This is a genomic window from Streptomyces sp. NPDC004134 (assembly GCF_042874195.1).
Taxonomy (GTDB): Bacteria; Actinomycetota; Actinomycetes; order Streptomycetales; family Streptomycetaceae; genus Streptomyces.
The window spans coordinates 57,164-172,126 of the sequence record NZ_JBIAMS010000016.1 but is presented as its reverse complement, the minus strand read 5'-3'; the positions used below and the strand labels follow the sequence as shown (position 1 = coordinate 172,126).

Genomic DNA, 114,963 nt, shown 5'->3' with positions numbered 1-114,963 from the left:
GCGCTACGGCGAGGCCGACCTGTCCGGCGTACCCGCCGGGCTGCTGCCGCTGCTCCAGCGCTGCCTGGCCAAGGAGCCCGAGACCCGCCCGGGTACGGACGAGCTGGCGATGCTGCTCGCCGAGGGGCTGCCGGACGGCACGGCCGCCGACTTCGCCGACCAGCTCCCGGACGCGCTGCACACCGACATCCTGCGCCGCGCCGCCGTCGCCTGGCAGCCGCAGCCGCCGCGGCTGCCCTCGCCCGAGCAGGCCGCCATGGAGACCGAGTTGGGCGCGCCCTCCGGCCCGTCGCGGCGCAAGGTGCTGGCGCTGGCGGGCGCGGGCGCGGTGGCCGTCGGCGGCGCGGGGGCCGGGGCGTGGGCGTACCTCCGCGACGCCGGGAAGGAGCCGGCGGCCAAGCCGAAGGCGAAGAAGCCGGCCGCGCCGAAGGAGCTGTGGACGCGCCCGGTCGTCGGCGGCGGCGGCGCGTTCAGCCTGGCGACCGGCGGGAACTACGTGCTGCTCCTCACGACCACGGGCGGCGGGCAGTTCGTCGACGCGCGCAACGGCAAGCTGCGCGGCGTCAGCAAGTTCCTCAGCCCGTCGCTCGGCATCATCGGCGACGACTCCGGGTTCTACTCCGTGGCCAGCCGCAGCGTCTCGGGCGAGGGCACCCACGCGCTCTTCCTCAACGACCCCGAGACGGGCGACTCCGAGGAGGACGTCGTCCTCAACGGCGCGGACATCAAGGGCACGGCCATCGAGGCCGCCGAGAACGGCATCGTGCTGCTGCGCGCGAGCACCCGGTGGGTGACCCGGGTCTACCGCGACAAGAAGACGAAGAAGAAGATCGTCGAGAAGACGCCGTGGACCTCGCAGTTCGTGGCGGCGGACATGAAGACCGGCGAGCTGCTGTGGGGGTACGACAACAAGTCCCCCGACACCGGCCCCTCGTACGCCACCGCGCTGACGAAGAACGAGGCGCTCATCCGCGTCGAGTCCACCCTGACGTGCATCGACGCCAGGAGCGGCGAGGTGCGCTGGACCTGGAAGGCGCCGAAGGAGGACCGCGAGTCCCTGGCGGGGCTGCAGCAGTTCCCGACCGCGAAGGGCCACGTCCTCCTCGGCCTGCGCGACCTGACCGCGCTGCGGCTGTCGGACGGCGAGGTGGGCTGGTCCGTCGGCGAGGGCCGCGACGCGCGCGCCGCCCTCGGCCCCGCCACCCGGCTGTACGGCACCCCCGCGGTCAAGGACGGCAAGGTGTACGTCGTCGAGAACGGCAACGGGCTCATCGCCATCGACGGCGCCAGCGGCGAGGTCGAGTGGGAGGCCAAGGCGGACTGGGCCGGGCCGCAGGCGTTCATCGTCGCGCCCGTGGTCGGCAAGAAGTACGCGTACGTGGGCACCGGCGGGCGCGACTGGGTGCGGGCGGTCGACCTCGAGGAGCACCGGACGGCCTGGTCGTACCGGGGGCCCGAGGACAACGAGCGCCCCATGGTCCTCGCCCAGGACGACGCCAAGGTCGTCCTCGTCGTCACCGCGGCCGACGTGCGCGGGCTTCCCCTTCAGTAGGAACCTCATCCAGGAGCGGTACGTCCATGAAACCCCTCGGCACCGGAGACCCGCTGCGCCTCGGCCCGTACCGCCTCATCGGCGTGCTCGGCGCCGGCGGCATGGGCAAGGTGTACCTCGGCCGGGACTCCTCCGGCCGGCCCGCAGCGATCAAGGTGCTGCGGCCCGAGCTGGCCCACCAGTCGAACCTCGCGCAGCGCTTCGTCCGCGAGGCGCACGCCGCGCAGGCGGTCCAGAGCCCCGGCGTGGCCCGGGTGCTGGGCGCCGAGACGGAGGGCGGCCGGCCGTGGATCGCCTGCGAGTTCCTCGCCGGGCCGACGCTCGGGGAGGCCGTCGAGCGGTACGGGCCGCTGGACGGCGCGGCGCTGCGCGCGGTCGGCGCGGCGCTGGCGAACACGCTCACCGACATCCACGCGGCCGGCCTCGTCCACCGCGACGTCAAGCCGCCGAACATCGTGCTGACCGCGACCGGGCCGCGCATCATCGACTTCGGCATCGCCCGCCCCGAGCACGGCCTGACGCTCACCAGCACCGGCGAGGCCCCGGTCACGCCGGGCTACGGGCCGCCGGAGCAGGTGCTCGGGCAGCGCGTGGGCCCGCCCGCGGACGTCTTCGCGCTCGGCGCGGTGCTCACGCTGGCGGCGACGGGGCAGACGGCGTACCAGGGCAGCCATGTGGCGGCCGTGCAGTACGAGGTGGTGCACGGCGAGCCGCGGCTCGAAGGGCTGCCGCCCGACCTCTACCCGCTGATCGCCCCGTGCCTGGCCAAGGACCCCGCGTACCGGCCCACCCCTCCGCAGATAGCCGCCGCCCTCGCCCCGCCGCCCGGCGCGACGGCCGTCTGGCAGCACGGCCCGCTCGCCGAGGACATCGGGGGCCGCGAGCAGGAGGCGACCCGCCTCGCCGCGCTCCCCGCGGCCGGCGACACCCAGGTGCCGGGGCCCTCGCGGCGGCGGCTGCTCGTCGGGCTCGGCGCCGGCGGCGCGGTGCTGGCGGCGAGCGCGGGCACGGCCGCCTGGTGGTGGCTGGGCAAGGACGACGGCGGCACGACCGCGGCGCCCAAGCGCGACCCGTGGGCGGCGCAGCCGCTGAAGAGCTACAGCTCCGACAACGCCCCCGCGGCGCTCTGGGGCCCGGTCGGCGGGCTCGACTCCGAGATGCCGATGCTGCTTCCGCTGCGCGAGACGCTGGTCGCCGCGATGGCCGACGGCAGCATCGCGGGCCTGGACATCCGCACGGGCAAGGAGAGGTGGCGCCAGAAGGACACCGCGGCGGCGTCCCGCGCGGCGGCGCTCGACGAGAACACCTTCGCGGCGGCGGACGCCGACGGCGCCTTGTACGGGCTGCGCGGCCGCGACCGGAAGGAGCAGTGGTCCGCGCCGGACGCCCGGGCGGCGGTCGTGCTCGCGGCCGACAAGCAGGGCGCGTACGTGACGACGAAGGACGGCGAGCTGCGCGCGGTCGGCACGAACGGCAAGGAGCGGTGGACGGTCCCGCTGCCGGTCAAGTCGACCGTCAGCAAGCCCGCGTGGGCCACGACGGCCGACGGCATGCTGGTGCTCTCCGGCTCGGACGGCAAGCTCGCGGTGGTCGACACCCGGGACGGCAAGAAGGTGTGGGACACCCCGCAGCGCAGCTCGTACGCCCTGCCGTGCGCGGTCGGCGGCGGCTTCGTGTACGCGGGCGGGGACGGGCTGACGGCGTACGCGCTGAAGGGCGACGGGAAGGTGGAGTGGAACGAGGACCCGAAGGGCGAGTACATCTGGTCCGCACCGGCGCTGGACGGCGACCTCCTCTACGCCGTGAACGACACCAACCTCACCGCGATGAACGCCAGGACGCGCGAGATCGAGTGGACGCAGGACGCCACGAGCGTCGCCCTGAAGTACCCGCCGGTGGTCCACGGGAACTCGCTGTGGGCCGGGACGACGTCGAACTTCGATCCGGACGCGATGAAGGTCTACGACATCGCCAAGGGCAGACTGGCGTGGGAGGACCGCCGCACGTCGCGTGAGCGGGACGACTGGACCATGACCGCCGCGAACAACAGGGTGTTCGTCCTCTACACGGGGTCGCTGACCGCAAACCCCGTGTTCTGACCGGCAGTCGGGCGGACGGGTCGGCGGGGTGCGCCGCGGCCCGCGCGGGGCCGGTGTTCTGAACGGTGACACATCCGTTGCCGATTGCGACAGTCCGGCCTGCCGGGGCGCTCCGTACTCCCCTTAGGGTGGGAGAAGCACACGGCACCGGGCAGGCGCCGGCACGACCGCCGTGGTGCGAGGGGATCTGGGAGGCACAGTGAGCAGCGATCGGGACGAGAACGGCGCGGGCCGGACCAGCCCCGATGTCGAGCGGTCCGCTACGGAGCCGGAGGGTACGGGCGAGTTCACCAGCAGCCCGGCGCCCGCGGCCTGGTACACGCAGGGGGTGCCGCCGCCGAGCACAGGACAGGACGAGGAGGCGGGCACCGGCTCGTCCCACGCCGGCTCGGCGATGCCTCCGTTGCCCAACGGCTTCACCGCGGCCCACGCACCGGCCCCGGGGCCGGTGCCGGAGTCGATGACGCCGCCGCCGTTCCTGCTGACCCTGCCGGACGAGCCGCCGGAGCCGCCGCAGGTACCGGCGCCCGCGGCGCCGCCCGCGCCGGAGGCGGCGCCCGTGGACCGAGCAGCCGCCGAGCCGGCCGCGGACCGGGACCGGGACCGGGACCCGGACGACGACCGGGACGACGATCAGGACGAGCCGTACGCGGACGAGGACGACTCGCCGCCGCTGACGGCGGCGACGGACCCGGCCGCGGTGGCGTTCGCGGCGCTCCCGGTGACTCCGGCGGCGCCCGTGGCCGATACCGACGACGAAGGGGACACGGACACCGCAACCGACGCCGCACCCGCGGCGGAGGCAGAGGAGTTCACGTCCTCCCCGGTGAGCGCCCCTAGTTGGTACGGAGGCGGCGCCTCCGCGACTCCGGCGGGCACCGAGGCGTACGACGGCCAGGACACCGCCTCCGCCGAGCCGGAGGCGGACGAGGAGCCCGCGGGCGCCGCGGCGGAGTCCGACGACGCGGACGACGACCGGGACACCGGCACGGACGCGTCCCCGGCCACCGGGACGTCCGGCGAGGACGACGGGGCCGGCACCGACTGGCCGTCCCTGCCGGAGGCGACTCCCGCCGCACAGGCCGGCGACGACTCCCCGTCCGGCGCCGACTGGTCCTCCCTTCCGGCGACGGAACACGCCGCGCAGGCCGACGACACGTGGAGCAGCCGGGCGGAGTCGGCGTGGACGTTCCAGTCCCCTGACCCGGCCGAGGACCGGACGGCGGACGACGACGAACCGGCCGCGGCCACCGTGGATACCGCCGACACCGCCGGCACCGCGACCGCAGCGGACCCCGACGAGACCCCCGAGACGAAGTCCGGCCCGTCCGGCACGGACTGGTACGGCACCGCCGCGTCGCCCGCGACCGCCGGTGCGGGCGAGACGTCCGACGCCGATGCGGGCCGGCCGTTCACGTCCGCCGGGGACGCGGACGACGGCGAGACCGGCGCGGCGGCTCCGGACGCGACCGGCGCGTCCTCCGGCGCCCACTGGCGAAGCAGCGTGCCCGAGGACGGCACCGGCGAGGCCGCCGAGCCCGGGTCCGCGTGGCCCGCCTTCGCCGGCACGCAGGAAGCCGCGGACGACGGAGCCGGCGCGTCCGGCGAGGGCGCAGAGGCGCCGGAGGCGGGGGCCGCATGGCCGCCCGTTCCCGGTACGCAGCCGACCGCGGAGGCGGACGACGACCCGCCCGCGGGCGGCGTATCCGCCTTCCCCGCACCGCAGTTCGCGGCGCCGCCGCGGCCGGAGGCCGACGAGGCGGGTACGCCCGCCCCGTACCGCGACGACGCCACGCGCACGCTGACCCCGCTCGTCGCCCACGCCGCGCCCGGCGCCGCGCAGGAAGACCGGGAGCAGGGCCGGGACGACGACGCGGCGCTGGACGACCAGGACAGGGGCGACGTGGTGAGCGGCGCGACCATGCGCTTCTCCCCCGCCTCGCTGCGCGCGCAGGCCGCGGAGGTCCAGGACCGTACGCCCGCGGACGACGAGCCGAACGACGCCGTGCCGGCGGCCGCCGAGGTGCAGGACCGGGTGCCGGCCGACGCCGCGCCCGCCCGCGGTGACGAGCCGCAGGACGCGCCGCCGCAGGCCAGCCCGTACGCGACGGACCGCGCGCCCGCGGGCGCGAACCCGTGGGCGCCCGCGCCCGTACCCGACGAGTCCGCCTCGCCCACGGCGCTGCCGCCGCTCCCCCCGCAGTTCCCCGCCGCAGAACAGCAGCGCCCCCCGGCCGCGGACCTGCCGTCGGGCCCGCCGCCCGCCGCTGGCGCACCCTGGCAGTCGCCCACCCCGCAGGCCGCACCGGAGCAGTCCGCGCCGCAGCCCCCCGCGGCTCCCCCGGCGGCGCCCTCCGCCCCGCCGCAGCAGCCGTACCCGGGGCTGCCCGCCGCGGGCGCCGTACCGCCCAGCGCCGCCCCGGAGGCCCCCGCGGCGTCCGCGCAGCCGCCCGGCGCCCCCGCTCCCGCGGCCCCGGCCGCGCCCGCTCCGGCCACCCCGCCCGGCGCCCCCGGCGCGCACTCCGCGCCCGGCAGCCGGCTCCCGGCCCCGCACACCCCGCCCGGGCCCGCCGCCGGCGCCGAGGCGCCCCGCTCCGGGCCCGCCGCCGAGCCGCCGCCCGGCTGGACCGTGGCGTCACCCTCCGGGGTGCCGGTGGCACCGGCCGCCCAGCAGCCCGACTCCCGTGCCCCGCAGGGCGGTTACGGCTGGCCGCAGCCCCCCGCCGCCCAGCAGGGCCAGCCGGGACAGCAGGCCACTCCCGGACAGCAGAGCCAGCCCGGCCAGCAGCCCGGACAGCCCGGCCCCTACCCCGGCCTCCCCGCCCCGCCCCCGCAGCAGGCCCAGCCCGGCCAGCAGCCGGGCCAGCAGCCCGTACAGCCCGTACAGCCCGGCCAACTCCCCGGCCAGCCCGCCCAGCCGCCCCCCGGCCTCCCGCCCGCAGGCGGCGTCCAGACCGGGGCCCCCGGCCAGGGCGCGCTCTCCCCGGCCACCTCCCCCGCGCCCCCCGCCCAGCCCGGCGGCGACCCGCGGTCCGGCGGCTGGCCCGACGTCACGCCCGAGCAGCGCCGCCAGCCGGTGCACAACGCCCCGCTCGGCTACACCGCCGCCGTCGAGCTGTCCTCCGAGCAACTGCTGCACGACAAGCACAAGCCGCAGCGCAAGTCGGAGCGCGGCGGCCTGTCCCGCTTCAAGCTCGGCGGCAAGGCGGCGGAGGAGGAGCGGCAGCGCAAGATCGCCCTCGTCCGCACCCCGGTGCTGTCCTGCTACCGGATCGCGGTGATCTCCCTCAAGGGCGGCGTCGGTAAGACCACGACGACCACCGCGCTCGGCGCGACCCTGGCCGCCGAGCGGCAGGACAAGGTCATCGCGATCGACGCCAACCCGGACGCCGGCACGCTGGGCCGCCGGGTGCGCCGCGAGACGGGCGCGACGATCCGCGACCTGGTGACGGCGATCCCGTACCTCAACAGCTACATGGACATCCGCCGGTTCACCTCGCAGGCGCCGTCAGGACTGGAGATCCTGGCCAACGACGTCGACCCGGCGGTCTCCACGACGTTCAACGACGAGGACTACCGCCGCGTCATCGACGTCCTCGGCAAGCAGTACCCGGTGATCCTCACCGACTCGGGCACGGGCCTGCTCTACAGCGCCATGCGCGGCGTGCTCGACCTCGCCGACCAGCTCATCGTCGTGGCCACGCCGTCCGTCGACGGCGCGTCCAGCGCCAGCACCACGCTGGACTGGCTGCACGCCCACGGCTACGCCGACCTGGTGTCGCGGAGCATCACGGTCATCTCCGGCGTCCGCGAGACCGCCAAGATGATCAAGATCGACGACATCGTCAACCACTTCAAGCAGCGCACCCGCGCGGTGCAGGTGGTCCCGTTCGACGAGCACCTGTCGGCGGGCGCGGAGCTGGACCTGTCGATGATGCGGCCGAAGACCAAGGAGGCGTACTTCAACCTCGCCGCGCTCGTCGCCGAGGACTTCACCCGCGCCCAGCAGGTGCAGGGCCTGTGGACCGGCGAGGGCGGCCAGCAGCCGCCGCACGCGATGCCGCCGCTGCCCGGCCAGGGCGGCGGCGCGGGCGGCCCCGGCGGCTACGGCGCGGGCGGGGGGTACCCGGGCGGCGGCGGCTATCCGGGTGGTGCGCCCGGCACGGGACCCTCGCAGGCGCAGTCGGGACCGAGCCCGTACGGGTGACGCCCCGGGCGGATCCGCCGGCGGCAGGGATCGCCGGCCGCCCCGGGTCCGTACCGGCGGACCGGCCTGCGCGGACACGTGCCCACCGGCGCGCGGAGGAATCGGACGCGCCGAAGGCCAGGACCCGCCGCCCGCCCGGCCTGCCGCCATTGGGTTGAACCAATGAGGCCCGCAGCCTTTTTGAAGGCGCGGGCCTCATTCGCGTTTCAGCGGGGTATCGCCCTCGTACAGGCCGGTCACGATCATTGACATGTTTAGACCAACCTCGCTAGACAGACCCGATCGCCAGGCCGGTCAGCCGGCATCCCGCCCCCTGAAGACCGCGAGGTGTCATGCAGCCCACCGACGACAACGCCCCGACGCCCGGCCCACTCCGCCGACCGACACCCGCCGCCCGCTCCGGCCGCCGGCTGCGCCGCGCGCTCTGCGCGGGCGCCGCCGCCCTCGCACTGCTCGGCGCCGCCACCGCGGGACCCGCCGCGGCGGACTCCGCCCAGGACGACGGGGGCGACGACGGCGACAAGACGGTCCTGACGGCCGCCGTCGCGCAGTCCGTCGACTCGCTCAGCCCGTTCCTCGCGGTCACCCTCGTGGCCACGAGCCTGAACCGGCTGATGTACGACTCCCTCGTCAACTACGACGTCAAGACGCAGGAGCCCATCCCGGGGCTGGCCGAGAAGTGGGAGCCCACGAACGCGGGCAAGACGTGGACGTACACCATCCGCGACGGCGTGAAGTGGTCCGACGGCAAGCCGCTGACCGCGGAGGACGCCCGCTGGACGTTCCACACGATGATGACCGACGAGGCCGCGGGCGCGGCCAACGGCTCGTACGTCGCCAACTTCGCGAAGGTCTCGGCGCCCGACGCCCGCACGCTCGTCGTGGAGCTGAAGGAGCCGCAGGCCACGATGAACTCGATGGACCTGCCGATCGTGCCCAAGCACGTCTGGGAGGACGTCGACGACCTCGGGAAGTTCAACAACGACTCCGACTTCCCGGTCGTCGGCAGCGGCCCGTACGTGCTGACGGCCTTCAAGACCGACTCGCACGTCACCTTCGAGCCGAACGAGAACTTCTGGCGGGGCAAGCCGAAGTTCGACGAGGTGACGTTCAAGTACTACAAGGAGACCGACGCCGCCGTCGCCGCCCTGCGCAAGGGCGAGGTGTCCTTCGTGCCGGACCTGACGCCGGCGCAGGCCGCGTCGCTGAAGGGCCAGCCGGACATCAAGGTCAACGACGGCCAGGGCCGGCGCTTCTGGGCCATCGCCACCAACCCCGGGGCGCGGGACGCCGAGGGCCGCAAGTTCGGCGACGGCCATCCGGCGCTGCTCGACCCGCGGGTGCGCGAGGCGCTGTTCCTCGCGGTGGACCGTACGGCGATAGTGGACAAGGTGCTCCAGGGGCACGGCGTCGAGGGCGAGGGCTACATCCCGCCGCGGTTCGCCGACTACCACTGGAAGCCGTCCGCCGAGCAGAAGATCGGCTACGACCCGGAGAAGGCGGCGCGGCTGCTGGACCGGGCGGGCTACGAGCTCAAGGACGGCAAGCGCGTCGGCAAGGACGGCGAGCCGCTGAACTTCCGGATGCTGTGCCACTCCACCGACCCCAAGGACAAGGCGGCGGGCAAGTTCCTGGAGGAGTGGTGGGGCGAGCTGGGCATCGGCCTGGACCTGAAGTGCCTGGACAACGTGGGCGACCCGTGGGTGGCCGGTGAGTACGACCTCGCCTTCGACGGCTGGTCGGTCAACCCGGACCCGGACTTCGTCCTGGCCATCCACACCTGCGCCGCGCTGCCGGAGTCCGAGGACGTCGTGGGGCAGACGGACAACTTCATCTGCAACAAGGACTACGACCGGCTCTACGCCGAGCAGTTGGCCGCGTACGACGACCCGGCCAAGCGCGCGGAGATAGTCCGGGAGATGCAGTCGGTGCTCTACGACACCGGGTACATGAACGTGCTGGCGTACCCGAACTCCGTGGAGGCGTACCGCACCGACCACATCGAGTCGATCACCGCGATGCCCGCGGGCAACGGCAACATCTGGGGCCAGGACGGCTCCTGGAGCTGGGCCACCGCGGTCCCCGCCGCGAAGGCGTCGGACGACGGCGGCTCGGCGATGGGCGTGGTGCTCGGCGGCGGCGCGGCGGTCGTCGTGGTGGTCGCGGCGGGCGTGTTCTTCACGCTGCGCCGCCGGGCCACCGCGGAGGACCGCGAGTAGCCCGTACGCACCCTCGCCACCCGGGGTGTCCGGCGCCGCGGCGCCGGGCACCCCGCGGCCCGGCCCGACCGCCCGAGCCCACCGCCCCCACTCGCACCCCACCCGCGCGCGCCGCACGCGCGCCACGCACCCCGGACGGCACCCCAGCAAAGCGAGGGCCATGTCTACGGCAGACGCATCCGTCACCCCCGCCGCCGTGAAAACGGCGCCCGACGCCCGCGGCTCCGCGGGCAGTTCCCGCCGCGCCTACCTCAGCTACGTGGCGGGCAAGCTCGCCGGCGCCGCGGTCTCCCTCTTCGCCATCCTCGTCACCAGCTTCTTCCTCTTCCGGATCATCCCCGGCGACCCGGTCAAGACGATGACGCACGGCCGCAAGGTCGACGCCGAGCAACTCGCCGCGCTGCGCCGGCAGTACGGTCTCGACCTGCCGATGTGGGAGCAGTTCACGCACTACGTCGGCGACGCGCTGACCGGCAACCTCGGCGACTCGTACCAGTTCAACAAGCCGGTCCTCGACCTCATCTGGGAGCGCGTGCCGGCCACCCTGCTGCTCACCGGCACGGCCGTGGTGCTCTACAGCGCCCTCGGGCTCTGGCTGGGCACGCGCGCGGCCTGGCGGCACGGCGGCCTCGGCGACAAGGTCAACACGAGCATCGCTCTCACCCTGTGGTCGGTGCCGCACTTCTGGCTGGGGATGCTGCTCATCATCGTCTTCTCCGTCGGCATCGGCCCCGTCCCCGGGCTCTTCCCCACCGGCGGCATGGAGTCGGGGGACGAACACGGCCTCGCGTACGTCGTGGACGTGATCCACCACATGTTCCTGCCGGTGCTCACCCTGGTGGCCGCGTGCTACGCGCAGACGCTGCTGGTCATGCGCTCCTCGCTGCTCGACGAGATGGGCAGCGACTATCTGACGGCCGCCCGCGCCAAGGGGCTGCGCGACGACCTCGTACGCCGCCGGCACGCCGTGCCGAACGCGATGCTGCCGACGATCACGCTCGTCTTCGTCAACCTCGGCTTCATCGCGGCCGGCTCGATCCTGGTGGAGACGGTCTTCTCCTGGCCGGGCCTGGGCGGGCTCTTCTACCAGGCGCTCAGCATCCCCGACCTGCCGCTGATCCAGGGCCTGTTCATCGTCTACGCGGGCTCGATGATCCTGGCGAGCGTGGTCGCCGACCTGATCTATCCGCTGTTCGATCCCCGGGTGGGCCGATGAGTACGGAAGCACTGGGCGAGGAGCCGGGCTTCGAGCCCGGGGTCCCGCCCGCCACGAAACCCCCTGCCTCCGCGTCCCCGGCCCCGGAACCCCCGGCCGCGGGACCTCCCGCCACCGACCCGCGGGCGCTGGCCCGGGCGCGCCGGCGCCGCTCCGCGGCCCGCTTCTGGCGCGCGTACCGGAAGCAGCGCGCGGGGCTCGTCGGCCTCGTGGCGCTCGTCGTCATCGCGTTCGTGGCGCTGGCCGCACCGCTGCTCGTCGGCTCCGACGCCGACAGCGTGACCGACGCGCCGGGCACCGCGCTGGAGGATCCCAGCACCGAGTTCCCGCTGGGCACCGACCAGTTCGGCCGCTCGGTGCTCGACCTCCTCGTCTACGGGGCGCGCATCTCGCTCACCGTCGGACTGCTGGCCGCCGCGCTGACCGTCGGCATCGGCACCCTCGTCGGCATGGTCGCGGGCCACTACGGCGGCTGGCTCTCCGGCGTGATCATGCGCGTCACCGACTTCTTCCTCGTCATGCCGACGCTGGTGCTGGCGATCGTGCTGGCCACGGTGATGTCCCGGTCGGTCACCACCGTCATCATCGCCATCGGCGTGGCCGCCTGGCCCAAGACCGCGCGGCTGGTGCGGGCGCAGACGCTGGCCATCGAGGCCCGCCCGTACGTCGAACGCGCCCGGGCGCTCGGCGGCGGGCACACGCACATCATGCTCCGGCACGTGCTGCCGAACGTGATGCCGCTGGTCCTCGCCCAGACCACGCTCGTCATCTCCGAGGCCATCCTCACCGAGGCGACGCTCGCGTTCCTCGGCCTCGGCGACCCGCAGGTCATCTCCTGGGGCGGCATGCTCCAGGACGCCCGCGAGGCGGGCGCGATCAGCTCCGGGCACTGGTCGTTCCTGGTGCCGCCGGGCATCGCCATCGCGGTGGTCGCGCTCTGCTTCACGCTGTCGGGGCGCGCGCTTGAGTCCGTGCTCAATCCGAAGCTGGGGGTGGCGAAGTGACGCTCCTCGACGTGCGCGACCTGCACGTGACGTACGGTACGGGCGCCGCCGCCGTGCCCGCGGTCCGCGGCGTGGACCTCAGCCTGGCCGCCGGGCAGAAGCTGGGCCTGGCGGGCGAGTCGGGCTGCGGCAAGTCGACCCTGGCGCTGGCGCTGCTGCGGCTGCTGCCGGCCTCGGCGCGGCTGAGCGGGGAGATCCTGCTCGACGGCGAGGACGTGCTCACCATGTCGTGGGGGCGGCTGCGCGCGGTGCGCTGGGCGGGCGCGTCGATCGTCTTCCAGGGCGCGATGCACTCGCTCAACGCCGTCCACCGCATCCGCGACCAGATCGCCGAGCCGATCCTGCTGCACCGGCTGGAGACCTCCCAGAGCGCGGCCCGGCGGCGGGCGGAGGGGCTGCTGGAACAGGTCGGCCTGCCGGCCGCCCGCGGCGGCGCGTACCCGCACGAGCTGTCCGGCGGCCAGCGGCAGCGGGTGATGATCGCGATGGCGCTGTCGTGCGACCCGCGGCTGATCGTCGCCGACGAGCCGACGACGGCGCTGGACGTGATGATCCAGGCGCAGATCCTGCGGCTCATCGAGCGGCTGGTCGCCGACCAGGGCATCAGCCTGCTGATGATCAGCCACGACCTGGCGGTGCTCTCCGACACCTGCGACCGGCTGGCGGTCATGTACGCGGGCCGGATCGTGGAGGAGGGCCCGGCGCAGACGGTGTTCACGGCGGCGGAGCATCCGTACAGCGGCGCGCTGGCGGCCGCGTTCCCGACCGTCGGCCGCGCCGCCGACCGCCGCGCCCCGCAGGGCCTGCCCGGCGATCCGCCGGACCCGGCCCGGCTGCCGCCGGGCTGCGCGTTCCACCCGCGCTGCCCGGTGGCGCTGGAGACCTGCGCGACGGCGGACCCGCGGCTGCGGGAGGCGGGCCCGGAGCGGCGGGCGGCGTGCGTACACGTGGACAGCGTCAAGGAGGCACGGTGAGCGGGGAGTCGGCGGAGAAGGCCGAGGACGCGGTGGCGGCAGGCGCGGAGGGGGACGTACGGGCCGAGCCGCCCGCGGACGAGCCCGCCGTCGCCGGGCGGGAGGCGGCCAACGGGACCGCGGCCGGGGGCGGAGGACCCGGGTTGCGCAAGCCCGGGCCCGCGGCCGTACGCGACGACGACGCCCCCGCCGCCGGGCCGCTGCTCGCCGCCGACGGGCTGCGGGTCGTCTTCCCCGGGCGGCACGGCGCGCCCGCCGCGCGGGCCGTCGACGGCGTGAACCTCGCCATCGGCCCCGGCGAGATCGTCGCCCTCGTCGGCGAGTCGGGCTGCGGCAAGACCACCCTGGCCCGCGCGCTCCTGGGGCTGGTCCGCCCCACCGCGGGCACGGTCGCGTTCCGCGGCTCCCCGCTGGCGTACGGCAGCCGGGCGCTGAAGGCGTACCGGCGGCGGGTGCAGCTCGTGCTCCAGGACCCCAGCGGCTCGCTCAACCCGCGGCACACCGTCTACGACGCCGTCGCCGAGGGCCTGCGCATCCACGGCCACCGCGGAGACGAACGCGCCGTCGTGGCCTCCGCGCTCGCCCGCGCCGGGCTGCGCCCGCCGGAGCGGTTCTTCCTGCGCTACCCGCACGAGCTGTCCGGCGGGCAGCGGCAGCGCGTCGTCATCGCCGGGGCCCTGGTGCTCGACCCGGAGCTGATCGTCGCCGACGAGCCGGTGGCCTCGCTCGACGCGTCGGTGCGCGGCGAGATCCTGGCGCTGCTGCTGCGGCTCCGCGACCAACTGGGGCTGTCCGCGCTGGTCGTCACGCACGACCTGGGGCTGGCGTGGAACATCGCGGACCGGGTGGCGGTGATGTACCTGGGCCGGATCGTGGAGGCGGGCCCGGTGGAGGAGGTGCTGACGGCGCCGCGGCACCCGTACACGAAGGCCCTGCTGTCCGTGCTGCCGGAGTCGGGGACGGCGCCGGTGGTGCTCACGGGCGAGCCGCCGGACCCGGCGCGGATCCCGGGCGGCTGCCGGTTCCACGCGCGCTGCCAGCAGCTCGCCTCCGGCGAGGCGGCGTCGGCGGGCGTCGTGGACGCCTGCCGCGGCACGGACCTGCCGGTGCTGGACGGGGCCCGGCCGGGGGTGGCGTGCCACCTGGCCGGGACGACGGCGGCGGCCCCGCCGGCGTAGCGCCGCGGGCGGCGCCGGACCGGGGCGGGCCCGGACCGGCGCCCCGTCAGCGTTCCGCGGTCAGCTCGCGGCAGGCGTCGACGTCGCGGCGCATCTGGTCCTTCAGATCCTCGACCGTCTCGAAGCGCTCCTGGCCGCGGACGAAGGCGAGGAAGTCGACGGCCACGTGCAGCCCGTACAGGTCGAGGTCGTCGCGGTCGAGCGCGTACGCCTCCACCGTCCGCTCGGTGCCGTCGAACTGCGGGTTGGTGCCGACGGAGATCGCCGCGGGCAGCCGCTCGCCCGCGGCCTCCAGCCAGCCCGCGTACACCCCGTCGGCGGGGATCGCGGTGTGCGGCAGGGTCTCCAGGTTGGCGGTCGGGAAGCCCAGCTCGCGGCCGCGCTGCGCGCCCCGTACGACGACGCCCTCGACGCGGTGCGGCCGGCCCAGCACCTCGGCCGCCCCGGTGACGTCGCCCTCGGCGATCAGCCGCCGGGCGAGCGTGGAGGAGAACGGCTCGCCCCCGCCCGCGGCGCCGCTGACCTGGAGGTCGACGACGTCCACCGCGTAGTCGTACGTCTCGCCGAGGGAGGTGAGGAACGCGACGTCGCCGGCGGCCTTGTGGCCGAAGCGGAAGTTCGGCCCCTCCACCACCACGCGCGCGTGCAGCTTGTCGACCAGCACCTTCACCACGAAGTCCGCGGGCGACAGCTTCGAGAACTCCGCGGTGAACGGCAGGATCAGCAGCGCGTCCACGCCGAGGTCCGCCATCAGCTCCGCCCGCCGGTGGTGCGCGGCCAGCAGCGGGGGGTGGCTGCCGGGCCGGACGACCTCCATGGGGTGCGGGTCGAAGGTCACCACGACGGACTGCACGCCCAGCTCCCCGGCCCGCTCCACGGTCCGGCCGATGATGAGCTGGTGGCCGCGGTGCACGCCGTCGAACGAGCCGATGGTGACGACGCTGCGCCCCCACCCCTCGGGGATGTCCTCCAAGCCACGCCAGCGCTGCACTCTGCCCGCTCCTCGGTCCGCCGTTGTCGTGCCTGCCCCGTACAGGATTGTGGAAGACAAGACTGCCATGCTCGCGGCCCGGTGCAGGACCCGGGCGCCGGTCGGTCCTGCGGGACGGCCGGTTTCGTGCGGCGGTACGGGCGGTCCGTACCGACTCCGCCGTCTTCCGCCGCGCGCCCGCGGGCTCAGGACGCGCGCCGCGGGTGCGCCGTGCCCACGGCGAGCTGCGCGCTCGGCCCCAGCAGCACCGCCCAGCCGTCCCGGTCCGCGGCCAGCCAGCCGCGCAGTTGCGCCGCGAACGCGGGCAACTCGGCGGCGAGCGCCACCAGCCGCCGGTCGAAGACCGCCGCACCCTCCGGGGTACGGGACAGCAGCAGCCCGATGCGCCGGACGAGGTCCCGGGTGCCGCACTCCCCGCGCCGCCCGGTGGCGCGGCCGACGGCGGCGAGGAGGGCGTCGAGCACGGCGGGCTCGCGCTCGCGGTCCAGGAGCACGGCGAGCAGTTCGCGGCGCAGGGCGCCCGAGGTGCGGGTGCCGGGATCCGCGACGACGGGCGCGAGCGCGCGGCGTACCACCGGCGAGTGCGCGGTCAGCAGCTCGACGGCGAGCGGGAGGAGCACGGCGCGGTCGCTCTGCCCGTGCTCCAGCCGCCGGTCCACGAAGTCGGCGGCGGCCGCGGCGCCTTCGGGGTGGTGCTCGACGTACTCGCGGACGAGGTCCGCGGCGCTGCGCGCCAGCGCCGGGGCGTCGGCGCGGACGCGGGCGAGGGTGCGCAGCACGTCGGCGGCGCCGTCGCCCGGCCGGTGGAGGAGGTCCCGGAAGGCGTCGAGCACGGGCCCGGGGTGGGTGGCGAGCGCGGGGGCGAAGTCGGCGGGGGCGAGGTGCGGGTCCTCGTCGGCGAGGAGCGCGAGGGCGCGGTCGAGGTGCGCGGGACGGCTCTCGGGGTCGCGGAGGAGTACGGCGAGGGCGGGGCCGTGGAGGGCGTCGTCGCCGGCGCGGTCGAGCAGGGCCTGCGCGGCGTAGCGCAGCAGCGCGCGGTCGGCGGCGCCGCGCGCGTGCCGGGCGGTCCGCGGCGCGTACGCCGCGGCGGCGGCCCGCCGCTCCGGGCGGGGGTCACGCGCCCAGCGGTCCACGGCGCGGCAGAGGGCGGACGGCTCGTCCTCGGCGAGCGCGGCGAGGAGTTCGCCGGCGCGCGGGTGGGCGGTGGCGACGAGGGCGTCGGTGAGGTCGTCCACGGCGCGGGCGCGGTGGGTGTGGAGGAGCGCCTGGGCGGCGTCGGCGACGGTGGCGCCCTCGGCGGACAGAGCGCGCTCGTCGTCGAACCAGCCGACGAGGAGCGGCTGCGCGGGGATCGGGTCGCCGTGCAGCAGTTCCCCGGCGGCGGTCAGGTACGCGGACGGGCGGCGGGTGTCGGCGGGCACGAGGCGGCGCAGCAGGTCGAGGCGGTCGGCGAGCGGGAGGGGCAGCCGGGTGAAGAACGACGGGCCGAAGGGGGCGAGCACGGCGGGGAGTTGCGCGGTGCCGCCGAAGCGGGCGGCGTGCCCGGCGAGGCAGGCGGTGAGGCGCCGGAGCACCTGCCGGTACGGGCGGGCGTCGGGCACCCGCAGCAGGGTCTCGCCGAGCAGATGGGCGGCCCACCAGCCGCCGTCGGCCCCCGGGGGCGTACCGGGGCCCGGTTCAGGGAACGACGTGCGGCGGCTGACCGCGGCGTCGGCGGCGGCCAGCAGGTCCGTCAGCCGGCGGCCCAGCTCCGTACCCCCGTGCCGGCGCTCCAGCAGGAGCAGCGCCTCGACGCACGCCCCGATCCGGTGCGGCGGCACCGGCAGCGCGCGCCGCGCGGCGCCGCCGTCCGCGGAGGACGGCAGGTCGCCGGGGCGCCAGCGCTCGGAGGTGCGGTGGACGAGCACGGCAAGGGCGGCGTCGACGTCGAGGTGGGCGCCCTGGAGCCAGTCGGCGAACTCCTCGTGCACGAACCGGTACCCGGCACCCGCCGGCTCCAGCAGCCCCTCGTCGAGCACCGCGGAGGCCCACCCGGTGAGCCCGGCGAGGTGGTCCGGCACCCGCCAGGGAAACAGCTCCTCGAACGCCGCCCGCTCCAACTCCCCCTGTCCGGGCCCCAGACAGCGCCGCGCCGCCTCATGCGCCTGCCCGGCCACATACACGGCCAGCCGCGAGACGGCGGCCCCCCGAGGCCCGCCGGGACCGGCACCGCGGACGAGCCGAGAGGCGATGCGCAGCGAAACGAGCGCAAGATAAGCCTCGAAAACCTCCCACCGCCGCACCCCGGCGCCGCCCGGTACGGAACCGGAACCGCCGGGCTCCGCGGCGGCAGCCGTTCCCGGCGCCGACGCGGCACCCGCTCCCGCCCCGGCCTGCGGCGAAGCCGCTGCCGTCCCGGACCGGCCGGGACCGGAATAACCCTCGCTCGGATCCGGACCCGCCCCGCCCGCCACCGGTCCCGCGCCCGTGGCCCCCACCCCGGCACCCGTCCCCGGCCGCTCCGCCCCGTACCCGGGGGAACCCGCTCCCCCGCCCGGCTCACCCGGCACCGGCGCCGCGGGCACCAGCCCGGCACTCGCGCCCGGGGCCTGCGCCGGGGCTGTGGCGCCCCCGCGCTCCTCCTGCGTCCCGCCCCGCTCCGCCCCTCCCCCGCCCGGCTCCGCCGCCCCGCCCGCCCGCGGCAGCGCCGCGCGGACTTCCGCCAGCAGCCGCAGCGTCAGCGGGTGGCGGGCCTCCGTCCCGTGGAGGCCGTAGTGGGTGCGGGCCCGGGCCGCCTCCGCCGGGGTGAAGTCCCCCAGCGGGACGCACGGCGGCAGCGTGTCAGGACCCGACCGCCCCGCGTGCGGCATCCCCGCGGGGAACAGCGCACCCGCCCGTTCCCAGTACTCCGGCCGGCACGCCAGCACCAGCCGTACGCCGTGCTCCCCCAGCCACTTCGCCGTGTGCGCCGTCCACTCCCCCAGCGACGCCGCCAGCACCGGCGGCATCTCCTCGGGCCCGTCGAGCAGGACCAGCAACGGCCGTCCCGCGACGTGCGCTTGCGCGGCGACCGCCTCCGGGGTGGCCGACGCCGGGTCGCCCGCGCAGCCGGCGGCACCCGCCGCCGCGGCCACCACGCGCGCGGCGTCGCGCAACGCCCGGGCCACGGCGTCCCGTACACCCGCGTCCGCGACCTTCAGATCCGCACCGCGCAGGCGCACCGACGGCGCGCCCTCCGCGGCGCGGCGGGCCGCGAGCCCGGCGAGTTCCGTGGACCGCCCGGTGCCGGGCCCGCCGACGAGCGCGAGCACGTGCGCGCCACCGCCGGAGAACCGCCCGAACTCCGCCACCACGTCCGGCCGTTCCACCGGCGGCCCCCACCACACATGCGCGCGGGAGCCCCCGCCCTCCGGGCGCGCCGCGCCGGCACAGGCACCGCGCCTCCCCGCGACCGCCGCTCCCCCGGCTCCCGCCACACCGCGAGCGGCCGTGGCGGCCTCGGCCCGCGCGACCCGGTCCGCAGCCGCAACTCCCCGGGCTCCCTGGAAGCCTCCCGCTCCCGCGGCCGCACCACCGCCCGCCGCCCCCAGCTCCACCGCCCCGGCCAGGTTCAGGTCCCGCCCGTACGCCGCCACCTGCGCGCCGCCGCGGTCCAGGGCCGCGCCCAGCGTCCCGGCCGCGTCGTCCGCCGCCCCGCGCAGCGGCACCGCGTGGGCCACCCCGCCGCGGTCCGCGTGCAGCGCGGTGCCGACCACCGCGACCACCGCCCCGCTCGCGGCGTCCACGACCGGCGCGCCGCTCGCCTCGCCGCCCGCGCGCAGCGACTCGTGCGGGGCCAGGGCGAGTTGCAGCACCCCGTCGACGAGGTGGTAGCGGTCGGTCGCGGTGTACGTGGCCGTCGCCGCGGCCACCACCCGCCCCGGCACCCGCGCCAGGGGCAGCGCGACGGCCACCTCCGTGCCGTCGTCGGGCACCGCGGCGGCGAGCGCGAAGGCCCGGGCGCCGGCCAGCCCCCTGGCCCGTACGACCGCCAGGTCCGCGCCCGGCAGCGAGGTGACGTCCGCGGACTCGACCAGCCAGGTGTGCGCGTCGCCGGGCGCGTGCAGCACCAGGCGGGCGAGTCCGTCGACGGCCTCGTGGCTGGTGAGCACCGTGCCCTCGGCGTCCACGAGGAATCCGGTGCCCCGCGGGCGCCCGGCCAGGTCGCGGATGCGGACGACGGTGCCGGGCACGCGCGGCGGCGGCGATGAATACGGCAACGGCCAGCCTCCCCGGGTGAGCCCCAGGGCATGGCTTGCCACCGCCTGATCACGGGAAACGACGAATGGCGCGATGCGCCCCCCAGGGCCACCCGTTCGGCGGAATCCACGCCACCGCGGAGGGCGGGGGCTGCGGTCACGTACCCCCGCACGACCGCCCCGCGGCCCGGCGGACCGCGCGCACAGCCCCGCGGACTACGCGAACACCGCCAGCGCCTTCGCCCGCCCCCCGGCCGGCTCCACCAGCGCCAGGAACCGCCCGTCGGGGCCGAACACCGCGTGCGGCTCCTCAGCCAGCCCCTCCGGCACCGCCACCCGCACCCCGTGCGACAGCAGCCGCGCCTGCTCGGCGTCCACGTCCCAGCGCGGGAAGGCCGCCGCCGCGGCGTCGCCGATCGGCAGCACGTCGAGCCGCTCCTCCAACTGCTCCAGCGTCCGCGCCCCGTCCAGCCCGTACGGGCCGACGCGGGTGCGGCGCAGCGCGGTCAGGTGGCCGCCGACGCCGAGACCGGCGCCGAGGTCGCGGGCCAGGGCGCGGATGTACGTGCCCGAGGAGCACTCGACCGTCACGTCCAGGTCCGTCACCCGGGTGCCGTCCGCGGCCGTCGCCGTCCGCTCGTCGTGCAGCACGAAGGTGCTGACGGTCACCGGCCGCGCCGGCAGCTCCACGGCCTCGCCGTCGAGCACCCGCTTGTACGACCGCTTGCCGTCCACCTTGATCGCGCTGACGGCGGCGGGCACCTGCATGATGTCGCCGGTCAGCCCGGCGATGCCGGCGTCGACCGCGCCGGGCGGCAGGTCACCGGCGTCGGCGGTGGCGGTGACGTCGCCCTCGGCGTCGTCGGTCACCGTCGTCTGGCCGAGCCGGATCGTGGCCCGGTACTCCTTCTCGGTGAGCGCGAGGTGGCCCAGCAGCCGGGTCGCCTTCTCCACGCCGACGACGAGCACGCCCGTCGCCATCGGGTCCAGCGTCCCGGCGTGGCCCACGCGCCGGGTACGGGCCAGCCGGCGCAGCCGGCCGACGACGTCGTGCGAGGTCAGCCCGGCCGGCTTGTCGACGATGACAAGGCCGTCCGGGCCGGTCGGCTTCCCCTTCATGCCCCCGCCGGGCCCCCGTCCGCGTCACCGCGCGCCGCGCCGGGGCCCGGCTCGCCCGGGTCCGCCTCGTCGTCCGCGCCGTCGTCCTCGTCGCGGTCCCGCTTGTACGGGTCCGCCCCCGCCGCGTACTCCGCGCCCGCGGAGACGCTGCGCACCTGCTCGTCCTGGAGCCGGGCGCGCTCCAGGACGTCGTCGATGTTCTTGGCGTTCTCGGGCAGCGCGTCCGGCACGAACGCGAGCGTGGGCGTGAACTTCACCCCGGCGGCCGCGCCGACCGCCGAGCGCAGCACGCCCTTGGCGCTCTCCAGCCCCTTCGCGGCCTGCTCCCGCTCCTCGTCGTCGCCGTACACCGTGTAGAAGACGGTCGCCTCCCGGAGGTCCCCGGTGACGCGCGTGTCGGTGATGGTCACCCGGGAGCCGAGCCGCGGGTCCTTGATCCCCCGCTGCAGCTTCTCGGCCACGACCTCACGGATGAGGTCAGCCAAGCGCTTCGCCCGTGCGTTGTCGGCCACTGGTCCGTCTCCTTGCCCACTTGTCTACTCGTCGTCTTCGTGGTGGATCCGCCGCCGTACGGACAGCAGCTCCACCTCCGGCCGGGCGGCGAGCATCCGCTCGCACCGGTCCAGCATGTCGGTGAGGTGCCCGGCGTCCCCGGAGATGGTCGCCAGTCCGATCACGGTCCGGCGATGCAGATCCTGGTGCCCGACCTCCGCGGCGGTCACCGCGTACTTGCGGATCAGCTCCGCGACGATCGGGCGGACGACGGAGCGCTTCTCTTTCAGCGACCGTACGTCGCCGAGGAGGAAGTCGCAGGAAAGCGTCCCTACGTACACGTGTGTCCGGATCACCCGCCGGTACGGGATATACGGGATGGAAGGCGGCGCGGGGGCGGCCCTTCGTGAAGGGCCGCCCCCGGCCGGCGGTGCTGCCGATCAGGCGCGCGGCTTCTCGCGCATCTCGTACGTCGCGATGACGTCGTCGACCTTGATGTCGTTGTAGTTTCCGAGGTTGATACCGCCCTCGAAGCCTTCGCGGATCTCGGTGACGTCGTCCTTGAAGCGGCGCAGACCCTCGATGTTGAGGTTCTCCGCGACCACCTTGCCGTCGCGGATGACCCGGGCCTTGGTGTTGCGCTTGACCTCGCCGGAGCGGATGAGCACACCGGCGATGTTGCCCAGCTTGGAGGAGCGGAAGACCTCGCGGATCTCGGCGGTGCCGAGCTCCACCTCCTCGTACTCCGGCTTGAGCATGCCCTTCAGCGCGGCCTCGATCTCCTCGATGACCTGGTAGATCACCGAGTAGTACCGGACGTCGACGCCCTCGCGCTCGGCCATCTGCGTCGCCCGGCCCTCGGCGCGGACGTTGAAGCCGATCACGATCGCGTCCGAGCCCGTGGCCAGGTCGATGTCGGTCTCGGTGACCGCACCGACGCCGCGGTGCAGCACGCGCAGGTCGACCTCTTCACCGACGTCCAGTTGCATGAGCGAGGACTCGAGCGCCTCGACGGAACCCGCCGCGTCGCCCTTGATGATGAGGTTGAGCTGCTGCACCTCGCCGGCCTTGAGCACCTTGTCCAGGTCCTCGAGCGACACCCTGCGGGTGCGCTTGGCGAAGGCGGCGTTGCGCTCGCGCGCGGCGCGCTTCTCGGCGATCTGGCGGGCCGTACGGTCCTCCTCGACCACCAGGAAGTTGTCCCCGGCGCCGGGGACGCTGGTCAGACCGAGCACCTGGGCGGGGGTCGAGGGACCGACCTCGTCCAGGGGGTTGCCCAGGTCGTCGAGCATGGCGCGCACGCGGCCGTAGGCGTCGCCGACGACCATCGTGTCGCCGACCCGCAGCGTGCCGCGCTGGACCAGCACGGTCGCCAGGGCGCCGCGGCCGCGGTCGAGGTGGGCCTCGATCGCGATGCCCTCGGCGTCCTGCTTCGGGTTCGCGCGCAGGTCCAGACTGGCGTCCGCGGTGAGGACGACGGCCTCCAGCAGGTTCTCGATGTGCAGACCCTGCTTGGCGGAGATGTCGACGAACATCGTCTCGCCGCCGTACTCCTCGGCCACCAGCCCGTACTCGGTGAGCTGGCCGCGCACCTTCGACGGGTCCGCGCCCTCGACGTCGATCTTGTTGACCGCGACGACGATCGGCACGTCGGCCGCCTTGGCGTGGTTCAGCGCCTCGACCGTCTGCGGCATCACGCCGTCGTTGGCCGCGACCACGAGGATCGCGATGTCGGTCGCCTTCGCACCGCGGGCACGCATGGCGGTGAACGCCTCGTGACCCGGGGTGTCGATGAAGGTGATCCGGCGCTCGTCGCCGTTGACGTCGGTCGCCACCTGGTACGCACCGATGTGCTGGGTGATGCCGCCGGCCTCGCCCTCCAGGACGTTGGTCTTGCGGATCGCGTCCAGCAGGCGCGTCTTGCCGTGGTCGACGTGACCCATGACGGTGACCACCGGGGGCCGCGCCACGAGCGCTTCCTCGCCGCCCTCGTCCTCGCCGAACTCGATGTCGAAGGAGTCGAGGAGCTCGCGGTCCTCCTCCTCCGGGCTGACGACCTGGACGGTGTAGTTCATCTCCTCGCCCAGGAGGTGCAGCGTCTCGTCGGACACGGACTGCGTCGCGGTGACCATCTCGCCCAGGTTGAACATCACCTGGACCAGGGACGCCGGGTTGGCGTTGATCTTCTCCGCGAAGTCGGTGAGCGACGCGCCGCGGGAGAGACGGACCGTCTCGCCCTTGCCGCGCGGGAGCATCACGCCGCCGATGGACGGCGCCTGCATCTGCTCGTACTCCTGGCGGCGCTGCCGCTTCGACTTGCGACCACGGCGCGCCGGACCGCCCGGACGCCCGAAGGCGCCCTGCGTGCCGCCGCGGCCACCGGGACCGCCGGGACGACCGCCGAAGCCGGGACGGCCACCGCCGCCACCGCCGCCGGGACGGCCGCCGAAGCCGCCGCCACCGCCGCCGCCACCGGGACGACCGCCGAAGCCGCCGCCACCGCCGGGACGACCGCCGCCGCCACCGCCGCCGCCCGGACGACCGCCGGGACCGCCGCCGCCCGGACGGCCACCGCCGCCGGGACGACCGCCGGCCGGGGCGCCGGGGCGCCCGCTGGGGGCGGGACGCTGGGGCATCATGCCGGGGTTCGGGCGCGGGCCGCCGGGACGGGCGCCGCCGCCCTGGCCGCCCTGCGGCCGGGGCATGCCGCCCGGGGTGGGCCGGGAGCCGCCCGGCGCCTGCGGGCGCGGACCGCCGCCCTGCGCACCGCCCTGGCCGCCGCCGGGGCGGGGGGCCTGCGGGCGCGGGGCCTGCGGCCGGGCCATGCCGGTGGAGCCGCTGGACGTGAAGGGGTTGTTACCCGGGCGCGGGCCCGCGGGCCGGGCGCCGGGACGCGGGCCTGGCGCACCGGAGCGCCCGCCGCCGGGACGGCCGCCGCCGCTGTCGGGCCGGCCGCCGCCCTGACCGCCGCCACCGCCACGCGCGGGGGCGGGCGGACGCGGGCCCGGCTTGACGCCGGGCTTGGGGGCGCCGCCGCGGTCCGCGGCGGGCGGTGCGGTGAACTCCGGCGCCTCGGGCGCCGGGGCCTTCTGCGCCGGGGGGGTCGGGCCCGGAGCCGGGCGGGGGCCCGGACCGGGTGCGGGCCTGCCTGCGTCGGCGCCGGGGCGCGGCGCGGGCTTGCGCTCCGCGGCCTGCTCGGGCTTGACGGGGGCGGGCTTCGCCGCGGGTGCGCCGGGGACGCCGGGCTTGGCGGCGGCCTTCTTCGGCGCTGCGGGCTTGCCGGCGGGCTTGGCCGCAGCCGAGCCGTTGCCGGACTGGAATGCGTCAGTCAGTTTGCGTACGACCGGCGCCTCGATGGTCGAGGACGCCGAGCGGACGAATTCGCCAAGTTCTTGGAGCTTGGCCATGACGACCTTGCTCTCGACGCCGAACTCCTTGGCGAGTTCGTATACCCGGACCTTAGCCACTTCGCTCCTTCTGGTCCGGGGGTGTCCGCCGGACCGTCGCTACTTCTGCATGGGCGTACTCATCGCGTACTCATCGAGTGCTCATCGCAATCTCGACCCACTTCCGACTCGCGAGGTACCTGGTCGCGCGGGGTTCCGCGCGACGCTCGTCTTCTTCGTGCTCATGTCTGCCTCCACGGCCTGCTGCTCCACGAAACGGTCCACGTCCGCGGTGCCGAGCGGGCCCTGGGCCCGCAGGGCCCGGACGAACGCCCGGCGGCGGACCGCCAGGTCGAGGCATGCCTTGACGGGGTGCAGATAAGCGCCCCGGCCGGGCAGCGTACCGCGGGGATCAGGGACGCACGCGCCCCCGGCCTCCACCACACGCAGCAGATCGCCTTTGGTCGCACGCACCCGGCACCCCACGCAGGTGCGCTCGGGGCAGGCCCGGGCACGCGTCCGGCCAGACACGCTCAAGTCTACCTCCACGGCCGACAGGCACCGCCTCGGGGTACCGATCGAACGGCTGTTTTCGCCCACGGCGAGGCACAGCCCACGGCGGGCCCGACGATACGTGATCTACGCCCGTCGGTGCGACCCGGTTTTCACGGCCGACCGCCGGCCCGGGAGCCGGGCGCGGACGGCGCCGGGGCCGCGTACCGGACCCCGGCGTCAGTCGGCCGGCTGCTCGGTGTCGGGGCGGATGTCGATGCGCCAGCCCGTCAGCCTGGCCGCCAGGCGGGCGTTCTGGCCCTCCTTGCCGATCGCCAGCGAGAGCTGGTAGTCCGGCACCGTCACCCGGGCCGAGCGGGCCGCCAGGTCCACGATGTCGACCTTGGTCACCCGCGCCGGCGACAGCGCGTTGGCGACCAGGTCGCCCGGCTCGTCCGACCAGTCGACGATGTCGATCTTCTCGCCGCCCAGCTCCGCCATCACGTTGCGCACCCGGCCGCCCATCGGGCCGATGCAGGCGCCCTTGGCGTTCAGCCCGGAGCGGGTGGACCGCACCGCGATCTTCGTGCGGTGCCCGGCCTCGCGGGCGATGGCCGCGATCTCCACCGAGCCGTCGGCGATCTCCGGCACCTCCAGCGCGAAGAGCTTCTTCACCAGGTTCGGATGTGTGCGCGACAGGGTCACGGACGGGCCGCGTACGCCCTTGGTCACCCGCACCACGTACGTGCGCAGCCGGGTGCCGTGCTTGTACTCCTCGCCCGGCACCTGCTCCTGCACCGGCAGGATGGCCTCCAGCCGGCCGATGTCCACCAGCACGTTGTTCGGGTCCTTGCCCTGCTGCACGACGCCCGTGACGATGTCGCCCTCGCGGCCCGCGTACTCACCGAAGGTGATCTCCTCCTCGGCGTCCCGCAGCCGCTGCAGGATGACCTGCTTCGCGGTGGTGGCGGCGATCCGGCCGAAACCCGACGGGGTGTCGTCGAACTCGCGCGCCTCCCCGCCCTCCGGCACGTCGTCCGGGTCCTCCTTGGCCCACACCGTGACGTGCCCGGTCTCCCGGTTCAGCTCCACGCGGGCCTGCTGCCGGCTGCCCTCGGTGCGGTGGTACGCGATGAGGAGGGCCGACTCGATGGCCTCGACCAGCAGGTCGAAGGAGATCTCCTTCTCCCGCACCAAGCCGCGCAGCGCGCTCATGTCGATGTCCACTGCTACGAACCCTCCTCGTCCTTCGTCACCTTGCGGTTGAACTCGATCTCGACCCGGGCCGTGGCGATCTCGCCGAACTCCAGTCGCCGGGCAGTGGGCTTACGACCCTTCACCCCCGGCACCTCCAGGTCCAGTCCCGCGTCGTCCACCGCGGTGATCCGTCCCACGACCTCGCCCCCCTCCCGTAGCTGCACCTTGACCAAACGGTCCGCGGCACGACGGTAGTGGCGCGGCAGGGTCAGCGGGCGGTCCGTACCGGGAGAGGTGACTTCCAGGACGTACGGGCGATCGCCCATGGCGTCGGAGGCGTCCAGCTCCCCGGCGATGCGCCGGCTCAAGTCGGCGCAGGTGTCGAGGCCCACGCCGCCGTCGGCGTCGACCACGACCCGCAGGACACGCCGCCTGCCGGCCGGGGTGAGCTCGATCTCCTCCAGATCGAGGTCGCGTTCCTTGACGAGCGGCTCCAGCAGATCCCGCAGCCTCTCGTTCTGGGTGGTGCTCATCCGGGTGACTCCTCGGCCGCGTGTGCTGTTGTGTGACGTCACGTCCGGTCAAAGCGTATCCGCTCCACGACCTGTGCGTTGCCCACCGGTACGCTCGGCTCGTGCGGATCAAGGGACTCCCGGCGAGAAGGACCGTGCTGGCCGGTGCCGCCCTGCTGGCGGCGACAGGCACCACCGCGAGCTGTTCCGGAGACGGCGGCGGCGACGGGGACCCCGACCCCGCGCGCACCGAACGGCTCCGGCGCCGTGCCGCGGACGAGTCGCGCTTACTGCTGCGGCGCTACGACGCGACCACGGCGGCCCACCCCGGTCTGGCCGACGGGCTGGCCCCGCTGCGCGCGGAGGTGGCGCAGCACGTGGCCGCCCTGGCCCGCGGCCTGCCCGCGGACACCCGCGCCGCGTCTCCGGCACGGGGGGCGGAGGGGCCCGGCGACCGCGCGGACGCCGCTCCCCCGCCGCCCGCGAAGAAGCGCGGCGGCGAGCCGGTGGCCGCGGAACCGGCGCGGGCCCTCGCCGAGTTGGCCACCGCGGAGAAACGCACCGCCGATGCCCACACCGCCGCCCTGGCCACGGCCCCGGGGGAGTTCGCGGGCCTGCTGGCCTCGGTCGCCGCGGCGGGCGCGGCCCACGTCTACCTCCTCGGGGCGATGGCGTGAGTGCTACGGGGCCCGCCCCCCGGCGCCGCGGCGGGCGCCGTACCCAGCGCGGCGGCCGGGCGGCGGGCCGCCCCCGTCCCGTACCCCAGGAGGCACCGTGAGCGACCCGTCCGACGAGGCCCGCGCCGCGGCGCAGCGCGCGCTGGCCGCCGAGCACGCCGCCGTCTACGGCTACGGCGTCGTCGGCGCCCGCGCCGGCGGCCTGGCCGACCAGGCGCGCGCAGGCTACGACGCCCACCGCGCCCGCCGCGACGCCCTGAGCCGCGTCGTCAGCGACCTCGGCGACCGGCCGCAGCCCGCGGCCGCCGCGTACGCGCTGCCGTTCGAGGTGCCGGACGAGGCCGCCGCCGTCCGGCTGGCGACCGAGCTGGAGGACCGGATCGCGGGCAGCTACGCCGACCTCGTCCGGGCAGCGGAGGGCGAGCTGCGCCGCGACGCGGCGGCCGCGCTGCGCGAGGCGGCGGTCCGGGCGGCACGCTGGCGCGGCGGGAGCGTAGCCTTCCCTGGGCTGGCCGAACGCACGCCCGACACCGCACCCGCCGGCCGGCAGGAGGGCGCCGGCCGCCAGGACTGACCCGCCCGGCAGGACCGACCCAGCAAGAGGACACCGCCCGCATGGCATCTGCACCGCAGTACAGGGCCGAGCCGCCGGAGCGCCTGGTGCGCCACGTCTCGGCCCACGGCGACCCGGGCCGCGCCTGGCTCGCGGGGCTGTCCGGGCTGGTGGAGGGGCTGCTGCGGCGCTGGGCACTGATTCCGGAGCGGGTGCACGCGCCGGGCGGCAGGACCAGCGTCCTCGTCCTCGTACGGCAGGAGGACGGCACTCCGGCGGCGCTCAAGGTCGCGTACGAGCCGGAGCGCATCGCGGCCGAGCAGCGCGCGCTGGAGCACTGGAACGGCGTCGGCGCGGTGCGGCTGCTGCGCGCAGACGCCGCCTCGGGGGCGCTGCTGCTGGAACGGCTCCAGGCGGACGTCAGCCTCCGCTCGCTGGCGGAGGCGAAGGCGCAGTTGGAGGCGGCGGCGACGCTCCAGCGGCTGTGGACCGCGCCGCCCGCGGGCCACCCGCTGCCGACCGTGGCCGAGCACACCGGGCGGCTCGCGGAGCGGCTGCGCGCGCTGCGCGCCGAGCCGTACGCGGAGCTGGTCGACGCGGCGCTGGACCGGCGCGAGGCGCTGCTCGGCGACCGGGCGGCGGCGGGGCCCGACGTGCTGCTGCACGGCGACTACCACCAGGGGCACGTGCTGGCCGCCGAGCGGATGCCGTGGCTCGCGGTGGGGCCGCGACCGCTGGTGGGCGAGCGGGCGTACGACCTGGCCTGGCCGGCGCGGGACCGCGTCGACACCCTGGTGGCCGCACCGGGCGCGGCGGCGGCGACCAGGCGGCGGCTGACGAAGCTGGCCGACGCGCTGGACGTCGACCGCGACCGGCTGCGGGACTGGACGCTGTTCCGCTGCGTCGCGACGGGCGTGACCGCCCTGACCCGCGGCGACCGCAACGGCGGCGAACTGCACCTGGAGTACGCGGGCTGGCTCTGACCGCCCGGGCCGCCGGCGGTGGCCGACAGCCGTCCGTGGACGGCCTGTTGGCGTTCTCTGGGCGGCGGGGGCGACGCCCTAGGATGCCCGCATGGATCTGGCCCCGCCCTCGCGCATACGGTCCCAGTGGGCCCTGGTCGCCGGGGCCGTCGTGGTCGCGGCCGGGGTGCTGGCCGCGAGCATCGCCTACGTGATGGGCGGTGACGACGACGCCGCCGCCGACGCTCAGGAGGAGGTGCGGGCGTACGTGGCCGCCTGGGCGCGCGGCGACGGCGAGGAGGCCGCGAGCCACACCGACCGGCCCCGGGCCGCCGCCGACCTGCTGGACTCCGTGCACCGCGGGCTGGATCCGAAGGACGTGCTCGTCTCCCTCGACGACGCCGAGAAGGGCGACGACGGCACGTACACCGTGCCGTTCTCCGTCCGGCTGCGGCTGCCGGACTTCGGCACCTGGGAGTACGAGACCCGCGCGGTGGCCCTGCCCCCGTCCCACGGCCAGGACGGCGGCGACGGCGAGGGCGGTGAGTCCGGTAAGGACGGCGGCGGGGCGGACCCCGGCTGGCAGGTGCGCTGGGAGCCCCGGCTCGTGCATCCCGCGCTGCGCCGCCACCAGACCCTCGTCACCACCACCCGGCGCGCCGAGCGCGCCCCGATACTCGCCGCCGACGGCTCCGAACTGGCCGGCGACGCCACGGTGTGGGCCGTCTCCATCTGGCCCGCGAAGCTGTCGGACCCCGGCCGCGCGTACGCGGCCCTCGCCGACCCCGCGCTCGGCGCGGACCTCGACGTGCCGCGGCTGAAGAAGCGCGTGGCCGCCGCGGACCCCGACGAGTCGGTGCCGGTGGTGACGCTGCGGGACGAGGTCTACCGACAGCACCGCGACCGGCTGCTGGCCGTTCCCGGGCTGCAGTTCGTCGACTCCCGGCAGCCCGTCGCGCACCTGGCCCGTTCCCTGGTCGGCGCTGTCGCGCCGGACTCCGGCAGGGGCGCCTCGGCGCTGCAGGCGCGCTACGACAAGCGGCTGTACGCGGCGCCCGGCGCCGAGGTCGTGGTCGCCGACCGGGCGACGGGCGCGCCGGTGCGCACCCTGGCCCGCAAGAAGCCGGGCGCGGGCAAGCCGGTGCGCACGACGATCGACCCGGGGGTGCAGCGGGCCGCGGAGGAGGCGGTCGGCGGGCTCGGCAAGAGCGCCTCGATCGTTGCGGTCGACCCCGGTACGGGCCGGGTGCTGGCCGTCGCGGACAGCCCTGACTCCGGTGAGAGCCACGCGCTGACCGGCCGGTTCCCGCCCGGCTCCACCTTCAAGACGGTCACCGCAGCCGCACTTCTGGAGGGCGGCCTTGCCGCCGGGGACCGGGTGGCCTGCCCGGCGGCGGCGAACGTGGCGGGGCAACGCTTCGAGAACCAGGACGAGTTCGACCTGCCGCCCGGCACCACCTTCGCGGAGGCGTTCGCGCGGTCCTGCAACACCGCCTTCGTCGGCCTGCGCGACGAACTGGACGAGAGGACCCTGACGCGCACCGCCCGCGCCTTCGGCGTCGGCGGCACCTGGCAGGTCGGCGCGGCCACCTTCGACGGCAGCGTGCCGGCGGCCGGGAGCGACAACGACAAGGCGGCGGCGATGATCGGGCAGGGCCGGGTGGAGGCGAGCCCGCTGGTGATGGCGTCGGTGGCGGCGACGGTGAAGGACGGCAGGTTCCGCCAGCCGGTGCTGGTGCCGGACGCGGTGGACGAGCCGTACCGGGCGCCGGAGACGCTCGACGCGCGCACCTACGAGCAGTTGCGCTCGCTGATGCGGGGCGTCGTCACCGACGGCTCGGGCTCGGCGCTCGCGGGGCTGCCCGGCCGGCCGCACGCCAAGACGGGCACCGCCGAGTTCGGCACCCGGACCCCTCCGCGGACCCACGCCTGGATGATCGGATATCTGGAGGGCGCGGACCTCGCGTTCAGCGTGCTCGTCGAGGACGGCGGCTCGGGCGGCAAGGACGCGGGCCCGGTCGCCGCCGACTTCCTCCGCGCGGCCGCGCCCGCACCGGGCGGCTCCGGCCGGTAACGCCGCCATCGGGCCCGGTACCGCCTGGGCGGCGGCTCTCCCACCGCCGCCCGGACCCGTACGGCCCCGGGGGTGGCAGCCACCGCCGCCCCTCAGCTCCGCCGGCGCCGTCCTCGTCAGTTCCGTCCGCCGGCGCGGTCCGCCGACTCCGCCGGCTCTCCGCGGCCGGCGCCGCGGCGGTCAGCCGGCCGACGTCAGCCGCGCCAGCGCCTCGTCCACCGGCAGTTCCTCGCGCTCGCCGGTGCGGCGGTCCTTCAGCTCCACCACGCCGTCGCCCGCGCGCCGCCCGGCGACCAGGATCTGCGGCACCCCGATCAGCTCGGCGTCGGTGAACTTCACGCCGGGCGACACCGACGCCCGGTCGTCCACCAGCACCCGCACGCCCGCCGCGCCCAGCTTCTCCGCCAGCTCCAGCGCCAGCTCCGTCTGCTTGGCCTTGCCCGCCGCGACGATGTGCACGTCCGCCGGGGCCACCTCGCGCGGCCAGCACAGCCCCAGCTCGTCGTGCGTCTGCTCGGCGAGCGCGGCGACGGCCCGGGAGACCCCGATCCCGTACGAACCCATGGTCACCCGCACCGGCTTGCCGTTCTGGCCGAGGACGTCCAGCTCGAAGGCGTCGGCGTACTTGCGGCCGAGCTGGAAGATGTGGCCGATCTCGATGGCCCGGTCCAGCTCGATGCCCGCGCCGCAGCGCGGGCAGGGGTCGCCGGGCTCGACGACGACCACGTCGAGGTACTGGTCGACCTCGAAGTCGCGGCCGCACACCACGTTGCGCGCGTGCGAGTCGGGCTTGTTGGAGCCGGTCACCCACGAGGTGCCGGGGGCGACCCGCGGGTCGGCCAGGTAGCGGAACGCCTTGCCGGCCATGCCCTGCGGGCCGACGTACCCCCGGACCAAATCGGGGCGCCCGGCGAAGTCCTCGGCCGTGACGACCTCGACCTCGGCCGGGGCCAGGTGCTCGGCGAGCTTGCCCAGGTCCACCTCGCGGTCGCCGGGAACGCCGACCGCGGTGATCTCGCCGTCGATCTTCACCAGCAGGTTCTTCAGCGTTGCGGACGCGGGGATGCCCAGGTGCGCGGCGAGGGTCTCGATCGTCGGGGTGTCCGGGGTGTCCAGCTCCTCGACCGGCGGGTGCCCCTCGACCGGGGAGGGCGCCACCGTCGTCGTCATCGCCTCGGTGTTCGCGGCGAAGCCGCAGGCGGGGCACTGCACATAGGTATCCTCGCCGGCGGAAGCCGGGGCCAGGAACTCCTCGCTCGCCGAGCCGCCCATGGCGCCGGAGACGGCGGAGACGATCCGGAAGTCGAAGCCGAGCCGCTCGAAGATCCGCTGGTACGCCTCGCGGTGCAGCCCGTACGCGGCGGCCAGGCCCTCGTCGGTGGTGTCGAAGGAGTACGAGTCCTTCATGTGGAACTCGCGGCCGCGCAGCACGCCGGAGCGGGGCCGCGCCTCGTCCCGGTACTTGATCTGGATCTGGTAGAGGATCACGGGCATGTCCTTGTAGGACGAGCACTGATCCTTGACGACCTGGGCGAACAGCTCCTCGTGCGTGGGCCCCAGCACGTAGTCGACGCCTTTGCGGTCCTTGAGGGAGAAGAGCAGGTCGCCGTACTCCTCGGCGCGGCCCGTCGTCTCGTACAGCTCGCGGGGCAGCAGGGCCGGCAGCAGCACCTCCTGGCCGCCGATCGCGTCCATCTCCTCGCGGACGACGCGCGCCACGTTCTCCAGGACCCGCTTGCCGAGCGGCAGCCACGTCCACACCCCGGCGGACGAGCGGCGGACATAGCCCGCGCGGACGAGCAGCTTGTGGCTCGCGGTCTCGGCGTCGGCGGGGTCGTCGCGCAGCGTCTTGAGCATCATCCGGGACATGCGCTGAACGTGGCTGTGCTGGCTCATGCCCCGGACTCTAGCGCCGGACGCGGGCCCGCCGGTAATTCGTCCGCCGAAGCTGTGGACAACTCGCGGGTTGTGGACGACTCAGCGAAGCAGCGGCAGCTCCGCGCCCATCACCACGTACGGGCTGGGGGCGCCGGGGAAGACCACGCGGCGGGCGAGGTCGCGGTAGCCGAGCTGCCGGTACAGGTGGCGTGCGGGGCTCTCCACGTCGATCGCCGAGAGCAGGCTCCTGGGCTCGTCGGCGGAGTCGGTGATCCGCGTGATCAGCTCGCGGCCGATGCCGCGCTGCTGGAAGGCGGGGTGCACGTGGAGTTCGGTGATGACGAAGGCGTCGTCCAGCCAGCGGTCCTCGCCGGCCGCGCGCAGATAGGGCTGGACGACCGTGGACCACCAGTACACGCGGTTGTTCGGCATGCCGTAGACGAACCCGGCGAGCCGCCCGGCGGCGGTGGTGGCGCCCAGCGCCCGGGCGCCCGTGTTGGTCAGGTGCCGCAGTACGACATGGCGGCGGACGGCGATCTCGTCGTCGGTGAGCCCGAAGGCGACGGCCTGTACGGCAAGCGCGTCGTCCACGCGGGCGGCGAGGTCGAGAGGGCCGACGACGACGTCATCCATGGCTGCGCACCCTACCCTGCGCCCGCGCCCCGCCTGCCCACCCCCGTGGCCACGCCCCGGCCGCGACGCCGGAACGCCGCGGAGACGAGTCCCGTACGCGCCCCGCACGCCCCCGTGCCGCCGCGGAGCGGGCTCTCAGAACAGCACGCTCATGAACGCCCCGACCTCGCGGAAGCCCACCCGGCGATACGCCGCGCGCGCCACCGTGTTGAAGTCGTTCACGTACAGGCTGACCACCGGCGCCACCTCGCGCAGCGCGTACCGCAGGACGGCCGCGAGGCCGGTCTCCGACAGCCCGCGCCCGCGGTGCTCCGGCGCCACCCACACGCCCTGGATCTGGCACGCGCGCGCTGTCGCCGCGCCGATCTCCGCCTTGAACACGACCTGGCCGTCCTCCACGCGCGCGAAGGACCGGCCGCCGCCCACGAGTTCCGCGACCCGCGCCTGGTACAGCAGCCCGCCGTCGCCGGCGAGCGGCGAGATGCCGACCTCCTCGGTGAACATGGCCACGCACGCCGGCATGATCAGGTCCATCTCGTCCTTGCGGATGCGGCGGACCAGCGGGTCCGGCACGACCTCCGCGGGCATCGAGGTGGTGACCATCAGCGGCTGCCGCGCGCGCACCTCGCGCGCGGGCCCCCAGGCGGGCTCCAGCAGGGACCACAGCTCTGCGGTGGGCTCGGCCGGGCCGACGATCGACGAGCAGCGCCGCCCGGCGCGCCGGGCGCGCTCGGCGAAGCCGCGTACCGCCTCGGGGGTGGCGCAGACGGGCACGAGGTTGGCGCCGGCGTAGCAGAGGGACTCCAGCCGCCCGCCCGCGTACCAGCCCCACAGCTCACCGCCGAGCCGCCAGGGGTCGAGCCCCGCGACGGCGACGCGGGAGGCGACGAACGCGTTGGCGACCGGCTCGCGGTCGAGCACGGCGCGGGCGGCGTCGAGCTCCGCGGGCTCCAGCAGCCGGGTGGTGGTGGTCGTCAACACAGCGGCACTGTACCTGTGCCCGCGTCCGCCCGCTTCCTGCGGGTACGCGCCGTGCCCGGCGGTCAGCCGACGGTGACCTCCGGCTCGCCGGCGGCGGCGCCGTCGGCCTCCATCCGGTCGGCGATCTTCATCGCCTCCTCGATCAGCGTCTCGACGATCTTCGACTCGGGGACGGTCTTGATGACCTCTCCCTTGACGAAGATCTGGCCCTTGCCGTTGCCGGAGGCGACGCCGAGGTCGGCCTCGCGGGCCTCGCCCGGGCCGTTGACGACGCAGCCCATGACGGCGACGCGCAGCGGCACCTCCATGCCGTCCAGACCCGCGGTGACCTCGTCGGCGAGCTTGTAGACGTCGACCTGGGCGCGGCCGCAGGAGGGGCAGGAGACGATCTCCAGCCGGCGCTCGCGCAGCCCGAGGGACTCCAGGATCTGGATGCCGACCTTGACCTCCTCCACCGGCGGGGCGGAGAGGGAGACGCGGATCGTGTCACCGATGCCCTCGCCGAGGAGCGAGCCGAACGCGACGGCGGACTTGATGGTGCCCTGGAAGGCGGGCCCGGCCTCGGTGACGCCGAGGTGCAGCGGGTAGTCGCACTGGGCGGCGAGCTGCCGGTAGGCGTTGACCATGACGACCGGGTCGTTGTGCTTCACCGAGATCTTGATGTCCGTGAAGCCGTGCTCCTCGAAGAGCGAGCACTCCCACAGCGCGGACTCGACCAGCGCCTCCGGGGTGGCCTTGCCGTACTTCGCGAGCAGCCGCCGGTCGAGCGAGCCGGCGTTCACGCCGATACGGATCGGGGTGCCGGCGGCGGAGGCCGCCTGGGCGATCTGCTTGACCTGGTCGTCGAACTTCTTGATGTTGCCCGGGTTCACCCGGACCGCGGCGCAGCCGGCGTCGATCGCGGCGTAGACGTACTTGGGCTGGAAGTGGATGTCCGCGATGACGGGGATCTGCGACTTCCTGGCGATCACGGGCAGCGCGTCGGCGTCGTCCTGCGTGGGGCAGGCCACCCGGACGATCTGGCAGCCGGAGGCGGTCAGCTCGGCGATCTGCTGGAGGGTGGCGCCGATGTCGGAGGTGCGGGTGGTGGTCATCGACTGGACGGAGACCGGTGCCTCGCCGCCGACGGCGACGGACCCGACCTGCAGCGTACGACTCGCCCTGCGCTCGGCCATCTTCAGCGGAACGGACGGCATTCCCAGCGAAACGGCAGTCATCTGACGGCAACCCCTGATGTACGGATCATGGCCCCCGCCGGATGAGGGCCCGGCTACCGAGATTACGGCACCCGCGCGCCGGGCCCCGCCCGGCGCCGGGGTGGTCACCGGAAGTGTCGATAAACCGGCACCGTACGTTTACCGCACGGTGCGCCGGTGCCGCGGCCTGGGCGCACCGCGCGGGCCGCGGCGGCGCCGGCAGCCGGCGGAAAGGCGGCGGGCGGGTGCGTACGGCGTGGTCCGCGCCCCGCTCCGCCGCCCGGGTCAGCCCGTGAGCTTCACCGGGTTCACCACGTCCGCCACCAGCACCAGCAGCGTGAAGCAGATGAACACCCCTGCGACCACGTACGCCACCGGCATCAGCTTGGCGACGTCGAAGGGCCCCGGGTCGGGTCGCCGGAAGACGCGCGCGAACCTGCGCCGCACGGACTCCCACAGCGCCCCCGCGATGTGCCCGCCGTCCAGCGGCAGCAGCGGCAGCATGTTGAACAGGAACAGCGACAGGTTGAAGCCCGCCACCAGCAGCAGCATCGACGCCACCCGCTGCTCCGGCGGGATGTCGAGGTTCAGCACCTCGCCGCCGACCCGGGCCGCGCCGACCACGCCGACCGGCGAGTCCTCCTTGCGCTCCTCGCCCTGGAACGCCGCGTCCCACAGGTCGGGGACCTTCGACGGCAGCGCGATCAGCGCGTCGAACCCGTTGACCACCATGTCGCCCATGCGGTCCACGGACTGGCCGAAGTCCTGCTTGACCACGCCGGTGGCGGGGGTGAAGCCGAGGAAGCCGGCCTTCACGTACTCGCCGTCGACGTAGCCGCCCTCGCCGTCGCTCTTGCTGACCGTGTTCTCGGTGAGCGTGGGGTGCAGGTCGACGCGCTTGCCGTCCCGCTCGACGGTGACGGTAGCCGGGCCGATGGTCTCCCGGATGCTGCTCTGCAGGGTCTCCCAGTCCTGGACCGGACGGCCGTTGAACGCCACGATCTGGTCGCCGCGCTCCAGGCCCGCCTTCTTCGCGGGCGCGGCGGGGTCGGCGTCGTTGCACTTGCGGTCCGGGTTCTCGGCGACCGACTCGGCCTTGATCACGCAGTCGGAGACCGAGCCGACGGTCGTGGTCTGGGTGGCGATGCCGAACGTCATCATCACGCCGACGAACACCACGACGGCCAGCACCAGGTTCATGAACGGCCCGGCGAACATCACGATGACCCGCTTCCACGGGGCCCGCGTGTACAGCAGCCGCTTCTCGTCGCCGGGCTGCAGCTCCTCGTACGCGGCAGCACGGGCGTCCTCGATCATGCCGCGGAAGGGTGAGGACGAGCGCTGCTGGATCTTGCCGTCGTCCCCGGGCGGGAACATCCCGATCATGCGGATGTAGCCGCCGAGGGGGATGGCCTTGATGCCGTACTCCGTCTCGCCCTTCGTCCGCGACCAGATGGTCGGGCCGAAGCCCACCATGAACTGCGGCACCCGGACGCCGAACATCTTGGCCGTGCTCATGTGGCCGAACTCGTGCCAGGCGATGGAGACGAGGAGCCCGAAGGCGAAGACGACGATGCCGAGAATCGTCATGAGTGTCGTCATGGGCGCACCTTCGTCATCAGTTGTCGATCGTCACTTGTCGTGCTGGTCGGCAGGCAGCCCGGCCAGCTCCCTGGCCCGGGCGCGCGCCCAGGTCTCGGCTTCGAGGACGTCCGCGACCGTCAGCCGGGTTCCCGGATCGTCCGTGCCGTGTTCCGCGACGACCTGGCTGACCGTGTCCATGATGCCAAGGAACGGGAGCTTGCCGGTGAGGAAGCCGTCGACACACTCCTCGTTCGCCGCGTTGAAGACCGCCGGGGCGGTGCCGCCGAGGGCGCCGACGTGGCAGGCCAGCGGCACGGAGGGGAACGCCTTCTCGTCGAGCGGGAAGAACTCCCAGGTGGAGGCGGCCGACCAGTCGAAGGCGGGCGCGGCGTCCGGCACCCGGTCGGGCCAGCCGAGCGCCAGCGCGATCGGCATCCGCATGTCGGGCGGGCTGGCCTGGGCCAGGGTGGAGCCGTCGGTGAACTCGACCATGGAGTGCACGTAGGACTGCGGGTGGACGACGACCTCGATGCGGTCGAAGGGGACGTCGTAGAGCAGGTGTGCCTCGATGACCTCCAGGCCCTTGTTGACCAGGGTGGAGGAGTTGATGGTGACGACCGGGCCCATGTCCCAGGTGGGGTGGGCGAGGGCCTGCTCCGGGGTGACCTCCGTCAGCTCCTCGCGCGTCCGGCCGCGGAACGGGCCGCCGGAGGCGGTGACCAGGAGCTTGCGCACCTCGCCGCGGGTGCCGCCGAGCAGCGCCTGGTAGAGGGCGGAGTGCTCGGAGTCCACGGGCACGATCTGGCCGTGCCTGGCCACGTCCTTGACCAGCGGACCGCCGACGATCAGGGACTCCTTGTTGGCCAGCGCCAGCATCCGGCCCGCCTTGAGCGCGGCGAGGGTGGGCGCGAGCCCGATGGAGCCGGTGATGCCGTTGAGCACGGTGTGGCACTCGTCGGCGGCGACCTCGGTGGCGGCGTCGGGACCCGCCAGGACCTCGGGCAGCGGCTCCCCGGCCCCGTACCGCGCGGACAGCGCCTCGCGCAGCTCGCCGGCCTTGTCGGCGCGGGCGACCGCGACGCGGCGTACGCGCAGCTTGTGCGCCTGCTCGGCCAGCAGTTCCACCCGGCCGCCCGCCGCGGACAGGGCGGTGACCCGGAACCGGCCGGGGTTGCGCAGCACGATGTCGATGGCCTGGGTGCCGATGGATCCGGTCGAGCCGAGGATGACGATCTCGCGGGGGCCGTCGTCCGCGGGCGCGGGACGCAGGTGCGGATCGGCGAGCGGGGCAGCAGAGGTCTCGGTCATCGCCCCATTGTGTCGGCTCACACTTGGCGCCGAGCAGATGCCCTCTCGATGCCGTCCGCTGTTGGCTCGCCCGTCCGTTCCCCGTCCACCGCCGGGGCGCCGCGGCGGGGGCGGCTGCTGATCACGGCGTACGCGGCGAGCACGACGCAGGCCGGGACGATGACGGTCTCCGGCACGTGCACCAGGGACAGCCCGGTGGCGAGCAGTATGATCGCCAGCACCCAGCGCAGCACGGCGCCGGGGGCGCGGGTGGAGAGCACGGCGCCGACGAGCACGCCGGGGATGGCGCCGAGGAGGAGCACGGCCGCGAGCCCCAGGCTGGCGTCGCCGACGAGGAAGTGGCCGACCGCGGCGGCGGCGACGATCGGGATGGCCTGGACGAGGTCGGTGCCGACGAGGTGGTTGGCCTTGAGCCGGGGGTGCACGAGCATCAGCATCACGATGATCAGCGAGCCGGAGCCGACCGAGGTCATGCCGACGACGAGGCCGCCGACGAGCCCGATGACCAGCGTGGGCACGGGCCGTACCGGCACGTGCGCGTCCTCGGTCTCCTCGCCCTGCGCCGCGCGCCGCCGGTCCAGCCACATCCGGGCGAGCATGCCGGTGACGGCGAGCAGCAGCGCCGCGCCGATGACGATCTTCACCCGGCTCTGCAGGTCCTCGCCCTCGCCGAGGAACTGCAGCAGGAAGGCGCCGCAGAACGCGGCCGGGACCCCGGTCGGCAGCAGCCAGCGCACCACGTCCCAGCGGACGGTGCCCGCCTTCTGGTGCACGGCGGCGCCGAAGGGCTTCATGAAGACCGAGGTGGCGAGGTCGCTGCCGATGGCCTGGGTGGGGTTGACACCGAAGACCGTCACCATGATGGGGGTCATGAGGGCGCCGCCGCCCATGCCTGTGAGGCCGACCATGCAGCCCACCAGGGCGCCGGCCACGACCATCGACCACGAAAAGTCCATAGACATCGATACTAGGGATTTCCTATCGGGATGCTAGGGATAGCTTTCTCTGATTTTCACCCGGCGACCGTGAGCTGCGCCACTCGACAGCCCCGCCTTGACAGGCAACCATTTGGTTGCCAATCTGGTCCTCCGAGGTGGTGACCATGGACGACGTCTTCCGGGCGCTCGCCGACGGCAGCCGCAGAGAGCTGCTCGACCGCCTCAACGAGCGGAACGGCCAGACCCTGCGGGAGTTGTGCGCGGGACTGGAGATGAGCAGGCAGGCGGTGAGCAAGCATCTGGCGGTGCTGGAGTCCGCAGGACTGGTCACCGCCGTGCGGCACGGCCGGGAGAAGCTGCACTACCTCAACCCCGTGCCGATCCACGAGGTGGCCGACCGCTGGATCGGCCGGTACGAGCGCGGGCGCCTCACGGCGCTGTCGGCGCTCAAGCAAGCGTTGGAAGGAAATCCCTTGAAGAAGCCCGCGTTCGTCTACACGATCTACATCGAGACCACGGCCGAGAAGCTCTACGAAGCGCTGACGACGCCGGAGTTCCTCGAGCAGTACCACGGCGGCTGGGCGCCCCGCTCCGACTGGCAGGCGGGCTCGACCGTCTACTGGCCGCTGGAGGAGAACGGCGAGCCCCTGGACCTCGGCCAGCGCGTCCTGGTGGCCGAGCCGGGCAAGCGGCTGGTGTACACCTGGCACACGCTGCAGCCGATGCACCAGGAGATGCTGGGCATGTCGGACGCGGAGTTCGCCGAGGCGGGCAAGGAGCGCTCGCAGGTCGCCTTCGACATCGAGCCGGCCGAGATCCCGAAGCTGGGCGTGAAGCTGACCATCACCCACGACCACTTCGACAGCCCGGAGAGCAGGATGCTGGAGAGCGTCAGCGGCGGCTGGGTCATGCTCGCCTCGCAGCTCAAGTCGATCCTGGAGCGGCAGCCGGCCTGACCGCGGCGCGCGGACGGCCCGCACCGCCGTCCGCGCGACCGCCGTCCGCCGCTAGGTGATCGGCCGGTGCAGGTTCGGCTTCTTCGCCGGGCCCGGCTCGGCCTCGGCGATCCACGGGCCGTCGCCCGAGGGGTCGACGATGCCCGCCTCCAGCCAGGTGTACGCGTCGTCCAGCACCTGCCTGACCACGGTGCGGTCCAGGTCGTCGGTGTTCGTCCACAGCCGGCCGAACAGCTCCTCGACCCGGATGCGGGCCTGCCGGCAGAAGGCGTCGGCCAGCTCGTACGCCTCCTTGCCGTGCCCGCCCCGGCCGGGAGCGGCGCGCAGCATCTCGGCCCGTACGCACGCCGCGCTCATCGCGAACAGCTCCGCGCCGATGTCCACCACCCGGCCGAGGAAGCCCTGCTTGGTCTCCATCCGCCCCTGCCAGCGGGACATGCCGTAGAACGTGGAGCGCGCCAGCCGGCGGGCGCTGCGCTCGACGAAGCGCAGGTGGGTGGAGAGGTCGCGGTGCCCGGGCGGGTGGAACTCGCCGTACGTCCGCGGCACCTGCCCCTTGCCGGCGACCAGCTTCGGCAGCCAGCGGGCGTAGAAGCCGCCGGCCCGCGCCCCCGCGCGCGCCTTCTCGGAGAGGTTCTTCTGCGGGTCGATGAGGTCGCCTGCGACCTTCAGATGGGCGTCCACCGCCTCGCGGGCGATGAGCAGGTGCATGATCTCGGTCGAGCCCTCGAAGATCCGGTTGATCCGCAGGTCCCGCACGATCTGCTCGGCCGGGATCGCCTTCTCGCCGCGGGCGGCCAGCGACTCGGCGGTCTCGTAGCCGCGGCCGCCGCGGATCTGGATCAGCTCGTCGGCCATGAGGCTGGCCATCTCCGAGCCGTAGAGCTTGGCGAGGGCGGCCTCGATGCGGATGTCGTTGCGGTCCTCGTCGGCCATCTGGGACGACAGGTCGAGCACCGCCTCCAGCGCGAACGTCGTCGCCGCGATGAAGGAGATCTTCGAGCCGACGGCCTCGTGCTTGGCGACCGGCCGCCCCCACTGCTCGCGGGCGCCGGCCCAGCCGCGGGCGATCTTCAAGCACCACTTGCCGGCGCCGACGCACAGGGCGGGCAGCGAGAGCCGCCCGGTGTTGAGGGTGGTCAGCGCGATCTTCAGGCCCGCGCCCTCGGGGCCGATGCGGTTGGCGGCGGGGACGCGCACCTGGTGGAAGCGGGTGACACCGTTCTCGATGCCGCGCAGGCCCATGAACTGGTTGCGGTTCTCCACCGTGACGCCCTCGGAGGCGGCCTCGACGACGAACGCCGTGATGCCGCCCCGGTGCCCCTCGGCCCCGTCGGCAGATGGCCGCGGCGGCACCCGCGCCATCACCACGAGGAGGTCGGCGACGACGCCGTTGGTGGTCCAGAGCTTGACCCCGTCGAGCAGGTAGTCGGCGTCGGGCCCGTCGCCGTCGGGGACCGCGGTGGTCGCCAGCCGGGCCGGGTCGGAGCCGACGTCGGGCTCGGTGAGCAGGAAGGCGGAGATGTCGGTACGCGCGCACCGGGGCAGGAACTCCTCCTTCTGCTCCTCGGTGCCGAAGATCTTCAGCGGCTGCGGCACGCCGATCGACTGGTGCGCCGAGAGCAGCGCGCCGACGGCGGGGCTCGCCGTGCCGACGAGGGCGAGGGACTTGTTGTAGTAGACCTGCGTCAGGCCGAGACCGCCGTACTTCCGGTCGATCTTCATGCCGAGGGCGCCGATCTCCTTCAGCCCGCGCACGGTCTCGTCGGGGATCTGCGCGTCGCGCTCGATCACGGCCCCGTCGATGCTCGTCTCGCAGAAGTCCCGCAGCCGGGAGAGGAACTCCTCGCCGCGTGCCACGTCCTCGGCGGCGGGCTCGGGGTGGGGGTGGATGAGGTCGAGGCGGAAGCGGCCGAGGAACAGCTCCTTTGCGAAACTGGGTTTGCGCCAGTCCTGCTCGCGTGCGGCCTCGGCGACCTCCCTGGCTTCCTTCTCGGAGACGGACGGCCGTGTGGATGGTGCGGTCATGAGGGAACTCACCTCGCCGCTGAGTAGGGGTTACCAGCCGGTGCTACTTGTGCGTATGTACCCGATTCAGCCGGGCGACACCACCCCGCGCGCGCCAATCGGGTGCCCCGCACCCCACCGCACGCCCTCACGCCCCCGTCCGCGGGCCTCTCCCCGGACCTCTCCCGGACCTCTGCCGGGCCCGCCACCTGGCCCGTCCGGCCCCTCCCCCGCCCTCTCCCCGCACGCCCGCCCAAGGGTAGGCTGCCCCACCGACAAGATCACCCGGGCGGCCGCCGGGCCCGGCGCACGCCCCCGCGTCCCGCGCCGCCGCGGCCCCCGACCCCGTACTCTCGGCCTCCGCGACCCGTGCGGGCACCGGCGGGCCGCGGGACCCCGTATCCCCAGCGCCGCACCCCCGCGCCGCCCCACCCTTCCGTCGCGTAGCGCCGCATCCGCGGAGTGCTACGCGCCGGACAACGCACCCTGCCCCGCCGACCGCCTACGGTGGGCAGCAGAGGTACTTGCACTCTCCGGAGGGACTCTGCCGTGACTTCCACACAAGCGTTCTGGCTCGCCGGCCGGCAGGCGACCGGCGAGGACACCCTAGACGTCACCTCGCCCTGGGACGGCCGCAAGGTCGGCACGGTGAGCATTCCCACCGACGCCCAGATCGAGGAGGCCGTCGCCGCCGCGCACGCGGTGAAGGACGAGCTGGCCGCCACCCCCGCGCACGTGCGCGCCGCGGCGCTCGACCATGTGACCAAGCAGATCGCCGCGCGCGCCGAGGAGATCGCGCGGCTGATCTCCGCCGAGAACGGCAAGCCGCTGAAGTGGGCCCGCGGCGAGGTCGGCCGCGCCGTGTCCACGTTCCGCTTCGCCACCGAGGAAGCCCGCAGGTGGGGCAGCGGCGACGGGCAGCGGCTCGACACCGACCCGGGCGGGGCCGGCCGGCTGGCCTTCACCCGGCGCTTCCCGTACGGCCCGGTCCTCGGCATCGCGCCGTTCAACTTCCCGCTGAACCTGTGCGCCCACAAGGTCGCCCCGGCCCTGGCCGTCGGCGCCCCGATCATCCTCAAGCCCGCCCCCGCCACTCCGCTGTCCGGGCTGCTCATCGGCGAGCTGCTGGCGGAGACCGACCTGCCGGCCGGTAGCTGGAGCGTGCTGCCGGTGCCGAACGACCGGATGCCCGCCCTCACCCAGGACGAGCGGCTGCCGATCATCTCCTTCACCGGCTCGGACAAGGTCGGCTACGACATCCTCAACTCCGTCCCCGGCAAGCGCGTCACCCTGGAGCTGGGCGGCAACGGCGCGGCCGTCGTCCTGGGCGACTACTCCTCGGAGGCCGACCTCGACCACGCCGCGCAGCGGATCGGCACGTTCGCCAACTACCAGGCGGGCCAGTCGTGCATCTCCGTCCAGCGCGTGATCGCCGACGCCTCGGTCTACGACCGCCTGGTGCCCAAGGTCGTCGCGGCCGTCGAGTCGCAGGTGACCGGTGACCCGGCGGACGAGACCACCGACGTCGGCCCGATGGTCAGCGAGGCCGCGGCCCAGCGGCTGGAGTCGTGGGTCGACGAGGCCGTCGGCGCCGGTGCCCGGCTACTGACGGGCGGCAAGCGGGACGGTGCGTCGTACACGCCGACGGTGCTGACGGACGTGCCGGGCGGCGTGCGGATCTCCCACGAGGAGGCGTTCGGCCCGGTCGTGACGGTGCAGCGGGCGGACGACGAGGACGCCGCGTTCGCGGCGGTCAACAACTCGAAGTACGGCCTCCAGGCGGGCGTGTTCACGCACGACGTGCAGAGCGCCTTCCGGGCGCAGCGGAAGCTGGAGGTCGGCGGCGTGATCGTCGGCGACGTCCCGTCGTACCGCGCGGACCAGATGCCGTACGGGGGCGTGAAGCGCTCCGGCGTGGGGCGCGAGGGCGTGCGGTACGCGATGGAGGACTACACGTACGAGAAGGTCATGGTCTTCACGGGGCTCGACGGGCTCTGACGACGGCCGGCCTGCGCGAGGACCCCCGGGATGATCCCGGGGGTCCTCGCGTGTCCGCCCGCCCCGGCACGGCCGTGAATCGTCCATGACAGGCCCCTGACAACCGGCGGCACAGCCCTCTAGGGTGCTCGGCGACCCGCCGATTCCCAGGCACCCAGGGGGGATTCACCACATGAGACGCATACGCGACTGGCGGCCCGCGGGCGTGGCCGCCGTCCTGCTCTCGCTCACCGCGACGCTCGTCTCCGGCGCCACCGCCGCCGAGCCGCGGGCGCGGCAGGAGCCCGCGGCCGCACCCGCCTTACGGGCCGCAGCGCCGCCGGCCGCCGCACCGTCCACCGCCGCGGCACCGGCCGCCGCGGTCGCGAAGCCCGTCATCAACGGCCCCGTCTTCAACGACCCGCTCGGCTCCGCCGCCCAGCGCGGCGCCGTCTTCACCCAGCTCATCGCGCTCATCGACGCCACCCCCGCCGGCCAGACCATCCGCGGCTCGATGTTCGAGCTGGAGGACTCGGCCGTCGCCGACGCCCTCATAGCCGCCCAGCGCCGCGGGGTCGCGGTCAGGCTGATCGTCGACGACAACACCCGCGACAAGGGCAGCGCCGCCTGGACCTCGCTCCGCGGCGCGCTGGGCACGGACGACACGAAGGCGTCGTGGATCGTCGTCTGCGACGACCGGTTCGAGGACCCGGGCAAGGACAACGTGCAGCGCGGCTGCCTCCCGGTCCCGCCGCCGGGGCCCGCGTACAACCACAACAAGTTCTTCGTCTTCACCAGGGTCGGCCCCTTCGACGACGGGAGCGGCTACGACAAGGTCGTCTTCCAGTCGTCCTCCAACCTCAACGACTGGTACAAGAACGAGTCCTACAACGACGCCGTGACCTTCGCCGACGCCACCGTCCACGACGGCTACGCGAAGTTCCACGAGGACCAGCGCCGGCTGCGGCACTCGGCGGCCGGCGACAGCACGTACTACTGGTCCACGCCCACCGGCTCGCCCTACCGCGCGTTCTTCTTCCCGCGCGGCGACGCGAACTACGGCAACCCGGCCAGCGACACCATCGTCAACGCCCTCGACGAGGTGGCGTGCGCGTACACCGGCACGGACGGCAAGCGGCACCAGACCGACATACGCGTCGCCATGTTCCAGTTCCTCGGCTCCCGCAAGCAGGTGGCCCAGAAGCTGGCGCAGAAGCGCGCGCAGGGCTGCTGGGTCGACGTCGTCTACAGCGAGGGCGACGCCACGGTCGAGGGCATCCTCGACGCCGCGGGCATCCAGCGCCAGTTCTGCAACTTCCCCAACGGCCCGGGCATCGACGTGCGGACGCACACGAAGTTCTGGCTGCTCGACGGCGACTACAACGGCGGCATCACGCCGCGCGTCTACACGGGCAGCCACAACTGGACCGGATCCGGGCTCCGTTCCGCGGACGAGGCGATGGTACGGATCACGAGCGCGGACTACCACGCGAAGTACCTGTCGTACTTCTACAAGATCCGCGACACCTGCAAGGCCCGTACGCCGTGACCCCCCGCCGCCCCGCCGGCCGGCAGCCGGCGGGGCGGCGGGCTCCGGCTACGCCTTGAGGGCCAGCCACAGCTCCATCCGCGTGTCCGGGTCGTCCAGCGAACGCCCGAGGATCTCCTCGACCCGCCGCATCCGGTAGCGCAGCGTGTGCCGGTGCACCCCGAGGTCGGCCGCCGCCGCGTCCCACTGCCCGTGCCGCGACAGCCACGCCCGCAGCGAGGCGACGAGGTCGCCGCGGCCCCGCTCGTCGTGCTCGCGCAGCGCCCGCAGCGTGCCGTCCGCGAACGCCTGCACCGCGTCGTCCGCCAGCAGGTCCACCACCGAGCCCGCCGTCACGTCCTCGTGCTCCACCAGCACCCGCCCGCGCCGCCGCGCCACCGACAGCGCCTGCTCGGCCTGCTTGTACGCCACCGTCACCACCGCCGGACCCGCCGGCGCCGACACCCCGGCGACCAGCGGCAGCGTCCCCTGCCCCGCGCCGGAACCGCGGGCCTGCCCCACGGCGCCCGGGTGCGCGGCCTCGACCCGCCCCGCGTGCTGCGCCGCCGCCTCCGCGACCGCGCCGCCGTCCGTGGCCAGCACCACGAGACGGCCGGCGTCGGGCACGGCGAGGAACGCCTCGCCCGACCCGGCCGCCGCGGCGTCCAGCGCGTCGGCCAGCTCCCCCAGCGCCTCCGGCAGCGGCTCCGGCTCGCCCTCCCCCACCGGCGCCACCGGCGCGGCGGCCTCGGCGACGAGGAGGCGTACGGGCGCGTCCAGCAGCCCCCCGTACAGCGGCCCGGCGACGGACCGCGCGTGGTCGGGCTGGCCGGCGAGCAGCAGCCGCAGCACGGCGGTGCCGAGGCGCTGCTCGGCGGCGGAGAAGGCGCTGGAGCGCTCGGTGACGAGGGTGAGGAGGGAGACGGCGGCGTGCACGGCGTAGCGCTCGGCGGGGGCCAGCTTGCCGTCGGTCCCGACGGCGAGGACGCCGCAGCAGCGGCGGCCGGAGCCGAGGGACTGCAGCTCGACGCGGTCCTCGGCGGGTCCGCCGGCGGCCGGCGCCGGGCGGCCGGGGGCGGCGTCGGCTCGGCCGGGAGCAGCGTCGGCCGCGGCCCCTGCCGCCGCGCCTGCGGCCCCGTTCGCTGCCGCCGCGTCCGCCGGCGGCCCGCCCGCCGACGTCCCTTCCGCCGCCGGCCCGTCGGCTCCGGACCCGCCCTCGCGGGCGTCCGCCTGCCCGGCCGGCTCCGCGGCTTCCGCCTCCTCGGCCCGTACGCCCGCCACCACCGCGCTCGCCGGCGCGGGCCGCCGGCGCAGCCGCGCCACGTCGCCCTTCAGCGCCTCCGCCCGCCCCGCCGCCCTCGCCGGGGAGACCGCGAGCACCTCGCCCGCCGTGTCGTACAGCGCCGCCCAGCCGTGGACGTGCGCCGCGAGCCGGCTGACGACCGTCGCCGGGCCCTCCGCGCCGAGCGCCGCCCGGGTCAGGTCCCGCTGCGCCTCGAAGCCGCGGGTCAGCGACCGGTACTGGTCGGCGGCGATGGCCGCGGAGACCACCTTGGAGATGGCGATGAACGGCGTCGTCCTGGGCACCTCCAGCAGCGGCACACGCGCCTCCCGGGCCGCCGCGAGCAGCGCCTCCGGCACCGTCTCGACGTTCACGCCGACGCCGAAGCCCACCCCGACCACCCCGGCGTCCGCGAGCCGCCGCATGTAGCGGCGCATGGCGTCGGCGTCCTCGACGTCGAGCTTGAGCGCGGTGGTCAGGATCAGCTCGCCGCCTTCGAGATACGGCACGGGGTCTATCAACTCGCTGGTCTGCGCCCAGCGCACGGCCACGTCCAGCTCGTCGGTGCCGGTGAGGACGGAGAGCTTGAGGGTGGAATGGCGGACGAGCGAGGCGAGCGTGGGCATGGCACCTTCTGGCTGCTGCGGCGGCCGGGGCCGCCGTGCTGTTCGTGACTGTCTGCGCGACCGCCCCGGCCGGGCAGGCCGCTGCGTACGCGACCGGCCCCGACCGCCCCGTCCGGCCCCGGCGGGCCGGCAGGCCCTCCGGAGTCCGGCGATCCGCACCGTCCTCCGACCGTCGCGGAGGTCTCCGACCGCTTTCAGACTGTCGCTGTGTCTTACGCCGCTCCGTATGAACGGCTCTTGCCATTGTGCCTCAGTGGTGCAAGTCGACCAGCACCGGAGGCGTCCGCTCGCCGTCCACCGTCGTCACGGAGAGCACCGCGTGCCCGGGCGGCAGCGTGTTCGCCAGCTCCGAGGCCGACCAGCGCTCCCGCTCCACGGTGCGCACCGTCACCGAGCGGCTCATGGCTTTCGTACCCGTGAAGACCTGCCGTACCCACCTCAGCAGCTTCCGGATGAGTCCACCGGAGACATCCGGGACGTGTGTGACGTCCTCCGCCTCCACCCACTCCGCGCCCCACGCCTCCGCGAAGTGCCGGCCGTCCCAGGTGCTGACGCCGGTCAGCGCCATCCGGCAGCCGACCGCGGCCAGCAGCGGGCCGCGCACCGGCTCGGCGACGTCGTCGAGCCCGCGCAGCCCCAGCACCACGCCGGCGTGCGCGGCACGCAGCCTCCCGATGGCCCGTACGGACTCGGGGCTGGCGGTGCGGGCGGCGTCGTCGAGGACGAGGGCGGCGAAGAGGGAGCGGTCGGAGCGGGCCGGGGCGGCGGCGGTGAACTGGGCGAGGAGCAGCCGGGCCAGCACCCGGGACGCCTCGGCGTGCGTACGCTCCGGCAGCACGATCCGTACCCGCATCGGGTGCTCGAGCGCCCGCATGGAGAACTGGCGGCCGCGGCCGCGGGTGTCGAAGAACCGGGCGAAGACGGGGCGGTCGAGCACGGCGAGCCGGCCGGCGAGGAGGGCGCCGACGTCGCCGGGGCGGGAGAGCTGGCGCTCGCGGGCGTCGAGCTCGCGGAGGGCGGCGACGGCGCGGTCGGCGGCGAAGGGGTCGGCACCGTCCTCGGCGCCGCCCTCGGCGACGGCGGCGCAGTCGCGCCGCAGCGCGGCGAGGGCGGCGCGGTCGCCGTCGAGGAGGCCGCGCAGCTCGGCGACGCCGGGGAAGGTGCCGTACGCCGACTGGTAGGCGCCGATGAGCTGGCCGAGGGCGGTGACGGCGGGCCGCGCGTGCGCCCAGTCGGCCTCGTCGCCGCCGAGGAGGGCCTCGGCGAGCAGGGCGGCGGCCTCGTCGGGGTCGGCGGTGCCGCCGTAGAGGTCGAGGTCGTGGGGGGAGGAGGGGTCGGCGATGCGGATGACGACGTCGTACGCGTCGTCGTCGCCGAGCGGGGCGCCGGCGGCCCCGACGACGACGACGGCTGCCCGGCCGGCGAGCGCCTGGAGGCAGAGCAGCTCGGCGACGGGTCCGGTGACGCGGTCGCTGACCACGTTGCCGGCGGGGCCGACGGCGAGTAATCCGGTGCCGAGGAGGGCGGGTTCGAGGGCGATGCCGCCGCCGCGGTAGGCGTAGGGGTTGCGCTTGTCGTCGGGGGCGGCGCCGATGCGGACCTGGCCGGTGACGAGGTCGTGGCGGTAGGCGCGGCGGCCGATGTCGCGGAGCCCTGAGGGGTGCGGGCAGGCGGCGGGGCCGTCGCGCCGTACGGAGTCGGCGAAGGCGCGCAGCCGCTCGGGCCGGGCACGTACGGACTCCCAGGCCCGCGCTATCCGCGCCAGATCGACGTCGTTCATCCCCCCGCCCCGGGCGGCCCCCCCGAGCACCTCGGCCTCCCCCACCAACCCGGCAGCCCGCAACTCGCCCCACGCCACGGGGTCTTCGTCCTCGGCGTCCTCGGCGTCGGGCCTCTCGGCTGTGTCTTCCTCAAGCGGTACGCCGCGCCACTTGGCCGTCAGCACCTCGCGCCACTTCCCGAGGCGGCTCAGGGGGTAGAGCAGGGCCGCGAGCACGATCCCGTACACGAGGTACACGAAGACGGCGCTCAGGTACTTGTTCCAGTCCTCGGACCACGACAGGGGCAGGATGCCGAAGGCCGCGCCCATGACGGGCACCGCCTCGGACAGCACGAGAAGCACCACGGCGAACCCGGCCACACCGGTCAGCGCGGCCTCCATGGCCGCGCCACGCGCCACGGCGTACCGCTGGTACAGCTCCTGCCAGCCGCCGGCCCGGCCGCAGGCATACGCGATGCCCGCGAACACCAGAGTGTCGTACAAGTCCCTGGCGACCGACGCCGCGCGCTTGTCCCGCCGGCCGCCCTCGCCCTCCCACCAACTGTCCGGCGTGAACCAGTCCAGCGGCGCGTCCAGCATCCCGAAGAGGAAGACCCCGTTGCGGTAGAAGGACCACGCGATCAGCCCGATGAGCACCGACAGCGCGGCGGCGCCGAAGAGCTGGCGGTCGGAGAGGCGGTCGGGCTCCTCGGGCGGGCGCGCCACGTGTCCGTAGCGCCAGACGCCCGGCGCGGCGTCGGGGCGGGTCTCCCGCATCCACTCCAGGAAGGGGGCGCCTGGGTCGCTCAACGCCCCGTATCCCGGCCCGGTCCCGTACCCCTGCCCCGGGGCCGCCTTCGGACGATCCGGGCGCTGCGGAGGCACGGACGGCCTCGGGGGCGGCAAGCCCGGTCGGCCTCTTCCGTCGGGCCTCGCCTGCCGCGGCCCGCGTCGGCCGTCCTCGCCCATGGTCCGCTCTTCCTTCCGCTGGTCCGGGCCCCGTTACGGGGCCGGTCCCGACCTTGCGTGCCGGCGCCCAGTCCGCCGCCGGGCGGCAACTCGGCGCCGTGCCGCCCAACTTAGCGCGTGCCGCCCACCGACCCGGTGCCCGTCCGGGGCACGCGTCAACCGCCCCCGTACGCTCACGCACACCCCCGGAGTCACATATCCGCGTCCCGCATCGTCCTGAGGGCATGAGAAACACCACCTCCGGGGCACCACGCCCGTCGATCGCCCAGGCCAGCTCGCAAGGGAGGCGGTGAGCGTGCCGCACGACGACGATCTCGCCCGGGCCTTCGAGCACGAGCGGCCCCGGCTGCTGCGGGTCGCGTACTCCACCACCGGCTCCCTCGCCGAGGCCGAGGACTGCGTGCAGGAGTCCTGGCTCCGGCTGCGCCGCGTGCCGGAGCCGGGTGCGATACGCGACCTGCGCGGCTGGCTCACCACCGTCGTCGGCCGGCTCGCGCTCGACGCGCTCGGCAGCGCCCGCTCCCGGCGCGAGCGGTACGTGGGCACCTGGCTGCCCGAGCCGCTCGTGGAGCCGGCCGGGGTCGTCCACCCGGCCGACCCGGCCGGCTCGGCCGACCCGGCGGAGCAGGTGACGCTCGACGAGTCGGTGAGCATGGCCCTGCTCGTCGTGCTGGACGAGCTGTCGCCCGCGCAGCGCACCGCCTTCCTCCTCCACGACGTCTTCGGCCTGCCCTTCACCCAGGTCGCCGAGGTCGTCGGCCGCACCCCCGCCGCGGTGCGCCAACTCGCCTCCCGCGCCCGGCGGCACGTCGAGCAGAGCCGCCCGCACGAGCCCGCGCCGCGCGCGGAGCAGTGGCGGCTGGTGCGGGCGTTCGCCGCCGCCTGCCAGGAGGGCGACCTGGAAGGGCTGGTGCGGCTGCTCGATCCGGAGGTGGCGTGGCGCGGGGACGGCGGCGGGCTGGTCTCGGCGCTGCCAGGGGTGGTGCGGGGCGCGGAGCGGGTGGCGCGCGGGCTGGTCGCGTTCGGCCGCGGGCCGCTGCCGCCCGGCACGATGCGCGTGGTCACCGTCAACGGGGCCGCGGGGCTGGTGCTGTACGGGCCGGAGGGGGAGGTGTCGGTGGCGGCGTTCACCGTGGACGGGGGCCGGATCACGGCGATCGACGTGCAGCGCAATCCGGAGAAGCTGACGTCGGTCCGCTTCCCGGAGGCGTAGGGAACGGGGCCCCTACGGGCCGCGGTGCAAGGGCGCGGGTCCGTACGCCGTACGCCGGTGCCCCCGCCCGTACGCCGTACGACCGCCCCCCACTCCGCCGTAAGCCCGCGGCCTCCCCGCCCCGCACCCCCGCGTTTCCGCAGCTCACCCGCCCCCTGTCCACCGTGGACAAAGCGACACGGCAGACCGCTCCCCCGCGTAGCATGCCCCCGCCCGGCGCCCGGCCCTAGCCTGCGAGGGAGAGCATCGTCGTCCGGACCCGGAGGAGATCCCCCATGACCAGCGCTTCCGCCACCGCAGGCGCCGCGCTCCCCCAGGAGCGGCGGCTTGTCACCCCCATCCCGGGGCCGAAGTCCCAGGAGCTGATGGCGCGCAAGAACGGCGCCGTGGCGCAGGGCGTGGGCACGGTGATGCCCGTCTTCGCCGCCCGCGCCGCCGGCGGCGTCGTCGAGGACGTCGACGGCAACCGGCTCATCGACTTCGGCGCCGGCATCGCCGTCACCTCCGTCGGCAACAGCGCCGAGGCCGTCGTCCGCCGCGCGTCCGCGCAGTTGGCCGACTTCACGCACACCTGCATGATGGTCACGCCGTACGAGGGCTACGTGGAGGTCTGCGAGCAGCTCGCGGAGCTGACCCCGGGGGACCACGCCAAGAAGTCGGCGCTCTTCAACTCCGGCGCCGAGGCCGTGGAGAACGCCGTCAAGATCGCCCGTTCGTACACCGGCCGCCAGGCAGTCGTCGTCTTCGACCACGGCTACCACGGGCGGACGAACCTCACCATGGCGCTCACCGCCAAGGACATGCCGTACAAGCACGGCTTCGGCCCCTTCGCGCCGGAGATCTACCGCGTGCCCGTCGCCTACCCCTACCGCTGGCTGACCGGCCCGGAGAACTGCGCCGAGGAGGCCGCGGCGCAGGCCGTCGACCTGATCACCAAGCAGGTCGGCGCGGAGAACGTGGCGGCGATCGTCATCGAGCCGATCCTGGGCGAGGGCGGCTTCATCGTGCCGGCGGCCGGCTTCCTCCCGCGGATCGCGCAGTTCGCGAAGGACAACGGCATCGTCTTCGTCGCGGACGAGATCCAGTCCGGCTTCTGCCGTACGGGCCAGTGGTTCGCCTCCGAGGCGGAGGGCGTCGTCCCCGACCTCATCACCACCGCCAAGGGCATCGCCGGCGGGCTGCCGCTGGCCGCGGTCACCGGCCGCGCGGAGATGATGGACGCGCCGCACGTCGGCGGCCTCGGCGGCACGTACGGCGGCAACCCGGTGGCGTGCGCCGCCGCCCTCGGCGCCATCGAGACGATGCGCGAGCTGGACCTGAACGCGAGGGCCCGGCGCATCGAGGAGATCATGAAGAGCCGGCTGATCGAGCTGCAGGGCAAGTACGACGCCATCGGCGAGGTCCGCGGACGGGGTGCGATGCTGGCCATCGAGCTGGTCAAGCCGGGGACGAAGGACCCCGACCCGCAGCTCACGGCGGCGCTGGCCAAGGCGTGCCACGCGGAGGGGCTGCTGGTGCTGACCACCGGGACGTACGGGAACGTGATGCGCTTCCTGCCGCCGCTGGTGATCGGCGAGGACCTGCTGGCCGAGGGGCTGGACATTCTGGAAGGGGCGCTCTCGCGGAACGCGTGAGGCAGGCGGTACGAGCACGGCGCACCCCGCGCCGACCGGCGGCGCGGGGTGCGGAACGGGCACAGGAGCCGGCGCGGGAGCACGAGTCGGGGCAGGCGCCGCCGCCAAGGCGGTGGGCGGTCGCGGCGTGGGCCGTCCTCGGCTGCACCGTGCTGTACGGGCTGCTTGCCTGGCAGGTCGCGGTGGACGGGCCGGTGCGCGGGCTGGACGAGCGCACCGGCCCCGCGCTGTCCCGGCACGCCCCGCCGGGCGCGGAGCTGCTGGCCGACCTGGGCGGGGTGTGGGTGGCGCTGCCGGTGCTGGCGGCGGCGATGCTGTACGCGGTGTGGCGTACGCCGGTATGCGCCGGGGCGGCGCCCGGCGGCGCGGGACGTACCGCGACCGCCCCCGCCCGCCGCGGCGCCCTTCGCCCCCTTCACTCCCTGCACCCCCTTCGTCTCCTGCACCCCCTTCTGCGCCGTGTCCCGGCCGCCGTCCGGGTCCCGCTGTTCGCCGGGGCCGCCGCCTTCGCCGTGCTGCCGGCCGTCGTCCTCCCGCTGAAGTCCGCGCAGGCCCGGCCCGGCCCCAAGGGCCCGCTCGCCGACGACTACGCCGGGTTCTTCCCCTCCGGCCATTCCACCACCGCCGCCGTCGCGTACGGCGGCGCCGTGCTGCTCCTGCTGCCGCTGCTCCGCTCCCCCACCGCCCGGCGGCTGCTGGTGGCCGCGGCGGGGGCGGTGGTGCTCGGGGTCGGGGCGGGGCTGGTGTGGCGGGAGTACCACTGGCCGCTGGACGTGCTGGCGGGGTGGTGCGTGGCGGGAGTGCTGCTCGCCGGCTGCTGGTACGGAGCCGCCCGGCTCACGGCGTACGCCGCGGCCCGCGTCATTCCCCACCGGCAGGACCACCCCCGGTGTCCGCAGGACCCGCAGCACCCGTAGGGCCGCCCGGCCCGTCCGCGAGGTGCGCCGCCGCCTCGTGCATCGCCAGCTCCAGCACCACCGGATCCGTCAGCCACCCGCTGCCGTCCGGCGGCACCAGCCACCGCACCGCGCCGGTCGACCGCCCCGGGTAGGGCACCACGATCCACGTCCCCCGCCCCGCGCTCCGCACGCCCGTACCGACCCAGCGCGCCGCCGTCCCCGGCGGCACGAAGAACCCGAGCCGCGCGTCCGTCACGTCCGCGAGCACCGGGCCGGGACGGCCGGTGATCCGGGTGACCACGTCGAGCGCCGGCCGCCCCAGCTCCCCCGGCAGGATCAGCACGTCCCAAAGCCGCCCGGCGGGCAGCAGCGACACCCCCAGCGGGTTGCGTTCCCACTCCCACCGGCAGCTCTCGGGTTCGGGCGCCGCCGAGACCAGCCACTCCACCGCGGATTTCGCCCCCGCATCAGTCATCACGCTCATTCCCTCGTCTCCCCTCGCACCGGTCCTGCTAGACCGGCTGTCAACGGGAGAGAGGGGGCAGGGCCGCAGCTCTTATGCGGCTTTACGGAAATGGCCGGGGTGGTGTGGATCACAATGCCCGGCAGGGGCGCACGCCGGAGCGCGCCGCAGGGCGTGCGTCAGGCGGGGCGCTCGTCGGTGCGGCCGTCGAGGTCCTTCCACCAGTACGCGTACTCGTACGGCCCTCCCGGCGACACCTCGAACTCGACCTCGCCCGGCCCCTCGTCGAGCACGAAGCGGTATGTGGCCACCGCGACGCGGTCGTCGGCGAGGGTCAGCGGCAGCCCGTGGCCGCTCTCCTGCTCCAGGTTCCCGCCGTCGGAGCCGATCGGGTATGCGGTGACCTCGCTGTTCGCCAGGGTCGCCAGCTCGCCGGTGCGGTTCTCGACCCGGACCCAGACGTCCAGGTAGCCGCCCGGGGTCGGCTCCGCGTGAAGGGTCACCTCCAGGCCGTCGTCGTACGCGATGGTCTCGCCGGCCTCGACCGCGCTGTCCGTCTCGGGCGAGACGGGGGCGAAGAGGTCGACCGCGAGGACGACGAGCAGGATGCTCATGCCGATCCCGACGACCGCCGCGACACCGCCGAGCCAGATGCCCGACAGCCCGGAGCCCCTGTTGCGCGCCTCGCCGCGCCGCACCCGGCGGAGGGTGACGATGCCGAAGCCGATGGCGAGGCCGCCGAGGATGACGGCGAGGGGGCTGAGGAGGAGCGTGAACGAGAGGACGGCGCCGATGACGCCGAGGATCAGCGCCGCGATTCCGGAGCCGTTGCGCGGGCCGGGGGGCGGCACCCAGGCGTAGGGGCCGGGGAGGTAGGGCTTCGGGCCGTACGGACCGGGGTCGGGGCCCGGTTGCGGCCGCTGCCAGCCGGGCGCGAGGGGCACGGGCGGACCGCCGTCGGGCGAGGGCAGCAGGTCGCTGCCGGGGCGCGCCGGGAGGTCTTTCCGCCCGCCGGCCGCGGGGTCCGCGGGACCGGTGACCGGGCCCTCGGTCACCTCCGCACCCCGGTTCGCATCCCCATCCGCATCACCGTGGTCCGCACCCGCGCCGTTCCCGGCAGAGACGTCGGCGGCCGCACCGTCCCCGCCCGCCTCCGCGCCGCCCCCGGCCTCCGCACCGGCGGGCTCCCCGGTGGGATCCTCCGCCTCCCGGTCCTCCTCCGCGCGGAGCGCACCTCGCCCCGCCGCGTCGTCCCGCCGGTCCGTTTCCATGGGCTCAACTGTACGAGCCGCCCGCACCCCCTCGGACCGGTTCACCCGGCGCCGCCCGGCCAGGGCAGCGTGCCCGACCGGTCCGTCATCACCTGCACGCGCTCCCCGTCCCGGCGGTCCGCGGGCTTCTCCTCCTCGTCGTCCCCGGAGAAGATCACGCCCGTCAGCGTCAGCACGATGACCACCGCCGCGACCGCGAACGCCACCGCGCCCGTCGCGATGCCGATGACCGCGTTGCGCCCGGCGACCGCGCCGTCGCGCCGCGCGCGGCTGCGCGCGACCAGGCCGAGCACCAGCGCCGCCGGGCCCAGCAGCACGGAGAGGACGATGCCGTAGACCGTGGGCAGCAGCGTGACGCCGACGATGCCGCAGACCATCGCCTTCGTGCCCAGACCGGCCGGTCCCTGCCGTGCCCCGGCCGCGGCCGGGGCCGGTGGACTGCTCGCCGCCATGTCCGCTCCCTCCGCTGCCCTCGCGCCCCGCGCGCACGCGCGTTCGCACATGCTACGGAGCCGGGGCGGCGCCGTCAGTCCGTTGGCCTACGATGATGCGATGGCCGATCTCGACTCCTTCATCGCCGGTCTGCCCAAGGCCGAGCTCCATGTCCACCACGTGGGCTCCGCGTCGCCCCGCATCGTCGCCGAACTCGCCGCGCGGCACCCGGACTCCGCGGTGCCTGCGGACGCCGCCGCGCTCGCCGAATTCTTCTCCTTCCGCGACTTCGCCCACTTCATCGAGATCTACCTGTCCGTCGTGGACCTCGTCCGCGACCCGGAAGACGTGCACCTGCTGACGTACGAGATCGCCCGGGACATGGCCCGGCAGCAGATCCGGTACGCGGAGCTGACCGTCACGCCGTACAGCTCCACGAGCCGCGGCATCCCCGACCGCGCCTTCCTCGACGCCCTGGAGGAGGCCCGGCGCAGGGCCGAGGCCGAGCTGGGCGTCGTGCTGCGCTGGTGCTTCGACATCCCCGGCGAGGCGGGGCTCGCGGCGGCCGAGGAGACCGCGCGGATCGCCATAGACGTCGGCTGCGAAGGGCTCGTGGCCTTCGGCCTTGGCGGCCCCGAGATCGGCGTGCCGCGCGGGCAGTTCAAGCCCTACTTCGACCGGGCCATAGCGGCCGGGCTGCGCAGCGTGCCGCACGCGGGCGAGACGACCGGGCCGCAGACGGTCTGGGACGCGGTCACCGAGCTGCGCGCCGAGCGCATCGGGCACGGCACGAGCGCGGCGCAGGACCCGGAGCTGCTGGCGCACCTCGCGGAGGCGGGGATCGCGCTGGAGGTCTGCCCGACGTCCAACGTCGCGACGAAGGCGGTGGCTTCGCTGGACGAGCACCCGCTGCGGCAGATCGTGGACGCGGGTGTGCTGGTGGCGCTGGGCAGCGACGACCCGCCGATGTTCGGTACGGACCTGAACACGGAGTACGGGGTGGCGGCCCGCCTCCTCGGCCTGGACGAGGCGGGGACGGCGGCGCTGGCGAAGAACTCGGTCACCGCGTCGTTCATGGAGCCGGCCGCGAAGACGGCGCTGACCGCGGAGATCGACGCGTACCTCGCAGCCTGGCCCGCGACCGCCGCCGGCGGCGCCCCCGGGGCCGCGACCCCGTCCGCCCCGTGACGGGGGCCGCGCCCGCCGTGCTGGCGGTCGCCCACCGCGGCGATCCGTACGTCGTACGCGAGAACACCCTCGGCTCGCTGCGCTCCGCGGTGGCCGCGGGCGCGGACGCGGTGGAGTTCGACGTCCGGCTGACGTGGGACGGTATGCCGGTGCTGCTGCACGACCGCACGCTGCAGCGGCTGTGGGGGCAGGAGGTGAACCTGGCCTCGCTGACGTACGCCGAGGTCGAGGAGCGCTCCGGGGGCGGCATCCCGACGCTGCGCGAGGCGCTGAAGGTCATGGCGGACAGCCCGGGCGTCCGGTCGTTCATCGACCTGCCGGACCCGGCTGCGGCCGAGCACGTGGTCGCCGAGGTGCTGGAGTCCGACGCGGCTGCGCGTACGTACTACTGCGGCGGCACCGCGGCCCTGCTCACCATCCGCGCCGCGGACCCCGACGCCGAGATAGCGCTGACGTGCTCCTCGCCCGTCCCGTACCGCGCGGGCCTGCTGCGGCGGCTGCGCCCGCAGTGGCTCAACTACCGCTTCGGCCTCCTGGACGAGGAGACGGTCCGCGAGGACCACGAGGCGGGCTACAAGGTGTCGTGCTGGACGGTCGACTGGCCGCGCAACTGGCGCCGGCTGACGGCCATGGGCGTCGACGCCATCACCAGCAACCGCATCGCGGGACTCCGCCGCCACCTGGGCTCCTGAGAGCGGCTCACGAACAGGCGCCGTAACGGCGGGTGCCGCGCGGCGAGGGCTCGACTCCCCCGCCACGCGGCTCTCTTCCGCTCCCGTGCGCCGGCTGTCCAGGACGGCGTACGGGCCTCAGCGGCCGGCTTCCGCCGGTACCGGGGTCTCGTCCCGCGCGGGCGGGGGCTCGGGGGCGGCTTCCGGCTCCGGCTGCGGGGCGCCCGCGGCGGGCACCCGGCGCAGCAGGGTCGCCGACAGGACGGCCGCCGCGACCGCCAGGCCCGCGGCGAGTGCCGCCGCCACGTTGAGCCCGCTCGCGAACGCCTCCTTCGCCGGCACCAGCACCGCGTCGCCCAGCGCCGCCGGCAGGTTCTCCGCCGCGCTCAGCGCGCCCGGCAGGGTGTCGCGGGCGGCGGCGTCCGCGCCGTCGGGGACGCCGGCGGGGACCGCGTCCGCCATGTCGCCGCGGTAGACGGCGGTGCCTACGCTGCCCAGCAGGGCGATGCCGAGGGCCACGCCGAGGTCGCTGGCCGTGCTGTTGACCGCGGACGCGGCGCCCGCCTTCTCCGGCGGGGCGGAGCCGATGACCAGGTTGGTGGCCAGGGCCATCACCGGCGCGATGCCCGGGTAGAGCAGGTAGAAGCCGGTGATGAGCAGCGGCAGCCCGCCCACGCTGTCGACCTGGGTGAGCACCACGTACCCGGCCGCCGACAGCAGGCTGCCCGCCGCCACGACGTACCCCGGGCGCACCCTGCGGGCGATCACCGGGGACAGCATCGAGACGATCACCAGCAGCACCGCCGCGGGCAGGATCCACAGCCCCGCCTCCAGCGGCGTCAGTCCCTCGACGAGCTGCAGGTACTGGGTGAAGAGCAGGTACACGCCGCCGAGTGCGACCGCGCTGAGGAGGAAGACGGCCAGCGAGCCGCTGAAGGTGCGGTCGCCGAACAGCCGCATGTCCAGCAGGGGGTCGGTCAGCCGGAGCTGCCGCCGTACGAACACGGTGGACAGCACGACGCCGAGGACGAGGGCGACGATCGCGGTGGCGTTCACGCCGTGCGCCGCCATCTCCTTCACCCCGTAGACGATGGGCAGGATGGTGACCACCGACAGCGCCACGCTCGGCAGGTCGAGCCGCCCCGGCTGCGGCGCCCGGTACTCGGGCACCAGGAACGGCGCGGCGAGCAGCACGAGGCCCATCACCGGCGCGCCCGCCAGCAGGGCGGCGCCCCACCAGAAGTTCTCCAGCAGCAGCCCGCCGACCAGCGGGCCGACGGCCACGCCGACGGACACGGACGCCGCCCACAGGCCGATGGCGGTGGCACGCTGCTTGGCGTCCTGGAACATGTTGCTGATCAGCGACAGCGTCGACGGCATCACCGCCGCGGCGCCCAGGCCCATCACGGCGCGCGCGCCGATCAGCGCCTCCGCGCTCGGCGCGAACGCGGCCGCCGCGGACGCCGCGCCGAACGCCACGGCGCCGAAGAGGAGGATGCGGCGGCGGCCGATGCGGTCGCCGAGGGTGCCCATGGCGACGAGCAGGCCGGCCATCATGAAGCCGTAGATGTCGTTGATCCACAGCAGTTGGCCGCTGCTGGGTTCGAGGTCGGCGGCGATGTCGGGGGTGGCGAGGAACAGCACGGTCATCGTGACGAACAGCAGGATCGTCGGCGCGAGCAGCACCGCGAGGCCGAGCCACTGCCTGGGGCCGGCGCGCAGCGCGGTGGCCTCCGGGGCGATTGCGGACATGATTCTTCTCGTTTCGGGGTTCGGGGACGGTGTCGATCAGAAGGGGTACGGGGTGCGGGCGCGGGCGGTGCGCAAGGCGTGGGCCCACCAGATGAGTTCGTCGAGCGCGTGGTCGGGGCAGTCGGTCTCGTGGACGGTCAGCGCGTGCGCCTCGGCGAGGTCGGCGCGCAGGGTTCGCAGGGCACGTGCGGTCTCCTCTCCCGCGCGTACGTGCAGCGCCACCGGCCGCGCCTTGAACGCCTCGGCGCACCACACCAGCGCGCGCTGCAACGGCCCGGCGGAGTGCTGCTCCGCGGGGTACGGCCCGCCGGGGTACGGCCGGGCCGCGGCCGGGGCCACGACGACGAACCCGTCGGCCGCGTCCAGCCACGGCCGCAGCTCCCGTACGGCGGGCGGCTCCGGTGCGTCGCCGGGCAGCACGCCGGGGCACGGCTCCGGCAGGCAGGCCGCCGCGAGGTCGATGAGGTCGACCTCCAGCCGGGCCCGCCGGCCGGCGAGGCCGGCGAGCCACCGGGCCTCGGCGCCGGCCGCCCGGCCGGGTCCGAGACCGCCGAGGACGGTCAGCCGCAGCGTGACGTCCGTACTCATCCGGGGCCTCCTCCCACTCGCCGGCGACGACGTGGACCACGGTCCGGCAGAGCGCTCCAGGTCTCCTTCCGATCCGCTTCAGATCCGCTGCGGGTACGGCCCCGGCCTGCGGCGGCGGGCGCTGTCAGTGCGCTGGGTTACCGTGAACGCATGCGCTTCGGGGTGCTCGGTCCGCTGGCGGTGTGGACGGCCGGCGGCCAGGCGGTCCGCGTACCGGAGGTGAAGGTCCGCAGCCTCCTGGCCGACCTGCTGATCCACGCCGGCCGCGCCGTGCCCGCCGACCGGCTCGTGGACGACCTGTGGGGCGGCAGCCCGCCGGCGAACCCCGCGGGGGCGCTGCAGACCCGCGTCTCCCAACTGCGCCGCGCACTGGAGGACGCCGAGCCCGGCGCCCGCGCGCTCGTCGTCTCCCGCCCGCCCGGCTATCTGCTGGACGTCGGCCCCGAGGCCACCGACACCGGCCGCTTCGCGGCTCTCACCGCCGCGGCGCGCCGCGCGGAGGGCCCCCGGGCGCGCGCGGCGCTGCTCGCGGACGCGCTCGCGCTGTGGCGGGGCGAGGTGCTGGCGGACTTCGCCGACGAGGAGTTCGCGCGCGCGGAGATCGCCCGGCTCGACGAGCTGCGGCTGACGGCACTCGAAGAGCAGGCGGAGGCCCGGCTCGAACTCGGCGAGCACGCGCTCCTCGCCGACGAGCTGGGCGACCTCGTCGCCCGCCACCCGCTGCGCGAGCGGCTGCGCGCCGCGCAGTTGCGCGCGCTGTACCGCGCGGGGCGGCAGAGCGAGGCGCTGGCGAGCTACGGCAGGCTGCGCGCGCAGCTCGCGGAGGACCTGGGCCTGGACCCGGGCCCCGAGCTGGTCGCCCTGCACCAGTCGATCCTGGAGCAGGACGCGGCGCTCGGCCCGCCGGAGCGGGAGGAGGCGGCCGTACGGGGCAACCTGCCCGCGCCGCACGGCGAGTTGATCGGCCGCGACGAGTCGGTGGCGGCGGTCCGGGCGCTGCTGGCCACGGGCCGGCTGGTGACCCTGACGGGTCCCGGCGGGGTGGGCAAGACCCGGCTGGCGCTGGAGACGGCCCGCGGGCTGCCCGGGTCGTTCCCGGACGGCGTGTGGCTGGTGGAGCTGTCGGCGCTGGCACCGCCCCGGCCGGAAGCGGCACCGGAGGACGTCGCCCCCGACGCGGACAAGGCGGCGGAGGTCGTGGCCGCAGCGCTGGGCGTACGGGACGAGACCGCCGGCGGCGGCCTGCTGACCGGCGCGGGCGGCGTGGCACCCGCGGAGCGGCTGGCCGAGGCACTGCGGACGAAGCGGACGCTGCTGGTCCTCGACAACTGCGAGCACGTCGTGGACGCGGTCGCCGCGCTCTGCGCCCGGCTGCTGGCCTCGGCACCGGGCGTGCACGTGCTGGCGACGGGCCAGGAGCCGCTGGGCGTCGGCGGCGAACACCTGTGGCCGGTGGCGCCGCTGGACGTACCGCCGCCGGCGACCGGAGCCCGCACCGCGGGCCACGCCGTCGCGGACGGCGCGGCACACCCGGGCACCGCGAGCGGCACCGCGCACCTGGCCACCGCCCCCGACCTCGCCGCGCTCCACGCCTCCGGAGCCGTGCGGCTCTTCGCCGAGCGGGCCGCCGCCGTCGCCCCCGGCTTCGCCGTCGACGCGGGCAACGCCGCCGCGGTCGCGACCGTCTGCCGCCGGCTCGACGGCATCCCCCTCGCCCTGGAGCTGGCCGCCACCCGCGTAAGGGCCCTCGGCGTGCACGAGCTGGCCGCCCGGCTGGGCGACCGGTTCCGGCTGCTGTCCGCGGGACCGCGCGACGCGCCCGCCCGGCAGCGCACCCTGCGCGCGATGCTCGACTGGAGCTGGGAGTTGCTGACCGCCCCCGAGCAGGCCGTGCTCCGCCGACTCTCCCTGCACGCCGACGGCTGCACGCTGCGCGCCGCCGAGACGGTCTGCGCGGGCGGCGGCATCGCCGAGGACGACGTGCTCGGCCTCCTCGCCCGCCTCGTCGACCGCTCCCTGATCATGACCACCCCGGGCGACGGCGTCGCCCCCGCGCGCTACCACCTGCTGGAGTCGGTCGCCGCCTACGGCCACGAACAGCTCTGCGAGGCCGGCGAGTTCACCTCCGTACGCCACCGCCACGCCGCGTACTACGCCTCCCTCGCCGCCGAGGCCGAGCCCCAGTTGCGCGGCCCCGCCCAGCGCCAGTGGCTGCTGCGCCTCGACGCCGAGTCCGCCAACATGCGCGCGGCGCTGGACGACGCGGTGCGTACCGGCGCCGCGGCCACGGCGCTCGGCCTGGCCAACGACCTGGCCTGGTACTGGGTGCTACGGGGCCGCCTCGGCGAGGGCCGCCGCTTCCTCACCACCGCCCTGGCGACGCCCCCGACGGACGACGGCGCCCACCCCGCGGCCGGCGCGGAGAAGGAACGCGCGGCCCGTACCACCGCCCTCACCTGGCGGGCCGCCATGACCCTGCGCCTCGGCGAGACCCTCGCCCCCGACGCGCTGCCCGCCGTCCGCCCGGCGCCGCCCGCCACCCTCCCCGAACTGGCCGCCGGCGCCCGCGCCGACGCCTTCCTCGGTCTCACCCGGCTCGGCCTCGGCCCGCTGCCCGGCGGCGGCGACCCGCTGGCCCGCGCCGAGGAGGTCTTCCGCGCGCTCGGCGACCAGTGGGGCACCGCCGCGGTGTCCAGCACCATCGCGCGGCAGGCGGTGCTCCGCGGCGACCTGAGGGCGCTCGCGGAGTACGGCGAGCGCAGCATGGCGCTCTTCGCCGGACTCGGCGACCGCTGGGGCCAGTTGCACGCGACGTACGCCCTCGGCACGTACGCGGAGATCACCGGCGACTACGCGCAGGCCGCCCGGCTGCACCGCGAGGGACTGCGGATGGCCGAGGACCTGGGGCTGTGGTCGGAGGTGTCGGACAAGCTGTCGATGCTGGGCCGGGTCGCGCTGCTCACGGGGGACGTCGCGCAGGCCGACGACCTGCACGGCCGGGCCGCGCGGCTGGCCGCCGAGCAGGGGTACGTGGTGGGCGAGGAGTTCGCGGGCATCGGCCTGGCGCTGGGCGCCCGCCGGCAGGGCCGACTGGCGGAGGCGGAGGCGCATCTGCGGTACTGGCTGGACTGGGACCGGAAGATCGAGTCGGACGTGGGCACGGCGCTGATCCTCGCCGAGCTGGGCTTCGTCGCGGAGCTTGCGGGCGATGCGGAGCAGGCCCGCGCCCACCACCGCGAGAGCCTGGCCTCCGCCCGCCCCACCGGCGACCCACGCGCCCTCGCCCTGGCGCTGGAGGGCCTGGCCGGCGCGGAGTCCCTGGCCGGCGACGCCACGGCAGCCGCCCGCCTCCTCGGCAGGGCCGAGGCCCTCCGCGCCGCCGCGGGCGCCCCCCTCCCCGCAGCCGAACGCTTCGACACCGACCGCATCACCACCCGCCTCCGCACGGCACTGTCCCCGGCGGACCTGGCAGCGGAGCTGGCAAAGGGCAGCACGACAGCCTGGGAAGACCTCCCGGCCGCGGAGGCATGAGCGGGCGGGGCCGCCGCGCGTACCGGGGTCACGGTCTGCGCCGTACCCCGGGTCAGCCGCCTTCGCGTAGGGACCAGGGGGAGCCGTAGGCCGTGAGGAGGTCCAGGAAGGGCTTGGGCGGCAGGGCTTCCGGGCCGAGGACGCCCGCGGCGGTCCACTGGGCGGTGGCCAGGAGTTCCAGGGCGATCACCGGGTTGATGCCCGTCTGCCAGACGACAGCCTGGACGCCGTCCAGGGCCATCGTCTCCTCGTTGTCCGCCACGTGGTAGAGGTACACCTCCCGCGGCCCGCCGTCCTTCGTGCCGCGCACCCACGTCCCCGCGCACGTCTTGCCGCGCATCCGGTCGCCGAGGGTCGCCGGGTCCGGGAGGCAGGCGGCGACCACGTCGCGCGGCGAGACCTTCGCGTCGCCGACCGCGACCGGGGCGGTGCGGTCCAGGCCCAGCTTGTGCAGGGTCTTGAGGACGTCGATGAACTCCTCCCCCAGCCCGTACTTGAAGGTGACCCGCTTCGCGTCTATCCAGCGCGGCACGAGCAGCACCTCCTCGTGCTCGACGTTGACGCACTCCACCGGACCGATGCCGGCCGGGAAGTCGAAGACCTCCGGTTCGCTGAAGGGCTCGGTGGTGTGCCAGCCGCGGCCGGCCTCCCAGATGACGGGCGGGTTGAGGCACTCCTCGATAGTCGTCCAGATGGAGAACGACGGCGCGAAGTCGTAGCCGTCCACGGTGAGGTTCGCGCCGTCGCGTACGCCGATCTCCTCGACGGTGTCGAAGAGCTCGTCCGCGGCGTAGCGCGCGAAGACGTCGGAGAGGCCGGGTTCCACGCCCATGCCGACGAGGGCGAGGCGGCCCGAGGTGGCCCACCGGTCGGCGGCGGCGAACTGCTCGTCGCCGAGCTTCACGCCGCACTCCTCGTACGGGCGGGAGGGGTGCGGGCGGGACAGGGACATCGCCATGTCGACGTAGGTGGCGGCGGTGTCGTACGCGGCCTCGAAGAGCGGCATGACGAAGCGGGGGTCGGTGGCGTTGAGGAGCGCGTCGCAGCGGTGCGTACGCAGCAGGTCGGCCACCGCCGTGCGGTCCGCGGCGTCCACGCGGGCCGCCGTGAACCGGGCGCCGGAAGCCCCCGGGTGGGCGGCCCGGACATGGGCGACCGCGGCTTCCGCGCGGCCGGGGTCGTAGTCCGCGACGACCATCGCCTCGAAGAAGTCGCGGCGCGCCGCGATCCGGGTGATCGCCGTACCGACGCCGCCCGCGCCCACCAGCAAGATGCGCATCTGCCCACTCCCTGCGTCCGTCAACTGTCGAAGCCCATGCCCATGCGGTCCAGCGCCCGGAGCCACAGGTTCCGCCGCCCGCCGCCCGCGTCCGCCCGCGCCAGCGACCACCGCGTCAGCCCGATGCCCGCCCACGCCAGCGGCTCCGGCGGGAACGGCAGCGGCTTGCTGCGCACCATCCGCAGCTCCGTGCGCTCCGTGCGCTCGCCCGCGAGCAGGTCGAGCATCACCTCGGCGCCGAAGCGGCTGGCGCCGACGCCGAGTCCGGTGTATCCGGCGGCGTACGCGACGCGGCCGGCGTGGGCCGTGCCGAAGAAGGCGGCGAAGCGGGAGCAGGTGTCGATGGCGCCGCCCCAGCGGTGCGTGAAGCGGACGTCCGCGAGCTGCGGGAAGCAGCGGTGGAAGTTGCGGGCGAGCTTCAGATGGGTCTCGGGGCGCTGGTCGTACTCGGCGCGCACCGCACCGCCGAAGTGGTGCACGGCGTCGTAGCCGCCCCACAGGATGCGGTGGTCGGCGGTGATGCGGAAGTAGTGGAACTGGTTGGCGCTGTCGGCGAGTCCCTGGCGGCGCTGCCAGCGCACGGCGTCGCGCTGCGCGGCGGACAGCGGCTCGGTCATCAGCGCGTAGTCGTAGACGGGGGTGAGGTAGGGGCGGACCCGGCGGACCAGGTTCGGGAAGGCGTTGGTGCCGAGTGCGACGTGCGGCGCGCGCACCCGCCCGTACGGGGTGCGCACCTCCATAGCGCCGCCGCCGCGCCCCCGCACGCCCGGGACCCCCGCGGAGCGGAACGCCCCGCCCCCGCCGCCTCCTCCGCCGGCGGGGGCGAGGGCGAGTCCCGGGGTGTGCTCGTAGATCCGTACGCCCGCCTCCAGGCACGCCCGCTTGAGGCCCCAGGCCAGCCGCGCCGGGTGCACCATGGCCACGCCGTCGCGGTCCCAGAGCCCGCCGAGGAACGTCGGCGAGTCGACCTCGGCGCGGACCGCGTCCCGGTCCATGAGCAGCAGCCCCTCGCCAAGCCCGCGGCGCGTCGCCTCCTCGGCGAACTCGCTCAGCTCGTCGAGCTGGTACGGCTCGGTGGCCACCGTGATCTCGCCGGTGCGCCGGTAGTCGCAGTCGATGCCGTACCGGTCGACGGCCGCGCCGATCGCGTCCAGGTTCTCCGCGCCCAGCCGCTCCAGCGTGCCGATCTCCTCGGGCCAGCGCTCCAGGCCGTTGCCGAGGCCGTGGGTGAGCGACGCGGCGCAGAAGCCGCCGTTGCGGCCGGAGGCGGCCCAGCCGCACTCGGCGGCCTCGATGAGGACGACGTCGCGGCCCGGCCCGCGCTCCTTGGCGAGCAGCGCCGTCCACAGACCGCTGTAGCCGCCGCCGACGACGAGCAGGTCGGCCTCCTCCGCGCCGGTGAGCGCGGGCAGCGCCGCGGGCCGGCCGGGGTCGTCGAGCCAGTACGGCCGCGGGGCGGCGGACGCGAGGGAGCGTGCGGGGTCCGTCATGCCCGTGACCTCCGCCGCGCCCCGACGACCTGCCCGGCGACCACCAGCGCCAGCGCGGCCACGAACATCGCCGTGCCGATGACGTTCACCTGCACCGGGATGCCGCGCTGCGACGCGCCCCAGACGTACATGGGGAACGTGACAGTGGAGGGGCCCGCGTTGAACTGCGTGATGATGAAGTCGTCCAGCGAGATCGCGAAGCTCAGCATCGCCCCGGCCGCGATCCCCGGCGCCGCCAGCGGCAGCGTGACCCGCAGGAACGTCTGCAGCGGGCCCGCGTACAGGTCCCGGGCGGCCTCCTCCAGCTTCGGGTCCATGCTCGCCACCCGCGCCTTGACCGCGACGACGACGAAGCTGAGGCAGAACATGATGTGCGCGATGAGGATCGTCGTCACGCCGAACTCGACCCGCATGTTGAGGAACAGGGTGCCCAGCGAGGCGGCCATGACGACCTCGGGCATCGCCATCGGCAGGAAGATCAGCGAGTTGCCCGCGGCCCGGCCGCGGAAGCGGTGCCGGGCGAGCGCGAACGCCGCGAGGGTGCCGATGACGGTGGCGGCGACGGTCGCGGCGAGCGCGATCTGCAGGCTGAGGCCGACGGAGTCGCACATGCCGGCGACGCCGCAGGGGTCGGTCCAGGCGTCGGTGGAGAAGGACTGCCAGGTGTAGTTGTAGCGGCCCGCGGGGTCGTTGAAGGAGAAGACCAGCACGACGACGTTGGGCAGCAGCAGGTAGACCAGCGCGAGGGTGCCGGCGATGACGACGAGGTGGCGGCGGATCCAGCGCATCAGACCAGCTCCTCGGTGCCGGCCCGGCGGATGTAGACGGTCACCATGATCAGGATGGCGGCCATCAGCAGGAAGGACATGGCCGCGGCGGTCGGGTAGTCGAGCACGTTGAGGAACTGCTTCTGGATGGCGTTGCCGACCATCTGCTCCTTCGGCGAGCCGAGGAGCTGGGCGTTGATGTAGTCGCCGGAGGCGGGGATGAACGTCAGCAGCGTGCCGGCGACGACGCCGGGCATCGACAGCGGGAAGGTCACCCGGCGGAAGACGGTCAGCGGGCGGGCGTAGAGGTCCTGCGCGGCCTCGTGCAGGCCCGGGTCGACGCGCTCCAGCGAGGTGTACAGCGGCAGGATCATGAACGGCAGGAAGTTGTACGTCAGTCCGCACACCACCGCCAGCGGGGTGGCGAGCAGCCGGTCGTCGGTGGTCAGGCCGAGGGTCGCGGTGACGTCCAGGATGTGCAGGGTGTCCAGGGCGCCGACGAGCGGGCCGTTGTCGGACAGGATCGTCTTCCACGCCAGCGTCCGGATGAGGAAGCTGGTGAAGAAGGGGGCGATGACGAGGACGAGGAGCACGCCCCGCCAGCGCCCGGCGCGGAAGGCGATCATGTACGCGAGCGGGTAGCCGATGGCGAGGCAGAGGACCGTGGCCACGGCGGCGTAGCCGAAGGAGCGGGCGAAGTGCTCGGCGTACTGGTCGAGCGCGTCGGTGTAGTTGGCCCACCGCCAGGTGACCTCGAAGCCCTCCTCGAAGGAGCCGGACTGCACGGAGGTCGACGCCTGGTAGACCAGCGGTGCGGCGAAGAAGACCAGCAGCCACAGCGCCGCGGGCAGCAGCAGCCAGTACGGGGTGAGCCGGCGGCGCGGGGGCGGGGGTTCCGGCGCCTCGGGCTTCGCCTCCGGCGGGGCGGCGAGCGTGGTCACAGGGCCTCCTCGCCCGTACCCGCGTCGATGTCCTGGTCGCCGTCGAGCCCGAACGTATGGGCCGGGTTCCAGTGCAGGACGACCTCCGCGCCCGGTACGAGCCCGGGGTCGCGGTCGACGTTCTGCACGAACACCGACAGCTCGGGGCAGACGGGGCTGGCGACGACGTACTGGGTGGCGGCGCCGGTGAAGGAGGCGTCGACGACGGTGCCGGGTATCCGGTTGCGGCCGTCGGGGACGGCGTCCACGGCCGCGTCGCGGTGGGTGAGGGAGATCTTCTCCGGCCGCATCCCGGCGAGCACCCGCGTGCCGACGGCGGTGGACCGGGCGCGGCACCGGGCGGCGGGCAGCGCGAGCTTGACGTCGCCGGCGGCGGACAGCAGCAGGTCCGCGCCGGCGGTGCCGGCTATCTCGGCGGCGATCAGGTTGGACTGGCCGAGGAAGTTGGCGACGAAGGAGCTGGCGGGGTCCTCGTACAGCTCGACGGGCGCGCCGAGCTGCTCGACCCGGCCCGCGTTCATCACGGCGATGGTGTCGGCCATGGTCATGGCCTCCTCCTGGTCGTGCGTGACGTGCACGAACGTGATGCCGACCTCCGTCTGGATGCGCTTGAGCTCCAACTGCATCTGCCGGCGCAGCTTCAGGTCGAGCGCGCCCAGCGGCTCGTCGAGCAGCAGCACCTCGGGCCGGTTGACGACCGCGCGGGCCAGCGCCACGCGCTGCTGCTGGCCGCCGGAGAGCTGGTGCGGCTTGCGGCGCGCGAGGTGCCCCAGCTCGACCAGCTCCAGCGTCTCCCGCACGTCCTTCGCCACCGACCGGATGCCGCGGCGGCGCAGCCCGAACGCGACGTTGTCGCGGACGTCGAGGTGGGGGAAGAGGGCGTAGCTCTGGAAGACGGTGTTGACCTTGCGCCGGTGCGGCGGCAGGGCGGTCACGTCCTCGTCCCCGAGGCGTACGGTGCCGGTGGTGGGCCGCTCCAGGCCGGCGATCATCCGCAGCGTGGTGGTCTTGCCGCAGCCCGAGGCGCCGAGCAGGGCGAAGAACGAGCCCCGGGGGACGGTGAGGTCCAGGGGGTGCACGGCGGTGACGTCGCCGAACTTCTTGCTGATCCCGGTGAGCGTGACGCCCGCCCGCTGCTCCGTCACCGCGTTCACGCCCCGATCACCTTGGACCACTTGTCCTGGTACGCGGTCTCCTTGTCGTCGTTCATCGACATGAAGACCTGGCCTTTGTCGATCATCTGCCGGTCGGGGAAGATCAGCGGGTAGTCGGCGAGCGACGCGTCGATCTTCTTCATCTCGGCGCGGGCGCCGACGACGGGGCAGATGTAGTTGACCCAGGCCGCCAGCTCGGCGGCGACGCCGGGCCGGTAGTAGTAGTCGATCAGCTTCTCCGCGTTGGTCTTGTGCCGGGCCCTCGCGGGGACGAGCAGGTCGTCGGTGGCGTAGAGGTAGCCCTTCTCCGGGATCACGAACTCGATGTCGTCGGTGTCCAACTGGAGCTGCACGATGTCGCCCGCCCACGCCAGGCAGGCGGCGATGTCGCCCTTGACCAGTTCCTCGGTGTAGTCGTTGCCGGTGAAGCGGCGGAGCTGGTCGCCGTCCACGGCCTTCTGCACCCGGGCGAGGGCGGCGTCGAAGTCGTCGTCGGTGAACTTCGTCGGCGACTTGCCCATGTCGATGAGCGTCATGCCGATGGTGTCCTGCATCTCGGTGAGCAGCGACACCTTGCCCTTGAGGCTGTCGTCCTCCAGCAACTGCGCGACAGAGGAGACCTCGCGGCCCCCGGTGGCCTTCTTGTTGTACGCCACGACCGTGGCCAGCCCCGCCCACGGCATGGTGAACTGCCGCCCCGGGTCGTGCGCGGCGTTGCGGAAGCGCGGTTCGAGGTTGACGTTGGCGTGGGGGAGGTTGCGCGGGTCCAGGCGCTGCGCCCAGCCGTGCCGGATGAGCCGGCCGGCCATGAAGTCCGACAGGCACACCAGGTCGCGGCCGGTGTCCTGGCCGGCGGCGAGCTGCGGCTTGATGCGGCCGAAGAACTCGACGTTGTCGTTGACGTCCTCGGTGTACTTCACGCGGATACCGCTGCGCTCCTGGAAGCGCTCCAGGGTGGGGCGGACGTTCTCGTTCTCGTCGTCGACGTCGATGTAGAGCGGCCAGTTGGAGAAGGCGAGCTCCTTCTCCTGCTTCGAGTAGTCCTTGGCGGCGGCGGCTTCGCCGTCCGGGCCGCCGCTGTCGGCGGCCGGGATACCGCACGCGCCGAGCGCGGGCAGCGCCGCGGCCCCGGCCAGCGCGCCGCCCGCGGCGAGCAGCCGGCGCCGGGACATGGCAGCGCGGCCGCTGGTCAGGCTGCGCTCCCAGGCCCTCGCTATGGGTTCGGGGAGTGAGGCGAACGGATCCATGGGGGTCGGCCTTCCTCGGGGACGGGCCAGTGGGCTGCGGGGCGCGTGGGCAGGGGGTGCGTTGCCGGGCCGGGCGAGCGGTGCGCGGCGGGCGTACGCGGGCGCCGGGCGGCTCAGGGGGTGAACACGGTGCGGTGCCACTCCTTGCGCGCGGTCCCGGTGATGTCCTGCATCACGTGCTTGATCTGGGTGTACTCCTCGAAGGAGTACACGGACATGTCCTTGCCGAACCCGGAGCCCTTGTAACCCCCGTGCGGCATCTCGCTGATGATCGGGATGTGGTCGTTGAGCCACACGCAGCCGGCCCGGATCTCCCGGGCGGCGCGCGCGGTGCGGTAGACGTCGCGGCTCCAGGCGGAGGCCGCGAGTCCGTAGGGGGTGTCGTTGGCGAGCGCGATGCCCTCGTCGTCGGCGTCGAAGGGCAGCACGGTGAGCACGGGCCCGAAGACCTCGCTCTGCACGATCTCGCTGTCCTGCGCGGCGCCGGTGACGAGGGTGGGTGCGTAGTACGCGCCCTTGAGGTCCGGCGCCCGGCCGCCGGTGACGACGCGGGCGCCGGCGGCGCGGGCCCGGTCGACGAAGGCGGCGACGCGGTCGCGCTGGGCGTACGAGACGAGGGGGCCGAGGTCGGTCGCGGGGTCGAAGGGGTCACCGAGCCGGACCCGGGCCATGAGCGCGGCGACGCCGTCGGTGAAGGCGTCGTACAGCGGGCGCTGGACGTACGCGCGGGTGGCGGCGGTGCAGTCCTGGCCGGTGTTGATGAGCGCCCCGGCGACGGCGCCGTGCACGGCGGCCTCGAGGTCGGCGTCGTCGAAGACGACGAACGGCGCCTTGCCGCCCAGCTCCAGATGGAGCCGCTTGACGCCGGCCCCCGCCGCGGCGGCGAGGGCCGCGACGCGGCGGCCGACGGCGGTGGAGCCGGTGAACGAGGTCATCGCCACGTCCGGGTGCCCCACGAGGTGTTCGCCGGCGTCGGACCCGGCGCCGCAGACGACGTTGACGACCCCGGCGGGGATCCCGGCGTCGGCGGCGGCCTCGGCGAACATCAGCGAGGTCAGCGGCGTCAGCTCGCTGGGCTTGAGCACGATGGCGTTCCCGGCGGCGACGGCCGGCAGCACCTTCCAGGCGGCCATCTGGAGCGGGTAGTTCCATGGCGCGATGGAGCCGACGACGCCGACGGGCTCGCGGCGGACCGCCGAGGTGTGGTCGGCGCTGTACTCCCCGGCGGCCCTGCCCTCCGGCAGCCGGGCGGCGCCGGCGAAGAACGCGGCGTTGTCGACGGTGCCGGGGACGTCGAACTCCGTGCTGAGCCGGATCGGCTTGCCGCACTGCAGGCTCTCGGCGTACGCGAACTCCTCCGCCCGCTCCGCCAGCAGCCCCGCGAGCCGGTGCAGGGCGTCGGAGCGCTCGCCGGGGGTCGCGGCGCCCCAGCCGGGCTGCGCCTCCACCGCGGCGGCCACGGCGGCGTCGACGTCCGCGGGCCCGGCGAGTTCGTACCGCAGGACCTCCGCGCCGGTGGCCGGGTCCGTGACGGTCTGCGTGCGTCCGGACGTGCCGGGGACCAGGCGGCCGGCGACGAGCTGCGCGCCGGGGGCGAAGCGTGCCGCCGCTTCGAGGCGAGGGGCCATCGAACCACTCCGGATGTCGTTTCGGCAGGATGTCGTTCCGGCAGGAGGTGATGGCTGATCATGACAGCAGGTGCTATATCCGGCAAGGGATTCCGTCGTCTTCATTTGGAGAAGCGACGGAATCAGTCTTCCCAGGTGTTCTCGGTCACCATCGTCCAGTCCAGACAGCGGCGCTGGAAGTCCGCCTCCTCGCCGAGCCGTACGAGCTGATCCATCCCGTACGCGCGCACCGGCCGCGCCATCCGCACCGGACGCTCCCCCGCCCCGACCCCCGAGCCGGCCGCCGCCCGGCCGCCGCCCGCCCGTTCCCGTACGGCGAGGACGCCCTGGCGCTGGAGCGCGCGGAAGACGGCGGACAGCGCGTCCGGGGGCAGTCGCTCGTCGGCGCAGACCTCGGTGGCGTCCGGGAGACGAAACGTTCCTGGAAAGACGCTGCAGCGCGCCCACAGCAACTGCTCGGCGGGGGTGAGCAGGCGGTGCGTCCAGCGCAGCGAGGCCCGCAGCGAGCGCTGCCTGGCGGGCCAGCGGGGCTCCTCGACGGCCAGGTCGAGGCAGCCCGCGGGGCGGGAGATGCGCTCCAGCAGCCGGTCGGGGCAGTGCCGGGCGAGCTGGGAGGCGGCGATCCTTGCCGCCAGCGGCAGGCCCTCCAGCAGGGCGCAGGTGGCGCGCAGGGCCTCGCGGTCGGCGTCGTCGTCGAGCATGGCGTGCGGCGCCAGGCTCTCCAGCAGCGCCACGGAGTCGGCGGGCGCCAGCGGCTCCAGGCGCAGGGTCGCGCCGCGCGGCCAGGGACGCCGCCGCGCTCCGCCGCCGGCGGCTCCCGCTCCGGCGGCCGGGGGGCCCGCGGCTCCGGCGCGGGCCGGGGGCGCCGTACCCGGGCCGCCGCCCAGCGGCACCCGGCTCGTGACCACCACGCGCAGCCCCGTCCGCTGCCGCAGCAGGGCCTCCAGTCCTTCGGCCACCGCCCCGGCGACGTGCTCGCAGGTGTCCACGAGCAGCACCGCCGCCCGCCGCCCGCTGTCCGGCAGCCGCTTCGCCGCCTCGGCCAGCCGCCGGTGCACCGCGGCCGGCTCGCGCACCGGCGCCATGTCGACGCGCAGCACCTCCGGCGCGGAACGCCCGCGGCCGAGACGGCCGATCGCCTCGGCCGCGAGCGCGCTCTTGCCGACCCCGCCGGGGCCGGTCACCGTCACCAGCCGCGTGTCACGTAAGAGTTCCCCGAGGCGTGCGGTGTCCGCCCGGCGCCCGATCAGCGTCATGTGGCCGTGCCCATCGTCGTCCAGGCTGGTCTGCTGCGTTGCTCGTCGAAGTCCGCGGAGTCCTCGTCGTCCCCGCGGAGATCAGCCTGCCCCGCGCGACGGCCGCGGACATCGGTAGCCCGCGCGGATCGGTATACGTATCCGCGCGGGCCGGGCCCGCCGCCTACCTAGGTAGGTGTGCGGGAGCCGCGCTCAGAGCGCGGTCATCACGTGCTTGACGCGGGTGTAGTCGTCGAAGCCGTACGACGAGAGGTCCTTGCCGTAGCCGGACTTCTTGAAGCCGCCGTGCGGCATCTCCGCGACCAGCGGGATGTGGGTGTTGATCCACACGCAGCCGAAGTCCAGCGCCTTCGACAGCCGCATGGCGCGGCCGTGGTCCTTGGTCCACACCGAGGAGGCCAGCGCGTACTGCACGCCGTTGGCGTAGGCCAGGGCCTGGTCCTCGTCGGTGAAGGACTGCACGGTGATGACGGGGCCGAAGACCTCGTTCTGGATGATCTCGTCGTCCTGCCTGAGCCCGGAGACGACGGTCGCGGCGTAGTAGTAGCCCTTGTCGCCGATCCGCCGGCCGCCGGCCTCGACGCGCGCGTGCGCAGGGAGCCGGTCGACGAAGCCGGCGACGCGCTCCAGTTGCGCGGCGTTGTTCAGCGGGCCGTAGAGCGCGTCCGCCTCGCCGGGGCCGGTCTTCGTCTCGGCGGCGGCCTTGGCGAGGGCGGAGACGAACTCGTCGTGGACGGACTCGTGGACGAGCACGCGGGTGGCGGCGGTGCAGTCCTGGCCGGCGTTGAAGTAGCCGGCCACGGCGATGTCCTCGACGGCCTTGGGGAGGTCGGCGTCGTCGAAGACGATGACCGGCGCCTTACCGCCCAGTTCCAGGTGCACCCGCTTGAGGTCCTTGGCCGCGCTGCCCGCGACCTCCATGCCCGCCCGGACCGAGCCGGTGATGGAGGCCATCGCGGGAACGGGGTGCTCGACCATCAGCCGGCCGGTGTCGCGGTCGCCGCAGACGACGTTGAAGACGCCCTTGGGCAGGACGCCGCCCATGATCTCGGCGAGCAGCGCGGTGGCGGCGGGGGTGGTGTCGGAGGGCTTGAGGACCACCGTGTTGCCCGCGGCGAGCGCGGGGGCGAACTTCCAGATCGCCATCATCACGGGGTAGTTCCAGGGGGTGACCTGGGCGCAGACGCCGATCGGCTCACGGCGTACGTACGAGGTGAGGCCGTCCATGTACTCGCCGGCCGACTTGCCCTCCAGCATCCGGGCCGCGCCGGCGAAGAACCGGATCTGGTCCAGCATCATCGGCAGCTCTTCCTCGCGGGTGAGCTCCAGGGGCTTGCCGGTGTCCTTGCACTCGGTCTCCAGCAGCTCGTCCGCCCGCGCCTCCAGCGCGTCGGCGATCTTCAGCAGCGCCAGTTGCCTGGCCCCCGGGGTGGTGTCCCGCCAGCCGGGGAAGGCCGCCGCCGCGGCCTGCATGGCGGCGTCGACGTCGGCGGCGCCGGACAGGGGCGCGGTCGCGTAGACCTCCTCGGTGGCCGGGTCGACGACGTCCATGGTCCGGCCATCGGCGGCGTCCCGGAATTCTCCGTTGATGTAGTTGCGCAGACGGCGCGGTTCGCTGGTCACTGCGACCCTCCAGTAGTCGGTCCGCTGATGCGCCCACCCTAACGGCGGGAGATTTGCCCGTCACGAGGCGCCTGAACAGGAAGACTTCCGTCGCCGCCCGCGGCCTCGCCGACGCGGCCACTTCCCCGCCCTCGTACGAGATTGACAGCTCAAGCATCTCGTAACAAGCGAATCCATCGCTTGTACGCCATTCATCCACGGATTCAGTTCCCGGACCCTTGCGGCGGGCTCCGGCGCTCGGGCAGAGTGACAGCGTGGCCACACATGACAAGAAGCAGACGGGCTCGGCACTGGACGAGGTCTCACTGAAGATCGTCGAGCAGTTGCAGCAGGACGGCCGCCGCTCGTACGCCGCGATAGGCAAGGCCGTCGGCCTGTCCGAGGCGGCCGTGCGCCAGCGGGTGCAGAAGCTGCTGGAGCAGGGCGTCATGCAGATCGTCGCCGTCACCGACCCGCTGACGGTCGGCTTCATGAGACAGGCGATGATCGGCATCACCGTCGACGGCGACGTCGAGCCGGTCGCGGACGCGCTGGCCGGCCTCGACGAGGTCGACTACGTGGTGGTGACCGCCGGCTCCTTCGACCTGCTCGCCGAAGTCGTCTGCCACGACGACGCCCACCTGCTGGAGCTCATCAACAAGCGGATCCGGGCGCTGCCCGGCGTCCGCGCCACGGAGAGCTTCGTGTACCTGAAGCTGCGCAAGCAGACCTACTCGTGGGGAACCTGATAACCGTGAGCAAGGACAGCACCGCCGCATCCGGCGCCACCCCCTCGGCCACCTCGAAGGCCGCGTACGACCACCTGTGGATGCACTTCACCAGGATGTCGTCGTACGAGAACGCCCCCGTGCCCACCATCGTCCGCGGCGACGGCGCGTACATCTACGACGAGACGGGCAAGCGCTACCTCGACGGCCTCGCCGGCCTCTTCGTGGTGCAGGCCGGACACGGCCGCACCGAGCTGGCCGAGGCCGCCGCCAAGCAGGCCGCGGAGCTGGCCTACTTCCCGATCTGGTCCTACGCCCACCCCAAGGCCGTCGAGCTCGCCGAGCGGCTCGCGGCCGGCGCCCCCGGCGACCTGAACAAGGTGTTCTTCTCCACCGGCGGCGGCGAGGCGGTCGAGACCGCCTGGAAGCTGGCCAAGCAGTACTTCAAGCTCACCGGCCGGCCCGGCAAGTACAAGGTGATCTCCCGCGCCGTCGCCTACCACGGCACCCCGCAGGGCGCCCTGTCCATCACCGGCCTGCCCGGGCTCAAGGCCCCCTTCGAGCCGCTGGTCCCCGGCGCGCACAAGGTCGCGAACACCAACATCTACCGCGCGCCCCTGCACGGCGACGACCCGGAGGCGTTCGGCCGCTGGGCCGCCGACCAGATCGAGCAGCAGATCCTCTTCGAGGGCCCGGAGACGGTCGCCGCGGTGTTCCTGGAGCCGGTGCAGAACGCCGGCGGCTGCTTCCCGCCGCCGCCCGGGTACTTCGCGCGGGTGCGGGAGATCTGCGACACGTACGACGTGCTGCTCGTCTCCGACGAGGTCATCTGCGCCTTCGGCCGGCTGGGCCACATGTTCGGCTGCGACCGGTACGGCTACGTGCCCGACCTCATCACCTGCGCCAAGGGCATGACCTCCGGCTACTCGCCGCTCGCCGCCTGCCTGGTCTCCGACCGCGTCGCGGAGCCCTTCTACGCCGGCGGCAACACCTTCCCGCACGGCTACACCTTCGGCGGCCACCCCGTCTCCTGCGCGGTCGCCCTCGCCAACCTCGACATCTTCGAGCGCGAGGACCTCAACGGCCACGTACGCGCCAACGAGGAGGCGTTCCACGCCACCCTGCGCCGGCTGCTCGACCTGCCGATCGTCGGCGACGTGCGCGGCAGCGGCTACTTCTACGGCATCGAGCTGGTGAAGGACAAGGCCACCAAGGAGACGTTCACGGCCGAGGAGACCGAGCGGGTCCTCTACGGCTTCCTCTCCAAGGGGCTCTTCGAGAACGGCCTGTACTGCCGCGCCGACGACCGCGGCGACCCGGTGGTGCAGCTCGCCCCGCCGCTCGTCGCCGACCAGGCGGTCTTCGACGAGGCGGAGCAGATCCTGCGGGGCGTCCTCACCGACGCCTGGGCGCAGCTCTGACGCTGCCCGTTCCGGTACGCGCGCCGGGGGTCCGTCCGTACGAGCGGACCCCCCGGCGCGCCGCCCGCCGCCTCACCTGCGGTTCCGCCGCCCCTTCCTAGGGTGCGAGTGACCGGAGCCCCGCCGTCCTCGTTCCACCACCGTGGGGACGCAAGGGGACCCAGGGAAAGAGGTGTGCGATGACCGCGGCGACCACTCGGACCGCCCCACCCGACAACGACGTGCTGTGGGCCCGCTCCCTGCACTACGCCCACGGCGGCACCCCGGCGCTGTCCGGGGTCTCCCTGGGCGTCGCGCAGGGCGAGATCCTCGCCGTCACCGGGCCGCGCGGCAGCGGCAAGACGACGCTGCTGAAGTGCCTGTCCGGGCAACTGCTCCCGCAGCAGGGCGAGGTGTGGTTCAACAGCGGCCCCGTGCACACCCTGTCCGGCGGCGCCCGCGAGCGGCTGCGCCGGGACCGCTTCGGCTGGATCGGCACCCGCCCCGAGCTGGTCCCCGAGCTGACCGCCTGGGAGAACGCGGCGCTGCCGCTGCTGCTGGCAGGCGAGCCGCACCGCGCGGCGCGGCGCGTGGCGATGGAGTGGCTGGAGCGCCTCGACGCGGGCGACATCGCGCGCTGCCGGCCCGCGGTGCTGCCGCAGGAGCAGCGCCAGCGCATCGCCATCGCCCGCGCGCTGGTCGCCGGTCCCGACGTGGTCTTCGCCGACGAGCCGACCGCGCCGCTGCGGCGGGCGGAGGGGGCACAGGCGCTGCGTACGCTCGTCGCGGCGGCGCGCTCGCACGGGATCACCGTCGTGCTCACCGGGTCCGACGGCGACGCGGCCGTCACGGCGGCGGCGGACCGGACGTTCCCGCTGGTCGACGGGCGCCGGGCGAGCGGGGCGCGGACGGCCGCGGCGGAGGTCGCGGGGTACGGGGACGGGGTGGCACCCGCGGGGGCTTCGGGTCCCGCGGGGGCGACGGAGAACTCGGAGGACTCGTGCTCAGTCTCCGCCTAGCCCGCGGCTCCCACCCGCTGGTCCTGCTGCGCCGGCTGCTCGTCGCGTGCGCCTCGGCCGGCGTCGGCTTCCTGCTGCTGACCGCCCTGGGGCACGCCTCGCCCGAGCAACTGCTGTGGTGCGTGGCGCCGCTGGCGGCCACCGTCCAGTTCGCGGTGGCCGTGGCCCGTACCGACCCGCACGCCAGGCCGTCGCAGGCGCTTTCGTCCGCGGGCTTCGGCCCGGCCACGGCGCCGGTGGTCGCCGCGGTGACGACGGCGGTGTCGTGCCTGCTGGGCAGCGCGCTGGCGCTGCTGTTCTTCCTGCATCTGCGCGGCGAGCTGTCGGGGCTCCCGTTCGACGGCGCCGCCGCCGCGCTCCTGGGCGCGGGCGGCCCGCTGCCCGTCGTCGGCGCGCTCACGCTGCTCGCCTGCGTACCGGCGCTGGCCGCGGCGGCGAGCGCGGCGAGCCTGCGCCCGCGGCGTACGGCGGCGCAGGGCTCCGCCGCGGCGGCGGCCCGGCTGCGGGCCCGGCGCGAGGCGGCGGACGCGACCGGGGTGGCGGCGGCTGCGGCGCGGCCGGGCGGCGACGACCCGCCGGTCCCCGCCGACCTGCCCTGGGGCACCGCGCTGGCGACGACGGGCCTGGCCCTCGGCGCGTACGCGGGCAGCTTCGCGAGCGCCGGCGACGACGCGGCGCTGAAGCTGCCGCTGCCCGGCGGCTCCGGCGACGCGGCGCCCGCGGTCGTCGCGAGCTGGGCGCTGATCACGGCGGGTCTGATCCTCGCGGGCCCCGGCATCGTCCACCTGTGCGGCCGGCTGCTGTGCGCGCTGCGCCCGGGTGCCCTGCGGCTGCTCGCCGGACGGGTGCTCCAGCAGGAGGCCCGCCGGGTGGGCCGCCCGCTGGGCGCGCTGTGCGCGGTGGCCGCGGGCGGGGTGCTGTGCACGGTGGTGTGGCCGGACGGCGACGACGCCCGGTCGCTGGGCCCGCTGACGGTGCTGGGCGCGGCCCTGGTGGTGGGCTGCGCGGTGGCGACGGCGGGCATGGCGGCGCTGGAGTCGAAACGCGCCCGTACGCACGCCACCACGGCCCTGCTCCGCCTAGGCGCCTCCCCCCGCCTGCTGCGCCGTGCGGCGCTGCTCCGCACGACGCTCCTCCTGGCGGTCTTCGCCCCCCTCGCCCTGGCCCTGGGCGAACTGGCGTCCCTGCCGCTGCGGTAGGCGCACGGGCCCGCTGCGGCCCCCGCGTGAGCCGACCGGGTCCGCGGCCGCCGGACCGGGCCCGCCCGGCCCGGGCTCCCGGGCGCCGGCATCGGCGCGACAGTGGCCGCTCCCCCCGCTCCGCTCCGCCGGCCCGCCGCGAAGCGGCCGGGCCCGGCAACCGCGCCGCGCGCCGGGCCGCTCCCTCTTCGGCCCTTTCCTCCCCCGCGCGGGGGATTCCCCCGTCCCCCGCGGGAGCGCCCGCGGTTCGCTCGGGTGCGTGACGACCTGGGAGGTGCCCGCTGCCTAGCCTCCCCGCATGACGACGTACGGAGACATCCCCGCCCGGCGCCTCCTCGCCGCCCTGCTCGGGCTGGTGCTGCTGGCCGCGTGCGGGGCGGACCGCGACCGGGACCGGGACGTGCGGGACGACGGCGCCGCCGGGATACGCGCGCAGGGCCGCGCCGGCGACCCCGCCACCGGCGCCGTGGAGAAGTACCTCGACGAGGTGTGGCCGGCAGACGCCCCCGGCACCGTCGTCGCCGCCCGCGGCGGCACCGCGGTGACCTGCTCAGGACGCGGGCCCGCCGACCCCGGGACCGGTGCCCGCGCGGGCTGCGGCACCGTGTACGACATCGCGTCGATGACCAAGCAGTTCACCGCCGCCGCGATCGTCAAGCTCCAGACCGAGGGGAAGCTGCGGGTCACCGACCCGCTCTCCCGCCACCTCGGCGGCGTGCCCGCGGACAAGCGCGGCATCACCCTGCACCACCTCCTCACCCACACCGCGGGACTGCCGGAGTCCCTCGGCGACGACTACGACCCGCTCTCCCGCGCCGAGCTGGTCTCCGGCGCCCTCGCCGTCCCGCTCCGGTCGCCGCCAGGCGAGCGCTACGCGTACTCCAACACCGGCTACAGCCTCCTGGCCGCCGTCGTGGAGGAGGCGTCCGGCACCGGCTACGAGACGTACCTCGCCGGGCACCTCTTCCGCCCCGCGGGCATGACCGCCACCGGCTACGTCCTCCCCGACTGGGACCGGGACCGTATCGCCGTCGAGTACGACCGCAAGGGCCGCCCGCAGGGCCGGCCGACGGACCACCCCTGGGCGGACGACGGCCCGTACTGGAACCTCCGCGGCAACGGCGGCATGCTCTCCACCGCCCGCGACATGCTCCGCTGGCACCGCGCCCTCCTCGGCGACCGCGTGCTGCCGGAGAAGGCGCGGAAGCTGCTGTTCAAGCGGTACGTCCCGGAAGGCGGCGGCGCCGGGTCCTTCTACGGCTACGGCTGGAGCCTGCTCGACCTCGGCGGCGCCCCGGTCGCCACCCACGACGGCGGCAACGACTGGTCCTCGGGGCGCGTCGCCCGCTTCCTGGACGACGGCACGCTGGTCTTCTGGATCAGCAACGCCGCGACCCGCGCGGGCGCCTGGGATCTCCCGGCCCTGGACCGGGAGTTGACGACGGGAATCGCCGAACGGGTGCGCGACGCCGCCTAGTGTGGGCGCATGCCGCACTCCCCTTTCGAGATCGAGTCCCTGGCCGAGTTCGACGAGGCCGTCGCCTCCGGTTCCATCAGCGGGTTCCGCGTGCAGTCCGTCGATCTGACGGACCGCACGCGGCTGCTGCTCACCGCCGACGTGCACGGCGCGGTGTTCCTCGGCTGCCCGATGGCCGAGGAGGCGGCGCACCGCGTGCAGCGCGACGGCGCGCTGGTCTTCCCCGTCGTGCCGGATCTGCCGTTCGATCCGTACCGGGGCGCGCTCTACACCCCGGACGAGCTGTTCGCCGGCCTGGCAGGGGGGTACGAGCAGACGCCGGACGCCCGCTCGTACGCCTGGTTCCAGCGCACCCGCGCCGAGCACGACATATTCGCCGCCGTCATACGCGGCATGCACGACGAGTCGATGTCCAACGCGCTGGACGAGCGGCTGCGCGCCTGCCGTCCCGTCGTCGGCGTCATGGGCGGGCACGCGCTGGAGCGCGGCGGCGAGGACTACGCGGGCGCGGCCAAGCTGGGCCGGGCGCTGGTGCGCGCCGGGTTCGACGTGGCCACGGGCGGCGGTCCCGGCGCGATGGAGGCGGCCAACCTGGGTGCGTACGCGGCGGAGTTCGACGACGCGACGCTGGCCGAGGCGGTGCGGATGCTGGGCAAGGCGCCCTCGTTCACGCCGTCGGTGGCGCAATGGGCCGAGGCGGCGTTCGCGGTACGGGAGCGGTGGCCGGGCGGCGGCGACTCGATCGGCATCCCCACCTGGTTCTACGGCCACGAGCCGCCGAACGCCTTCGCGGGGCACATCGCGAAGTACTTCGCGAACGCACTGCGCGAGGACGGGCTGCTGGCCCGCAGCACCGCGGGCGTGGTGTTCCTGCCGGGCGCGGCGGGCACGGTGCAGGAGATCTTCGACGCGGCGACGCCCAACTACTACGAGTCGCGTGGCGAGCCGCGGCCGATGGTGCTGGTGGGCCGCGCCCACTGGTCGGCGCGGCTGCCGGCGTGGCAGTTGCTGTCGGCGCTGGCGGACGGCCGGTCGATGGCGCCGCGGATCGCGCTGGTCGACGCGGTGGACGAGGCGCCGGAGGCGCTGCTGCGGCTGGGGGCCGCGGGCTAGGACGCGGGTCGGGACGCGGACTGTGCGCGCTGCCCGGAGTCCTGTCCGGAGTCCTGTCCGGCGTGCCCTCCGTCGTCCGGGTCCGGCGGCAGCGTGACCGTCACCGTGAGCCCGCCTCCGTCGCGGGGGCGGGCGTCCGCGTCCCCGCCGTGGGCGCGCGCGACGGCCCGTACGATCGACAGCCCCAGCCCGGCGCCGCCGCCGGTGACCAGCCGGTCGGCGCCCAGGCGGCGGAACGGCTCGAAGAGGGCGGGGATCTCGTACGGGGGCACAGTGGGCCCGGTGTTGGCCACCCGGAGCTCGGCCCGTCCGCCTGCCCCGGTGCCGCAGGTGACGCGGACGTGCCCGCCCGCGCCTGAGTTGTGGCGGACACCGTTCTCGACCAGGTTGTGCACCAGCCGCTCCAGCAGCAGCGCGTCGCCCGCGGTCCACGCCTCCGCGGTCTCCGCGGTCAGCTCGATTCCGGCCTTCGCCGCCGCGGAGACGGCCTGGGCGACGACGTGGGTCACGATGTCGGCGAGGTCGACGGGGTGCCGTTCGGTGATCTCGTTCTCGGAGGAGGCCAGGAGCAGCAGCCCGCTGATGAGCCGCTCGTGGCGGGAGTTGATCAGCAGCAGGTCCTCGCCCAGGCGCCGGATGTCCGCGGAGGCGGCGGGCCGGTGCATGGCGGTCTCGACGAGGGCGCGGCCGAGGGTCAGCGGGGTGCGCAGCTCGTGGGAGGCGTTGGCGACGAAGCGGCGCTGGCCGTCGAAGGAGCGGTCGAGCCGTTCGACCATGGTGTCGAAGGTGTCGGCGAGTTCCTTGACCTCGTCGTCGGGTCCCGCGAGCGCGATGCGTTCGTGCAGTCCGCGGCCGGCGGCGGGGGCGTCGGCGATCCGGCGGGCGGTGTCGGTGACGCGGTGCAGCGGGGCGAGGACCCGGCCGGCGACGAGCCAGCCGGAGCCGGCCGCGGCGGCGCCGACGACCAGGAGGGCGATGCCGCCCTGGGTGAGGAGGGACGTGCCCGCGGCGTCGCGCAGGACGTCTTCGCGGCTCTCCGTGAACCGCTCGTGGGCGGGCCCCGGTCCGGGCTCGGGGTCGGGCGCGCGGGCGGGGGTGCCCGTCGGCGCCGCGGAGGGTTCGGCGGAGCTGCTGCTGAAGGTGCCGCCGGCGCCGAGGCGGGCGTTGAACAGCACGTAGGTGAGGCCGAGGAGCACGGCGCCCGCGGCCAGGAACATGGCGCCGTAGACGAGCGTCAGCCGGGCGCGCAGGGTGAAGCGCCGCGGCCGGAGCGGGGTGCGCGGGCCGCTCATGGGATGCGGTATCCGACGCCGGTGACGGTCTCGACGACGGGCGGCTCGCCGAGCTTGCGGCGCAGCTTGAGCACCGCGAGGCGGACGGCGCCGGTGAAGGGGTCGGCGTGCTCGTCCCACGCCTTCTCCAGCAGGAGTTCCGCGGAGACCGGGGCGCCTTCCGCGCGGAGGAGTTCGGCGAGGACGGCGAACTCCTTGCGGGACAGGGGCACATAGCGCCCGTCGCGTACGACCTCGTGCCTGGCCGGGTCCAGGGCGATCCCGGCGCGGCGCAGCACGGGCGGCGCGGCGGGCCGGGCACGGCGGCCGAGGGCGTGGACGCGGGCGGCGAGTTCGGGGAAGGCGAACGGCTTGGTGAGGTAGTCGTCGGCGCCGAGGCCGAGTCCCGCGACGCGGTCGGCGACGTCGGCGGAGGCGGTGAGCATCAGCACGCGCGCGGCCGAGCCGGAGCGGACGAGGCGGCGGCAGACGTCGTCGCCGTGGACGGCGGGCAGGTCGCGGTCGAGGACGACGACGTCGTAGTCGTGGACGGCGGCGCGCTCCAGCGCGGCGGCGCCGTCGTACGCGACGTCGACGGCGTGCGCCTCGGCGCGCAGCCACTCGCGGACCGCGGCGGCGAGCACCGGCTCGTCTTCGGCGACCAGCACCCTCATCGTCGGCCTCCCGTAGCTGGGTTCGAAATCTCATGGTGGCGAACGACGCGTTTCCTCGCCGTGAGGAGACGGCGTACGGAGTCGTGCGGCGAGGCGGCCCGTACGGCGGAAACGGCGGGGAAACGCGCCGCCGCGTTGCATCGGGCCGTACGGCGCGGCCGGCTCGGGCCCGCGCCCCTGAAGGAGCGGAGACGACGATGCGACGACGTGCGCGCACCGCGCTCGCGGCCCTGCCGCTGGCGCTCACCCTGGCCCTCGCGGGCTGCGGCTCCGGCGGCGGCGGCGACGGGACGGTGGCGACGGCGGGCGGCGACGAGAAGAAGGACGGCGGGAAGGACCGGGTAGCGGACGACATGGACGAGCAGATGCTGCAGTTCGCGCGGTGCCTGCGGGACAACGGCGTGGACGTCCCGGACCCGGAGCCCGGGCAGGGCGTGAACCTGAACATGGACGGCGTCGGCAAGGCGAAGGCGGAGCGCGCCATGGAGGCGTGCCGGGAGTACGACCCGGCGACCACCTCGAAGAACGACCCGATCAGCAAGGAGCTGGAGGAGAAGCTGCGCGCGTACTCGCGCTGCATGCGGGGCAACGGCGTGGCGGACTTCCCGGATCCGGTGCCGGGCGGCGGGCTGCAGATGGACGGCGCGATCGAGCGGGACCCGGACTACGACGGGGCGGCGAAGGCGTGCGAGAAGCTGCTGCCGGCGGGCGAGGGCGAGAGTTCCACGAACGAGGTGGAGGGCGAGTGACCGCGCGGCCCGCCACCGCCCGGCAGGAGCCGGGCCCCGCGGACCCGCCCGCGGGAGACCCGCCCGCCGCGGATCCACCGGCGGCGGACCCGCCTTCGTCGCGCCGCGGCCGGCACCGCCGCAGGCGGCGTCGGATCGCCGCCGGTGCGGTGTTCCTCGCCGCGACCGGGGGCGCCGCGGCGGCCGGACTCGGCCTCGGCACCACCGGCGGCCCGGCCGGTGCCGCGGACGGCGAACTGCCCCCGGCCACCGCCGAGGTGACCCGCGACACGCTGGTCGACACCCGCAGCGCCGACGCGGAGCTGGGCCACGGCCCGGCCACCGGCGCCGCCGCCCGCACCGACGGCACGCTGACGCGACTGCCGCGCTCGGGCGCGCGGGTGGCCCGCGGCGAGGCGCTGTACGAGCTGGACGACGAGCCGGTGGCCCTGCTGTACGGGGACCTGCCCGCGTACCGCGCGCTGGCACCCGGCACCGAGGGCACGGACGTCGCCCAACTGGAGCGCAACCTGGACGCCCTCGGCTACACCGGCTTCACCGTGGACGACGCCTACTCCGGCGCCACGGCCGCCGCGGTCCGCGACTGGCAGGACGACCTGGGCGCCGGGGCGACGGGCCGGGTGGAGCCGGGGCAGGTGGTGTTCGCACCGGGCCCGGTCGTCGTGGCGAGCGTCGACGCCCAGCGCGGCGACCTCGTCGCACCGGGCGCCGACGTCCTCACGTACACCGGCACCGCCGTGGCCGTCACCGCCGAACTGGACGTCGCCGACCGGCGGCTCGCGCGGCGGGGCGCTGAGGTGGGCGTGGAGCTGCCGGACGGGCGGACGGTGCGCGGCACGGTCGGCGAGGTGGCCGTACGGACCCGGCCGGCGGAAGGCGAGGAGGCGGCGCAGACCGTGGTGGAGGTCGTCGTGAGGCTGAAAGGCGCGGAGGCGCGGAAGGCGGCGTCCGCGTACGACGAGGCGGGCGTGCACGTCGACTTCACCGCGGGACGCCGCGAGAACGTGCTGACGGTGCCGGTCGCCGCGCTGCTGGCGCTGGCGGAGGGCGGCTTCGGCGTGGAGGTGGTGGCGGACGGCACGACGCGGTACGTACCGGTGGAGACGGGCCTGTTCGCCGGCGGCCGGGTCGAGGTCTCGGGCCCGGGCCTGACGGCGGGCACGAAGGTGGGCGTGCCGCGGTGATCGAGCTGACGAACGTGACGAAGACCTACCCGGGCGGCGTCACCGCGCTGGCCGGGGTCTCCCTGCGCGTGGCCGCGGGCGAACTCGTCGCCGTCACCGGCCCTTCGGGGTCGGGGAAGTCGACGATGCTGCACGTCCTGGGCACCCTGGACCGCCCCACGTCGGGCGGGGTGCGGATCGCCGGGTACGACGTGGGCGCGCTGTCCGACGCCGGCCTGTCCGCGCTGCGCGCCCACCGGATCGGCTTCGTCTTCCAGCAGTTCCACCTCGCGGGCGGCACGTCGGCCCTCGACAACGTCGCCGACGGCCTCCTCTACACCGGCCTGCGCCCGGCGGAGCGCCGCCGCCGTGCGGAGCGGGTGCTGCACCGGGTGGGCCTGGGCCAGCGCATGGAGCACCGGCCGCACGAGCTGTCCGGCGGCGAGCGGCAGCGCGTCGCGGTGGCCCGCGCGGTGGCGGGCGACCCGCCGCTGCTGCTGGCGGACGAGCCGACGGGGGCGCTGGACACGGCGTCGGGCGCGGGGGTGGTGGAGCTGCTGCGGGAGCTGAACGGGGCGGGGACGACGGTGGTGGTGATCACGCACGAACGGGAGCTGGCGGCGGCGCTGCCGCGGCAGGTGCGGTTGCGGGACGGCAGGCTGGAGCAGGAGGGGGCGGCGGGGACATGACGGAGCGAACGACCGAGGAGATGCCACCCGCGGGCCTGCGCCCGGGGGATGTGGTGCGCGGCGGGGCGGTGGGGCTGCGGACGCGGCCGCTGCGGGCGGTGCTGTCGGCGCTGGGGATCGCGATCGGGATCGCGGCGATGGTGGCGGTGGTGGGGATCTCGTCGAGCTCGCGGGCGGATCTGGACCGTACGCTCGCCTCGCTCGGCACGAACCTGCTGACGGTCTCGCCGGGCCGGACGATGAGCGGCGGGGAGGCGAAGCTGCCGGCGCGGGCGGAGTCCATGGTGGCCAGGATCGGCCCGGTGGCGTCGGTGTCGGCGATCGGCCGGGTCCCGGACGCGCACGTCTACCGCACGGACCGGATCCCGGAGGCGGAGACGGGCGGCCTGGCCGCGTACGCGGTACGCACCGGCCTCCCGGCGGCGACGGGCGCGCGGCTGCGTACCGGCACGTGGCTGAACGCGGCGACGGCGCGCTATCCGGCGGTGGTGCTGGGCGCGACGTCGGCGGAGCGGCTGGGCGTGGGCCGGGCGGCACCGGAGGTGCGGGTGCTGGTGGGCGGGGAGTGGTTCACGGTGGTGGGGATCCTGGAGCCGGCGCCGCTGGCACCGGAGCTGGACACCGGGGCGCTGGTGGGGTGGCAGGCGGCGCGGGACCGGCTGGGCTTCGACGGCCGTGCGACGACGGTCTACACGAGGTCGGCGGACGCGGCGGTGGAGGAGGTCCAGTCGGTGCTGGGCGCGACCGCGAACCCGGCGGCGCCGAACGAGGTGGAGGTCTCGCGCCCGTCGGACGCGCTGGCGGCGAAGCGGGCGGCGGGCGAGGCGTTCACGCGGCTGCTGCTGGGGGTGGGCGCGGTGGCGCTGCTGGTGGGCGGCGTGGGGGTGGCGAACACGATGGTCATCTCGGTGCTGGAACGCCGCGCGGAGATCGGCCTGCGCCGCGCCCTGGGCGCCACCCGGGGCCACATCCGCACGCAGTTCCTGGCGGAGTCGCTGCTGCTGTCGGCGCTGGGCGGCGCGGCGGGCGCGCTCCTGGGGGCGGGGGTGACGGCGTCGTACGCGGCGTCGCAGTCGTGGCCGCCGGTGATCCCGCCCTGGACCCTGGCGGGCGGCCTGGCGGCCACCCTGACGGTAGGCGCCCTGGCGGGCCTCTACCCGGCCCTCCACGCGAGCCGCCTGTCCCCGACCACGGCACTGGCCACGCCGTAGCGCCCCGCGGGGGGTGGTGGTGCGGGGATCCTCACCCTCCGAGCACCACCACCTCCGACGGGTCGAACTCCACCCCCACCCGGTCCCCCACCTCCGGCGCACCCCGCAGCGCCACCGACGACTCCAGCTCCGGTCCCGCGTCCGGCCGCAGCGTCAGCAGCACGTGGTCCCCCCGGAACGTCCGCCCCACCACCGCGCAGGACAGCCCCGTATCCGCGGGGCCCACCCGCACCCCCGCCGGGCGTACCAGCAGCGGCCGCTCCCCGGACACCCCGGAGTCAGCCAGCCCCACCCGCCCCCACGGCGTCTCCGCCGCCGGGCCGCGCACCGTCCCCCGTACGACGTTGGCAAACCCCAGGAACCGCGCCACGAACTCGTCCGCCGGCCGCTCCCACACCTCCACCGGCGTGCCGGTCTGCGCCACGCGGCCCTCCCGCATCACCACCACCCGGTCGGAGAGCGCGAACGCCTCCCCCTGGTCGTGCGTGACCGCCAGCACCGTCGTGCCCAGCCGTCCGAAGAGCTCGCGCAGCTCGACCACCAGCCGTTCGCGCAGCGAGCGGTCCAACTGCCCCAGCGGCTCGTCCAGCATCAGCAGGTGCGGCGACGGCGCCAGCGCCCGCGCCAGCGCCACCCGCTGCTGCTCCCCGCCCGACAGGGCCCCCACCGCCCGCCGCTGTGCCCCCGGCAGCCCGACGAGCGACAGCAGTTCCGCCACCCGCTCCCGGGCCGCCGCCCGCGAGGCCCCGTGCATGCGCAGCCCGAAGGACACGTTCCCGCCCACGTCCCGGTGCGGGAACAACTGCTGGTCCTGGAACATCAGCCCGACGCCGCGCCGGTGCGCCGGCACCCCGGCCAGGTCCCGCCCGCCGAGCAGCACCCGCCCGCCGGCGACGGGCTGCAGCCCGGCCACCGCCCGCAGCAGCGTGGACTTGCCGCTGCCGCTGGGCCCGAGGACGCTGACGATCTCGTGGTCCGAGACGTCGAGGGCGATTCTGTCGACCGCCGCGCGGGCGCCGTAGCGCACGGTGACGTCGTCGAGTACGAGCATCAGAACTCTCCCGCCTGGTTCTTGCGGACCCGTTCCAGCAGCAGCAGCGACACCGCGCACACCGCCATGAGGATGGTGCTCAGCGCCATCGCCTGCCCGTAGTTGGTCTCCCCGGCCCGGCCGAGGAGCCGCGCGACGGCGACGGGCAGCGTCGGCCGGTCGGGCCCGGCGATGAAGACGGTCGCCCCGAACTCGCCGAGGGAGACCGCGAACGCGAAGCCGGCCGCGACGAGCACCGCCCGCCGCACCAGCGGCAGATCGACCTCCCGCCAGGCCCGCAGCGGCGACGCGCCGAGCACGGCGGCGGCCTCCCGCAGCCGGTCGTCGACGGCGCGCAGCACGGGCAGCATGGTCCGTACGACGAAGGGGACGCCGACCAGCGCCTGCGCGAGCGGCACGAGCATCCAGGAGGACCTGAGGTCGAGCGGCGGGCTGTCGAGGGCGATGAGGAACCCGAAACCGACGGTGACGGCGGAGGTGCCCAGCGGCAGCATCAGCAGCGCGTCGAAGCCGCGGACGAGGGGACCGGCGCGGCGGGTGACGGCGGCCGCGGCGAGGCCGCCGACGACGACGGCGATGACGGTGGCGACGGCGGCGTAGGCGAGGGAGTTGCCGACGGCTTCCAGCGGCGGGACGGCGAACGTGCCGTCGCTCTCCTGGAGCGCGCGGTAGAAGCCGAACCCGTGGCCCCCGGGGGTGGCGAAGGAGCGTTCGACGAGGACGGCGAGCGGCGCGAGGAGCAGCACGGCGACGAGGGCGACGACGCCGCCGAGGAGGGCGCGTTCGCCGGCGCCGCGGGGGCGGCGGGCGGTGGTCTCGGGGGCGACGAGGCGCAGCGCGGTCTCGCGGCGGCGCACGGTCCAGGCGTGCACGGCGAGGACGGCGGCGACGGCGGCGAGTTGGAGGAGGGAGAGGACGGCCGCGGTGGGCAGGTCGAGGAAGTCGGCGGTCTGGCGGTAGATCTCGACTTCGAGGGTGGCGTACGCGGGGCCGCCGAGGATCTGGATGACGCCGAAGGAGGTGAAGGTGAAGAGGAAGACCATGAGGGCCGCGGCGGCGACGGCGGGCCCGAGCGCGGGCAGGGTGACGTGCCGCCAGGCCGCGAGGCGGCCGGCGCCGAGGACGCGGGCGGCTTCCTCCTGGCGCGGGTCGAGCTGGGCCCACAGGCCGCCGACGGTCCGTACGACGACCGCGAAGTTGAAGAAGACGTGGGCGAGGAGGATGGCCCACACGGTGGTGTCCAGCCGTACGCCCCACCAGCCGTCGAGGACGCCGCCGCGGCCGGTGAGCGCGAGGAAGGCGGAGCCGACGACGACGGTGGGCATCACGAACGGCACGGTGACCAGGGCGCGCAGCAGGTGCTTGCCGGGGAAGTCGAAGCGGGCGAAGACGTACGCGGCGGGCAGCGCGAGGACGAGCGTGAGCCCGGTGGAGGCGGCGGCCTGCCAGAGCGTGAACCACAGGACGCCGAGGATGTCGGGGTCGCCGAGGACGCCGGGGATGCGGCCGAACTGCCAGCGGCCGCCCTCGCGCAGGCCGCGGGCGACGATGGCGCCGACGGGGTAGGCGAAGAAGACGCCGAGGAACGCGGCGGGGACGGCCATGAGCGCGAGTCGGCCGGCCGCCCCGCGTATCCGGCGGCGGCCCGCGCCCGTTGCCGGTCCCGGTCGCGTGTCTTCCTTGCCGCGGACCGCGGCCCGGATCACTTCACGACCAGCGAGGTCCACGTCTTGATCCACTGCTCCCGGTTGCCGTCGACGGTCGCCGGGTCGAGGGTGTGGGGGTCGGCGATCTCCTCGCCGTAGCGGGTGAACACCTCGGGCAGCGCGGTGTCCTCGCGCACGGGGTGGACGAACATGTTCAGCGGCATGTCCTGCTGGAACCGCTCGCCGATCAGGAAGTCGATGAGGGCCTTGCCGCCTTCGGCGTTGCCGGCGTTGGCGAGCAGCCCGGCGAACTCGATCTGGCGGAAGCAGGTGCCGGTGGACACGCCGGTGGTGGCTTCCTTCGGCTGGGACTCCATGTCGAGCACGGGCGGGCTGGAAGCGTACGAGACGACGAGCGGCTTGTCGCCCTTGCCGGCGCCGGAGAAGCGCTCGTAGTACGCCTGCTCCCAGCCGTCGACGACCTCGACGCCGTTGTCGCGCAGCTTGCCCCAGTAGTCCTCCCAGCCCTCTTCGCCGTACGCGTCCGCGGTGGCGAGGAGGAAGGCCAGGCCCGGGGAGGAGGTGGCGGCGTTCTCGGTGACGAGGAGGTCCTTGTAGCGGGGGTCGGCGAGGTCGTCGAAGGTCTGCGGCGGGTCGAGGTTCTTCTCCTCGAAGTACGCGCGGTCGTAGTTGACGCACACGTCGCCGTAGTCGACGGGGGTGACGCGGTGCTCGTCCGCGTCGAGCTGGAGTTCCCCGGGTATGCGGTCGAGCCCCTTCGCCTCGTACGGCGTGAAGATGCCGTTGTCGAGGCCGCGGGAGAGGAGGGTGTTGTCGATGCCGAAGAAGACGTCGCCCTGGGGGTTGTCCTTGGACAGGACCGCCTGGTTGACGGCGGAGCCGGCGTCCTTGCCCTTGAGGATGTCGACCGTGTACCCGGACTGCTTCTCGAACGCCTTCAGTACGTCGTCGGAGACGGCGAAGGAGTCGTGCGTGACGAGGGTGACGCTCTTGTCGCCCGAGCCGGACCCGGATCCGTCGCCGGAGTCCGAGCCGCAGGCGGCCAGGCCCAGGGCGAGGGACGCGGCCAGGGCGGTGGTGACGATGCGCTTCATCGGGCTGCTTTCGTGGCGGCGGGCAGCCCGGGCAGCAGCAGAGTCTCGACCGAACTTCCTACCCAGAATGACCTGGGCGAGGTTCGAGGGTCTGCGGCCTTGACGGTGCCGCACTCTCAGCGCTGCGAGCGCTCCCCTGTCGGTGTGTACGTATGAACGGTATCAGGCGGTGGTGTCGGCCGCGGAGGCGGCGAGCTGCCCGCAGGCGCCCTCGATCTCCTGGCCCCGGGTGTCCCGTACGGTCACGGGCACGCCGTGGGCCTCCAGGGCGGCGACGAACGCCCGCTCGTCCTCGGGCCGGGAGGCGGTCCACTTGGATCCCGGGGTGGGGTTGAGCGGGATGAGGTTGACGTGCGCGCGGCGGCCCTTGAGGAGGCGGCCGAGGAGGTCGGCGCGCCATGCCTGGTCGTTGATGTCCTTGATCAGCGCGTACTCGATGGAGACGCGGCGGCCGGAGCGCGCGGCGTACTCCCAGGCGGCGTCGAGGACCTCGCGGACCTGCCAGCGGGTGTTGACGGGCACGAGGGTGTCGCGCAGCTCGTCGTCGGGCGCGTGCAGGGAGACGGCGAGCCGGCACTTCAGGCCCTCGTCGGCGAAGCGGAGCATGGCCGGCACGAGGCCGACGGTGGAGACGGTGATGCCGCGCTGGGAGAGCCCGAGGCCGTCGGGCTCGGGGTCGGTGAGGCGGCGGACGGCCGACAGCACGCGGTTGTAGTTCGCCAGCGGCTCGCCCATGCCCATGAAGACGATGTTCGACAGCCGCGCCGGGCCCCCGGGAACCTCGCCGTCGCGCAGGGCGCGCATGCCGTCGACGATCTGGTGGACGATCTCGGCGGTGGACAGGTTGCGGGTGAGCCCGGCCTGGCCGGTGGCGCAGAACGGGCAGTTCATGCCGCAGCCGGCCTGCGAGGAGATGCACATGGTGACGCGGTCGGGGTAGCGCATGAGCACCGACTCGACCAGCGTGCCGTCGAAGAGCCGCCACAGGGTCTTGCGGGTGGTGTCGCCGTCGCAGCTCAGATGCCGTACGACGGTCATCAGCTCGGGCAGCAGCCCCTCGGCGAGCTTCGCCCGGGACCCGGCCGGCACGTCGGTCCAGCCGGCCGGGTCGGTCGCGTAGCGCGCGAAGTAGTGGCGCGAGAGCTGCGTGGCACGGAACGGCTTCTCCCCCAGCTCGGCGACGGCGTCGCGGCGCTCGACGGGGGTGAGGTCGGCTAGGTGCCGCGGCGGCTTCTTGGCACCACGGGGGACGGCGAAGGTGAGCTCTCCTGGCTTCGGCATAGCCGTACCAGTGTCGCAGACGGATTCACCCTCGCCCGCCTCATCCCCAAATGCCCTGATTCGTCGACAAGAGCCCCCTGGTCGGCGCCCCGTGGCCGTCGGCCAGCGGTGCCACACCGGCACCCGGTGCCCCGTGGTCGTCGCCCGTGGGGGCGAGACCGCCCGTGGGCGACCCGTGGCTGTCGCCCTTCGGCGCGGCACCGCCACCCGGCGACCCGGCGTTGTCGCCCAGGGGCGCGACGCCCCAGTCGTGTTCGGCGGCCAGGGCCATGTCGTCGCTCCGCCGGTCCTGGGGCGCCACGCCCGCGCCCGGTGCGCCGGAGCCGTCGCCCGCCGGTGCGGTGCCGACGGCCACCGCCACGGCACCGGCCGCCAGCATGGCCACCGCCGCGGCGCGGGCCGTCATACGTGTGATCGTCATCGAACTCCCCCTTGGGTCGCGGACATCCCCACCACCGTGCCCGCCCGGCCGATGCCGCCCACAGGTGTTTCGACCCTCGCCGAAAACGTCCGGGAGTCCAGGGGAACGGGGCGGCCGGTCAGCCCGCGCCGACGAAGATCACCATCAGCAGCCACACCACCGGCGCCGTCGGCAGCAGCGAGTCCAGCCGGTCCATGATCCCGCCGTGGCCGGGGAGCAGCGTGCCCATGTCCTTGATGCCGAGGTCCCGTTTGATCATCGACTCGGCGAGGTCGCCGAGCGTCGCCGAGGCGGCTGCGGCCGCGCCCAGCAGGAGGCCCTGCCACCAGCGGCCGTCGTCGATGAGCAGTTCCATGCACACCGCGCCCGCCGCCATCGCGAAGGCCAGCGCGCCGCCCAGGCCCTCGCGGGTCTTGCCGGGGCTGATGCGCGGGGCGAGCTTGTTGCGGCCGAACTTGTAGCCCACGGCGTACGCGCCGGTGTCGCTGATCACCGTGAGGATCAGGAACGTCAGCACCCGCTGCGGCCCGTCGTCGTCCGCGGCGAGCATCAGTGCGACGAAGGCGGCGAGGAACGGCACGTAGAACGCGGCGAAGACGCCGGCGGTGACGTCGCGGAGGTAGTCCTGCGCGGGGCCCGTCAGCCGCCAGACGGGGACGGCGAGGGCGGTGAGCGCGAGGGCTGCCCCGGCGCCCTCGGCGCCGCGCACGTACCCCGCGATGACCATGGCGATGCCGCCGGCCACCAGCGGCACCAGCGGCGTGCGGATGCCGCGGCACTCCGCCAGCCGCGACGTCAGCTCCCACAGCCCGACCGCCACCGCGATGACGATGACGCCGAGGAAGAGCACTTTCACGACGAACAGCGTGGCCAGCACGATGGCGCCGAGGCCGAGCCCGACGCCTATGGCGGCGCCGAGGTCCCGGCCGCCGCGGCGCCGCTTGGGGGCGGGCGGCGGTGGGGTGGGAGGACCGTCCGGGGCGCCGGATCCCCCGGAGGGACCTGGGGAGGGTTCGTCGGCAGGGGCGTCGCCGGACACGATGGGCATGCGCGGAGTCTGCGCCCTTTCACCCCCGCCGTACACGGGACCCGCCGGGGCCCCCCTGGAGGAGTCGTTCATCAGACCTCGAGCAGCTCTGCTTCCTTGTGCTTGAGCAGCTCGTCGACCTGGGCCACGTACTTGTGGGTGGTGTCGTCGAGCTCCTTCTCGCCGCGGCGGCCCTCGTCCTCACCGATCTCGCCGTCCTTGACGGCCTTGTCGATGGTCTCCTTGGCCTTGCGGCGTACGGAGCGGATGGCGATCCGCGCGTCCTCGCCCTTGGCCCTGGCGACCTTGATGAACTCCTTGCGGCGCTCCTCGGTGAGCTGCGGGAAGACCACCCGGATGATGTTGCCGTCGTTGGAGGGGTTGACGCCGAGGTCGGAGTCGCGGATCGCCTGCTCGATGTTGCGCAGGGCGCTCTTGTCGAACGGGGTCACCACCGCCATCCGCGGCTCCGGCACCGAGAACGACGCCAGTTGGTTGATGGGGGTCTGGGCCCCGTAGTAATCCGCCGTGATCTTGTTGAACATCGCCGGATGCGCCCGCCCGGTGCGGATCGCGGCGAGGTCCTCCTTGGCGACCACGACGGCCTTCTCCATCTTCTCCTCGGCTTCGAGGAGGGTCTCTTCGATCACCACTGGCTCCTGGTCTCATCCGTGAGCGGAACGGGAGAGCCCCTGTCCGCCCGTACCATGCCTGCACGGTGTCCGACCGGCAGGCCGTTGTCCATCCCTCAGACCCGGCTGCCGTGCGCGCTCACGAGCGTACCGATCTTCTCACCCCGCACCGCCCGGGCGATGTTGCCCTCCTTCAGCAGCTCGAAGACGAGGATGGGCAGTTCGTTGTCGCGGCACAGGGTGACGGCCGTGGCGTCGGCGACCTTGAGGTCACGGGTGATGACCTCGCCGTATCCGAGCGCGTCGAACTTCACCGCGTCCGGGTTCTTCTTGGGGTCGGCGTCGTAGACCCCGTCGACGCCGTTCTTGCCCATGAGCAGGGCCTCGGCGTGGATCTCCAGGGCGCGCTGCGCGGCGGTGGTGTCCGTGGAGAAGTACGGCATGCCCATGCCGGCGCCGAAGATGACGACGCGGCCCTTCTGCATGTGCCGGATGGCGCGCAGCGGGATGTACGGCTCGGCGACCTGGCCCATCGTGATCGCCGTCTGCACCCGGGAGTCGATGCCTTCCTTCTCCAGGAAGTCCTGCAGGGCAAGGCAGTTCATCACGGTGCCGAGCATGCCCATGTAGTCGGAGCGGGCCCGGTCCATGCCGCGCTGCTGCAGTTCGGCGCCGCGGAAGAAGTTTCCGCCGCCGATCACCACCGCGATCTCGTACCCGTCGCGGACGACGGCCGCGACCTCGCGGGCGATGGCGTGCACGACGTCCGGGTCCACGCCGAGGTCCCCGCCGCCGGAGAAAGCCTCGCCGGACAGCTTCAGCAGGAAGCGCGAGCTGTCCCTCTTCGTATGGTGGTCGTGGTCCGCCTTGCCGTGCCGGCCGTGGTCCGCGTCGGCGTCCTCGTTCATGAAGTCTCCTCGTGCGCATACGAAGGAGGCCATCGCCGTGGGGTTCTGTATCGACCCATTCCCGGCAATGGCCTCCTCGTCACTTCCGCGGCCCGGCGGCGGTCCCCCGCACCGGCCCGCAACAACTCAACCCGACCCTAGCGGGGCCGGTGGCCGTCCGCCGTACACCGTGCGCACCGAACTCCGCGGCGGCCCGCCCCGCGGCGGGCCGGATCGCGGCGCGCGCCGTCCGGTCGCGCTCGCGCGCGCCGGGCGGCACGGTGCACGCCGGTGGCGCCGGTGCTCAGGCGCCGACGCGGATGCGCGCGAAGTGGATCACCTGCACGCCCGCCTCGGCCAGCAGCTTCTGCACCGACTTCTTCGGGTCCTTGGCGAACGGCTGGTCCAGCAGCACGTTCTCCTTGAAGAAGCCGTTCACGCGGCCCTCGACGATCTTCGGCAGGGCGGCCTCCGGCTTGCCCTCCTCGCGGGAGGTGGCCTCGGCGACGCGGCGCTCGTTCTCCACCGTGTCGGCCGGGACCTCCTCGCGGGTCAGCCAGCGCGGGCTGAAGGCGGCGATGTGCTGAGCCACCTCCTTGGCCGTCTGCGGGTCGGCCTTGTCCAGCTCGACGAGCACGCCGACCTGCGGCGGCAGGTCCGGCATGGTGCGGTGCATGTACGTGCCCACGTAGGCGCCCTCGAAGCGCGCGAAGCGGTCGAGGACGATCTTCTCGCCGAGGGTGGCGTTGGCCTCGTCCACGTACGCCTGGACGGTCTTGCCGTCGATCTCGGAGGCGAGCAGCGCCTCCAGATCGGCCGGCTTGGAGGCCGCGACGTGCTCGGCGAGGGCGTTGGCGACGGCGATGAACTTGTCGCCCTTGGCGACGAAGTCCGTCTCGCACTTCAGCTCCAGCAGGACGCCGGAGGAGTTGTCGTCGGCGATCACGGAGACGACGGCGCCGTTCTCGGCGGAACGGCCCTCACGCTTGGCGACGCCCTTCTGGCCCTTGACGCGGAGCAGCTCCACGGCCTTGTCGACGTCGCCCTCGGCCTCTTCCAGCGCCTTCTTGCAGTCCATCATGCCGGCGCCGGTGAGCTCCCGGAGCTTCTTGACGTCGGCGGCGGTGAAGTTCGCCATGATTCGGTGGTTTTCTCTTCTCGACGGGTGACTGGGATCGGCGGATCAGACCTGCGGGGCGTCGCCGGCGGGCTGCGCGCCCTCGGCGGCCTCGGCGGACTCTGCAGCCTCGACGGCCTGCTCGGCGGCCGGGGCGGGGGTCTCGTCGGCCTGCTCGGCGTCGGCGACCTTGGCGGTCTCGGCGGAGGTCTGCACCTCGGCCTCGGCGGCCACCTCGTCCGTCTTCTCGGCCGGGGTGGCCGGCTCGGCGGGGGCGGCCGGGGCGGTCTTGCCGTCCTTCTCGCCGGCGAGAAGGTCGCGCTCCCACTCGGCGAGCGGCTCGGCGTCGGCCTTGACGGCCTTCTCGTCACCGGTGGCGGCACCGGAGCGGGCGATCAGACCCTCGGCGACGGCGTCGGCGATGACGCGGGTCAGCAGCGTGACGGAGCGGATCGCGTCGTCGTTGCCCGGGATCTTGTAGTCGACCTCGTCGGGGTCGCAGTTGGTGTCGAGGATCGCGACGACCGGGATGCGCAGCTTGCGCGCCTCGCCGACGGCGATGTGCTCCTTCTTCGTGTCCACGATCCAGACGGCGCTCGGCACCTTCTGCATGTCGCGGATGCCGCCGAGGGTCTTCTCCAGCTTGGCCTTCTCGCGGGAGAGGACGAGCAGTTCCTTCTTGGTGAGGCCGGAGGCGGCCACGTCCTCGAAGTCGATGGCCTCGAGCTCCTTGAGGCGCTGCAGCCGCTTGTGCACGGTGGAGAAGTTGGTGAGCATGCCGCCCAGCCAGCGCTGGTTCACGTACGGCATGCCGACCCGGGTGGCCTGCTCGGCGATGGCTTCCTGGGCCTGCTTCTTCGTGCCCACGAACATGATGGTGCCGCCGTGAGCGACGGTCTCCTTCACGAACTCGTAGGCGCGGTCGATGTACGACAGCGACTGCAGGAGGTCGATGATGTAGATGCCGTTGCGCTCGGTGAAGATGAAGCGCTTCATCTTCGGGTTCCAACGGCGGGTCTGGTGCCCGAAGTGGACGCCGCTTTCCAGCAGCTCCCGCATCGTGACGACGGCCATGGCCGTACTCCTCGTGTGTCTCGGTTGTGCGCGGCAGCCGGTCGGCCACCGCTCCTGACGCCCCTGCGCGTCGTGCCTCCGGCGGGAGCCGGGGGACCGAGTGACGCGGCCACCTTCAGGCAGGTGGCGGGGCGTGCGAAGTCGACCCGGACAGCCGGGTCGCCACCAGAAGTGTACGGGACGGCATCACCCGCCTGCGCCACGGAGCCCGGTCCCCGGGCGGGTCTCCGGGCGTCCCCCGGCCCCGGGTTGTCCACAACCGGCCGGTTATCCACAGAATCCGTCCATGATCCCCAAGCGCCCCGCCCCTCGGCCAGACTCCCCCCATGAACGGACGACGCGAACGCCGCGCGGCCGGCGAACGGATCGGGGCGGCTGCCGTCACGGGGCGGAAGGCGGACGGGAGGGGAGGCGCGGCCGGGCGGCCGGGGCGCGGGGAGGGACGGCCGACAGCCGCGGCGGGACGGCCGGCGTGCGCGGCGGGGCGGCCGGCACCCGCGGCGGCCTGCGCCTCGGGGCGGCCCGCCGGCGCCCCCGAGCGCCGGCGGGGGCGCCTGCCGCGGTGGCCACTCGCCGTCGGGCTCGCCGTGGCCCTGTCCACGGGCACCTGGCCCGCGCCCCCGTTCACGACGACCGACACGGTGGAGGAGGCGGGTGGGGAGGGGGCGGGGCGGGGGGAACGGGGGATACGGGATGCGACAGCGCCCGGCGGACAGCCCCCTGGCCCGGGGCGAGCAGTGCCGTCGGCGGCGCCCGCTGAGCCGACGGCTCCCGGGGTGGACGCGGTGTGGCCGGTTGACGGGGGGTCGCGGGGGCGGCCGGTGGTGGAGCGGGGGTTCGAGGCGCCGCGTTCGCCGTACGGCCCGGGTCATCGCGGTGTCGATCTGCGGGCCGCGCCGGGGCAGCCGGTGCGGGCCGCGGCGGCGGGCCGGGTGTCGTTCGCGGGGCGGGTGGCGGGCCGCGGGGTGCTGGCCGTCGACCATCCGGGTACGGGCCGCCCACCGCTGCGCACGACGTACGAGCCGGTGGTGCCCGCCGTGCGCAAGGGCGAGCGGGTCCGGAAAGGGCAGGTCATCGGGCATCTGCAGGGCGGCGGCCACCACTGCGCGGCGGCCTGCCTGCACTGGGGGCTGCGCCGCGGTCCGGTCTATCTCGATCCGCTGTCGCTGCTGCCGCCCCGGCTGCTGACGGCGGGCCATGCCCGGCTGCTGCCGGTGTTCGGCGTCCCGCCGCCGTCCGGCGGCGACTGACGCCGGGTCGCCGGCGGCGAAGTCAGCGTGCGGCGCCGTGGAGGGCTACGGCGACGGCCGTGTCGGCGACGGTCTTCGGGGCGTCGGTGCCGAGTTCGGTGCGGCGGACGGCCGCGTCGACGACCCCCTGGAGCAGGGTGGCGGCGAGGCGCGGTTCGTCGTGGCCGAGGTCCGCCAGGGCCGCGACGACCATGGTGACGAGCCCGCCGTGCGCGGCGCGGATCTTCTCCCGGGCGCCGGCGTCGAGTTCGCCCGCGGAGATGGCGACGACGGCCCGGTGGCGGCGGTCGCCGACCAGCGCGAGCTGGGTGCGTACGTACGCCTCGACCTTCGCCTCCGGGGTGTCGGCGCGCTCCATCGCCGCCTCCACCTCGGCCGCCCAGCGCGGGAAGTCGACGGCGCACAGTTCCTCGACCACGGCGGCCCGGCTGCGGAAGTACTCGTACACGGACGAGCGTGCGAGGCCGGTGCGCTCGGCGAGCGCGGCGAAGTTCAGCGCTTCGGTGCCGCCTTCGCCGAGGAGTTCGCGTGCGGCGTCGAGCAGCGCGTCGTGCTGCATGGTCCGGTGCTCGGCCACGGAGGCCGCTCGAATCTTCGGCACGGTCCAACTTTAGACCGCGGAGCCGGTTCAGCCGCTTGAGTCGGCCAGCTTGGCGCGCAACTGCAGGACGGACTTGGTGTGGATCTGGCTGACCCTGCTCTCGGTGACGCCGAGCACCTGGCCGATCTCGGCGAGCGTGAGGCCCTCGTAGTAGTAGAGGGTGACGACGGTCTTCTCCCGGTCGGGCAGGGTGTTCACGGCGCGCGCGAGCAGCCGGCGCAGCTCGCGGTCCTCCGCGATCTCGACGGGGTTGTCGGCGGCGGTGTCCTCCAGGGTGTCCATGAGGCTGAGCCGGTCGCCGTTGTCGGAGCTGACGTGCAGCAGTTCTTCGAGGGCGACGACGTTGGCGAGGGAAAGCTGGCTGAAAACCCCGTGCAGTTCTTCGAGCTGGATGCCCATCTCGGCGGCGACCTCGGCTTCCGAGGGGGTGCGGCGGAGGGCGGCTTCGAGGGTGGCGTAGGCGCGTTCGACGGCGCGGGCCTTCTGCCGTACGGAGCGGGGGATCCAGTCCAGCGCCCGGAGTTCGTCGATCATCGCGCCGCGGATGCGGGTGATGGCGTACGTCTCGAACTTGATGGCGCGCTCGGGGTCGAACTTCTCGATGGCGTCGATGAGCCCGAAGACTCCGGAGGAGACGAAGTCGGCCTGTTCCACGTTGGACGGCAGTCCGACGCTGACGCGTCCCGCGACGTACTTCACCAGGGGCGAGTAGTGCAGGATGAGCTGCTCGCGCAGCCGGCCGTCACGCGTCTCCTTGTACGACCGCCACAACTCGTCGACCGACGAGGGTGCTGTGCGTGATGCGGCACGGTCGGACCCGGAGATGTGCTGGGGCATGCGTCGTCGCCTTGAACCGTTCTGGTGGGGGACTGGGTTCGGTGGGGGCTGCGGGGGAGCGAGCGGGTGTGGGGAGGGAGCGGAGCGGGGAGGGTGACGCGGTGGGGGATGCGGGAACGTTCCGCGAGCGTAGCGTGACCGTACGGTCGCATTCTGCGACTGACGGCTCTTCATGAGTACGCAGATTCGTTCCGCGCACCGTACCTGCGGGTTATCAGGAGGTCACAGCGGGGGGACGGCCGCTGCGGCACCGGGTGGGGGTCGGTTTGCATCTCCCCCACCCTTTCACCCGAACGTCCCAGGTCAAGGAACGGCTCGTCACCTTTTGGGGTGCTCACTGGAGCGCGGGGCGAGCCGCCAGCCGGTGCCGTCGCGGCGGACGAATCCGAGTGACTGCAGCTCATGAAGCCTGCCCAAGGCTTCGTCGCGCTCCGTGCCCGCTTCTTGTGCGATCTGTTCCAGCCGCGCCGTACCCCGACCGGGGAGTGCTTCGAGCACTCGTGCGGTGGCGGGCGGGAGCAGATCGCGTGGTACGACGGGGCCGCGGCGGACCGGGGCGAGGTCGGCGCCGATGCGGCCGACCAGCTCGACGACTTCGGCGGCCTCGGTGACAAGCTGCGCCTCGCCGCGCAGCAGCTCGTGCACCCCGGAGGAGAGCCCGGAGGTCACCGGGCCGGGTACGCCCATCGTCGGGCGGCCGAGGCGCTGCGCCCAGCGGGCGGTGACGAGGGAGCCGCTGCGGCGTTCGGCTTCGACGACGACGGTGCCGCGGGTGAGTGCCGCCATGACGCGGTTGCGCAGGAGGAATCGCGACCGGGTGGGATGGTCGCCGGGGGCGAGCTCGGCGACGATGAGGCCCTGTTCTGCGACGCGGCCGAGGAGCTCGCTGTGGCCGGGCGGGTAGACCCGGTCGACGCCGCAGGCCAGGACGCCGACGGTGGCTCCGGTGGCGGCGAGCGCGCCGCGGTGGGCGGCGGCGTCGATGCCGTAGGCGGAGCCGGAGACGACGGTCCAGCCGGCGTGGGCGAGGGCGGCGGCGAGCGTCGCGGCGACGTGGGCGCCGTACTCGGTGCAGGCGCGGGCGCCGACGACGGCGACGGACTTCAGCGCCCACAGCCGCAGGTCGGCGCGGCCGCGGACCCAGAGGCCGACGGGCCGGGCGGCGGCGAGGTCGTCGAGCTGCCGGGGCCATTCGGGGTCGCCGGGGCAGACGAACCGCGCCCCGACCGCTTCGGCGGCGGCGAGGTCCTGCCGGGCGTCCGGTCCGCCGAGCCGCCGCCGGTAGCGGACGAGCCGGGTCTCGGCCTCCGGCGAGGGCGGCGGGGCGTCGCCGGTGACCCAGCACATGAGCGCCACGGCTCCGTGCGTGCGCAGCCACCTTCCGGCGACCTCGTCTCCGGGCTCGACGAGCCGCGTCAGCGCCACCCGCGCCAGCCGCTCCGCGTCGTGGTCGGTGACCTCGGCGGGAGCCGCCTCGGTCTCGGGCTCCTTCCCCTCACGGCTACGGGCCGCCGGCCGGGCGCCGGAGTCACTGCCGCCCCGGGGCCAGGCAGCCGGGGTGCGCATGGCGCCCGGTACCGGACCCGCGACCGGGCCGGACGGCCTGTCCGGCGGGCTCTGCCCCTCGGCCGGGTGCTCCGCCGCAGCGGGCGGCGGGCGTCCCCCGCCCCGCACCGGAACGGTCACCGGCCCCGCGCATGGCCCGCCCGGCGGCCCGCCCCGCGGGCCGGCCTGCGGCGCGCTCGCCGCCCCGCTCCGTGCCCCGCTCTGCCGCCCGCCTGGCAGGCCACTCGGCAGGCCGCTGCGCGGCTTCCAGGCGGGCTTCTCGGTCGTGTTCATTCGACGGGCTCCATTGCTGCCTGGGTACGGGCGCCTCGGGGCACCCCCGTGCGGAGTTCCAGGGCCGCCGCGACGTCCTCGGGCCCCGGGCGGTCGTGGCCCGCGAGGTCGGCGATGGTCCAGGCGACGCGGAGGACGCGGTCGAGGCCGCGGGCGGTGAGCAGGCCCCGTTCGAGGTCGCGTTCCGCCGGGGCGAGGACGCCGGGGGCGGGGTGCCAGCGGCGGCGCAGCTCGTGGCCGGGGACTTCGCCGTTGGTTCGCCAGGGGGTGCCGGCGTAGCGCGCGGCGGCGCGGTCGCGGGCGGCACGGACCCGGGCGGCGGCGTCGGCGGTGGGCTCGGCGGACTCGCCGGTGGCCGACAGCTCGGCGCGGCCGACGGCATCGACGGCGACCCGGAGGTCGACGCGGTCGAGGAGCGGGCCGGTGAGCCGGCCCTGGTAGCGCCGGATGGCCATGGGCGGGCATTCGCAGCCGCCTTCCTGGCGGGCGAAGCGGCCGCAGGGGCAGGGGTTGGCGGCGAGGACCATCAGGAAGCGGGCGGGGAACTGGACGACGCCCGCGGACCGGGCCACGACGACGTGCCCGGACTCCAGCGGCTGTCTGAGGGCGTCGAGGATCCGGCCGCTGAATTCGGGCGCTTCGTCTAGAAAGAGCACTCCTCTGTGGGCCAGGGAGACCGCTCCCGGCTTGGGCAGTGCGTTGCCGCCGCCGATGAGGGCGGGCAGGGTCGCGGAGTGGTGCGGGGCGGCGTAGGGGGCCTCGCCGACGAGGGGCTGGCCCGCGGGCAGGGTGCCGGCCACCGAGTGGATGGCGGTCACTTCGAGCGCTTCGGTCTCGGTCAGCGGCGGCAGCAGCCCGGGCAGCCGTTCGGCGAGCATCGTCTTGCCCGCTCCCGGGGGGCCTTTCAGGTACAGGTGGTGGCCGCCCGCGGCGGCGACTTCGAGGGCGAAACGGGCCCGGTGCTGCCCTGCGACGTCGGCGAGGTCGGGGCGGTACGCGCCGGGGCCGAGGGCCGCCGGGGTGCACCAGCCGGCTCCGGGCACCGCGAGCCGGGCGGACGGGACGGCCGGGGCGCTGTCGGGGTCCGCGGGTTCGTCGGGAGGCGGCTCGTCGTTGAGGATGGCGATGAGCTGGCGCAGGCTGCGCACGCCGAGGACCGAGACGTCGGGGACGAGGGTGGCCTCGCCCGCGGCGGCTTCGGGGACGACGACCTGGCGGCAGCCGGCCTCCGCGGCGGCGAGCACGGCGGGCAGCACGCCGGGGACGGGCCGGACGCGGCCGTCGAGGCTCAGCTCGCCGACCATGACGAGCCCGGTGAGGGCGTCGGGCGCGATGCGCCCGGCGGCGCCGAGGGTGGCGCACGCGATGCCGAGGTCGAATCCGCTGCCGGATTTGGGTACGGCGGCGGGGCTGAGGCCGACGGTGAGCTTCTTCTGCGGCCAGTCGACGCCGGAGTTGACGACGGCGGCCCGGACCCGGTCGCGGCTTTCCGTGAGGCTCTTGTCGGGCAGTCCGACGAGCGTGAACGTGGCGACGCCGGGCTCCAGGTCGGCCTGGATCTCGACGACGACGCCTTCGACGCCGACGAGGGCGACCGAGCAGGTACGGGCGAAGGCCATCAGGCGGCCCCCCGTACGTGCTCGACGACGGGGGCGCCGCGGTCCGGCAGCACCACGCCGACGACGTCGATCCGCATGCCGCCCGGCGGGGCGCCGCCGTGCCGCAGGGCCCAGGCTTCCGCGAGCCGCCGCAGCCGGTCCGCCTTGGCCGGCGGGACGCCGGCCATCGGATGCTCCCAGCCGCCTTCCCGTCTGGTCTTGACCTCGCAGACGACGAGGGCCTCGCCGTCGAGCGCGACGATGTCGATCTCGCCGTCGCTGCATCTCCAGTTCCGCGCCAGGACGGTCATTCCCGCCTGGACGAGCTGCCGCTCCGCGATCCGTTCCCCGTACTGTCCGAGCGCCTGCCGCTGCTTCGGCATCGGGCACCACCTCCCGCGTCCGACTGTGTCGTGCCGCGGGAAAAGTTGTTGATCTTGGTGGATAACCGACGGGTTGTGGACAACTCCCTCACCCATGAGGGTGACGGAGGAGGGGAACTCAGCCGAGGTCGTCGGAGGGCATCTCCAGGTCGGACTTGCTCAGCTCCTCGATGTTCACATCCTTGAACGTGAGCACCCGCACCTGCTTGACGAAGCGCGCCGGCCGGTACATGTCCCAGACCCAGGCATCCGCCATGGACACCTCGAAGAACACCTCGCCCTGGACCGAGTGGACCTGCATCTCGTAGTCGTTGGTGAGGTAGAAACGCCGCTCGGTCTCGATCACGTATTTGAACAGACCGACGACGTCGCGGTACTCCCGGTAGAGCTTCAGCTCCATCTCGGTCTCGTACTTCTCGAGGTCCTCGGCGCTCATGGCACGTTCCCCTTCCGCCTGTGCGTGACCCCATTGTGCGTCGCCCGGGCGCGACGGGCCCGGGCATAGCCGGAAACCGGCCCGTAGGCGGCACCGCCCATGATCAGCGCCGCGCCGGCGAGGACCGCGAGCAGCAGCGGCCGCAGCGGCCCGGGCTCGGAGATCCCGCCGGGCAGCGCCGCGAAGCCGTCCGGGCGCTTCAGCATGCCCGCGCTGCCCAGCGGCCACACCGTGGCGTCGACCCGGCTCCTGACGGCGTCCCGGGGTATGGCTCCGCCGCCCGATTCGGCCAGATGGCTGCGGGAGTCGACGGAGTCGCCGCGGTGGTCGCCGAGCAGGAAGATCATTCCCTCCGGCACGGTCGTCGCGGGAAAGCTCTCCTGAGCGGCCCGCTCACTCTCCGTGACGTACGGCTCCGCCACCGGCTCGTCGCCGACGGTCAGCCGCCCCTGTGCGTCGCAGCAGCGGACCGTGTCCCCACCGACCGCGACGACGCGCTTGACCATCGGCAGGTCGCCCCACGCCTCGTCCTCGAAGACCACGACGTCGCCGCGGCGCACCTCGTCGCCCGAGATCCGCTCGGCCAGCACCCGGTCGCCGGAGGCGACGGTGGGCGCCATGGAGGACGACGGCACGGTGTACGGCACGTACACCGCGGCGGCCCAGGCGAAGCCGCCGAGGAACAGCACGCACCCGACCGCCACTGCCACGCCCGACAGCATGTTCCCCCTGCGACCGGCTCCGCTGCTGTTCATGGCCGCACACTACCCAGAGGCCCGGCAGGCAGTCTGCCCGCTCGGTGAACCACCGTGATCAGCGACGCCCGGTCCCGCCACGACACCGGCCGAGGCCCGTAAAGCAGCAGGTCAGGCAGGCCGCGTAGGCCAGGGAAGCCACTGCCACCCGGCGATCACTTCACCCGGACGGCCCTGCGCCCCCGCACACCGCAGGCAAGCAGGGCCCGCGCCCGGCCCGCCTCAGTCGTTCAGGTCCGCCTTGCGGATCAGCCGGCGCCGCCGCCACAGCACCAGCGGCACCGCCCCGGCCAGCCCCAGCACCGCCGGCGCGGTCCCCGCGGCGGCGTTCAGCCCCGGCTGGTCGAAGGTGCCCGGCACCGGCAGCGTGCCCCAGCGGTCGATCGGCCAGGCCCGCGCGATGGCCCGCCCGACGACGAGGTCCTCGTCGACGAAGCCCTTGTCGGGCGACTTCTCGTGGTAGCGGGAGTCCAGCGAGTCCTGCCGGTGGTCGCCCATCACCCACAGCTTGCCGTCCGGCACCTTCAGCGGCCCGAAGTCGTTGTCCTCGCAGGGGGTGTCGCCGGGGAAGATGTACGAAGTCTCGTCCAGCGCCTTGCCGTTGACCTTCACCGGGCCGACGCCCTTGCACTCCACGGTGTCGCCGCCGACCGCGATGACGCGCTTGATGAGGTCCTGCTCCTCCGCCGAGGGCATGAGGCCGATGAAGCTCAGCCCCTTCTGGATGCCTTCGAGTACGGGCCCGGAGTCCGACGACGGCGCCTCGTTCAGCCAGCCGCCCGGGTCGTGGAAGACGACGACCTCGCCGCGCTCAGGCTCCGCGCCGAACCACGGCGTGAGCTTGTCCACCAGCACGCGGTCGCCGACCTGCAGCGTGTTCTGCATGGAGTTGGAGGGGATGGAGAACGCCTGGACCAGGAAGGTCTTGATGATCAGCGCGAGCACCAGCGCGACGAGGATGAGGATCGGCAGTTCCTTCCAGAAGGAACGCTGCTTCTTCACGCCCGTGTCGGCCTCGCGGCTGCCGTCCGCGTCGTCCCCCCCGCTGCCGCTGCCGCCACTGCCGTCCCCGCCGTCGCTCATCGCTCCCGCTTCCGTCGCCGCAGGGCCGCCGGGAGCGTCGGGCGCGGCGTTCTGCGGAACACCGTCCTTGGCGAGGGAGGGTCGGGGGGCGCCGTCCCGGGAGGTGTCCGCCGGACCGTCGGCCGCCTGCTCCGGAGGACCGCCAGGAGGGCCGGCAGCCGGCTGCTGCGCGCGGCCCTGACCGGGCCGGTCTTCCGGACCCTCGTGACCGGACCGGGCGCTGACTGCCACGTCCCCCACATCCACTCCTCACCTTGCCGCTGCCTGCCCCTGGTCAGGTGCAGGCCCACCACTCCCATAACGAGCGAGAGTTCCGCAGGAGTCGGGAGGGGCTCCATTCGGCCCACTTCTTTCGAGGACACCTTATTCGCCCGCGCGTCCGACTCCGGAACCGAGGCATAGGTGTCCGGTGAGTCGAATTTGTCCCAGTGGCCGAGCGGCCAGGCGATGGCCATGGCCCTGCCGACGACGTCCTCTTCCGCGATCGTTCCCTGGTACGGACCATCCAGGTGGTAGCGCGAGTCGGCGGAGTTGGAGCGGTGGTCGCCCATGACGAAGATCCGGCCGTCCGGCACGGTCACGTCGAAGGTCCGCTGCGACGGCTTGTCCCCGGGGTGCAGGTACGACTCCACCAGCGCGGTGCCGTTGACCGTGACCCGCCCGCCGTCGTCGCAGCAGACCACCCGGTCGCCGCCGGTCGCCACGACCCGCTTGATCAGGTCCTGCTCGTGCTCCGAGGGCAGCAGCCCGATGAACGTCAGCACGTCCTTGACCTGCGCGACGCCCACCGGGTCGTCGAGCCGGTCCTCCTCCCGGTTGCTGAGCCAGCCGCCGGGGTCCTTGAAGACGACGATGTCGCCGCGCTCAGGCTTCGCGCCGAACCAGGGCGTGAGCTTGTCGACGACGACCCGGTCGCCGATCCGGATCGTCTGCTCCATGGATCCGGAGGGGATGACGAACGCCTGCAGCAGGAAGGTCTTGACGCCCAGCGCGATCAGCATGGCCGCGCCGATGATGAGCGGGATCTCCTTTATCCGCGAGCGGGTCCTGCGCCGCCGCGCCCGCTGGGCCGCCTTGCGGCGCTCCGCGCGCCCGCCGAGCCGCGGCCCCGTCTCGCCGCCGCGCCTGCGTTCGCCGCTCTCCGGCTCGTACGGATCGTCGCCGCCCGAGCCGGAAGGGCCGTCGCTCTGCCCGCCGTCCCGTCCGTACGGGCCCTCGCGGTGCCCGCCGCCCGAGCCGTACGGGCTCTCGCCGTACCCGCCGCCCTGGCCGTACGGATCCCCGGCGGGCCCGCGCCCGTACGGATCCCCGCCCCCGTACCCGCCACCGCCGCCCCCCGCGCCGCGCCGGTCCTCCTGACCGCCGCCGCCCGCGTGACGCGCGTGGCTACCCCCCATATCCCGGCCGCCCCAGCGAGCCGGCCCGGTCCGGCGGCCACCCCCGCCAGTCCGCCCTGCCGATCACCTTGTCCACCGAGATCGTGCCGCCCCCGGGCGACCCGAGGTGGTCGCGGGAGTCGCGGGAGTCGCTGCGGTGGTCGCCCATGACCCACAGCCGGCCGGGCGGCACGATGACGTCGAACTCGACCAGGGACGGGGCGTCGCCCGGATACAGGTACTCCCGCTCGTCGAGCGGCTTTCCGTTCACCGTCAGCCTCCCCCGTGCGTCGCAGCAGATCACCCGGTCACCGCCGACACCGATGACGCGCTTGACGTAGTCGGTGCCTTCGGGCTCCGCAAGCCCGGTGGCCGCGCCGGCCTTGCGCAGCAGGCCCGGCACCGCGCCCCCGCCGTCACCGGCGGCGGCGAAGGTCCCGGAGCCGTCGAAGACGACAACGTCTCCGCGCTCCGGTTCGTCCCCGAACGCGTAAGCGAGCTTGTTGACCAATACCCGGTCGCCGGGCTGGAGAACCGGCTCCATGGAACTGCTCGGCACCAGGAACGGCTGCACGACGAAGGCGCTGACGAGCAGCCCGAGGACGGTGAAGGTGGCGGCGAGCGCGACGGCCCAGCGCACCAGACGGACGAAAGAGGAGCGCGAGGACCCCTCCCGCCCGGACTCCGGGGAGGAGGAGTCGTCGCGCTCCTCGGGCCGCAGCTCAGTGTCCATCGCAGCGAAGCCTAATATGGCCGTTCGCCCACGTGGACCGGCCGCGTCAGCTCTCGCGCTTCTCCTTGATCTTCGCGGCCTTGCCGCGGAGGTCGCGCAGGTAGTACAGCTTGGCGCGGCGGACCTGGCCGCGGGTCACCAGCTCGATCTTCTCGACGACCGGGGTGTGCACGGGGAAGGTGCGCTCGACGCCGACGCCGAAGCTGACCTTGCGGACCGTGAAGGACTCGCGGACCCCGGAGCCCTGCCGGCGGATGACGACACCCTTGAACTGCTGGACACGGGAGCGGTTGCCCTCGATGACGCGCACGTGCACGTTGACCGTGTCACCGGGCCGGAAGGGCGGGATGTCGTCGCGCAGGGAGGCTGCGTCGACGCTTTCGAGAAGGTTCATGACCGTCTGCTTTCTTCGCCGATGCCACAGGTCATCGACAAGAGTCCGAAGTGGGACAGAGGATGCTGCAGCGTCGTACGGGCGTCGTGTCCCCCCGTGGCAGGGGCGCCGCGTCGGACGGCAGGCAGCAGCGGCCTATTCTTCCACGTCGGCGCCCGTACGCCAAAATCGTCCGTCGGGCCCCTCGGCCCAGCCGAGTTCGGCGAGCAGCGCCCTGTCGTGCTTGTCGTACGCACCGGGCGCGGCCCGCGCGATCAGGTCGGGGCGGACCTCGGCGGTGCGGCGCAGTGCCTGGTCACGGCGCCAGCGGGCGATGCGGCCGTGGTCGCCGCTGAGCAGCACGTCGGGTACGGTCCTGCCGCGCCAGTCGGGCGGCTTGGTGTAGGCGGGGCCTTCGAGGAGGTCGGCCATGGCGCCGGGGGCGAAGGAGTCGTCCTGGTGGGAGGCGGCGTTGCCGAGGACACCGGGCAGGAGGCGGACGACGGCTTCCGCGATGACGAGGACGGGTGCCTCGCCGCCGGCGAGGACGTAGTCGCCGATGGACACCTCGTGCAGCCGGTAGCGGCCGGCGTACTCCTCGATCAGGCGGCGGTCGATGCCCTCGTAGCGCGCGGGGGCGAAGACCAGCCAGGGCTCGGCGGCCAGTTCCACGGCCAGTTCCTGGGTGAAGGGCCGGCCGCTGGGGGTGGGGACGACGAGCACGGGGTCGCCGGACCCGGAGCCGGTGACGGCGTCGAGGGCCGCGCCCCACGGCTCGGGCTTCATGACCATGCCGGGGCCGCCGCCGTAGGGGGTGTCGTCGACGGTGTTGTGCCGGTCGAACGCCCACTCCCGCAGGTCGTGGACGCGGACGTCGAGCACGCCGCGCTCGATGGCCTTCCCGAGGAGCGAGAGCCGCAGCGGCTCCAGATAGGCAGGGAAGATCGAGACGACGTCGATCCTCACGCCGGGCCCTCTCCCCCGCGCCCGCCGTCGGGCCCGCCGTCCCGATCGCCGCTGACGGCCACGTCCAGCAGCCCCGGCGGCGGCTCCACGACGACGCGCTGCGCGTCGAGGTCGATCTCGGGCACGATCTCGCTGACGAACGGGATCAGCGCCTCGCCGCCGTCCGGGCGCGCGACGACCAGCAGGTCCTGGTACGGCAGGTGCGCGACCTCCGCGACCCGCCCCACGGGGGTGCCGTCGCGCAGGACGACGTCGAGGTCGGCGAGCTGGTGGTCGTAGTACTCCTCGGGGTCCTCCGGCGTCGCCTCGGGGTCGATGTCGGCGACGAGGAGGGTGTTGCGCAGCGCCTCGGCTGCGGTGCGGTCGGTGACTCCCTCGAAGCGCAGCAGCAGCCGGCCGCTGTGCACCCGCCCGGTGGCGATGGTCAGCGGGCCTGCGGCGGCCGGGTCGGTGGTCAGGACGGCGCCGGGGGCGAGCCGCCGCTCGGGCTCGTCGGTGCGTACCTCGACGGTGACCTCGCCCTTGATCCCGTGGGCGCGGCCGATCCGCGCGACTACGAGTTGCACGGGTGCCTTCCTCTTCGTACGTCGTCGGCCGTCACCCGGTGCGCGCCGGGCCCTCGCGGGCGTACGGGGCGGACCGCCGCCCGCGTACGGCGACGGGCCGGGGCGCCTGCCGGCCTCCCCGGCCCGTGCCGGTGACGACTGCTCCGTCCGTCCGCGCGGCGGTCGGTCAGCGGACCTGGTCCACGTCGACGAGGTCGACGCGGATGCCGCGGCCGCCGAGCGCGCCGACGACGGTGCGCAGCGAGCGGGCCGTACGGCCGTTGCGGCCGATGACCTTGCCGAGGTCCTCGGGGTGCACCCGGACCTCCAGCACCCGCCCGCGGCGCAGGTTGCGCGAACTGACCTCGACCTCGTCGGGGTTGTCGACGATGCCCTTCACCAGGTGCTCAAGGGCTTCTTCGAGCATCGTCAGGCCCCGGCGGCCTCGGCCGCGGCCTCGCCGGACTCGGCGTCGGCCTTCTTCTCGGCCTTGTCACTCTTCTCGGCCTTGTCGGCCTTCTCAGCCTTGTCGGCCTTCTTCGCCTTGGGGGTCACCGCGTCACCCTTGGGCTCGTCGGCGGCGTCCTTGGCGGCGGCCTCGAAGAGGGCGCGCTTGTCGGCCTTCGGCTCGGGGACCTTCATCGGCTCGGGCGCCGGCAGGCCCTTGAACTTCTGCCAGTCGCCGGTGACCTTGAGGATGGCGAGGACGGGCTCGGTCGGCTGCGCGCCGACACCCAGCCAGTACTGCGCCCGCTCGGAGTCGACCTCGATGCGCGAGGGGTTCTGGACCGGGTGGTACAGCCCGATCTCCTCGATGGCCCGGCCGTCACGGCGGGTGCGCGAGTCGGCGACGACGATGCGGTAGTGCGGCGACCGGATCTTGCCCAGGCGCTTCAGCTTGATCTTGACTGCCACGGGAGTGGTGTCTCCTGGAGTTGACGTGATTGGGCCGGCCGTGGTGCTGCGTGGGGTTGCAGTGCCCTGGCGCCCGATGGACGCGTCAGCCGGAGGAGAGAGGGTTCCTGTGCGGCTGTCGAGTTCAGCTCACCATTGTGCCACACGGTCGCGACGCCCCTGCCCGCCCCCACCGGCACGGTCGCACGCCTGGTACCGCCCGCCGGTGCCCGCGAGGGCGTGCCGGTCGGGCGGCTGGGCGACGTACCCGTATGAGGCGGCTCACGCCGCGTCAGGCGGCCGCCTCCGCGATCCGGCCGGGGGTCCGGCGGTCGGCCGGTGCACGGGCGGGATCGGGGGGCGGGTCTCCGGCGGCGGGGGTCAGGCCGCGGCGGCGGGCTCCGGGATGCGGAACGGCTTGCCGCAGCCGCCGCAGACGATCGGGGCCTGGGCCAGGACCGAGGGCACGACGCGGACGTTCCGCCCGCAGTCGCACACGGCCTTCACCCGCACGCCGCCGCCCGAAGAACCGTGCCGGGCCGCGGGACCGCGGAAGCTGCGCGGGCTGTCGGCGGCGGTGGCCGCGTCATGAGCCCGCAGCGCCTTGCGCAGCCGCTCGCCGGCCGCGCGATAGCGCTTCTTGGCCGCCGGGGTGAGGGCGACCAGGGAGAACCCGCTGCTGGGGTGCGGCTCGTCGGGGTGGTCGAGGCCCAGCTCCTCGGCGATCGCAAGGAAACGTCTGTTGTGGTAGCGGCCGGCCCGGGATGTGTCCCGCACCCCGCGGGCCGCGGCAATGCCGTGAACGGCTTCGTGCAGGAGTCGCTCGAAGGACAGCTCCGCCCCGCAGGCGGACGAGGACTCCCCGATCAGTGATTCCGGCGCGGCGAGGTCCGGCAACTCCGGGTGGTGCCGCTGAATCTCGGCCCACGCGGCTGCCAGCTCCGCGGCAAGTACAAGTGGTGTCGTGCTCACGTCGGGACTAACGAGCGGAGGGCCTTCGGTGTTCCGATTCCCGGCATCCCAAATAATTTGCATCTACCCGTCAGTTCGCGATGATGCGGTTGGGACGGGGCGCCTGTGCTGATCTGTGGAGGTCTGCCGCTTAAATGATCGGGTCACAACAAAGCCGTACGTGACCGCTTGTGCACCGTCATGCGCCCTTCGCACCGTGCGTCCCCGCCGCGTCCCGCCGGAAGCCGCCGCTCCCGACGATCAGTACGCCCGGGCGACGACGGCGAGCGTACCGGGCTCGTCGTCCGCTCCCGGCACCGACCCGTCCGCCGCGATCAGGCAGCGCACGGACACGGCCTGCTCCGCCAGCCGGGCCTCGCCCGCGGGGCCGAGGTCCGCCCACGGGATACGGGCCCAGCCGCCGGCCGCCGCCGCCTCGGCCGCCTCCGCGACCGTCCGTACGTCCGTCGTCCGCTCCTCACGCATTCGACGTGACTCGGCCAGCAACCGTTCCTGATCGTCTTCGAGAATCTTCGGCAGCATCCCGGCCCGGTCGTCCAGCAGCGCGTCGAGCGCCACCGGCTCCTTGGTGCCGGGTACGCGCCGGACGAGCGTCGCGGTGCCGGCGGCCAGGTCGCGCGGGCCGATCTCGACCCGTACGGGCACCCCCTTCAGCTCCCAGTCCACGGCCCGGCGCCCGAAGGGGACGTCGACGCGGTCGTCGACCCCGACCCGTACCCCGGCGGCGGCCAGCCGGTCACCGGCCTCGCGCACCTTGGCAAGCACCGCCTCGTCGCCCTTCACGGCCAGCACCACGGCCTGCACGGAGGCGAGCCGCGGCGGGACGCGCAGCCCGTCGTCGTCGCCGTGCACCATGATCATGCCGCCGACCATGCGGGTCGTGGAGCCCCAGGAGGTCTGCCACACGTGCTCGCGGGTGCCGTCCGCGGTCAGGTACCGCGTGCCGAACGCCTTCGCGAAGTTCTGGCCCAGCTCGTGACTGGTGCCCATCTGCAGCGCTTTGCCATCGCGCATCATCGCTTCGAGCGTCAGGGTGTTGAGGGCGCCGGCGAACCGCTCGGCGGCGGTCTTGCGGCCCGGGAGCACGTCGATGGCGAGCACGTTCACCATGAAGTCGGCGTAGACGTCGCGCTGGATACGGGCCGCGTACTCCCGCGCCTCCTCGTACGTGGCGTGCGCGGTGTGCCCCTCCTGCCACAGGAACTCCGTCGTCCGCAGGAACATCCGCGGCCGCAGCTCCCAGCGCACCACGTTGGCCCACTGGTTGATGAGCAGCGGCAGATCGCGGTAGCTCTGCACCCACTTGGCGAAGTAGTCGTTGACGATCGTCTCGGAGGTGGGCCGGACGACGACCGGCTCCTCCAGCTCCTTGCCGCCGCCGTGGGTGACGACGGCCAGTTCGGGCGCGAAGCCCTCGACGTGGTCGGCCTCCCTGGCCAGGTAGGACTCCGGGATGAAAAGCGGGAAGTACGCGTTCTGCGCGCCCGCGGCCTTGATCCGGTCGTCCATCTCCCGCTGCGTACGCTCCCACAGCCCGTACCCGTACGGTCGGATGACCATCGTGCCGCGCACCGGGCCGTTGTCGGCCAGTTCGGCCTTGGTGATGACGTCCTGGTACCAGCGCGGGAA

Annotated in this window: 92 protein-coding genes, 2 pseudogenes and 1 riboswitch (2 of these 95 only partly in view); of the genes and pseudogenes, 32 read left to right on the top strand and 62 right to left on the bottom strand. The window is 74.5% G+C overall.

Going from position 1 to position 114,963, the window contains the following annotated elements; genetic code table 11:
- From ACFYVJ_RS21135 to ACFYVJ_RS21100, 8 genes are all read left to right on the top strand, one after another.
- Positions 1–1,552 carry the 3' portion of a protein kinase gene (locus tag ACFYVJ_RS21135; RefSeq protein ID WP_388893558.1) on the top strand. It extends 692 nt beyond the left edge of the window, so 1,552 of the gene's 2,244 nt are visible here — the last part of the coding sequence; its start codon lies beyond the left edge, outside the window; the stop codon is at positions 1,550–1,552.
- A gap of 26 nt (positions 1,553–1,578) precedes the next feature.
- Positions 1,579–3,651 (top strand): protein kinase, encoded by a 2,073-nt coding sequence (locus ACFYVJ_RS21130; RefSeq protein WP_388893556.1) that lies wholly within the window; start codon positions 1,579–1,581, stop codon positions 3,649–3,651.
- A 199-nt stretch (positions 3,652–3,850) separates the two neighbouring features.
- Positions 3,851–7,858, top strand: coding sequence for an SCO5717 family growth-regulating ATPase (locus ACFYVJ_RS21125; RefSeq protein ID WP_388893554.1), 4,008 nt, complete (start codon positions 3,851–3,853; stop codon positions 7,856–7,858).
- 332 nt (positions 7,859–8,190) lie between these two features.
- Positions 8,191–10,077 carry an ABC transporter substrate-binding protein gene (locus ACFYVJ_RS21120; protein ID WP_388893552.1) on the top strand — a complete coding sequence of 629 codons (1,887 nt, stop codon included), beginning with the start codon at positions 8,191–8,193 and terminating at the stop codon, positions 10,075–10,077.
- Between the two features lie 160 nt (positions 10,078–10,237).
- Entirely contained in the window at positions 10,238–11,293 is a 1,056-nt protein-coding gene (locus tag ACFYVJ_RS21115; protein WP_388893550.1) for an ABC transporter permease, read from the top strand.
- Positions 11,290–12,297: an ABC transporter permease gene (locus ACFYVJ_RS21110; RefSeq protein WP_388893548.1), complete on the top strand. Its 1,008-nt coding sequence runs from the start codon at positions 11,290–11,292 to the stop codon at positions 12,295–12,297. The genes ACFYVJ_RS21115 and ACFYVJ_RS21110 overlap by 4 nt, the downstream gene beginning before the upstream one ends.
- Positions 12,294–13,271, top strand: a complete 978-nt coding sequence (locus tag ACFYVJ_RS21105; RefSeq protein ID WP_388893546.1) for an ABC transporter ATP-binding protein — start codon at positions 12,294–12,296, stop codon at positions 13,269–13,271. Before ACFYVJ_RS21110 ends, ACFYVJ_RS21105 begins: the two co-directional genes overlap by 4 nt.
- A gap of 143 nt (positions 13,272–13,414) precedes the next feature.
- Positions 13,415–14,449, top strand: a complete 1,035-nt coding sequence (locus ACFYVJ_RS21100; RefSeq protein ID WP_388893595.1) for an ABC transporter ATP-binding protein — start codon at positions 13,415–13,417, stop codon at positions 14,447–14,449.
- A 46-nt stretch (positions 14,450–14,495) separates the two neighbouring features.
- Here ACFYVJ_RS21100 and ACFYVJ_RS21095 read toward each other — a convergent pair whose 3' ends face one another.
- From ACFYVJ_RS21095 to rimP, 9 genes and pseudogenes are all read right to left on the bottom strand, one after another.
- On the bottom strand, positions 14,496–15,440 hold the full coding sequence (locus tag ACFYVJ_RS21095) for a bifunctional riboflavin kinase/FAD synthetase (protein WP_388893544.1): 945 nt from the start codon (positions 15,438–15,440) through the stop codon (positions 14,496–14,498).
- A gap of 185 nt (positions 15,441–15,625) precedes the next feature.
- On the bottom strand, positions 15,626–19,678 hold the full coding sequence (locus ACFYVJ_RS21090) for a serine protease (protein ID WP_388893542.1): 4,053 nt from the start codon (positions 19,676–19,678) through the stop codon (positions 15,626–15,628).
- 195 nt (positions 19,679–19,873) lie between these two features.
- Positions 19,874–20,776, bottom strand: coding sequence for a tRNA pseudouridine(55) synthase TruB (gene truB / locus ACFYVJ_RS21085; protein ID WP_388893539.1), 903 nt, complete (start codon positions 20,774–20,776; stop codon positions 19,874–19,876).
- The gene (rbfA, locus tag ACFYVJ_RS21080; protein ID WP_388893537.1) at positions 20,773–21,288 is read right to left on the bottom strand and encodes a 30S ribosome-binding factor RbfA; all 516 of its coding nucleotides are present in this window, start codon (positions 21,286–21,288) and stop codon (positions 20,773–20,775) included. Before rbfA ends, truB begins: the two co-directional genes overlap by 4 nt.
- A 24-nt stretch (positions 21,289–21,312) precedes the next feature.
- Complete coding sequence (locus ACFYVJ_RS21075; protein ID WP_101421154.1) at positions 21,313–21,609, bottom strand: DUF503 domain-containing protein; 297 nt, start codon at positions 21,607–21,609, stop codon at positions 21,313–21,315.
- 99 nt (positions 21,610–21,708) lie between these two features.
- On the bottom strand, positions 21,709–24,735 hold the full coding sequence (infB, locus tag ACFYVJ_RS21070; RefSeq protein WP_388893535.1) for a translation initiation factor IF-2: 3,027 nt from the start codon (positions 24,733–24,735) through the stop codon (positions 21,709–21,711).
- A 183-nt stretch (positions 24,736–24,918) separates the two neighbouring features.
- Positions 24,919–25,185: pseudogene (locus ACFYVJ_RS21065) on the bottom strand (YlxR family protein); the annotation flags it as partial.
- A gap of 201 nt (positions 25,186–25,386) precedes the next feature.
- Entirely contained in the window at positions 25,387–26,373 is a 987-nt protein-coding gene (gene nusA, locus ACFYVJ_RS21060) for a transcription termination factor NusA (RefSeq protein ID WP_388893533.1), read from the bottom strand.
- Positions 26,374–26,375: 2 nt separating this feature from the next.
- On the bottom strand, positions 26,376–26,876 hold the full coding sequence (rimP, locus tag ACFYVJ_RS21055) for a ribosome maturation factor RimP (protein WP_388893531.1): 501 nt from the start codon (positions 26,874–26,876) through the stop codon (positions 26,376–26,378).
- Positions 26,877–26,977: 101 nt separating this feature from the next.
- On the opposite strand from rimP, the gene ACFYVJ_RS21050 reads away from it, so the two are divergent.
- From ACFYVJ_RS21050 to ACFYVJ_RS21035, 4 genes are all read left to right on the top strand, one after another.
- Complete coding sequence (locus ACFYVJ_RS21050) at positions 26,978–27,532, top strand: hypothetical protein (RefSeq protein WP_388893529.1); 555 nt, start codon at positions 26,978–26,980, stop codon at positions 27,530–27,532.
- 97 nt (positions 27,533–27,629) lie between these two features.
- A complete protein-coding gene (locus ACFYVJ_RS21045) occupies positions 27,630–28,106 on the top strand; it encodes a ferritin-like domain-containing protein (protein ID WP_388893527.1) in 477 nt (158 codons plus the stop codon).
- Between the two features lie 41 nt (positions 28,107–28,147).
- Complete coding sequence (locus ACFYVJ_RS21040; RefSeq protein WP_388893525.1) at positions 28,148–29,068, top strand: aminoglycoside phosphotransferase family protein; 921 nt, start codon at positions 28,148–28,150, stop codon at positions 29,066–29,068.
- Positions 29,069–29,159: 91 nt separating this feature from the next.
- Positions 29,160–31,121 (top strand): penicillin-binding transpeptidase domain-containing protein, encoded by a 1,962-nt coding sequence (locus tag ACFYVJ_RS21035; protein WP_388893523.1) that lies wholly within the window; start codon positions 29,160–29,162, stop codon positions 31,119–31,121.
- 180 nt (positions 31,122–31,301) lie between these two features.
- Here the strand turns inward: ACFYVJ_RS21035 and ACFYVJ_RS21030 are convergent, their stop codons facing one another.
- The 7 genes from ACFYVJ_RS21030 to ACFYVJ_RS21000 all read right to left on the bottom strand — a co-directional run bounded on the left by ACFYVJ_RS21030 (position 31,302) and on the right by ACFYVJ_RS21000 (position 39,657).
- Positions 31,302–33,017, bottom strand: a complete 1,716-nt coding sequence (locus tag ACFYVJ_RS21030) for a proline--tRNA ligase (protein ID WP_388893521.1) — start codon at positions 33,015–33,017, stop codon at positions 31,302–31,304.
- Between the two features lie 81 nt (positions 33,018–33,098).
- Positions 33,099–33,632, bottom strand: coding sequence for a GNAT family N-acetyltransferase (locus ACFYVJ_RS21025; RefSeq protein ID WP_388893519.1), 534 nt, complete (start codon positions 33,630–33,632; stop codon positions 33,099–33,101).
- A gap of 135 nt (positions 33,633–33,767) precedes the next feature.
- Positions 33,768–34,613 carry a GNAT family N-acetyltransferase gene (locus ACFYVJ_RS21020; protein ID WP_388893517.1) on the bottom strand — a complete coding sequence of 282 codons (846 nt, stop codon included), beginning with the start codon at positions 34,611–34,613 and terminating at the stop codon, positions 33,768–33,770.
- Positions 34,614–34,675: 62 nt separating this feature from the next.
- Positions 34,676–35,830 (bottom strand): flavodoxin-dependent (E)-4-hydroxy-3-methylbut-2-enyl-diphosphate synthase, encoded by a 1,155-nt coding sequence (gene ispG / locus ACFYVJ_RS21015; RefSeq protein WP_101421164.1) that lies wholly within the window; start codon positions 35,828–35,830, stop codon positions 34,676–34,678.
- Positions 35,831–36,094: 264 nt separating this feature from the next.
- Positions 36,095–37,411, bottom strand: a complete 1,317-nt coding sequence (locus ACFYVJ_RS21010) for a M50 family metallopeptidase (RefSeq protein WP_388893515.1) — start codon at positions 37,409–37,411, stop codon at positions 36,095–36,097.
- A 30-nt stretch (positions 37,412–37,441) separates the two neighbouring features.
- A complete protein-coding gene (gene dxr / locus ACFYVJ_RS21005; RefSeq protein ID WP_388893513.1) occupies positions 37,442–38,701 on the bottom strand; it encodes a 1-deoxy-D-xylulose-5-phosphate reductoisomerase in 1,260 nt (419 codons plus the stop codon).
- A 17-nt stretch (positions 38,702–38,718) separates the two neighbouring features.
- Complete coding sequence (locus ACFYVJ_RS21000; RefSeq protein ID WP_388893511.1) at positions 38,719–39,657, bottom strand: sulfite exporter TauE/SafE family protein; 939 nt, start codon at positions 39,655–39,657, stop codon at positions 38,719–38,721.
- 146 nt (positions 39,658–39,803) lie between these two features.
- On the opposite strand from ACFYVJ_RS21000, the gene ACFYVJ_RS20995 reads away from it, so the two are divergent.
- Entirely contained in the window at positions 39,804–40,595 is a 792-nt protein-coding gene (locus ACFYVJ_RS20995) for an ArsR/SmtB family transcription factor (RefSeq protein WP_388893509.1), read from the top strand.
- A gap of 51 nt (positions 40,596–40,646) precedes the next feature.
- Here ACFYVJ_RS20995 and ACFYVJ_RS20990 read toward each other — a convergent pair whose 3' ends face one another.
- On the bottom strand, positions 40,647–42,623 hold the full coding sequence (locus ACFYVJ_RS20990; RefSeq protein WP_388893507.1) for an acyl-CoA dehydrogenase family protein: 1,977 nt from the start codon (positions 42,621–42,623) through the stop codon (positions 40,647–40,649).
- Between the two features lie 528 nt (positions 42,624–43,151).
- Here ACFYVJ_RS20990 and ACFYVJ_RS20985 point away from each other — a divergent pair.
- Positions 43,152–44,600, top strand: coding sequence for an aldehyde dehydrogenase family protein (locus tag ACFYVJ_RS20985; protein ID WP_388893505.1), 1,449 nt, complete (start codon positions 43,152–43,154; stop codon positions 44,598–44,600).
- A gap of 172 nt (positions 44,601–44,772) precedes the next feature.
- A complete protein-coding gene (locus ACFYVJ_RS20980) occupies positions 44,773–46,128 on the top strand; it encodes a phosphatidylserine/phosphatidylglycerophosphate/cardiolipin synthase family protein (protein ID WP_388893503.1) in 1,356 nt (451 codons plus the stop codon).
- A 48-nt stretch (positions 46,129–46,176) separates the two neighbouring features.
- Here the strand turns inward: ACFYVJ_RS20980 and ACFYVJ_RS20975 are convergent, their stop codons facing one another.
- The gene (locus tag ACFYVJ_RS20975; protein WP_388893501.1) at positions 46,177–48,015 is read right to left on the bottom strand and encodes a PucR family transcriptional regulator ligand-binding domain-containing protein; all 1,839 of its coding nucleotides are present in this window, start codon (positions 48,013–48,015) and stop codon (positions 46,177–46,179) included.
- Positions 48,016–48,265: 250 nt separating this feature from the next.
- Positions 48,266–50,584: a hypothetical protein gene (locus tag ACFYVJ_RS20970; RefSeq protein WP_388893499.1), complete on the bottom strand. Its 2,319-nt coding sequence runs from the start codon at positions 50,582–50,584 to the stop codon at positions 48,266–48,268.
- A gap of 454 nt (positions 50,585–51,038) precedes the next feature.
- Here ACFYVJ_RS20970 and sigJ point away from each other — a divergent pair, with 454 nt between their 5' ends.
- From sigJ to ACFYVJ_RS20955, 3 genes are all read left to right on the top strand, one after another.
- Positions 51,039–51,956 carry an RNA polymerase sigma factor SigJ gene (sigJ, locus tag ACFYVJ_RS20965; protein WP_388893594.1) on the top strand — a complete coding sequence of 306 codons (918 nt, stop codon included), beginning with the start codon at positions 51,039–51,041 and terminating at the stop codon, positions 51,954–51,956.
- A 275-nt stretch (positions 51,957–52,231) separates the two neighbouring features.
- Entirely contained in the window at positions 52,232–53,590 is a 1,359-nt protein-coding gene (gene gabT / locus ACFYVJ_RS20960; RefSeq protein WP_388893497.1) for a 4-aminobutyrate--2-oxoglutarate transaminase, read from the top strand.
- Positions 53,587–54,507 carry a phosphatase PAP2 family protein gene (locus ACFYVJ_RS20955; RefSeq protein WP_388893495.1) on the top strand — a complete coding sequence of 307 codons (921 nt, stop codon included), beginning with the start codon at positions 53,587–53,589 and terminating at the stop codon, positions 54,505–54,507. Before gabT ends, ACFYVJ_RS20955 begins: the two co-directional genes overlap by 4 nt.
- Here the strand turns inward: ACFYVJ_RS20955 and ACFYVJ_RS20950 are convergent.
- From ACFYVJ_RS20950 to ACFYVJ_RS20940, 3 genes are all read right to left on the bottom strand, one after another.
- A complete protein-coding gene (locus ACFYVJ_RS20950; protein ID WP_388893593.1) occupies positions 54,452–54,964 on the bottom strand; it encodes a hypothetical protein in 513 nt (170 codons plus the stop codon). The two genes, ACFYVJ_RS20955 and ACFYVJ_RS20950, sit on opposite strands and share 56 nt — an antisense overlap.
- A 167-nt stretch (positions 54,965–55,131) precedes the next feature.
- Complete coding sequence (locus ACFYVJ_RS20945) at positions 55,132–56,223, bottom strand: DUF4190 domain-containing protein (RefSeq protein WP_388893493.1); 1,092 nt, start codon at positions 56,221–56,223, stop codon at positions 55,132–55,134.
- 41 nt (positions 56,224–56,264) lie between these two features.
- Positions 56,265–56,675 (bottom strand): DUF4190 domain-containing protein, encoded by a 411-nt coding sequence (locus ACFYVJ_RS20940; protein ID WP_388893491.1) that lies wholly within the window; start codon positions 56,673–56,675, stop codon positions 56,265–56,267.
- Between the two features lie 100 nt (positions 56,676–56,775).
- On the opposite strand from ACFYVJ_RS20940, the gene ACFYVJ_RS20935 reads away from it, so the two are divergent.
- Together ACFYVJ_RS20935 and ACFYVJ_RS20930 are read left to right on the top strand one after the other, a co-directional pair.
- Positions 56,776–57,843, top strand: coding sequence for an adenosine deaminase (locus tag ACFYVJ_RS20935; RefSeq protein ID WP_388893489.1), 1,068 nt, complete (start codon positions 56,776–56,778; stop codon positions 57,841–57,843).
- Entirely contained in the window at positions 57,786–58,535 is a 750-nt protein-coding gene (locus ACFYVJ_RS20930) for a glycerophosphodiester phosphodiesterase (protein WP_388893591.1), read from the top strand. The genes ACFYVJ_RS20935 and ACFYVJ_RS20930 overlap by 58 nt, the downstream gene beginning before the upstream one ends.
- A 117-nt stretch (positions 58,536–58,652) precedes the next feature.
- Here the strand turns inward: ACFYVJ_RS20930 and ACFYVJ_RS20925 are convergent, their stop codons facing one another.
- Both ACFYVJ_RS20925 and ACFYVJ_RS20920 read right to left on the bottom strand, forming a co-directional pair.
- Positions 58,653–60,266, bottom strand: a complete 1,614-nt coding sequence (locus tag ACFYVJ_RS20925) for an MFS transporter (protein WP_388893487.1) — start codon at positions 60,264–60,266, stop codon at positions 58,653–58,655.
- Between the two features lie 36 nt (positions 60,267–60,302).
- Entirely contained in the window at positions 60,303–60,854 is a 552-nt protein-coding gene (locus ACFYVJ_RS20920) for an NAD(P)H-dependent oxidoreductase (protein ID WP_388893485.1), read from the bottom strand.
- 150 nt (positions 60,855–61,004) lie between these two features.
- On the opposite strand from ACFYVJ_RS20920, the gene ACFYVJ_RS20915 reads away from it, so the two are divergent.
- Positions 61,005–64,385, top strand: coding sequence for a BTAD domain-containing putative transcriptional regulator (locus ACFYVJ_RS20915; protein WP_388893483.1), 3,381 nt, complete (start codon positions 61,005–61,007; stop codon positions 64,383–64,385).
- 52 nt (positions 64,386–64,437) lie between these two features.
- Here ACFYVJ_RS20915 and ACFYVJ_RS20910 read toward each other — a convergent pair whose 3' ends face one another.
- From ACFYVJ_RS20910 to ACFYVJ_RS20870, 9 genes are all read right to left on the bottom strand, one after another.
- Complete coding sequence (locus ACFYVJ_RS20910) at positions 64,438–65,664, bottom strand: saccharopine dehydrogenase family protein (protein ID WP_388893481.1); 1,227 nt, start codon at positions 65,662–65,664, stop codon at positions 64,438–64,440.
- Positions 65,665–65,684: 20 nt separating this feature from the next.
- The gene (locus tag ACFYVJ_RS20905) at positions 65,685–67,154 is read right to left on the bottom strand and encodes an NAD(P)/FAD-dependent oxidoreductase (RefSeq protein WP_388893479.1); all 1,470 of its coding nucleotides are present in this window, start codon (positions 67,152–67,154) and stop codon (positions 65,685–65,687) included.
- On the bottom strand, positions 67,151–67,942 hold the full coding sequence (locus ACFYVJ_RS20900; protein WP_388893477.1) for an ABC transporter permease: 792 nt from the start codon (positions 67,940–67,942) through the stop codon (positions 67,151–67,153). Before ACFYVJ_RS20900 ends, ACFYVJ_RS20905 begins: the two co-directional genes overlap by 4 nt.
- Positions 67,942–68,862: an ABC transporter permease gene (locus ACFYVJ_RS20895; RefSeq protein WP_388893475.1), complete on the bottom strand. Its 921-nt coding sequence runs from the start codon at positions 68,860–68,862 to the stop codon at positions 67,942–67,944. Before ACFYVJ_RS20895 ends, ACFYVJ_RS20900 begins: the two co-directional genes overlap by 1 nt.
- Positions 68,859–70,016, bottom strand: a complete 1,158-nt coding sequence (locus ACFYVJ_RS20890; RefSeq protein ID WP_388893473.1) for an ABC transporter ATP-binding protein — start codon at positions 70,014–70,016, stop codon at positions 68,859–68,861. The genes ACFYVJ_RS20895 and ACFYVJ_RS20890 overlap by 4 nt, the downstream gene beginning before the upstream one ends.
- Complete coding sequence (locus ACFYVJ_RS20885) at positions 70,013–71,263, bottom strand: spermidine/putrescine ABC transporter substrate-binding protein (protein WP_388893471.1); 1,251 nt, start codon at positions 71,261–71,263, stop codon at positions 70,013–70,015. Before ACFYVJ_RS20885 ends, ACFYVJ_RS20890 begins: the two co-directional genes overlap by 4 nt.
- Before the next feature lie 113 nt (positions 71,264–71,376).
- Positions 71,377–72,891: a gamma-aminobutyraldehyde dehydrogenase gene (locus tag ACFYVJ_RS20880; protein WP_388893469.1), complete on the bottom strand. Its 1,515-nt coding sequence runs from the start codon at positions 72,889–72,891 to the stop codon at positions 71,377–71,379.
- Positions 72,892–73,013: 122 nt separating this feature from the next.
- On the bottom strand, positions 73,014–74,147 hold the full coding sequence (locus ACFYVJ_RS20875) for a hypothetical protein (RefSeq protein ID WP_388893467.1): 1,134 nt from the start codon (positions 74,145–74,147) through the stop codon (positions 73,014–73,016).
- Between the two features lie 192 nt (positions 74,148–74,339).
- Complete coding sequence (locus tag ACFYVJ_RS20870) at positions 74,340–75,770, bottom strand: gamma-aminobutyraldehyde dehydrogenase (protein WP_388893465.1); 1,431 nt, start codon at positions 75,768–75,770, stop codon at positions 74,340–74,342.
- Between the two features lie 254 nt (positions 75,771–76,024).
- On the opposite strand from ACFYVJ_RS20870, the gene ACFYVJ_RS20865 reads away from it, so the two are divergent.
- The 6 genes from ACFYVJ_RS20865 to ACFYVJ_RS20840 all read left to right on the top strand — a co-directional run bounded on the left by ACFYVJ_RS20865 (position 76,025) and on the right by ACFYVJ_RS20840 (position 82,685).
- Positions 76,025–76,498 carry an Lrp/AsnC family transcriptional regulator gene (locus ACFYVJ_RS20865; RefSeq protein WP_388893463.1) on the top strand — a complete coding sequence of 158 codons (474 nt, stop codon included), beginning with the start codon at positions 76,025–76,027 and terminating at the stop codon, positions 76,496–76,498.
- Positions 76,499–76,503: 5 nt separating this feature from the next.
- Entirely contained in the window at positions 76,504–77,898 is a 1,395-nt protein-coding gene (locus tag ACFYVJ_RS20860) for an aspartate aminotransferase family protein (protein WP_388893461.1), read from the top strand.
- 179 nt (positions 77,899–78,077) lie between these two features.
- On the top strand, positions 78,078–78,896 hold the full coding sequence (locus ACFYVJ_RS20855; RefSeq protein WP_388893459.1) for an ABC transporter ATP-binding protein: 819 nt from the start codon (positions 78,078–78,080) through the stop codon (positions 78,894–78,896).
- The gene (locus ACFYVJ_RS20850) at positions 78,878–80,095 is read left to right on the top strand and encodes a hypothetical protein (RefSeq protein WP_388893457.1); all 1,218 of its coding nucleotides are present in this window, start codon (positions 78,878–78,880) and stop codon (positions 80,093–80,095) included. Before ACFYVJ_RS20855 ends, ACFYVJ_RS20850 begins: the two co-directional genes overlap by 19 nt.
- 298 nt (positions 80,096–80,393) lie before the next feature.
- Positions 80,394–81,572 (top strand): serine hydrolase domain-containing protein, encoded by a 1,179-nt coding sequence (locus ACFYVJ_RS20845; protein ID WP_388893455.1) that lies wholly within the window; start codon positions 80,394–80,396, stop codon positions 81,570–81,572.
- Between the two features lie 9 nt (positions 81,573–81,581).
- Positions 81,582–82,685 carry an LOG family protein gene (locus ACFYVJ_RS20840; RefSeq protein ID WP_388893453.1) on the top strand — a complete coding sequence of 368 codons (1,104 nt, stop codon included), beginning with the start codon at positions 81,582–81,584 and terminating at the stop codon, positions 82,683–82,685.
- Here ACFYVJ_RS20840 and ACFYVJ_RS20835 read toward each other — a convergent pair.
- Both ACFYVJ_RS20835 and ACFYVJ_RS20830 read right to left on the bottom strand, forming a co-directional pair.
- Positions 82,682–83,977 carry a sensor histidine kinase gene (locus ACFYVJ_RS20835; protein WP_388893451.1) on the bottom strand — a complete coding sequence of 432 codons (1,296 nt, stop codon included), beginning with the start codon at positions 83,975–83,977 and terminating at the stop codon, positions 82,682–82,684. The two genes, ACFYVJ_RS20840 and ACFYVJ_RS20835, sit on opposite strands and share 4 nt — an antisense overlap.
- A complete protein-coding gene (locus tag ACFYVJ_RS20830; protein WP_388893449.1) occupies positions 83,974–84,630 on the bottom strand; it encodes a response regulator transcription factor in 657 nt (218 codons plus the stop codon). The genes ACFYVJ_RS20835 and ACFYVJ_RS20830 overlap by 4 nt, the downstream gene beginning before the upstream one ends.
- Positions 84,631–84,827: 197 nt before the next feature.
- Between ACFYVJ_RS20830 and ACFYVJ_RS20825 the strand changes: the two genes are divergently transcribed.
- Genes ACFYVJ_RS20825 through ACFYVJ_RS20810 form a run of 4 tightly spaced genes read left to right on the top strand, consistent with a single transcriptional unit; the run spans position 84,828 to position 88,442 of the window.
- Positions 84,828–85,379 carry a hypothetical protein gene (locus ACFYVJ_RS20825; protein ID WP_388893447.1) on the top strand — a complete coding sequence of 184 codons (552 nt, stop codon included), beginning with the start codon at positions 84,828–84,830 and terminating at the stop codon, positions 85,377–85,379.
- Entirely contained in the window at positions 85,376–86,563 is a 1,188-nt protein-coding gene (locus ACFYVJ_RS20820; RefSeq protein ID WP_388893445.1) for a peptidoglycan-binding protein, read from the top strand. The genes ACFYVJ_RS20825 and ACFYVJ_RS20820 overlap by 4 nt, the downstream gene beginning before the upstream one ends.
- Positions 86,560–87,231 carry an ABC transporter ATP-binding protein gene (locus ACFYVJ_RS20815; RefSeq protein WP_388893443.1) on the top strand — a complete coding sequence of 224 codons (672 nt, stop codon included), beginning with the start codon at positions 86,560–86,562 and terminating at the stop codon, positions 87,229–87,231. The genes ACFYVJ_RS20820 and ACFYVJ_RS20815 overlap by 4 nt, the downstream gene beginning before the upstream one ends.
- Positions 87,228–88,442, top strand: coding sequence for an ABC transporter permease (locus ACFYVJ_RS20810; protein WP_388893441.1), 1,215 nt, complete (start codon positions 87,228–87,230; stop codon positions 88,440–88,442). The genes ACFYVJ_RS20815 and ACFYVJ_RS20810 overlap by 4 nt, the downstream gene beginning before the upstream one ends.
- Positions 88,443–88,473: 31 nt before the next feature.
- Here ACFYVJ_RS20810 and ACFYVJ_RS20805 read toward each other — a convergent pair whose 3' ends face one another.
- The 10 genes from ACFYVJ_RS20805 to rpsB form a co-directional block, all read right to left on the bottom strand.
- Positions 88,474–89,493 (bottom strand): ABC transporter ATP-binding protein, encoded by a 1,020-nt coding sequence (locus tag ACFYVJ_RS20805; protein ID WP_388893439.1) that lies wholly within the window; start codon positions 89,491–89,493, stop codon positions 88,474–88,476.
- Entirely contained in the window at positions 89,493–91,097 is a 1,605-nt protein-coding gene (locus ACFYVJ_RS20800; protein WP_388893437.1) for an ABC transporter permease, read from the bottom strand. The genes ACFYVJ_RS20805 and ACFYVJ_RS20800 overlap by 1 nt, the downstream gene beginning before the upstream one ends.
- Before the next feature lie 98 nt (positions 91,098–91,195).
- Positions 91,196–92,254 (bottom strand): thiamine ABC transporter substrate binding subunit, encoded by a 1,059-nt coding sequence (locus ACFYVJ_RS20795; RefSeq protein WP_388893435.1) that lies wholly within the window; start codon positions 92,252–92,254, stop codon positions 91,196–91,198.
- A 37-nt stretch (positions 92,255–92,291) separates the two neighbouring features.
- Positions 92,292–92,402: riboswitch (TPP riboswitch) on the bottom strand.
- Between the two features lie 14 nt (positions 92,403–92,416).
- The gene (gene rlmN, locus ACFYVJ_RS20790; RefSeq protein WP_388893433.1) at positions 92,417–93,535 is read right to left on the bottom strand and encodes a 23S rRNA (adenine(2503)-C(2))-methyltransferase RlmN; all 1,119 of its coding nucleotides are present in this window, start codon (positions 93,533–93,535) and stop codon (positions 92,417–92,419) included.
- 40 nt (positions 93,536–93,575) lie between these two features.
- The gene (locus ACFYVJ_RS20785; protein ID WP_388893431.1) at positions 93,576–93,956 is read right to left on the bottom strand and encodes a hypothetical protein; all 381 of its coding nucleotides are present in this window, start codon (positions 93,954–93,956) and stop codon (positions 93,576–93,578) included.
- 118 nt (positions 93,957–94,074) lie between these two features.
- Complete coding sequence (locus tag ACFYVJ_RS20780) at positions 94,075–95,004, bottom strand: phosphatidate cytidylyltransferase (protein WP_388893429.1); 930 nt, start codon at positions 95,002–95,004, stop codon at positions 94,075–94,077.
- Positions 95,005–95,075: 71 nt separating this feature from the next.
- Positions 95,076–95,633 (bottom strand): ribosome recycling factor, encoded by a 558-nt coding sequence (gene frr / locus ACFYVJ_RS20775; RefSeq protein WP_047018345.1) that lies wholly within the window; start codon positions 95,631–95,633, stop codon positions 95,076–95,078.
- A 98-nt stretch (positions 95,634–95,731) separates the two neighbouring features.
- The gene (pyrH, locus tag ACFYVJ_RS20770) at positions 95,732–96,523 is read right to left on the bottom strand and encodes a UMP kinase (RefSeq protein WP_388893427.1); all 792 of its coding nucleotides are present in this window, start codon (positions 96,521–96,523) and stop codon (positions 95,732–95,734) included.
- Positions 96,524–96,806: 283 nt separating this feature from the next.
- A complete protein-coding gene (gene tsf, locus ACFYVJ_RS20765) occupies positions 96,807–97,640 on the bottom strand; it encodes a translation elongation factor Ts (protein WP_388893425.1) in 834 nt (277 codons plus the stop codon).
- Between the two features lie 45 nt (positions 97,641–97,685).
- Positions 97,686–98,693 (bottom strand): 30S ribosomal protein S2, encoded by a 1,008-nt coding sequence (rpsB, locus tag ACFYVJ_RS20760; RefSeq protein WP_388893423.1) that lies wholly within the window; start codon positions 98,691–98,693, stop codon positions 97,686–97,688.
- A gap of 821 nt (positions 98,694–99,514) precedes the next feature.
- Between rpsB and ACFYVJ_RS20755 the strand changes: the two genes are divergently transcribed.
- Entirely contained in the window at positions 99,515–99,943 is a 429-nt protein-coding gene (locus ACFYVJ_RS20755; protein WP_388893421.1) for a murein hydrolase activator EnvC family protein, read from the top strand.
- Between the two features lie 22 nt (positions 99,944–99,965).
- On the opposite strand, the gene ACFYVJ_RS20750 is transcribed toward ACFYVJ_RS20755, so the two are convergent.
- The 17 genes and pseudogenes from ACFYVJ_RS20750 to proS form a co-directional block, all read right to left on the bottom strand.
- Positions 99,966–100,520, bottom strand: a complete 555-nt coding sequence (locus ACFYVJ_RS20750; RefSeq protein ID WP_388893589.1) for a TetR/AcrR family transcriptional regulator — start codon at positions 100,518–100,520, stop codon at positions 99,966–99,968.
- Positions 100,521–100,571: 51 nt separating this feature from the next.
- Positions 100,572–101,381, bottom strand: a complete 810-nt coding sequence (gene whiG / locus ACFYVJ_RS20745; protein WP_388893419.1) for an RNA polymerase sigma factor WhiG — start codon at positions 101,379–101,381, stop codon at positions 100,572–100,574.
- A 318-nt stretch (positions 101,382–101,699) separates the two neighbouring features.
- Positions 101,700–102,947, bottom strand: coding sequence for a DNA-processing protein DprA (dprA, locus tag ACFYVJ_RS20740; RefSeq protein WP_388893417.1), 1,248 nt, complete (start codon positions 102,945–102,947; stop codon positions 101,700–101,702).
- 269 nt (positions 102,948–103,216) lie between these two features.
- On the bottom strand, positions 103,217–104,839 hold the full coding sequence (locus tag ACFYVJ_RS20735; RefSeq protein WP_388893415.1) for a YifB family Mg chelatase-like AAA ATPase: 1,623 nt from the start codon (positions 104,837–104,839) through the stop codon (positions 103,217–103,219).
- Positions 104,839–105,201: a YraN family protein gene (locus ACFYVJ_RS20730; protein WP_101421212.1), complete on the bottom strand. Its 363-nt coding sequence runs from the start codon at positions 105,199–105,201 to the stop codon at positions 104,839–104,841. Before ACFYVJ_RS20730 ends, ACFYVJ_RS20735 begins: the two co-directional genes overlap by 1 nt.
- Positions 105,202–105,319: 118 nt before the next feature.
- The gene (locus ACFYVJ_RS20725) at positions 105,320–105,637 is read right to left on the bottom strand and encodes a DUF2469 domain-containing protein (RefSeq protein WP_101421213.1); all 318 of its coding nucleotides are present in this window, start codon (positions 105,635–105,637) and stop codon (positions 105,320–105,322) included.
- Positions 105,634–106,359 carry a signal peptidase I gene (lepB, locus tag ACFYVJ_RS20720; protein ID WP_388893587.1) on the bottom strand — a complete coding sequence of 242 codons (726 nt, stop codon included), beginning with the start codon at positions 106,357–106,359 and terminating at the stop codon, positions 105,634–105,636. Before lepB (ACFYVJ_RS20720) ends, ACFYVJ_RS20725 begins: the two co-directional genes overlap by 4 nt.
- 255 nt (positions 106,360–106,614) lie before the next feature.
- On the bottom strand, positions 106,615–107,715 hold the full coding sequence (gene lepB, locus ACFYVJ_RS20715) for a signal peptidase I (RefSeq protein ID WP_388893413.1): 1,101 nt from the start codon (positions 107,713–107,715) through the stop codon (positions 106,615–106,617).
- Between the two features lie 254 nt (positions 107,716–107,969).
- Positions 107,970–108,476: pseudogene (gene lepB, locus ACFYVJ_RS20710) on the bottom strand (signal peptidase I); the annotation flags it as partial.
- Positions 108,477–108,861: 385 nt separating this feature from the next.
- Positions 108,862–109,584 (bottom strand): signal peptidase I, encoded by a 723-nt coding sequence (gene lepB, locus ACFYVJ_RS20705; protein WP_388893411.1) that lies wholly within the window; start codon positions 109,582–109,584, stop codon positions 108,862–108,864.
- Positions 109,585–109,630: 46 nt separating this feature from the next.
- Positions 109,631–109,978, bottom strand: a complete 348-nt coding sequence (gene rplS / locus ACFYVJ_RS20700) for a 50S ribosomal protein L19 (RefSeq protein ID WP_388893409.1) — start codon at positions 109,976–109,978, stop codon at positions 109,631–109,633.
- A 135-nt stretch (positions 109,979–110,113) separates the two neighbouring features.
- On the bottom strand, positions 110,114–110,923 hold the full coding sequence (gene trmD / locus ACFYVJ_RS20695; RefSeq protein ID WP_388893407.1) for a tRNA (guanosine(37)-N1)-methyltransferase TrmD: 810 nt from the start codon (positions 110,921–110,923) through the stop codon (positions 110,114–110,116).
- Positions 110,920–111,489, bottom strand: coding sequence for a ribosome maturation factor RimM (rimM, locus tag ACFYVJ_RS20690; RefSeq protein ID WP_388893405.1), 570 nt, complete (start codon positions 111,487–111,489; stop codon positions 110,920–110,922). Before rimM ends, trmD begins: the two co-directional genes overlap by 4 nt.
- A 166-nt stretch (positions 111,490–111,655) precedes the next feature.
- Entirely contained in the window at positions 111,656–111,895 is a 240-nt protein-coding gene (locus ACFYVJ_RS20685) for an RNA-binding protein (protein WP_027771538.1), read from the bottom strand.
- 2 nt (positions 111,896–111,897) lie between these two features.
- Positions 111,898–112,383 carry a 30S ribosomal protein S16 gene (rpsP, locus tag ACFYVJ_RS20680; RefSeq protein WP_388893403.1) on the bottom strand — a complete coding sequence of 162 codons (486 nt, stop codon included), beginning with the start codon at positions 112,381–112,383 and terminating at the stop codon, positions 111,898–111,900.
- A gap of 360 nt (positions 112,384–112,743) precedes the next feature.
- Positions 112,744–113,334: a hypothetical protein gene (locus ACFYVJ_RS20675; RefSeq protein ID WP_388893401.1), complete on the bottom strand. Its 591-nt coding sequence runs from the start codon at positions 113,332–113,334 to the stop codon at positions 112,744–112,746.
- Positions 113,335–113,574: 240 nt separating this feature from the next.
- A protein-coding gene (proS, locus tag ACFYVJ_RS20670; RefSeq protein WP_388893399.1) for a proline--tRNA ligase crosses the window boundary here: on the bottom strand, positions 113,575–114,963 show its 3' portion. It continues 39 nt past the right edge of the window; only the last 1,389 of its 1,428 coding nucleotides appear in the window; its start codon lies beyond the right edge, outside the window — the gene reads right to left on this strand; its stop codon occupies positions 113,575–113,577.

What these genes read in the sequence shown, in the direction of transcription:
- ACFYVJ_RS21130 (WP_388893556.1), top strand. Translation starts at nt 1,579, where the DNA reads ATGAAACCCCTCGGCACCGGAGACCCGCTGCGCCTCGGCCCGTACCGC.
- ACFYVJ_RS21120 (WP_388893552.1), top strand. Translation starts at nt 8,191, where the DNA reads ATGCAGCCCACCGACGACAACGCCCCGACGCCCGGCCCACTCCGCCGA.
- ACFYVJ_RS21115 (WP_388893550.1), top strand. Translation starts at nt 10,238, where the DNA reads ATGTCTACGGCAGACGCATCCGTCACCCCCGCCGCCGTGAAAACGGCG.
- ACFYVJ_RS21110 (WP_388893548.1), top strand. Translation starts at nt 11,290, where the DNA reads ATGAGTACGGAAGCACTGGGCGAGGAGCCGGGCTTCGAGCCCGGGGTC.
- truB (WP_388893539.1), bottom strand. Translation starts at nt 20,776, where the DNA reads ATGAAGGGGAAGCCGACCGGCCCGGACGGCCTTGTCATCGTCGACAAG.
- rimP (WP_388893531.1), bottom strand. Translation starts at nt 26,876, where the DNA reads ATGAGCACCACCCAGAACGAGAGGCTGCGGGATCTGCTGGAGCCGCTC.
- ACFYVJ_RS21040 (WP_388893525.1), top strand. Translation starts at nt 28,148, where the DNA reads ATGGCATCTGCACCGCAGTACAGGGCCGAGCCGCCGGAGCGCCTGGTG.
- ACFYVJ_RS21035 (WP_388893523.1), top strand. Translation starts at nt 29,160, where the DNA reads ATGGATCTGGCCCCGCCCTCGCGCATACGGTCCCAGTGGGCCCTGGTC.
- ACFYVJ_RS21030 (WP_388893521.1), bottom strand. Translation starts at nt 33,017, where the DNA reads ATGAGCCAGCACAGCCACGTTCAGCGCATGTCCCGGATGATGCTCAAG.
- ACFYVJ_RS21025 (WP_388893519.1), bottom strand. Translation starts at nt 33,632, where the DNA reads ATGGATGACGTCGTCGTCGGCCCTCTCGACCTCGCCGCCCGCGTGGAC.
- ispG (WP_101421164.1), bottom strand. Translation starts at nt 35,830, where the DNA reads ATGACTGCCGTTTCGCTGGGAATGCCGTCCGTTCCGCTGAAGATGGCC.
- ACFYVJ_RS21010 (WP_388893515.1), bottom strand. Translation starts at nt 37,411, where the DNA reads ATGACGACACTCATGACGATTCTCGGCATCGTCGTCTTCGCCTTCGGG.
- dxr (WP_388893513.1), bottom strand. Translation starts at nt 38,701, where the DNA reads ATGACCGAGACCTCTGCTGCCCCGCTCGCCGATCCGCACCTGCGTCCC.
- ACFYVJ_RS21000 (WP_388893511.1), bottom strand. Translation starts at nt 39,657, where the DNA reads ATGGACTTTTCGTGGTCGATGGTCGTGGCCGGCGCCCTGGTGGGCTGC.
- ACFYVJ_RS20995 (WP_388893509.1), top strand. Translation starts at nt 39,804, where the DNA reads ATGGACGACGTCTTCCGGGCGCTCGCCGACGGCAGCCGCAGAGAGCTG.
- ACFYVJ_RS20990 (WP_388893507.1), bottom strand. Translation starts at nt 42,623, where the DNA reads ATGACCGCACCATCCACACGGCCGTCCGTCTCCGAGAAGGAAGCCAGG.
- ACFYVJ_RS20980 (WP_388893503.1), top strand. Translation starts at nt 44,773, where the DNA reads ATGAGACGCATACGCGACTGGCGGCCCGCGGGCGTGGCCGCCGTCCTG.
- ACFYVJ_RS20975 (WP_388893501.1), bottom strand. Translation starts at nt 48,015, where the DNA reads ATGCCCACGCTCGCCTCGCTCGTCCGCCATTCCACCCTCAAGCTCTCC.
- gabT (WP_388893497.1), top strand. Translation starts at nt 52,232, where the DNA reads ATGACCAGCGCTTCCGCCACCGCAGGCGCCGCGCTCCCCCAGGAGCGG.
- ACFYVJ_RS20950 (WP_388893593.1), bottom strand. Translation starts at nt 54,964, where the DNA reads ATGACTGATGCGGGGGCGAAATCCGCGGTGGAGTGGCTGGTCTCGGCG.
- ACFYVJ_RS20945 (WP_388893493.1), bottom strand. Translation starts at nt 56,223, where the DNA reads ATGGAAACGGACCGGCGGGACGACGCGGCGGGGCGAGGTGCGCTCCGC.
- ACFYVJ_RS20940 (WP_388893491.1), bottom strand. Translation starts at nt 56,675, where the DNA reads ATGGCGGCGAGCAGTCCACCGGCCCCGGCCGCGGCCGGGGCACGGCAG.
- ACFYVJ_RS20935 (WP_388893489.1), top strand. Translation starts at nt 56,776, where the DNA reads ATGGCCGATCTCGACTCCTTCATCGCCGGTCTGCCCAAGGCCGAGCTC.
- ACFYVJ_RS20925 (WP_388893487.1), bottom strand. Translation starts at nt 60,266, where the DNA reads ATGTCCGCAATCGCCCCGGAGGCCACCGCGCTGCGCGCCGGCCCCAGG.
- ACFYVJ_RS20920 (WP_388893485.1), bottom strand. Translation starts at nt 60,854, where the DNA reads ATGAGTACGGACGTCACGCTGCGGCTGACCGTCCTCGGCGGTCTCGGA.
- ACFYVJ_RS20915 (WP_388893483.1), top strand. Translation starts at nt 61,005, where the DNA reads ATGCGCTTCGGGGTGCTCGGTCCGCTGGCGGTGTGGACGGCCGGCGGC.
- ACFYVJ_RS20910 (WP_388893481.1), bottom strand. Translation starts at nt 65,664, where the DNA reads ATGCGCATCTTGCTGGTGGGCGCGGGCGGCGTCGGTACGGCGATCACC.
- ACFYVJ_RS20905 (WP_388893479.1), bottom strand. Translation starts at nt 67,154, where the DNA reads ATGACGGACCCCGCACGCTCCCTCGCGTCCGCCGCCCCGCGGCCGTAC.
- ACFYVJ_RS20900 (WP_388893477.1), bottom strand. Translation starts at nt 67,942, where the DNA reads ATGCGCTGGATCCGCCGCCACCTCGTCGTCATCGCCGGCACCCTCGCG.
- ACFYVJ_RS20885 (WP_388893471.1), bottom strand. Translation starts at nt 71,263, where the DNA reads ATGGATCCGTTCGCCTCACTCCCCGAACCCATAGCGAGGGCCTGGGAG.
- ACFYVJ_RS20880 (WP_388893469.1), bottom strand. Translation starts at nt 72,891, where the DNA reads ATGGCCCCTCGCCTCGAAGCGGCGGCACGCTTCGCCCCCGGCGCGCAG.
- ACFYVJ_RS20875 (WP_388893467.1), bottom strand. Translation starts at nt 74,147, where the DNA reads ATGACGCTGATCGGGCGCCGGGCGGACACCGCACGCCTCGGGGAACTC.
- ACFYVJ_RS20855 (WP_388893459.1), top strand. Translation starts at nt 78,078, where the DNA reads ATGACCGCGGCGACCACTCGGACCGCCCCACCCGACAACGACGTGCTG.
- ACFYVJ_RS20845 (WP_388893455.1), top strand. Translation starts at nt 80,394, where the DNA reads ATGACGACGTACGGAGACATCCCCGCCCGGCGCCTCCTCGCCGCCCTG.
- ACFYVJ_RS20840 (WP_388893453.1), top strand. Translation starts at nt 81,582, where the DNA reads ATGCCGCACTCCCCTTTCGAGATCGAGTCCCTGGCCGAGTTCGACGAG.
- ACFYVJ_RS20835 (WP_388893451.1), bottom strand. Translation starts at nt 83,977, where the DNA reads ATGAGCGGCCCGCGCACCCCGCTCCGGCCGCGGCGCTTCACCCTGCGC.
- ACFYVJ_RS20830 (WP_388893449.1), bottom strand. Translation starts at nt 84,630, where the DNA reads ATGAGGGTGCTGGTCGCCGAAGACGAGCCGGTGCTCGCCGCCGCGGTC.
- ACFYVJ_RS20825 (WP_388893447.1), top strand. Translation starts at nt 84,828, where the DNA reads ATGCGACGACGTGCGCGCACCGCGCTCGCGGCCCTGCCGCTGGCGCTC.
- ACFYVJ_RS20810 (WP_388893441.1), top strand. Translation starts at nt 87,228, where the DNA reads ATGACGGAGCGAACGACCGAGGAGATGCCACCCGCGGGCCTGCGCCCG.
- ACFYVJ_RS20805 (WP_388893439.1), bottom strand. Translation starts at nt 89,493, where the DNA reads ATGCTCGTACTCGACGACGTCACCGTGCGCTACGGCGCCCGCGCGGCG.
- ACFYVJ_RS20800 (WP_388893437.1), bottom strand. Translation starts at nt 91,097, where the DNA reads ATGGCCGTCCCCGCCGCGTTCCTCGGCGTCTTCTTCGCCTACCCCGTC.
- ACFYVJ_RS20795 (WP_388893435.1), bottom strand. Translation starts at nt 92,254, where the DNA reads ATGAAGCGCATCGTCACCACCGCCCTGGCCGCGTCCCTCGCCCTGGGC.
- rlmN (WP_388893433.1), bottom strand. Translation starts at nt 93,535, where the DNA reads ATGCCGAAGCCAGGAGAGCTCACCTTCGCCGTCCCCCGTGGTGCCAAG.
- ACFYVJ_RS20785 (WP_388893431.1), bottom strand. Translation starts at nt 93,956, where the DNA reads ATGACGATCACACGTATGACGGCCCGCGCCGCGGCGGTGGCCATGCTG.
- ACFYVJ_RS20780 (WP_388893429.1), bottom strand. Translation starts at nt 95,004, where the DNA reads ATGCCCATCGTGTCCGGCGACGCCCCTGCCGACGAACCCTCCCCAGGT.
- pyrH (WP_388893427.1), bottom strand. Translation starts at nt 96,523, where the DNA reads ATGAACGAGGACGCCGACGCGGACCACGGCCGGCACGGCAAGGCGGAC.
- tsf (WP_388893425.1), bottom strand. Translation starts at nt 97,640, where the DNA reads ATGGCGAACTTCACCGCCGCCGACGTCAAGAAGCTCCGGGAGCTCACC.
- rpsB (WP_388893423.1), bottom strand. Translation starts at nt 98,693, where the DNA reads ATGGCCGTCGTCACGATGCGGGAGCTGCTGGAAAGCGGCGTCCACTTC.
- whiG (WP_388893419.1), bottom strand. Translation starts at nt 101,381, where the DNA reads ATGCCCCAGCACATCTCCGGGTCCGACCGTGCCGCATCACGCACAGCA.
- dprA (WP_388893417.1), bottom strand. Translation starts at nt 102,947, where the DNA reads ATGCGCACCCCGGCTGCCTGGCCCCGGGGCGGCAGTGACTCCGGCGCC.
- ACFYVJ_RS20735 (WP_388893415.1), bottom strand. Translation starts at nt 104,839, where the DNA reads ATGGCCTTCGCCCGTACCTGCTCGGTCGCCCTCGTCGGCGTCGAAGGC.
- ACFYVJ_RS20730 (WP_101421212.1), bottom strand. Translation starts at nt 105,201, where the DNA reads ATGCCGAAGCAGCGGCAGGCGCTCGGACAGTACGGGGAACGGATCGCG.
- ACFYVJ_RS20725 (WP_101421213.1), bottom strand. Translation starts at nt 105,637, where the DNA reads ATGAGCGCCGAGGACCTCGAGAAGTACGAGACCGAGATGGAGCTGAAG.
- lepB (WP_388893587.1), bottom strand. Translation starts at nt 106,359, where the DNA reads ATGCTGTCGGGCGTGGCAGTGGCGGTCGGGTGCGTGCTGTTCCTCGGC.
- lepB (WP_388893411.1), bottom strand. Translation starts at nt 109,584, where the DNA reads ATGGACACTGAGCTGCGGCCCGAGGAGCGCGACGACTCCTCCTCCCCG.
- rplS (WP_388893409.1), bottom strand. Translation starts at nt 109,978, where the DNA reads ATGAACCTTCTCGAAAGCGTCGACGCAGCCTCCCTGCGCGACGACATC.
- ACFYVJ_RS20685 (WP_027771538.1), bottom strand. Translation starts at nt 111,895, where the DNA reads ATGCTCGAAGAAGCCCTTGAGCACCTGGTGAAGGGCATCGTCGACAAC.